Origin of the sequence: Kitasatospora sp. NPDC096077, assembly GCF_040303245.1 — a bacterium.
Taxonomy (GTDB): Bacteria; Actinomycetota; Actinomycetes; order Streptomycetales; family Streptomycetaceae; genus Kitasatospora.
Genome location: NZ_JBEOSV010000005.1, coordinates 55969 through 170513, shown reverse-complemented (window position 1 = coordinate 170513; position 114545 = coordinate 55969). Strand labels below are relative to the sequence as shown.

Below are 114545 nucleotides of genomic sequence, written 5' to 3'. Positions count from 1 at the left end.
CCCCGGGTTATCGACACAACAGAGCCATGACCGCAGCCCGACACAATCGCTCACCCCGTAATAGGCTGGAAGCAGTCAGCCCGTTACCGAAACCCCTGGAAGGACCGCCGTGGAGCTCGCCTCGTACGCCGACCTCGCCGTTCGGCTGGTGAACACCGAGGAACCCGAGCGCGGCACCGACACCCTGACCTCGGCGGACTCGGTGCGCGGCCTGTTCTCCGACTCCGCGCGGGCCGCCGCGCTCTCCGAGGAGTCCGACGTGCCCCGGCTGCGGGCGGTGCGGACCAGGCTGCGCGGGGTGTTCGAGGCCGCTGCCGAGGGGGACGAGGTCCGGGCCGTCGACCTGCTGAACAGCCTGCTGATCGAGTACCCGGTCAGCCCGCAGGTCTCCGGGCACGACTACCTGGACGACGCCGGACGGCCGCGCTGGCACCTGCACCTGGCCGACAACTCCCCCACCGCGACCGCCCACTTCAGCGCCGTCGCCTGCATGGGACTGGCGGTCCACCTCACCGAACTGGGCGCCGACCGGCTCGGCATCTGCCAGGCCGCGCCCTGCCGCAACGCCTACCTGGACACCTCGACCAACCGCTCCCGCCGCTACTGCTCCGACCGCTGCGCGACCCGCGCCAACGTCGCCGCGTACCGGGCCCGCAAGCGGCAGGAGGCCGAGGCGGCGCTGCACGCGGGCGGCTAGGGGGCTAGACCTCCTCGACGAACACCCCGAGCCGGCGGGCCAGCCCCGGTACCCGGGCCAGTCGGGAGCCGAGCAGCAGCCGTTCCAGCCCGCGCCCCGGCGCCAGCCAGGCCGGGCTCGGGCGCAGCCGCAGCAGCACCCGGCCGAGCACCAGGTCGTCCGGGACCGGGCCGTAGCTGCGGCTGTCGCTGTCCACCGGCCGGTTGTCGGACAGCAGCCACCAGCCCTTCGGGCGGCGCTCGGCGGCCCGCTTCACCACCAGTAGGTCCTGCTGGAAGGGGTGCCGGAACAGCACCACCGCGCCGGGCCGGATCGGCGCGCCGTAGCGAACCAGCAGTTGGTCGCCCTCGCGCAGGGTCGGGACCATCGACGGGCCCGCCACGTCGACCAGCCCGAACGGCACCGGGCCGACCCGCGCGCCGCCCTGCGGCTCCGTGCTCCGCGCCACGACTCCTCCTCCGGGACCGGAACCGACCTGACCGGACCGACCGCCCCCAGTCTGCCGTACGGACCGTCATCCGTTCGATGCCCGGATTACCCCGGTTCCGGGTCCGTCTTTCGCCCTAGGCCCACCCTCCGACCGCGAAACCGCGAGGCCGGAAGGGTAGTCTCGGGCGCGGGAAGACGATCTAAGGAAGGACTCCCATGTTCTCTCGTCTGTTTGCACCTCGCGCCACCGCCCACGCCCACTGTGACCTGCCGTGCGGTGTCTACGACCCGGCGCAGGCCAAGCTTGAGGCCGAGTCGGTCAAGGCCACCCAGGAGAAGTACCAGGCCAACGAGGACCCGCACTTCCGCGCCCGCGCCATCATCATCAAGGAGCAGCGCGCCGAGGCCGTCAAGCACCACATCTCGGTGCTGTGGAGCGACTACTTCAAGGCCCCGCACTTCGAGAAGTACCCGCAGCTGCACCAGCTGATCAACGACACCCTGAAGGCCGCCTCGGCCGCCAAGGCGTCCACCGACCCGGCCACCGGCCAGGCCCTGCTGGACCTGATCGCCGAGGTCGACAAGATCTTCTGGGAGACCAAGCAGGCCTGAGCCTGACGCGTCGCCACCCGACCGCCCCCGTCCGCACCGTTCGGACGGGGGCGGTCGTGCGTCCACGTGCGACCCGCCCCCGGTAAGGGTTGCCTGCCCTGAGCGGCTGTTATGCTGCCAGGGCGTCCGAGGGGGAAGTCCGGTGCGAATCCGGCGCTGTCCCGCAACGGTGAGCGCGGTCCGACCGACCGCGCCAGCCCGATCGCCCTCGGCCGCCGACCTCCCGACAACTCGCCGTGGACTGCGAGGGGACGGCGCCCGGGCCCGCCCCCGACCGGCGTCCGCCCCGGCACACCCGCGGCCCGAGGCAAGGCGCGCCCCGCACGTGAGTGACCCCGTTCGCCGAATACCGACCGTCCCGCTCGCCGTCGGACTCGCCGCCGCCCTGCTGGTCTCGCTGGTCTGCGGGGTCGCCTTCGGCGCCTCCGGGATCGAACTCCCGCGCGTGCTGCGACTGTTGGGCGCCGGGCTGACCGGCGGCCGGCTGGAGGCGAGCGACGCCGCGGCGTACGCGATCGTCTGGGAGCTCCGGCTGCCGCGCACCGTGCTGGCCGCCGTGGTCGGCGGCGGACTGGCCGCCACCGGGGTCGCCGTCCAGGCCCTGGTGCGCAACGCCCTCGCCGACCCCTTCGTGCTCGGCATCTCCTCCGGCGCCGCCGTCGGCGCCAACGCCGTCCTGCTGCTCGGCGCCTTCGCCTCGCTCGGGGTGTGGGCGGTCTCCGTCTCCGCGTTCGGCTCCGCGCTGCTCGCCATGGTGCTGGTCTACCTCGCCGCCCGCACCGCGTACGGGCTCACCCCGCTGCGGCTGGTGCTCACCGGCACCGCGCTCTCCTACGGCTTCTCCGCCCTGACCACCCTGATGGTGTTCTCCTCGGACAACGCCGAGGCCGCCCGGGACGCCATGATGTGGCTGCTCGGCAGCCTCGGCGGCGCCACCTGGGGCAAGGTGCCGATCGCCGCCTGCGCCGTGCTCGCCGGCATCGCGTACCTGGCCTGCGCCGCCGGGCGGTTGGACGCGCTGGCGATGGGCGACGAGACCTCCGCCTCGCTCGGCGTGGACCCGGAGCGGCTGCGCCGGGAGCTGTTCGTGGTGACCGCCGCCGTCACCGGCACCGTGGTCGCGGTCAGCGGGGCGATCGGCTTCGTCGGGCTGCTGATGCCGCACCTGGCCCGGATGCTGGTCGGCGCCGGGCACCGCCGGGTGCTGGCGGTCGCACCGCTCGCCGGGGCGCTGCTGCTGGTCTGGGTGGACATCGCCTCGCGCACCCTGCTGGCGCCCGCCGAACTGCCGGTCGGGGTGTTCACCGCGGTGCTCGGGGTGCCCGCCTTCCTGCTGATGATGCGCCGCCGCGGCCAGGCCTTCGGGGGCGCCCGGTGACCGGGGTGACGCAGGCCCAGGAGCTGGCCGTCGACGGCGTCTCGGTGGAGCTGGCCGGCACCCGGCTGGTGCACGAGGTGAGCCTGGCGGCCGCGGCCGGCCAGGTGGTCGGGCTGATCGGCCCGAACGGCAGCGGCAAGTCGACCCTGCTGCGCTGCGTCTACCGGGTGCTGCGGCCGGCCGGCGGCGCGGTCCGGCTGGACGGCGACGACCTGCACGCGCTCACCGCCCGCGAGGCGGCCCGCCGGGTGGCCGCGCTGACCCAGGAGCACTCCGCCGAGTTCGACTTCACGGTGGCCGAGGTGGTCGCCATGGGCCGGCTGCCGCACCGGCGCGGCCTGGGCGGCCCGACCGGGGCGGACCGGGAGCGCTGCGCGGCCGCGCTGCGCCGGGTCCGGGCCGAACACCTCGCCGAGCGCGGCTTCCTGAGCCTCTCCGGGGGCGAGAAGCAGCGGGTGCTGATCGCCCGCGCGCTCGTCCAGGAGCCGCGCCTGCTGGTGCTGGACGAACCCACCAACCACCTGGACATCGCCCACCAGTTGGAGGTGCTGGCGATCGCCCGCGAGGCCGGGCCGACGGTGCTCACCGCGCTGCACGACCTCAACCTGGCCGCGGGCCACTGCGATCGCCTGTACGTGCTGGCGGCCGGGCGGATCGTCGCCTCCGGCACGCCCGCGGAGGTGCTCCGACCCGCCCTGCTGGCCGAGGTGTTCGGGGTCCGGGCCACTCCGGTCCGGCATCCGGACACCGGCGCCGTCCAGCTGCTGTTCGACCGCCTGCCCTGAATCCCGTCCGCTGCCCCCCGAACCCCGTCCGTCGTCCCGGATCCCGTCCGTCCTCCCGAAGCCCCGCTCCGACCCGAAAGAAGTAGCTTGCGTACCAAGGCCGTTGCCACCGCCGCCCTGCTCGCCCTCGGCCTGACCGCCTGCGGTGCCGAGATCGCCCCGAGCCAGGCCGGCAGCACCTCCGCCCACTACCCGGTGACCGTGGAGAACTGCGGCGAGAAGCTCACCTTCGCGCAGAAGCCCGCCCGGGTGGTGACCAACGACGTCAACATCACCGAGCTGATGCTCTCCCTCGGCCTGGCCGACCGGATGGCCGGCTACGTGATGCCCGACGACAAGGGCCAGGTCGACAAGGTGGCCTGGAAGGACGGCTACCAGCAGACCAAGTGGCTCTCCAAGAAGGTGCTCACCAAGGAGATCGCCCTGGACGCCAAGGCCGACCTGGTGTTCGCCGGCTGGCACTACGGCTTCGACGAGGGCAGCGGGGTCACCCCGCAGGCGTTCAAGGCGCTCGGCGTCGACTCCTACGTGCTCAGCGAGTCCTGCCGCAGCGGCAAGGGCAGCGAGCGCGGGGTGATGGACCCGCTGGAGGCGCTCTACACCGACCTGGCCAACCTCGGCGAGATCTTCGACGTCAAGGACCGCGCCGACAAGCTGATCGCCGACTCCAAGGCGAGGATCGCCGCCGTCCCGGCCCCCGGGCACCGCCCGTCCGTCTTCCTGTACGACAGCGGGCAGGACAAGCCGTACACCGCCGGGAAGTTCGCCGCCGCCGACGAGATCATCGCCAAGGCGGGCGGCGACAACATCATGGGCGACCTCGCGGACACCTGGGTCACCGCCGGCTGGGAGAGCGTCGTGCAGCGCGACCCGGAGGTGATCGTGATCAACAACTACGCCACCCCGGGCGCCGAGGAGAAGCGGAAGTTCCTGCTGTCCTTCCCGCCGCTGGCGAACGTCTCCGCGGTGAAGAACGACCGGATCTTCGTGATGGACTACGTCGACCTGGTGGAGAGCCCGCGCAACCCGGCCGCGATCAGCGCGCTGGCCGACTACCTGCGCAGCGTCCCGGCCCGCTGACCGCCCTCCTCCGGTCGGGCCGGGCCCGCACCCGCCGGGCGTACGCTCGAAGTGCGAGCCGACGGAACCCGACCGGAGGAGTGCCGCCATGACCGCGACCGCGGCCGCCGCCGCCTTCGACACCCGCGCGCTGCGCGAGGGCATCGAACGCTGCGAGGCCGAGACACTGCTGGCGCTGTACGCCGAGGACGCCGAACTGCGCGTGGTCGACCGCAGGACCCAGCCCAGCCACCCCCTGGTGATGCACGGGCGGGACGAGATCGGGGCCATGCTGGACGACGTCTACGGCCGCGAGATGACCCACAAGCTGGAGCAGGTGGTGGTCCAGGACGACCGGGTCGCCTTCCTGGAGTCCTGCCGCTACCCCGACGGCGTGCGGGTGCTCGCCGCCTCGGTGGCCGGCCTGCGGGACGGCCGGATCGTCGACCAGACCACGCTCCAGGCCTGGGACGAGGCGGGGCCCGAGCAGTAGGCTCGCGGCATGATCCGCACCGCCGTCGTCACCGACGTCCCCCTGGTCCTGGCCATGATCCGCGAACTGGCGGAGTACGAGAAGGCCCCGCAGGAGGCCGTGGCCACCGAGGAGCAGCTGCGCGAGGCGCTGTTCGGCGCCGACCCGGCGGTGTTCGGCCTGATCGCGGAGGACGACGCCACCGGCGAGCCGGTCGGCTTCGCGCTCTGGTTCCGCAACTTCTCGACCTGGCGCGGGACCCACGGGATCTACCTGGAGGACCTGTACGTCCGCCCGGCGGCCCGCGGCGGCGGCCACGGCAAGGCGCTGCTGCTGGAACTGGCCCGGATCGCCGTCGAGCGCGGCTACGCGCGAGTGGAGTGGTCGGTGCTCGACTGGAACCAGCCCTCGATCGACTTCTACAAGTCGCTCGGCGCGGTGCCGATGAACGGCTGGACGGTCTACCGTCTCACCGACGAGGCACTCGCGGCCGCCGGGAGCCGTTGAACGGACGCAGAACGGACGCACGGAGTAGGGGCAAAGCCCCTGCCACCCTGCGTCGCAATGCCTTACCATGAGTAACTCCCGCACCGGGTGCGGAAGGAAGCCCCCTCGGGGGTACCAAGCAAGCACAGCGCGTCACCCAGGAGGCAAGGGTGTCCCAGATCGACAGCGATCTCGGAGTTCAGGACTTCGTGGAGGTCCGGCTGCCCGCGGCGGGGGCCTACCTCTCCGTGCTGCGAACAGCGACGGCCGGGCTCGCCGCCCGGTTGGACTTCACCCTCGACGAGATCGAGGACCTGCGGATCGCGGTCGACGAGGCCTGCGCCATCCTGCTCCAGCAGGCGGTGCCCGGCTCCGTGTTGTCCTGCGAGTTCCGGCTGGTCGGCGACTCGTTGAAGGTCACCGTCGCTGCTCCGACCACGGACGGCAAGGCTCCCGAACGGGACACCTTCGCCTGGACGGTGCTCTCCGCACTGGCCGGTGAGGTGGACTCCTCGGTCGCCGAGGACAAGACCGTGTCGATCAGCCTGCACAAGAAGCGCGGCGGGTCCGCCGCCCACTGACCGGGCACCGAGCAGCACCCTGCAAGGGCCGTCCGCCGTCCCCCTCCCGGGGCCGACGGGCGGCTCCCGGTACCGCCCCCCGGGCGGTACGACCAACGAGACGATGCCGGGGCCTCGGCCCCGGTGCTCCCGGAACGGAACGGGGGAATGGCCGTGAGTGATCTGGACCGTACCGGCCTCGCGACGGCGGGACCTGCCGTACCGACCCAGGCGAGCGTTTCCGGCCTCGCCGCCAACGACGAAGCGCACCCGAAGGACGCCCACCGGATGAGCCACCCGACCGAGCCGACGTCCGAGCCGACGCCCGCTTCCCCTCCGCCGCAGGAGCCGGCGCAGGAGGCCGCGGAGCTGCACGGCGCCGTGCCCGCCCAGGTCTCGCACCGCACCGGCGCGCCCGACCGGGAGGCCGCCCGCGCGCTGTTCGTCCGGCTGTCCGTGCTGCCCGAGGGCTCCCCGGAGCGGGTCGAGCTGCGCAACCAGCTGGTGCGGATGCACATCCCGCTGGTCGAGCACCTGGCCCGGCGGTTCCGCAACCGCGGCGAGCCGCTGGACGACCTGACCCAGGTCGCCACCATCGGGCTGATCAAGTCGGTGGACCGCTTCGACCACGAGCGCGGGGTCGAGTTCTCCACCTACGCGACGCCGACCATCGTCGGCGAGATCAAGCGGCACTTCCGCGACAAGGGCTGGGCGGTGCGCGTCCCGCGCCGGCTGCAGGAGCTGCGGCTGTCGCTCACCACGGCCACCAGCGAGCTCTCCCAGCGGCACGGCCGCTCCCCCACGGTGCACGAGCTGGCCGAGCACCTGGGGATCTCCGAGGAGGACGTGCTGGAGGGCCTGGAGTCCGCCAACGCCTACTCCACGCTGTCCCTGGACGTCCCGGACAGCGACGACGAGTCGCCGGCCGTGGCGGACACCCTGGGCGCGACCGACGAGGCGCTGGAGGGCGTCGAGTACCGCGAGTCGCTCAAGCCGCTGCTGGCCCAACTGCCGCCCCGGGAACAGAAGATCCTGGTGCTGCGGTTCTTCCGGAACATGACCCAGTCGCAGATCGCCGCCGAGGTGGGGATCTCCCAGATGCACGTCTCCCGGCTGCTCGCCCGGACGCTGGCCCAGCTGCGGGAGAAGCTCCTCGTGGAGGAGTAGGAACGCGGAAACGACCGGACGGCCGCCACAGCTCGTGCTGTGGCGGCCGTCCGGTCGTTCGGGGGTTCGCTCGGTCCTGCCAGTGCTCGGCCCTGCCGGTACTCGGTCCTGCCGGTACTCAGTCCTGCTGGTCGCTGTACAGCGCCGCCGTGCACTTCGGATTCAGCAGCGCGCCGATGCCCACCAGGCCGAGCAGTCCGACCAGCGCGCCGACCGCGATCATCGCGCCGCCGCTCTCGATCATGTAGTAAGCGACCGGCAGGCAGATCGAGTTGGTCAGCACGGCGGGACTGCGGCCCCAGCGGCGCCCCTTGAGCAGCGCGCGGGCGGCCAGTATCGGCAGCACTCCGAGCAGCACGATCACCAGGCCGCCGAACTCGTTCAGGGCCAGCTGCTTGGCCTGGCCGGAGAGCGCGGACACCATGTCCGAGACTCCGACGACGGCCAGCGCGGCGCCCTCCAGCGCGGTGATGGCGGCGCCCAGGGTGAGCGGGACCGGACGGGCGGGTGCGGGGGCGGAGGATTCTGCGGTCACTCCAGCAGGGTAGCCGCCGGTCGGCCCGTACGGCCCCGTAGGCTTTCCCCATGCGCGCTCTCCTGGTCGTGAACCACAAGGCCACCACCACCAGTGGCCGGACCAGGGACGTACTGATCCACGCGCTGCGCAGCGACCTCAAGCTGGAGGTCGCCGAGACCCAGTACCGGGGCCACGCACGCGATCTGGCCCGGGAGGCCGCGCAGGACGGCACGGTCGACCTGGTGGTGGCGCTGGGCGGGGACGGCACCGTCAACGAAGTGGTGAACGGGCTGCTGACGCACGGCCCGGGCGAGAAGGTCCCGCGACTGGCCGTGGTGCCGGGCGGTTCGACCAATGTGTTCGCCCGCGCGCTCGGCCTGCCCAACGACCCGGTGGAGGCCACCGGCGCCCTGCTGGACGCGCTGGAGCACGGGCACGAGCGGCCGATCGGGCTGGGCAAGGCGATGACCGAGGGACTGCCGGACCGCTGGTTCACCTTCACCGCCGGCCTCGGCTTCGACGCGGGGGTGGTCGGCCGGGTCGAGGAGCAGCGCCGGGCCGGGCGCAAGTCCACCCACGCGCTGTACGTGGGACAGGCGCTCCGGCACTACTTCACCCAGCGTGACCAGCGCCGCTCGGGCCCCGTGGCCCTGGAAATCCCGGGCCGCGAGACCGTTCCGGGCCTGGTGCTGGCCATAGTCAGCAACACCTCGCCGTGGACGTTCCTCGGCAACCGTCCGGTCTACCCCTCACCGCTCGCCTCCTTCGACACCGATCTGGACGCCTTCGGCATCACCCGGATGACGGCGTTCGGTACTGCTCGAACGATCCGTCAGATCCTGCGGTCGTACGGGTCTTCGAGCGACGGCACCCCGCCGGCCGGCCCGTCCGGAAAGCACGTCGTCTCCTATCACGACGTCAGACACTTCACCTTGGTTTCCCAGGAACCCGTCCCGTTCCAGGTCGACGGGGACCATCTTGGAGACCGGAGTCGCGTCAGTTTCACAGGCGTACGGCGGGCACTGCGTGTGATTGTGTGACCGGAAGTGGGCTTCGCCCTTCTTCTCGAACGCACAAGCCCCCTTCACTCCATAGAAGTACTGGCTGTGAGCTAGGCGACACCGAAGAATCAAAAATTCCTCCCCGAAGGGGGTTGTATCCGAGCCCGAGGTTTGCGAACCTCTACATGGCGATCGGGACACATCGCAGCGACGGCAACTCCGGAACCACAGGAGCGCCGACCGCGGGGTGTCCCTCGAATCGCCGAATCCCCTCCCAGCACAGACCACCCGGGCCCGATGGGCCTTTGGTCTCTTTTGCTGTTGTGGGATTCGTGAAAGCGTTCACATTCACAAGCCATTCGATTATGCCGATCGGGCCACCCCCCGCGGCAGGAGGAGTTGGACGACCATGGACTGGCGCCACCGCGCTGTCTGCCGCGAAGAGGACCCGGAGCTGTTCTTCCCGATCGGGAACACCGGTCCTGCTCTGCTGCAGATCGAGGAAGCCAAGGCCGTGTGCCGCCGCTGTCCGGTGATGGAGCAGTGCCTCCAGTGGGCTCTCGAGACCGGCCAGGACGCCGGCGTCTGGGGCGGCATGAGCGAGGACGAGCGTCGCGCGATGAAGCGCCGTGCCGCCCGCAACCGCGCCCGCACCGCCTGATCAGCAGCATCCGGTCACACGCCGTAGTACCAGCAGTAACCGCAGTACCGATCAACACATGATCAAAGGCTTCCCTGCACCTCCTGGTGAAGCCTTCCGCACAAAGGGCCTTGCTGGTCGAGGCCCCGCGACACCGGACCGTCCAGCCACTTGATACTGTTCACTCAGAGCAATATTGTGGAGCTGAGGCGCTCACCGTGTGCAACGCACATGCGAGGTGCCGCACCACCCAGAGCCCCCGTTCCGGCCGACTCCCCCCGACGGCCGGAACGGGTTGAGAGGCCCTGTCGACCCACCCCCCCCCCGGTCGACAGGGCCTCGTTTCTGTTTCCGCGCCCGAACGGCGGCGACGCAACGGCGGCGGCACAGCGGCAGCGACGCAGTGGCAGCGCCGGGCGCGCGGAGTGCGCGCCCGGCGCTTGTGTCGAGTACGCGCCCCCACCGCACGCCGAAATGCACCGACTGCACCGCGCGCCTCAGCGGACCGGGATCTCCAGGATCACCTTGGTCCCGCCGTTCGGACCGGCCACCATGTCGAAGGTCCCGCCCAACTCACCGGTGGCCAGCGTCCGGACGATCTGCAGCCCGAGGTTGCCCGCCGTCTTCGGGTCGAAGCCCTCCGGCATGCCGCGGCCGTCGTCCTGCACGGTGATCAGCAGGTACTCCTCCGGCCGGGCGCCGCCGTTCCAGCTGTCCGACCAGCCCATGCCGGTCGCCGGGGCCCGGCCGCGCAGCGCGCTCACCTCCAGGTTCCCGGAGGCCGTCGGACCGAAGGCGTGTTCCAGCGCGTTCTGCAGCAGCTCGGTGAGCACCATCGACAGCGGGGTGGCCACCTCGGCGGAGAGGATGCCGAAGCTCCCGGTGCGGCGGGTGGCCACCCGGCCGTCCTGGGACAGCTCCATCACCATCGCCAGCACCCGGTCCGCGATCTCGTCGAAGGCGACCTTCTCGTCCAGCGCCTGGGAGAGCGTCTCGTGCACGATCGCGATCGAGCCGACCCGGCGCACCGCCTCGTCCAGCGCGGCCCGGCCGGACTCGGAGTCCATCCGGCGGGACTGCAGTCGCAGCAGCGCGGCGACGGTCTGCAGGTTGTTCTTCACCCGGTGGTGGATCTCCCGGATGGTCGCGTCCTTGGTCATCAGCTCGCGGTCGCGGCGGCGCAGCTCGGTGACGTCCCGGCAGAGCACCAGGGAACCGGTCAGGACCCCCTTGGGCTTGAGCGGGATCGCCCGCAGGGTCACCACTCCCCCCTGGGCCTCCACCTCGGTCTGCCGGGGCGCCCAGCCGCTGGCCAGCTTCACCAGCGCCTCGTGGACGGCCGAGCGGGACGGCGGGGCGAGTTCGGCGGTGGCCCGGCCGAGGTGGCTGCCGACCAGGTCGGTGGTGAGGCCGAGCCGGTGGTAGGCGGAGAGGGCGTTGGGGCTGGCGTAGGTGACCACGCCGTCCGCGTCCAGCCGGATCAGGCCGTCGCCGACCCGGGGCGCGGCGTCCATGTCGGCCTGTTCGACGCCGGGGTACGGGAAGCTGCCGGCCGCGATCATCTGGGCCAGGTCGGAGGCGCTCTGCAGGTAGGTGAGCTCCAGCCGGCTGGGGGTGCGCACGGTCAGCAGGTTGGTGTTGCGGGCGATCACCCCGAGCACCTTGCCCTCCCGCCGGACCGGGATCGACTCGACCCGGACCGGGACCTCCTCGCGCCACTCCGGGTCGCCCTCGCGGACGATCCGCCCCTCGTCGAAGGCGGCGTCCAGCAGCGGGCGGCGCCCGCGCGGGACGAGGTGGCCGACCATGTCGTCCTGGTAGGAGGTGGGCCCGGTGTTGGGCCGCATCTGCGCCACCGAGACGTAGCGGATGCCGTCCCAGGTGGGGATCCACAGCACCAGGTCGGCGAAGGAGAGGTCGGAGAGCAGCTGCCACTCCGAGACCAGGTGGTGGAGCCATTCCACGTCGGCCCCGGTCAGGGTGGTGTGGCGGCGGACGAGTTCGTTCAACGAGGGCACATGGCGAGGGTAGCGCCGCCGCCCGGCAGGGGGCTCGGCGGACTGTCCGCTGGCAGTGGATGACTGTCCGGAGTTGTTTAGACCAATGTGCCGAGCGGCCTGGACAACCCAGATTGGTCTAGTCCACAATGAAAGGGCACCAAGGAGAGGCCCACCGCGCAACTGCCCTGACCGCGCGCGGCTTCTCCTCGGTCGGACGCCGCCGAACGAGGACCCCGCACAGTTCTCGATCGACTCCGGCGCCCGACGACAGCTCCGGGCTGCGGTGCCGCATGGGTTGAGGGTCCCGTGTCGGCGCCGTGGCCCGTAGTGCTTTCCGGGGCCGTGACTCCCCTTTCCGGGGCCGTGACTCCTGCCGGCCCGCTCCCCCGCGACCATGTTCCGCCGCTCAACGGTCCGGCCCCCGTCCACAGCCTGTGGACGGGGGCCGGACCGCTCCACTCAGTGGGTCTCGGTGACCTTCGCCAGGGCGCGCGGGGCGTCCGGGTCCTGGCCGCGGGCGATGGTGACCTCGTAGGCCAGCTGCTGGAGCGGCAGGATCTCCAGGATCGGCTGGACCTCCTCCGGCACGCCGGGCGGCAGCGCGAAGCCCGCCGAGGCGGCGTCCACCTGGGCCTGCTGGCCGATCACCACGAGGTCCGCGCCGCGCCCGCGCAGCCGGTCCAGCACCGGCTGGAGGGCCTCGCCGCCCTTGCCGTCCGGGACGATCGCGATCACCGGCGAGACGTTGTCCACCATCGCCAGCGGGCCGTGCAACAGGTCGGCGCCGGAGAACGGGCTGGCCGGGATGTAGGTGGTCTCCATCAGCTTGAGCGCCGCCTCGCGGGCGGTCGGGTAGCCGTAGCCGCGCGAGGTGATCACCAGCCGCTGGGCGAAGCGGTAGCGCTCGGCCAGCGCCCGCACCTCGGCCTGGCGGGCCAGCACCCCGGCGGCCAGGCCCGGCAGCTCCTTGGCGGCCGAACCGTCCCCACCCCTCAGGCCCTCGACCAGCAGGTAGAGCGCCAGCAGCTCGGCGGTGTAGGTCTTGGTGGCCGGCAGCGCCTTCTCCGGCCCGGCCAGCACGTCGATGTGGAACTCGGAGACCTCGGCGAGCGGGGAGTCCGGGTTGTTGGTGACGGCGAGGGTGATCGCCCCGGCCTCGCGGGCGGCCTTGGTGGAGGCGACCAGGTCCGGCGAGCCGCCGGACTGGCTGACCGTGATCACCAGGACGTCGGTGAGGTCCGGCTTGGCCCCGTACGCGGTGGTGGTGGACATCGAGGTCAGCCCGGCCGGCTTGCCGAGCAGGATCTCGATCAGGTACTTGGCGTAGAGCGCCGCGTTGTCGGACGTGCCGCGCGCGGTCAGCAGGACGAAGCGCGGGTTGCGGGCGGCGATCCCGGCCGCGATCTCGCGGATCTTCGGCGCCCCCTCGTCGAGGATGCGCTGGAGGACGGCCGGCTGCTCGGCCATCTCCGCCGCCATGATCCGGCCGGGGACGGGAACGGTCTGCGGGTCGGACATCTGGATGCCTCCGATGAGATGGGTCGACCCCGCCCGGGCGGGATGCCCGACGGGGACCTCTACGGCGGCGAGTCCGCACACTCGCTGCGGTTCTTCCTGGGCATCCTACGAGCGCTCCCCCGGCGGGGCACCCCCGAACCGCCCCCTCCCGGCGGGCGGGAGGGCGCGGTCCGGGCCGTCCGGACCGAGCGATCGGGCGGTCCGGGCGGTCCGGGCGTCAGGACGGGTTGTTGATCAACTGGTCGATCGCGGCGTCGGCGTCCTTGGTGGCCTGGTCCACGGACTTGCCCTTGAGGATCGCGGTCAGCATGTCGGGGATGATCTTCTGCTTCTCCACCGCGCCCCAGCCGGGCGCGAGCGGGGTGAACCAGGCGTCCGGGACGGCGTTGGCCGCGGCGGCGGTGCTGGGCTTGTTCTTCAACGGGTTCAGCTGGGTGAGGTTGTTCGGCAGGATGTCCTTGTCGGCCAGCGCCTGTTCGGACTTGGTGCTGGTGAACATCCGGATCCAGTCGCTGGCCAGCGCCACCTGCTGGGACTTGGCGGTGACGGCGAGGTCGGAGCCGCCGATGAAGGTGGGCAGCGGCTTGCCGTCCGGGCCGGGCATGGTGGCCACCTTGACGGCGTCCTTGAGGGTCGGGTCGCCGGTGACCGGCGCGATGACGCTGGCCGCCTCGAAGCCGTTGCCGTAGAAGGACGCGGCGTGCCCGCGCGCCATCGACTCGAACTGGTTCTGCTCGTTCTGCGTCAGGTCGCCCTTGTTGTACTTGCGGACGAGGTCGACGAAGTGGCCGATGCCCTGCTGGGACTTGGCGTCGTGCAGGGTGCCGTGCCAGTTGCCGGAGCTGTCGAACTTGGCGATGCTGCCGCCGTACGCGGCCACGTAGCTCATCGCGGCGTACCAGTACGGCCCGGGCAGGTAGAGCGGGGAGAAGGTCCTGTCGGACTTGTTCTTGTCGGCGATCCGGTCCAGCGCGGTCACCAGGTCGTTCTCGGTCTTGGGGAACTCCGCGCTGCCGGTGGCCTGTTGGAAGGTGGTGGAGTTGTAGACGGCGACCCGGGCGCCGGCGTAGTACGGCACGCACCACAGCTTGTCCTGGTACGTACAGGTGTTGGCGAGCGCCTTGATCCAGCTGTCGGAGTTGTCGAAGGTGGTGCGGTCCACCGGGGCCAGCGCGCCGGAGAGCACGTACTTCATCGTCTCGGTGTTGCCGAGCTCGACCACGTCGGGGGCGTTGCCGTCGGTGAGCGCCTTGTCGAGCTTGCCGACCTTGTCGGCCCAACCCTGGTAGACCAGCTTGAGGCTGACGCCCGGGTACTTGGCCGCGAACTCGTCGTTGACCCGCTGGACCAGGTCCGGCCAGTTCTTCTGGGCGTCGTCCATCAGCCAGACGGTGACGCTGCCGGTGGCGGCCTTCGAGTCGGCGGCGGCACCCTTGCCGTCGCCCGAGGGCGATCCGGCCGAGGAACAGGCCGTCAGTCCGGCCGCGAGGGCCATGATCCCGAGCGTCGACACGAGCTGACGCTTCTTCACGCCATCCTCCGAGGGTTGTCCAGGAGCGGTGGTGCCGGCCGACAGCGTGATTGGCGCGCCCGCGGCGGGAGTCCGGGAGGGGGCGGCGAAGAGCTTCGAGGAGGGCGCGATACCACATCCGGTGAGGTTCGATTTCGAACCGGATGCATGGACTCTGGCCTAGACCAAGGGTGGTGTCAACGGCCAACAGGCCCTGTGGTCAAGGCCGTTGCAGAGCCGTTGTACCGAGTGGCGATCAGTCGCCGGGCCGTCACCGTAGGTAGGACTTAAGGTGGATTTAAGGCCCGCTTGAGGGAACACGGTCATTCGGCGGGAGTCCGGGTCAACGCCCGGGAAACAACACGGGCCCGTCATGCGACATGCGCATGACGGGCCCGTCGGCCGACGTCCCCGGACAGCGCCGGTGACGTCCGCCCGGACTCAGCCGATCGCCCCCGGCTGCCCGGTGAGCACCTCCACGGCCGCCAGCCCGCAGACCCGGGCGGCACCGTGGGTGGCGATGTACAGCGCGCCGACCGGCTCGGACTGGGGCAGCCCCATCTCCACCACGGCGGCGTCCGGCCGGGCCGCCACCAGGCGGCTCAGCGCGGCGGCCATCCAGGCATGCCGGTGGGCGTCCCGGACCACCAGCACCAGCCGGCGGCCCTCGGCCCCGGCCACCAGCTCGGCGACCAGGGCGTCCAGCAGCTCCGGCGCGGCCTCGGCCGCCGACACCTCACGGGTGCGGGTGCCCGGGAAGCGGTCGGCCAGCATGCCGGCCACGCCCCACGGGGTCACGTCGCCGACCGCGATGTTCGGCTCGTCCGAGAACGAGGCCACGTACGGGCGCTCGCTCACCGGCAGCACCTCGCGGCCCGGCGCCCGGACCACCCGCAGCGCCCGGCGGGCGGCCCGCAGGCCCACCGCGAGGTCCGGCTCGGCCTGCTCGCCCTGGGCCGCGATCCGGCCCCAGCTGCCCAGCGCCCGGACCCGGTCCGCCGCGTCCGCCAGCCGCTCCTCGGTGAGCCGGCCGGAGCGCACGCCCGCCACGATGGCGTCGCGCAGCATCAGCACGGTCTCCTCGTCGGCCAGCCCGCCGCCGACGCAGATCGCGTCCGCGCCGGCCGCCAGCGCCAGCACGGTGCCCTCGCCCATCCCGAAGGTGTCGGCGATGGCGCCCATCTCGATCGCGTCGCTGACGATCAGGCCCTGGTAGCCCAGGCCGCCGTCGGCCGGGGCGGCGCGCAGCAGGTCGCGCAGCACGGTCGGGCTCAGGGTGGCCGGCAGCTTCGGGTCCAGCGCCGGGACCATGATGTGGGCGGTCATCACGGCCTTGGTGCCGGCCGCGATGGCGGCCTGGAACGGGATCAGGTCACGGGTGCGCAGCACGTCCAGGTCGACGTCGATCACCGGCAGGCCGTGGTGCGAGTCCACCGCGGTGTCGCCGTGGCCGGGGAAGTGCTTGGAGCAGGCGGCCACACCGGCCGACTGCAGGCCCTCCACCCAGGCGGCGGTGTGCCGGGCGCACAGCTCCGGGTCGGCGCCGAAGGAGCGGACGCCGATCACCGGGTTGCGCGGGTTGGAGTTGACGTCCGCGGTGGGCGCCCAGTTGTAGTTGACGCCGGCCGCGGCCAGCGCCCGGCCCAGCTCACGGGCGACGTCCCGGGTCAGCGCCGGGTCGTCGATCGCGCCGAGGGCCAGGTTGCCCGGCCAGGAGGAGCCGGAGCCGGCCTCCAGCCGGGTGACGTCGCCGCTCTCCTCGTCGATCGCGATCAGCAGATCGGGGTTCTCCGCGCGCAGCGAGCCGGTCAGCGCGGAGAGCTGGTCGAGGTCGACCACATTGCGGTCGAACAGCGCGACCGAGCCGAGCCCGGCAGCCAGGTGGCGGCGCAGCCAGGCGGGCGGCTCGGTGCCGACGAAGCCGGGCTGCAGGACGGTCAGGGCGTCCCGGTGGAGCTGGTCGCTGTCCGGGGCGGTGGGAATCAGGATGCTCACGGTGGCTCAGCCCTTCACGGCGCCGTCGGTCAGACCGCCGACCGCCTTGCGCTGGAGGAAGACGAACAGGATCAGCACCGGGACGGCGAACATCGTGGAGGCCGCCATGGTGGCGCCCCAGTCGTTGCCGAAGGCGGTCTTGAAGGAGGAGAGCCAGAGCGGGAGGGTCTTGCCCTGCTCCTTGTTGACGATCAGGACGAGCGGGAACTCGTTCCAGGCCGTGATGAACCCGAACAGCGAGGTCGACATCAGCCCCGGGGCCAGCAGCGGGAAGATCACCTTCACGAAGGCCTGGGTGCGGGTGCAGCCGTCCACCATGGCCGACTCCTCCAGCTCCTTCGGCACCGCGGCGATGAAGCCGCGCAGCGTCCAGATGGTGAAGGGCAGGACCATCATCATGTAGAAGAACGTCAGCGGCAGCAGGCTGTTCAGCATGTCGTTGTCGCGGGAGATCATGTAGACCGCGATGGTCATGACCTCCCAGGGCGCCATCTGGGCCAGCATGATGACCAGCACGAAGGCCTTGCGGCCGCGGAACCTCATCCGGGCGACGGCGAAGGCCGCCAGGGTCGCGATCACCAGGGAGATCAGCACCGCGCCGACGGTGACGGTGATGCTGTTGGTGACGTACGTCCAGAAGTTGGGCGCGTTCACCGCGGTGGTGAAGTGCTCGAAGGTCGCGTCGAAGGGGATGAAGACCGGCGTCTTGCTGATGATGTCGTTGTTCTGTTTGAACGCGGTCGCGATCATCCAGTAGACGGGGAAGATGAAGAAGACGATGAGGACGACCGCGATCACGTTCGGCCAGGTACGTCCGAAGAGAGAGCGCCTCACAGCTCGTCCTCCTGCTTGATCATGATGCGGAAGTAGTAGGCCATCAGGACGCCCAGCATCAGGATGGTGAGCACCGCGATCGCGGCGCCGACGCCGTAGTGCTGGCTGCCCGAGCCCTCCAGGAAGGCGTGCACCGGCAGGGTCCGGGTGAGCTTCTCGGGGCCGCCGCCGTTGATCGCGTAGATCTGGGTGAAGGACTTGAACACCCAGATGACCTCAAGGAAGGTCGTGGCCAGGAAGAAGGGCTTCAGGTTCGGGAAGATCACCGAGCTGAAGATCTTCGAGGAGCCGGCGCCGTCCATCCGGGCGGCCTCGTAGAGCTCCTTGGGGATGGTGGTCAGACCGGCGTACATGTTGAACGCCACGAAGGGGATCGACATCCAGACGATCAGCAGGATGACGACGAAGAAGGTCGAGTACTCGTCGCTCATCCAGTTGTAGTTGGCCATCGAGTGCCAACCGAGCTTGTCCAGGAACCAGTTGACGACGCCCCAGTTCTCGTCGAACAGCCAGGTGTAGACCGTGGTCGCGGCGACCACCGGCATCGCCCAGGCCATCAGCAGCGCGATCGACAGCGCCAGCCGCATCTTCTTGCCGAGGTGGTTGAGCAGCAGGCCGACCAGGGTGCCGCCGACCATGATCAGCACCACGTTGACCAGGGTGAAGACGACGGTGCGCCCGGTGACCGACCAGAACTCCGGGTCGCTCAGCTGCTCCTTGTAGTTGTCGAAGCCGGTCCACTCGGTCAGGTGCATCACCAGCTGGCGCCGGTTGAGGTCCTGGAACGACAGCAGGAAGGTCTTCAGCAGCGGCCAGCCGAGCAGGACGATGGTCGCCACGGTGGCCGGCAGCAGCAGCAGGTACGGTGCGGAGCGGGCGCCGAGACCGGGGCCGCCCGCGGATCTGGTGCCCTTCGGCGCGGTGCCCTTGGCCCCGCCGCCGGCGGCACCGGTGTCGATCTCGGCCACAACAGCCCTCCCTGACTCCGGGGACTGCGTCTGCACCCGGTCCGAATGCACAGCCATCGTTCTCACTTCCTCACAACCCGGCCACGACGGACGGGCGCCGCCCACCGACCCCCCGCCGGGGGCCGGTGAGCGACGCCGCGGGGGGCCTGTCCCCAACGCCGCCACGCAGGCGGGAGTTCGAAGACAGGCCCCTGATGCCTTAGTTCTTCTGGTTGAGCCGCTTGGCGATCTCGTCGTCGTACTTCTTCGCGGTGGACGCGTAGTCGGCGCCCTGGAGGACCGCGGTCAGGAAGTCCTTGATCGGGTTCGGGACGTTCTCGACGCTGGCCCAGTTCGGGGTGATCGGGGTGGTCCCGCCGACCGCGGTGGCCACCTGGGCGGCGGTCGCGAAGTCACCGGTGATCTGGCTGTTCAGGGCCGGCTTGTTCGGGATGTCGCCGGCCGCGGCGACCAGGCCCTCGTTCTTGTCGTTGAGGGCGACCTTCAGGAAGTCCTTCGCCATGTCGGTGTTCTTGCTCTGCGAGGCGATCGCGAGGTTCGAGCCACCGATGAAGACGCCGGACGGCTTGTCGGCGGTCTTGCCCGGGATCGGGAAGAAGCCGATCTTGTCCTTGGCCATGGCCTTCTCGTCCGGGAGCTCCCAGCCGAGGGCGATCATGGTGCCGATGTCACCCTTGGCGAAGACGTCCTTCTGCTGCGGGGTGGCCTCGTCCTTGTCCTTCGGACCGGTGACCGAGTAGCTCTGCAGCTTCTTGTAGGTCTCGAAGGCGCGCTGCGCCTCGGGGGACTCCAGGCCGCCGACCCACTTGCCGCCCTCCTGCTTGGCGATCTTGCCGCCCTCGCCGACCAGGAAGCCGAAGTAGGTGTACCACTCCTGGCCCGGCAGGTAGATCGGGTCGGTGACGCCCTGGGTCTTCTTCAGGGTGTCCAGGTCGGCGTAGAACTCGTCCAGGGTCTTCGGGGCGGCGGTCAGGCCGGCCTTGGCCCACAGGTCCTTGTTGTAGGCGACCACGCGGTTGGAGACCCACCACGGGGCGGCGTACTGCTTGCCGTCCAGCATCGCGGCCTCGTTCTGGTTGGCGGCCCAAGCGTCGCCACCCAGCGCGGACTTGTCCTTGGTGATGTCCAGCAGACCGCCGGAGGCGGCGTAGCCGGAGGTCTGGGTGTTGCCCAGCTCCAGGACGTCGACCGAGCCCTCGGAGAGCGCGGCGGTGATCTTCGGGCCGATGTCGGTCCACTCCTGGGTCTGGAAGTCGACCTTCGAACCCGGGTAAGTGGTCTCGAACTCGGACTTGACCGAGTCGGTCCAGCCCTTGGGGGCCGAGCCGCTCATCGTCCACACCTTGAGCGTCTTGCCCTTGTACTTGTCGGCCGCGCTGGAGGACGACGAACCGCTGTCGTCCTTCTTGCCGTCCGAGCTACAAGCCGCGAGACCGACGACCATGGCCGCGACGCCGACCGCCGCGATGAGCTGACGCTTCACGCCATCCTCCTGAGGGATGCCTGGGTTACCCCCGTCGGGTGGCAGCGGCATACCCACGCAAAGCGGGAGAAGAGGTGCCGCGGAGCCCTTCGAACGGGTGGGGGGATTCATCGTTACCGATCTAGTGGTGTAGACCAGCTGCCTGGAGCTTGGCCTAGACCAATGGGCCTGTCAACGGCTGTTCGACCGATCTCGACCACCCGTTATCAAGCCGACACCGCACATCGTTCATCGCGTGATGAGGTATTCGTTCCGTAGCCATACATGCAACGATGTGATCCGTTAACGATGTGGCGGGGCGGTAAAAGGCCCCGCGAGAAGCGGGAGAACAGGTCCGATGAGCAGCGACGGGGGAACCACCGCCCAGGCCGACGACCCCGAGGCGAAGAGCCTCGCGACACCGGCCGGCGCCGACCCGACCGCGCGCGTCCCCAAGTACTACGGCCTCAAGCGCCACCTCCTCCAGCTCACCGAGACCCAGCCCGCGGGCACCCCGGTCCCGCCCGAGCGCGCGCTCGCCGCCCAGTTCGACACCTCGCGCACCACCGTCCGCCAGGCCCTCCAGGAACTGGTCGTCGAGGGCCGGCTGGAGCGCATCCAGGGCAAGGGCACCTTCGTGGCCAAGCCGAAGGTCGCCCAGGCGCTGCAACTCACCTCCTACACCGAGGACATGCGCGCCCAGGGCCTGGAGCCCACCTCCCGGCTGATCGAGATCGGCTACATCACCGCCGACGACCGGCTCGCCCCGCTGCTGGACATCAAGCCCGGCGGCCGGGTGCTGCGGATCGAGCGGCTGCGGCTGGCCAACGGCGACCCGATGGCGATCGAGGTCGCCCACCTGTCGGCCAAGCGCTTCCCCGCCCTGCGGCGCAATCTCGCCAAGCACAACTCGCTGTACGCGGCGCTGCGCGAGGTCTACGGGGTCACCGTGGCCGAGGCCGAGGAGACCATCGAGACCACCCTCGCCAACCCGCGCGAGGCCGGCCTGCTCGGCTCCGACCTCGGGCTGCCGATGCTGCAGCTCTCCCGGCACTCCTTCGACGGGGACGGCGATCCGGTCGAGTGGGTCCGCTCGATCTACCGCGGCGACCGCTACAAGTTCATCACCCGGCTGAAGCGTCCCGAGTAGTCGGGCGCCCCTCGCCCACCACGGGCACCGGCGTGCGCGGTTCGCGCGCGCCGGTGCCCGTTCGCTTTCCCGCGCTTCCCCCAGCGTTCGCACGCATCCGTGCACGTCCCTGCGCGTCCGTGCGCGTCCGTGCGCGTCCGTGCGCATCGGTGTACGGGCGCCCGAGCGCCCGTTCGCGTCCGGATGGCGGGAAGTTGCACCGTATCCGGTGACATGGATCACTCCATGCCCTAGATTGCGCAGCCGTACTGACTGCCGATCACCGATGGTGCTGCTCGGCGGGCTCACGGGGCACGTGCGGTGCCCCGGGGCTGCGGCGCCGACGGGGAGAGCCCTCCGGAGCGGAGCCGAAGATGCCGTCTGAACAGTCCCCCGACAAAGCTGTCATGGCCGAGCCATCGGACAGATCCGTCCCGGCGGTGACGCCCGAGCGGGTGCTCGCCGGGCTGGCCCTGCTCGTGCCGATCGTCGCGATGCTCTGGGTCTCCTCCTACGACAAGACCGACCCGGCGGTGTCCGGGGTGCCCTTCTTCTACTGGTACCAACTGCTCTGGGTGCCGGTGTCGGCCGTCTTCACGGTCGCCGCCTACCTGTTGATCAACCGGGACGAGAAGGCCCGCAAGGCGGCCCGGGACGGCGGTGCGCGATGAAGGACGTCAACGTGCCGGCCCTGGTGGTCTTCGCACTCTTCTTCCTGCTGGTCACCGTGATGGGCTTCCTCGCCTCGCGCTGGCGCCGCGCGGGCGACGCCGACCACCTGCACGAGTGGGGCCTGGGCGGGCGCAGCTTCGGGACCTGGGTGACCTGGTTCCTGCTCGGCGGCGACCTCTACACCGCGTACACCTTCGTGGCCGTCCCGGCGGCGGTGTACGCGACCGGCGCCGCCGGCTTCTTCGCGGTGCCGTACACGATCGTCGCCTACCCGCTGGTCTTCCTCTTCCTGCCCCGGCTCTGGTCGGTCTCCCGGGTGCACGGCTACGTGACCCCGGCGGACTTCGTCCGCGGCCGGTACGGCTCCCGGCCGCTGTCCCTGGTCGTCGCGCTGACCGGGATCCTGGCCACCATGCCGTACATCGCGCTGCAACTGGTCGGCATCCAGGCGGTGCTGGACGTGCTCGGCGTCGGCGGCGGGGAGAACGCCAACTGGTTCGTCAAGGACCTGCCGCTGTTCATCGCCTTCGGCGTGCTGGCCGCCTACACCTACTCCTCCGGCCTGCGGGCCCCGGCGCTGATCGCCTTCGTCAAGGACGCCCTGGTCTACATCGTGATCATCGTCGCGGTGATCTACATCCCGATCCGGCTCGGCGGCTACGGGCACATCTTCGACGCGGCCGCGGCCCACTTCAAGCAGACCAAGTCCGGCGGGCTGACCCTCCCGGACAACAAGCAGTGGACGTACGCCACGCTGGGGCTGGGCTCGGCGATGGCGCTGTTCATGTACCCCCACTCGGTGACCGGCGTGCTGGCCTCCAAGTCCCGCAACACCGTGCGCCGCAACATGGCGATCATGCCCGCCTACTCGCTGATGCTCGGCCTGCTGGCCCTGCTCGGCTTCATGGCGATCGCGGCCGGCGTCGGCAGCGGCGTCAAGGGCTACAACTCCCAGCTGTCGGTGCCGCAGCTGTTCGCGAGCATGTTCCCGGACTGGTTCACCGGCGTGGCCTTCGCCGCGATCGGGATCGGCGCGCTGGTGCCGGCCGCCATCATGTCCATCGCGGCGGCCAACCTGTTCACCCGCAACGTCTACAAGGAGTGGCTCAAGCCCGCCGCCACCCCGGCCGACGAGACCCGGATCGCCAAGCTGGTCTCGCTGCTGGTCAAGGTCGGCGCGCTGGTCTTCGTACTCGGCATGGACAAGCAGGCCGCGATCAACCTCCAGCTGCTGGGCGGCCTGTGGATCCTGCAGACCTTCGTGGCGATCGTCGGCGGCCTGTTCACCCGCTGGTTCCACCACTGGGCGCTGTTCGCCGGCTGGGCGGCCGGCATGGTCTACGGCACCTGGACGGCGTACGGGCTGGCCAGCCCGGCCACCAAGCACTTCGGCGGCAACGCGGCCGAGATCCCCGGCATCGGCGAGATCGGCTACATCGGCCTGACCGCCTTCGCGCTCAACCTGATCGTCGCGGTGGTGCTCACCCTGGTGCTGCGGGCGGTCAAGGCGCCCCAGCTCCCGGACGAGACCAAGCCCTCCGACTACAGCGCCGAGGGCGGCGAGGACGAGCGGGACAACGCGCCGGAGCCCGTAGCGGCGCACTGATTGGCCCTGCGCGCGCCCTGTGATCGCGCCGCCTTCTCCGTGAACACTGGAGGAGGCGGCGCGATCATATGTATGAACAGGCGTGCACGCCGGGCACCACCAGACCGGACCGGCATCCGGCCGGAACCTGATCGACCCACGGGGAGCTCGCGGCCATGGCAGAACTCGGCACCACCCTCAACGGCCAGCACCAGTCCACCCAGAACCCGCACCCGTCCGTCCAGGGGGCGCACCAGGCCGTCAACGGGACGCACCACCTCGGCTCCGGCCACCGCCCGACGGCCGGCCGGCTGCCGTCCGTGCTGATCGCCACCCGGCACGGCGAGTCCACCGCCAACGTCGAGTTCCAGCTGGCCGAGGCCGTCGGCGCGCTCAGCGTCCCGATCAGCTGCCGCGACGCCGACATCCCGCTCTCCCCGCACGGCCAGCAGCAGGCCCGGGAACTCGGCCGCTGGTGGGCCGCCCTGCCCGGCGCCGACCGGCCGCACCGCGTCTGGTGCTCGCCGTACGTGCGCACCGCCGAGACCGCCCGGATCGCGCTCGCCCAGGCCGCCGCGCTCGGCGCGGTGCCCGTCACCCTCGCCGTCCGGTACGACGAACGGCTGCGGGACCGCGAGCTCGGCATCCTGGAGATGCTGCCCAAGGCAGCCATCGAGGCCAAGCACCCGGAGGAGGCCGCCCGGCGGCGCAAGATGGGCGAGCTGTACTACCGCCCGCCCGGCGGCGAGTCCTGGGCCGACGTCGCGCTGCGGGTGCGCAGCCTGCTGCGGGACGTCTGCGAGGAGGAGGCCGGACGGCCCGTCCTGCTGGTCGCCCACGACTGCACCGTGCTGATGCTGCGCTACGCGCTGGACCGGCTCACCGAACAGCAGTTGATCGACCTCGGGCCGGTGCACAACTGCTCCACCAGCCTGTGGCGGGCCCAGGACGGGCGGCTGCGGCCGGAGCACTGGAACGACCTGGGCCACCTGGACGGCGCGCCCGGGGCCGGCTGAGCGGCGGCGGCCGGCCCGCCTCGGAGACGGCCCGGGTGGCGGCCCCGGGTGGCGGCGGGAACCCCCGGGTACGAACCGCCGAACGCCTCCGGCACACTGGCCGGATGGACTACCTCATCCGCCACGCCCTCCCCCAGGACCTCGAAGAGGCCGGCCGGATCACCGTCGACGCCTTCGTCGGCGACGGCTTCACCCAGCCCACGAGCGGCTACGTGGAGCTGCTCCGGGACGCCGAACGGCGCTCCCGCGAGGCCGAGCTCCTGGTCGCCGTCGACGCGGCCGACGAGCGGGTCCTCGGCTGCGTGACCTTCGCCGTCGGCGGCACCGAGTGGGCCGACATCGCCACCCCGCGGGAGGGCGAGATCCGGATGCTCGCCACCGCCGCCGTCTCCCGCGGCCGCGGCGTCGGCGAGGCCCTGGTGCGCGCCTCGGTCACCCGCACCCGCGAACTCGGCCTGGCCGGCATGGCCTTCTCCACCCGCCCCGAGATGACCACCGCCCACCGCGTCTACGAGCGGGTCGGCTTCCGACGCACCCCGGAACGCGACTGGGCGCCGTACCCGGGGATGAACCTGATGGTCTACACCATGGCGTTCTGAGCCCGGCGGACCGTCGCACGGTCCTCCCCCTCCCCGGCGACCGGCAGACGATCAACAGACGTCTTTTGATATAAACCACAGATCAAGACACGTCTTGACACGTCGTGACAGTCGATCGACCGGGGGGACGCAACACATGGACGACGGGTCCGGCCTCGGCACGCCCGCGAGCGGGCCCACGCTCCAGGACATGCGCGAGGCCCGGGGCACCCTGGCCCCGACCGCCAGCCGCTACGCGATACCCGCACCCGTGCCCCGGCCGCGCGGCCCGCTGCCGCCCTCCGTCCGCTTCAAGGCGGTCGACGGGCTGCGCGGCCTCGCGATCGCCTCGGTGCTGCTGTACCACACCGACTGGTTCCAGAACGGGCTGTTCGGCGTGGACGTCTTCTTCGTCCTCTCCGGCTTCCTCGTCAGCCTGGTGCTGATCCGTGAACTGGACCGCACCGACGGCATCCGGCTCGGCGTCTTCTACCGCCGCCGGGCGAAGCGGCTGCTCCCCGGGCTGTTCACCACCATCATCCTGGTCGTCGGGTTGTCCGCCCTGGTCAGCCCGCTGCGGGACGTCAGGGACCTGCGCCCGCAGGCGCTCGCCGCGCTCGGCCAGGTCGCCAACTGGGCCCAACTGGCCCGCGGCGACGCCTACTGGCAGCACTTCGCCTCGATCGACCCGCTCGCGGCCATGTGGTCGCTCAGCATCACCGAGCAGTTCTACGCGGTCTGGCCGCTGCTGCTGCTCGTCCTGTTCGGCCTGTGCCGCCGCTCGCTGCGCGCGACCGGCATCGCCACCGCGGTGCTGTTCGCGGTCTCCGCCGCGGTCGCCCCGCTGATGTGGAACGGCCACAACAGCGACCGGCTCTACCTCGGCACCGAGACCCGTGCGGTCGGCTTCGCGGCCGGCGCCACCGCCGCCTTCGGGGTCTACCTCTGGCTGCGCCGCAAGGCCCGCGCCACCGACGCCGCCCGCTCGCACCGGCTCGGGGGCACCGCTCTGCCCACGCTGGTCGGCACCGCGGCCCTCGGTGGCCTGGTCTGGGCCAGCCTCTCCGTCGGCAGCTACCACGACCCGCTGCTCTACCGGGGCGGGCTGGCCGTGGTGGCCGCGCTCGCCGCGGTCCTCACCGCCTCGCTCTGCCACGACCGCGGGCCGCTGGTGTGGTTGCTGTCGCTGCCCCCGCTGCGGCTCACCGGCACCATCTCGTACAGCCTCTACCTGCTCCACCTGCCGGTGTACTGGCTGCTCCAGCACTACGTCGACGACATCTCGCCGCAGCGGCTGCTGCTGATCGGCGCGCCGGTGTCGTGGGTGCTGGCCTGGCTGCTGCACACCGGTACGGAGAAGCTGCGGGTGCTGCGATGGCGGGTCTTCCCGGCCGTCCCGCTGCTGGCCGTCGCGACCGCGGTGGCCACCGCGGGGGCCTGGTACCTGCCCGCCTGGGTCACCCACGACATGCGTTCCGGGCCGAGCGGCAAGCCGGTGGTCCTGGTGCTCGGCGACTCCTTCGCCCAGGACCTCGCCACCGGCCTGTACCGCCACGGTGACCGCTACCGGGTGGTCGACGGCGGCATCAGCGGCTGCGGCGTGTTCGACCCGGACAAGGTGCGCACCACCTCCCAGGAGGAGTTCGACACCGAGGCGGACTGCCGGGACCGGGCCGCCGAGTGGGACCGGCAGCTCACCTCCGCCGCGCCGCAGGCCGTCCTCGTCCACCTCGGCTGGGACGCCGCCGAGCAGTACCTGGACGGCACCTGGCTCAACCCCTGCGACGACGACTACCGCAACCGGTACCGCACCCAGCTCACCCAGGCCATGGAGCAGGTCCACCGCCGGGCACCCGGCGCCCGGGTGCTGCTGATGAACGAGCGGGTCGAGAACGGCGCCGTCAACAAGACCTGGGGCAACTGCTACGACCAGCAGGTCTCCGAGTTCGTGAAGGCCTCAGGCGGCACCGTCCGGCTGGTCGACCTGAACGCCTTCTACTGCCCGTACGACACCTGTGTGTGGAAGGACAAGGACGGCCACTGGGTCACCCCCGCCAACGACGGGGTGCACCTCACCCCGGCCGGCATGCGGTTCGTGACGCCGTGGCTGGAGCAGCAGATCGCGGACGGGCTGGCCGGGGCCCAGCCGGACCACCCGGCCGCCCCGGCGCCGACGGCGACCCCCACGCCCACGCCCACACCCACACCGACGGCCGGTGCCACCCCGACCCCGACCCCGACCCCGACCACCGGCAAGCCCGCCACGCGACCGGGTTCCCCTCGTCCGGCCCACACCCCGACCGGCAGGGCGACCGCCGGTGAACCCCCGGCGCAGCAGTAACCGCCGCTACGCGGGCGGCACTTCGTAGGTCTGCGCGAAGCAGTCACGGATCGCCTTCTCGGACCCCGAGCGCCCCGCGTAGTCCATCCGCGGGGTGTCCGGGGTGGGCGGCAGGGTCGGGTCGATGCCGAAGTACAGCGACCAGAAGTACAACCCGCTCAGCTTGCGCTGCTCGGCCACCCGGCACACCGCGGTGAACCAGGTGGCCTGGACGGCCTCGTTCACCTCGGTCTTCTTGTAGTACTCACCGGGTGTCTTGTACGCGCCCTTCTGCGCCGGGATGCCCACCTCGGTGAGCTTGGTGGTCGGCTGGGCGCCCGTGCCGCGCTTGTCGAGCCATGCGTTCCAACTGGCCTCCAGGTCACCGATGGGGGCGTCGTCGTCGGAGTTCCTGGCCGGCGGGTAGGCGTCCACGCCGGTCACGTCGGTCGGCACCGCGATCGGGGCCTTGGACCAGTTGTCGAAGTTCGCGTCGTACGCCACCTCACCGTGGAAGGTCTTCCGCGCCTGGTCGATCAGCCCCGGCCAGTGCGGGTCGCCCTCCAGCGAGTTGAACTCCGTGCCGATGGTGAACTCGGCCGCGTCGTGCTCCTGGGAGACCTTCAGGTACGGCTCCAGAAAGGCGGCATAGCTGGCGAACCAGGCGTCCCGGTCGGTCGGCGCGATGTTGCCACGCCACTTGAGGGTGTGGACGTAGTCGAACACGTCCTCGTCCATGATCGGACGCACGGTGGTGCGCAGACCCGCCCGGTGGGCGGCGTCCAGCAACAGGGCGAGGCGCTCCGGGGTGGGCGAGGTCGGGCGGGCGGCGACGGCGTTCGACTTGGTACCGGTGGTGTAGTACGGGAACGTCACCGACAGGGAGTTGGCGTTCAGCCCGACCACGTACTTGACGATGCGGTCGACCTTGCCCTGGACGAAGTTGTCCGGGTCCGCCGGGTCGTCCAGCCAGTACACCTGCACGCCCCACTCGGGGCTCCCCTTCGTCCACGGACGGGCCACCTTGGGGCCGGTGTCCTCGACCGGCGGCGCGTCCTTGCCGAAGCCCCAGACCCGGCCCTGCTCGGTGGGGGCGGCGAGGTGGACGGTGGAGGGGCTCTGGTGGTCGAACCGGATCGGGTGGTCCCCCCACACCACGGGGACCGCCACGGCGACGGCGACGACGACGGTCGGCAGGACGAAGATTGCAGCGCGCTTCACAGTCGTGCTTTCCGATCAGGCCGGCTTGGCGATGACGACGAACTTGTTCTCCTCGCCCTTGAGGAACTTGATCAGTCCCCGCAGGCCGCCCCAACCCTCCAGGAAGGAGAACACCGGGATGCAGGCCACCACGACGATCGGCTCCCACCACTTGCGCCGGTGGTTGGCCGAGGCGACCACGTTCAGCCGCAGCCCCTCCCAGTACGTCCAGATGACGTAGGCGAAGTTGATCGCCCAGAGCAGCACCACGGACTGGGTGACCGGCGAGGTGTTCCAGGTGCCGGTGAACCAGGCGACCAGCAGCACCAGGCCGACGTGCTGCAGCGGGCCGAGCACCCAGCTGACCATGCCCATCCCGATGAACAGCCGGTACCGCAGCGGGATCGTCTTGTTGAAGCAGAGCGCGACCAGACCCCAGGCCCAGCGCTCGCGCTGCTTGAGGAAGTCCTTGACCCCGGCGGGCGAGGCGCCGTAGCAGCGCCCGTTGAACCAGTCGCTGCGGCCCGGGTAGCGCTGGCAGAAGTTCAGCGCCATCTGGGCGTCCTCGACGATGGTCTTCGGCCCGAAGTCCCAACCGATGGTGGCCTCCACCGAGGAGCGCACGATCAGCAGCTCGCCGTGGACGCCGGCGATCGGGGTTCCGGTGCCGGTCATCGCACGGAAGCGGGCGATGTCGTCGGCCGGGCGGATCGCGTCGGCGAGCCAGGTGAAGGTCGAGACCGCGTTCTCGCGGGGGTACGTCAGGATGCCCTGCGCCATGTGCTTGGCCTCGTCGCCGGCCCGGCGCTGTCGGTTGACGAACTGGGCGACGGCCGCGGCGGTGTCCGGGCCGACTCCGGTGTCGTCGTCCATGTGCAGCACCCAGACGTCGTCCTCGGCCTCGCCCTCCTCGATCCGCAGCTCGTGCGAGTAGTGGTTGGCGCGGGCCTTGAACTTGGTGCCGTTGGGCGTCTCGTACGCCTTCGGCACGGTGACCACCCGGATCAGCGGGTGCCGGGCGGCCAGGTCGTCGATCTTCTCGGCGGCGGCGCAGCCCTCCTCGGTGAGGATGTCCACCCGTAGCCACGGGAAGTAGGGCGGCAGATGCTCGACGTACGAGAGCACCGAGCGCTCCAGCGCCGGGTAGGTGTCGTGCCGGCCGATGGTCGGCACCAGCACGATCAGGAAGTCGTCCTCGACCGGCGCGGGCGGGGTCATCCGCCCCACCTGCCGCAGCCGGCGGCGGACCATCAGCACGCCCTGGAAGCCGATCAGCACGCCGAACACCGGCATGCCCCACAGGATGGTGATCGCCCATCCCAGCGGGGTCGGGTTGGGCACGTACGCCCAGATCGAGAAGGCGAAGATGATCAGGAAGGCCACGTAGAACGGCAACACCCGGGGCTTCCACGACATCTGTCGCTCGGCGAGCCGGGCGGCCTCGCGCGAGGTGGTCAGCACCGTCCGCACGGGGGCTGTCGATGGCATGGCGAAAATCGTTCCTCGTCTGGTGTCGGTCCGGCCCCGGGCGGGGCCGGTCGTTCACGGGCGGTCAGGTCTGCGGCGGCCGGTCCGCCGACGGCCGGTCGGTGGGCGGCGGCGCGACCGGTCCGGGCGCCACCGGGCCCGGGGCGACGGGCGGGGCGGCGGGCCACTGCTGCTGGGCGTAGGGCGGCTGGTACGGGGCGGGCGGCTGGGCGTACGGGACCGGCGACGCGGGCTGGGGCTGGACCGGCTGGGGCTGAGCCGGCGGCCAGGCGACCGGCTGCGGCGGGACCTGCTGCTGCCACACCGGCTGGGCGGGCGGCTGCTGCGGCCACGCGGCCTGCGGCTGCGGCTGCGGCTGCGGCTGCGGCTGCGGCTGCGGCTGCGGCTGCGGCTGCGGCTGCGGGTACAGAACCGGATTCGGAGCGGACGGGACCGTCTGCAGGATCGACCAGTGCGGCTCCCCACCCGACTCCCCGGCCCGCTCCCGCCACTTCGACCGGGCCAGCAGCACGATCAGAGTCGCGGTGACGACCACCCCGAGCCCGAAGGTGGCGAGCTTCAGCCAACCCTCGGTGGTGCCGGTGAACCACTCGCGCTGGGGTTTGTCGAGCAGCGCGCCGGTCAGGCTGCGCACCCGGTTGTAGCCCTCGACCAGCGCGACACCCGCCGCCACCCCGAGCGCCCAGCCACGCCCGCGCAGCAGGAGGATGCCCGAAACCAGGTAGAGCAGGCCGTAGTTGAGGCTCCCGGTCTCGGCGTCCACCGACGACCCGCCGTAGTAGAAGATGCCCTTGAGGTAGGTGGCGAAGCCCACCTGACCGAAGCAGTTGTACGCCGCCCAGGCGAGCAGCACCACGCCCCAACCGACCGCCAGGGCGCCGACCCCGCGCATCGGACGCGTCTGTGTCATCCCCTACCCCCGCCCCTCCGGGCCCTCTCCCGACCGTGTACCGAACAACCCCACGGTTTCGCCGCCACAGAATGCCACACACCGCAACGGGCCCGGAATCCAACCCGTTCAACGCGGTGGTCACCGGTTCCCGGCAGAGGTGCGGACCCGACGGCTCAACGGACGTGAAGACCGCCCCAGTCGATGCCCGGACCGAACGCGCCGGAGCCGCCCGTGAGCACCAGCGGGCTGTGGTAGGTGGCGTTGACGTCGGCCGCCGTGTTGCGCGGCTGGTCCGGGGTCAGGTTCTTCTCCGTGAGCGACTGCCCCCAGACCGTCCAGATCGTCCACGGCGTGCGCCGCAAGGTGTCCGGCTGGCGGGAGTTGACCGGGACGGCGAAGGACTCGGCCAGCATCCGCGGCTTGTCGTAGGCCGCGAGCCCGTCGTAGTAGCGCTTGGTCCACACCTCGCCGGTGCCGATCGGGTGCGCCGGGCTGCCGCTGTAGTCGTCCACGCCGACCACGTCCACGTACTGGGCGCCCGGGTAGTAGTCCCACGGGTCGACGCCCGGGGCGCCGTCCCAGGACACCGGCGTCCAGACGAACAGCAGGTTGTGCAGCCCCCTGGTGTCCACCAGGTAGTGGTAGGTGATCCGCCACAGCGCCTGGTACTCGGCCGGCTTCTGGCCCGCCCACCAGAACCTGCTGGCACAGTCCTGCACGTTCATCTCGTGATACGGGCGCAGCAGCACCGGCACGTCGTGCGCCGCCAGGTACTCCAGGTGATCCGCCAGGTACGAGAGGTCGGACACCAGCGCCCGGTACTCGGGGGTGTCGTGCTGGCTGTCCACGACCCGGCCGAACCAGCCGGGGTCCTTGGCCGTGGGGGAGTTCGAACAGAGCACCCGGTCGAAGGACTTGACGTCCGATCCGGGGTAGGGCTGGTGAAAGGACATCCCGACGATCCCGGCCGGGGCACCGCCGTTGTCCGGCAGTTCGGTGCTGCTGCCGTCGCAGTTGTGCTGGACGCCGGAGGTGCCGTAGGTGCCGTCGTCGGCGCGTGGGTGGCCGGACCAGACGGCGGCCAGCAGGTCGACGGCGTCGTCGGTGTACTGCCAGCCGGGTCGGCAGGTGGGCCAGCGGCCGGCCGAGTAGGAGCGCGGGTTGCCGACGCCCCAGGCGCTCTGGCCGTAGCCGGGGCCGAGGTCGGTCTCGACGAAGCCCGGCAGCTTGCCGGTGATGTCGGCGGCCTTCCGGTAGTAGTAGCCGACCTGCTTGGTACCGCGATAGTCGCCGTACTCGGGGTTGTTGCGCTCGTTGTGCGCCTCGACGTGCTGGCCGATCACCGTCCCACCGCTCTTCCCGGTACGGGCCTGGCTCTCCAGGTCGGTCAGGAACTGGTCGACGGCGCGGGCGTTCGGCGAGGCCTGCGGATCCCGGGCCAACAGGTCCCGGCCCACGTCCGGCGGCAGGGTGCGTCCGGGCGCGCCCACCGACACCGGTGCCCGGGAGGGCTGTTCGACGTCGCTCCGGTCGGTCCGCCCGTCGCGGCCCAGCAGCACGAACGCGCCGGTCGCGACGACCGCCCCGGCCACGGCCAGGACGGCGGGCTTGCCGCGCAGGGCACTGGGCAGCGCCACGGACCACTCCTCCGGTTGCTCGCCGGTACCGACCCCCACGGACCCAACCGGAACACGCGTACGAATGACTGCCCGAGAGCCTGTCACACTCCCCCGGCCCCCGCGAACGAATCCGCCGGGACCGGGGTGTCGGGGGAGGTCAGCCCGCCGGAGCCGGGGGCGGCGTGCCCTGCGCTCCCGGCGCGGCGGAGCCCGCGGCCTTGGCACGCTGCAGCAGTTGGCCCTTCACGTACTCGGAGAATCCGGAGGCCGCCGCGGTCGCCGTGGCGTCGGGGTTGTTGCCGCCCTTCGCCGAGCCCTCGACCGTGAAGTAGGCGTACCGGCCGAGGCTGTTGTGGGTGTTGGTGCAGCCGGGGTTGGCACAGAAGGCCGGGGCGCCGGCGGCCGGCAGACCCTTGAGCTGGCCGGCGTAGTTCTTCATCGCGGTCTCGGCCTGGATCTTGTGGTCGAAGACGGCCACGCCGACGGTCACCGCGCTGTCGCCGGAGACGTACGTCGCCCGGAGCACCTTCTGGCACCCCTGGTCGCCGAGCACCTTGCCGAGCCCGCCGGTCGTCGAATTGCCGTCCCAGCACGGCTGGTCCAGTGCGACCATGGTCCGGTTCCAGGTCGCGCCGTTGATCGTCAGCTGCTGCGCGGAGAACAGCGCGCCCGCGTCCTGCGGCGCCGGGTCGGTCGCGGCCTCCCAGATCGGCTTCGACGGGTCGTCCGTCTGGCCGGACTGTCCCCCCGGGCTGCCGGACGGGCTCGACGGCGTGGCCGTGGGCCGGCCGGAGGCGGTCGAGGTCTGGCCCGCGACCGCCTTCCCACCGTCGTCCTTCTTGCCCTGGAGCAGCACCGCGCCGCCCGCGGCCAGGCCGCCCACCACGACGACCGCGGCGACGATGCCGATCACCTTGAGCCTGCGCTTGCGCTTGCCCTCGGCCTCGTTGCGGTCCGCCAGCGCCGCCCAGTCGGGTTCGGCGCGCTGCGTCGGAACGGGCTGCGGAGGCTGGGGCTGCTGCTGCCACTGCGGCTGCGGCTGCGGCGGCTGGGCCTGCGGCTGCGGCACCGGAGGAACGGGCTGGGGAAGCGGCTGCGCGGACGGCGCCACCGGCCCGTACGAGGGCGGCGGCGGGCCGAAGCCCCCGCTCGGCGGCGGCACCGGTCCCGGTACCACCGGCTGCTGATTCCGTGCGCCCCCCGGCCCGGCGGGAGACGTTCCCTGCGGCCCGTGCCCAGGTACGCCAGTTCCGTCGCTCATGCGCCCAGATCGTAGGGCATGCGCCCGACCGCCGATCCGCCCGGTGACCATTCCGTGCCGGAACCGGGACGCCGTCGGCGCGGACCGGGGCGTCCCGTACACACGACCGGGCTTCCCGACGGCCTCACCCGGGCCTCCGGCCGCCTCTGCGAGGCCTCCCGCCAAGCGCCGCAAGGCCCCTCGCCCGACACCACCGGTCATCGCTCCAACACGCCACGCCGCACTACATGTGGTGTCGCATCGGAGAGATGCCACTACATGTATGCTCGCTTCTGCTGTCGATGCAGGGGAACCCGGTGCGAATCCGGGACTGCCCCGCAGCGGTGTGCGGGCGGCTCCAGGAGCCGCGCCGCGAGTCCGAGTACCTGCCGACCAGCGTGCGCACGGCCCTCCCGCAGAGGCCGCACAAGCACCAGTACGACCCCTCCGGGCCTCGCGGGCGGGCCGGGGAGACACCTCTCGCGACGTCGTTTGCGTTCGCGCCGTGCTCCCCTGCCCAGATCGGCCCGGGTGACCCCGATCACGCCGCCGATCGCCGCCAGGAGAGAGCGCCTTGACCACCGCTGCCTCAGTCACCCTGCCCGCCCAGGGCACCGGTACCGCCTTTGTCGACCCGACGGTCGCCGACCCCGGCGGCGCGCTCCTGCGGCTGCTCACCGACCGCAGCGTCGACCTCGCCGAGGTCGACCCCGGCCATGTCGCCGCCGCCGCGCTGCGCGGCCGCCACGCCGGCTCGGACTTCGCCGAGCTCCGCGGGCTGGCCGTGGACGCCGCCGCGTCGATGATCGCCGAGGACCCCCAGTACTCGAAGCTCGCGGCCCGCCTGCTCGCCCTGGAGATCGTCGACGAGGCGAACAGCCAGGGTTCCACCACCTTCGCCGCCTCGATCGCCGTCGGCCACGCCGAGGGCCTGATCGGCGACACCACCGCCGCGTTCGTCGCCAAGCACGCCGCCGCCCTGGACGCCCTGATCGACGCCAAGGGCGACGACCGGTTCGAGTACTTCGGCCTGCGCACCGTGCAGTCCCGCTACCTGCTGCGCCACCCGATCACCCGCAAGGTGATCGAGACCCCGCAGCACTTCCTGCTCCGCGTCGCCTGCGGCCTGGCGGTCGGTGACACCGAGCAGTCCGTGCGCGAGGTGTCCGAGCTGTACGGCCTGATGAGCCGCCTGGAGTACCTGACCTCCTCGCCGACGCTCTTCAACTCCGGCACCCGGCACCCGCAGATGTCCAGCTGCTACCTGCTGGACTCGCCGCTGGACAACCTGGACTCGATCTACAACCGCTACGCGCAGATCGCCCGGCTGTCCAAGCACGCCGGCGGCATCGGCCTGTCCTACTCGCGCATCCGCTCGCGCGGCAGCCTGATCCGCGGCACCAACGGCAAGTCCAACGGCATCGTGCCGTTCCTGCGCACCCTCGACTCCTCGGTCGCCGCCGTCAACCAGGGCGGCCGCCGCAAGGGCGCGGCCTGCGTCTACCTGGAGACCTGGCACGCCGACATCGAGGAGTTCCTGGAGCTCCGCGACAACACCGGCGAAGAGGCCCGCCGTACCCACAACCTCAACCTGGCGCACTGGATCCCGGACGAGTTCATGCGCCGCGTGAACGCCAACGCCGACTGGTCGCTGTTCTCCCCGGCCGACGTGCCCGAGCTGGTCGACCTCTGGGGCGCCGAGTTCGACGAGGCCTACGTCAAGGCCGAGCTGGCCGGCAAGGCTGTCCGCACCATCCCGGCGCAGACCCTCTACGCCCGCATGATGCGCACCCTCGCGCAGACCGGCAACGGCTGGATGACCTTCAAGGACGCTTCCAACCGCGCCGCCAACCAGACCGCCCTGCCGGGCCGCACGGTGCACTCCTCCAACCTGTGCACCGAGATCCTGGAGGTCACGGACGACTCCGAGACCGCCGTCTGCAACCTCGGCTCGGTCAACCTCGGCGCCCACGTGGCCGCCGGCGCCACCGCCGCCGACCTGATCAACGCCATGGACTGGGAGCGGCTGGACGCCACCGTGCGCACCGCCGTCACCTTCCTCGACCGCGTGGTGGACATCAACTTCTACCCGACGGTCGAGGCCGGCACCTCCAACTCCCGCTGGCGGCCGGTCGGCCTCGGCGTGATGGGCCTCCAGGACGTCTTCTTCAAGCTGCGGCTCGACTTCGACTCGGCCGAGGCCAAGCAGCTGTCCACCCTCATCGCCGAGCGCATCATGCTCACCGCCTACGAGCGCTCCGCCGACCTGGCCGAGCAGCTGGGCCGCCACGAGGCCTACGGCGAGACCCGCGCCGCCCGCGGCGAGCTGCACATCGACCACTTCCCGACGGCCGCCCCGCAGTGGGCCGACCGCTGGACCGCGCTGCGCGCCCGCATCGCCGAGACCGGCCTGCGCAACTCGCTGCTGCTCGCGATCGCCCCGACCGCGACCATCGCGTCCATCGCCGGCGTGTACGAGTGCATCGAGCCCCAGGTCTCCAACCTGTTCAAGCGCGAGACGCTCTCCGGCGAGTTCCTCCAGGTCAACCCGTACCTGGTGCGCGAGCTCAAGGAGCTCGGCGTCTGGGACCAGCAGACCCGTGACTCGCTGCGCGACGCCAACGGCTCGGTGCAGGAGCTCGGCTGGCTGCCCGAGGAGGTGCGCTCGCTGTACCGCACCGCGTGGGAGCTGCCGCAGCGCGCCCTGATCGACCTGGCCGCGGCCCGCATGCCGTACCTCGACCAGAGCCAGTCGCTGAACCTGTTCATGGCGGCGCCGACCATCGGCAAGCTCAGCTCGATGTACGCCTACGCGTGGAAGGTGGGTCTGAAGACCACCTACTACCTGCGCTCGCGCCCCGCGACCCGGATCGCCCAGGCCGCCTCCGGCACCGCCCGCGCCGCCGCGCCGGTGCCCGTGAACACCCCGACCCTCACCCCGGAGGAAGAGGCCGCACTGGCCTGCTCCCTGGAGAACCCCGAGTCCTGCGAGGCCTGCCAGTAATGACTGCCGACGACCGCAAGATGCTGCTCGACCCCGGCTTCGAGCTGACCCTGCGCCCGATGCGCTACCCGTCGTTCTACGACCGGTACCGCGACGCGATCAAGAACACCTGGACCGTCGAGGAGGTGGACCTGCACTCCGACGTCGCCGACCTGGCGAAGCTCAGCGAGGGCGAGCGCCACCTGATCGGCCGCCTGGTCGCCTTCTTCGCGACGGGTGACTCGATCGTCGCCAACAACGTCGTGCTGAGCCTCTACAAGCACATCAACTCCCCGGAGGCGCGGCTGTACCTGAGCCGTCAGCTGTTCGAGGAGGCCGTGCACGTCCAGTTCTACCTGACGCTGCTGGACACGTACCTTCCGGATCCGGAGGACCGCAACGCGGCCTTCGCCGCGGTGGAGAACATCCCCTCCATCCACCAGAAGGCCCAGTTCTGCTTCAAGTACATGAACGCCGTCGACCACATCGACTCGCTGCAGACCAAGGAGGACCGCCGCGCGTTCCTCCTGAACCTGATCTGCTTCGCGGCGTGCGTCGAGGGGCTGTTCTTCTACGGCGCGTTCGCGTACGTGTACTGGTTCCGGAGCCGTGGCCTGCTGCACGGTCTCGCCACCGGCACCAACTGGGTGTTCCGCGACGAGTCCATGCACATGGACTTCGCGATGTCCGTGGTGGACACCGTCCGCGAGGAGGAGCCCGACCTCTTCGACGACGAGATGGCCAAGCAGGTCACCGAGATGCTGGAGGAGGCCGTCGAGGCCGAGCTCCAGTTCGCCCAGGACCTGTGCGGTGACGGTCTGGCCGGCATGAACACCGACTCCATGCGCCAGTACCTGGAGGCCGTCGCCGACCAGCGCCTGGCCCGCCTCGGGATGCCGATCCGCTACGGGTCGACCAACCCGTTCGGCTTCATGGAGCTCCAGAACGTCCAGGAGCTGACCAACTTCTTCGAGCGCCGGGTGTCGGCGTACCAGGTCGCGGTCGAGGGCTCGGTCGCCTTCGACGACGACTTCTAAAGAAGACGACTTCCGAAGAAGACGCACGAACAGTGGTGCCCCGCACCGGCCGTGGCCGGTGCGGGGCACCGCTGTTGTCGGCTTCGCCAGGCGTTCGCGCCGGGCGGGGGCGCCGCCCGGGGGAGGCTCCTGACGGACCGTCGGGGGCGGCTCAGGGACGGATCGGGGTCGGTCCCCGATGCCGGGCGGGGCCGCCGGCGAGCAGGATCGTTTCTGTCGCTGAGGTCCACTCAGCCGTAGTGATCCACGGGGTGCCCCACATGAAGCCGTTCGCCCGCCGCACCGCCGCCCTCGGTCTGGCCTGTTCCGCCCTGGTCGGCGTCACCACCGCCACCGGGGCGCAGGCCTTCGCCGCGAGCGGCGCCGACTCCCCCACCGCGACGGCCTTCCCACCGCTGGACCCCGCCGCACTCCAGGCCGCCATCGAGACCCGCCCCTCCGACGGCGCCTCCGGCGCGATCGCCCTGGTCGCCGAGCCCGGCCAGGTGTGGAAGGGCTCCACCATCGACAGCCAGACCGGCCGGAAGATCCCGGAGAACGCGCACTTCCACGCCGGCAGCATCTCCAAGGTGTTCGAGACCACCGTCGTCCTGCAGCTGGCCGCCGAGGGGCGGATCGACCTCGACCGGACCGTCCAGGACTACCTGCCGGGCCTGCTGCCCGACACCTTCGACCCGATCACCGTCCGCCAACTGGTCAACTACACCAGCGGACTGCCGAACGTGGACGAGGGCAAGCCCCCCGCGAGCGCCGACGAGACGATCGCCGACCGGTACGACTACCGCACCTTCGACCAGATCATCCAGCAGACCCTGCGCCCCGACGACGGCCGCCCGGCGCCCGGCCCGCACTTCACGCCCGGCACCGAACAGGAGTACAACTCCCTCGGCTTCCGGATCGCGGGCAAGCTGATCGAGCAGATCACCGGCCACTCCTTCAAGGACGAGGTCACCGCCCGCATCCTCAACCCCCTGCACCTGGACCAGACTTCGGTGCCGGAGGACGACCCCACCATGCCCCGCCCCTACCTGCACGGCTACATGAGCGACGACAGCGGCCGGGCCGTCGACACCAGCGAGCAGGGCGGCGACCCGTCCAACCTGATCTCCACCACCGCCGACCTCGACCGTTTCCTGACCACGCTGCTGCAGGGCCGCCTGCTGCCCGCCGCCCAGCAGGCGGAGCTGTTCGCCCTCCCCAAGGACAGCGAGGGCAAGCCCGTGCCGTTCGTCGGCGGCACCTCCTGCAACAAGGTGGCCTGCTTCGGCGCGGGCCTGATGTCCACCCCGCTGCCGAACGGCACCGTGCTCTGGGGCAAGACCGGTCACGACGACGGCTACGCCAACGGCATGTTCGCCACCCGCGACCTGTCCGTCCACGCCGCGTACTCGGTCTCCAACCTGGGCCTGGACTTCGGCGCTCCGAGCCCCCTCGCCAACCGCCTGCTGACGGCGGTCCTCGCGGGCAAGTAGCGCGCCCGGGTGGGAAGTCGGCCCGGCCGACTTCTCACGCACCCGGTCCGGCCCGGCAACTCGGCCCGACAACTCGAACCGCCACTCAGACGGCGAAGCGGACGCCGGTCAGCCGCTCCGAAAGCTCCCACAGCCGCCGGGCCGCCTCCGGGTCGAGCGCCCGCGCGGCCGGCCGCACCACGGTCGGGGCGCCGCGCAGCTCGCCGAGTCCGGCCGGGCCGATGAACTGCCCGCCGAGCGCCTCCGGGTCGGTGGCGGCGAAGAGTTGGGGCAGCGCGCCCCGGGCGGCCGGCTGGGCGAGCGGGAGCAGCAGACGGCCGAGGAGCAGCTTCACCACCCCGACCGAGCCGGCCGGGATGTTGGTGGCGGCGAAGCCGGGGTGGGCCAGCACGCTGCGGACCGGGCTGCCGGCGGCGACGAGGCGCCGGTGGAGTTCCCGGCCGAAGAGGGCGTTGGCGAGCTTCGACTGGTTGTAGCGGGCCATCGGCGAGTACCCGCGTTCACCGTCCAGGTCGTCGAAGAAGATCCTCCCCTGCCGGTGGTTGGCCGAACTGACCGTGACCACCCGGGGATCCGCGCCGTCCGCCAGCAGGTCGAGCAGCAGTCCGGTGAGCGCGAAGTGGCCCAAGTGGTTCGCGGCGAACTGCAGTTCGTGGCCCTGGGCGCTCAGCGTGCGCGGCGGCGCCAGCACCCCGGCGTTGTTGACCAGGACGTCCGGGCGGACGCCGTCCGAGCGCAGCCCGTCGGCGAAGGCGCGGACGGAGTCGAGGTCGGCCAGGTCGAGCCGGCGCACCTCCAACCGTGCCCGCGTCTGCGGCAGTTCGGCGGTGATCTCCGCGACCGCGCGCCGACCCCTGCCCTCGTCCCGGACGGCGAGGACCACATCGCCGCCGCGCCGGGCGATCGCCCGGGTGGTCGCCAGCCCGAGGCCGCTGTTCGCCCCGGTGACGACGAACACCCGCCCGCTCTGGTCCGGGATCCGTTCCACGCCCCATCCCTATCCTCGGCACCCCCGCCCTGTACGCCCGCTTCCTGGAGCGCCAGGCCCGGTGGCGCGAGGAGCTCGCCGCCGAACTCGCCGCCCGGCTGGGCCTCGATCCGGCGGCCACCCTCTACCCCCGGCTCGCCGCCGGCATGGCGCTGACCGCCTTCGACGTCGTCCTCCAGCAGTGGAGCGACGGCGACGGCGGTCACGACCCGGCCGCCCTCACCGACCAGGCCTTCGCCGCCGTCGCCCCGCCCTGGACGCCCCGCCGCGGTGACCCACCGCGGTGACCCACCGGCCCCCGGACAGCACGGAGGCCGGTGCGGATCGCTCCGCACCGGCCTCCGACGGATCCGTCGCGCCTTACGCGTTCGGCACCGTCGCGTACTTCGGGGTGCCCTCGGCCATCTGCTTCAGGGCGTCCTTGCGGTCCCGCTTCGACAGCTTGTCGATGTACAGGAACCCGTACAGGTGGTCGGTCTCGTGCTGGAGGCAGCGGGCGAAGAAGCCGGTGCCCTCGACCCGGATCGGCTCGCCGTCCCGGTTCACGCCGGTCACCGCGGCGTACTCCGGGCGGGGCAGCTCGGCGTAGGCGCCCGGCACGGAGAGGCAGCCCTCGTTGCCGTCGTCGAGCACCCGGCGGCGGTCGGCCGGGTACTCCTCCAGGACGGGGTTGATCACGTGGCCGACGTGGCGCACGCCCTCGTCGTCGGGGCAGTCGTAGACGAAGACCTTGAGGTCCACGCCGATCTGGTTGGCGGCCAGGCCGACACCCTCGGCGGCGTACATCGACTGGAACATGTCGTCGATCAGCGCGGCCAGCTCGCCGTCGAAGGCGGTGACGTCCTTGACCTCGCGGTGCAGGACGGGGTTGCCGACCACGGTGATCGGACGCGCGGTGCCCTTGCTGAGGTCGGGCTCCTCGCCGATCACCTTCACGGGGGCCTCGGGCGCCGCCCCCTCCACGTCGTGCTCGTGCTGGTGGTCGTGCTGCTCGGCCTGCTCCGCCATGTCTTCCGCTTCCATAGGTCTACACGTACCTGTCCAGGGTACTCAGCAGACTTCTTCGAGATCCCGGTACGCCCGGGTTCCGGGGGCGGCCGCGACCCAGCGGTCCAGCAGCGTGCGGACCAGGGTGGCCGGAGCGGCGATCCCGCACTCGCGTTCGACCAGCCAGGACATCCCGGCCGCGCCGCCCTGGCTGAGGTGGCTGAGGTGGCCGGGGTGGGCGGCGTCGCCGTCGTCGTGCGGGTCGTGGTGGGCGACGATGCCGTCGTCCGAGGCCATCCGGCTCTCCGAGCAGGCGCGGCACAGCAGCCGCACCGAGGAGGTCCAGTCCTCGGCCGCGTACCCGGCGTCGGCGACCAGGCGTTCCAGCGCGTCCCGGTCACCGGCGGTCGAGGCCTGCAGCAGCACCACGTAGGTCGGCACCGGGGAGGGCGCCCACAGCTCGATCTCGTCGAAGACGGGGTAGGCGACGCCGTCGGTGACCCGCTCGCCGTGCGGGGCGCCGTCGTGCAGCACCACCTCGCCCCAGCGGCGACCGGAGGACGGCAGCGGGATGGACAGCACCTCGATCCGGGCCGGGTCGAGCCGGCGGCCCCAGACCACCTCGGACTCGCCCTCCGGGGACAGCCGCACCGGGGTGGTGCCGAGCTCCAGGCTGACCGGGCCGTCCACGCCGGGGCCGCCGGGCAGCTTCAGCCCGTAGGCCTGCCAGGCGCGGCGGGCCAGCGGCCAGTCCTGGAGGGCGGTGGCGGTGATGCCGAGGTTCCACCAGTCGGGGGCGCCGTGCTCGCGGTCCAGCAGGGCGACGGCGCGCAGCCCGGCCGAGCGGGCCTGCTCCCAGTCGCGGCGGAACTTGTGCAGCAGGGCGAGGTTGAACCAGGAGTCGGACAGCCACGGCTCCAGGTCGGCGGCCATCACCAGCAGGGCGCCGGCGTCCTCGTAGCGGCCGTCGCCGATCAGCGTGAAGGCCCGGTCGGTCGTCTGCCGCCAGGTGGCGGACGGCCGGTGCCGTGCCCGGTGGAAGATCCTCACGTTCGTCCCTGCCGTCGTCGTCCGCTCAAGTCCCGTACCGCCGGGGCCGTCCCGTCCTCGACGGGGCCCGGTCCCGGTGTCCCGGGTCGGTGTTCCACGCTACGACCGCATCCAACCACGCCCGCCCCCACCCGCGCTCCCCACCGCCGAGGTTGGGGCCCGCCCCTCCCCAGCCTGCCCGCCGGAGCGCACCTCCTCAACCCCTGGCGGGTGCCGCTCGACCGCGCCCCGACCGCGGGCCCCGCGCCCCGGGCCGGAACGCCCGGGCCGGGCGGGGGGTACCGCGGCTCAGCCCCGGCCCTGCCCGCCGAACCGGGCCAGCGCGTCCACCACCCGGGCGTCGTAGACCCGCCCGCGCCCCAGCCGCAGCACCTCCAGCGCCTCCAGCCGCCCCACCGCCTCGCCGAGACCCCGGCCGCGGGCGGCGGTCAGCAGGTCGTCGTGGGCGTTGGCGACCCGGATGATCCGGGCCGCCAGCGGCACCGGTCCCTCGCCGCCGACCGGCCCGGGACAGGGGTCGGCCAGTCGGGCGACCTGCTCGGCGACCTGCCGGGGCACCCCGGTGCGGCTGATCACCTCGCTGCCGAGCCGGGCGATGCGCTGCTGCTCGTCGCAGGGCAGCAGCGCGGTGGCGCCGTCCGGCACCGGCTCGACCAGGGACAGCTGGCCGACGTCGTGCATCAGCGCCGCGTACTCCAGCAGGGCGAGCTCCCTGGTGCCCAGCCCCAGCTCGCGTCCGAGCGCGCACGCCGTGTCCGCGACCCGGCGCGCGTGGCCGTGCGGGGTGTACCCGGCGACCTCGGTGGCCCGGGCGAGGCTGGCGATGGTCTGCCCGGTGGTGGCCCGCACGGCCGCGGCCCGCCGGAAGGAGACCTGGGCGAGCAGCAGCGGGGTGCAGAACAGCGGCAGCGCCCACAGCCCGACCTCGCCGGCCGCGAGGCTGACCAGCATGCCGGTGGCGACGATCGCCGAGCCGATCCCGAACAGCGAGCGCAGCTCGTCCTCCAGCGCGGCCGGGAACCGCAGCCCGGTGACGGAGGCGCGCAGCACCGCCGCCAGGGTGGCGTCGCAGAGCGCGGCCAGCGCGGCGACGGCGGTCAGGAACGCCCCGTAGGCCGGGCCCTCCGGCGAGAAGCGGTCGACCATGCCGCCGTTGTAGAGCGGCTGGAAGACGGCGGCGGCGAAGCCGACGGCGAGCAGCCGGCGGGCGGCGCTGTCACGGCGGGCCGGGTCGGCCCAGGGCCGGCGCCGGTGCGGGCGGCCGGCACGGTGCGGCAGGACGAGGCCGGGCAGCCAGGCCAGCAGCAGGCCGGCCCCGGTCACCGCGACGACCTGGAGCGTGCCGTGCGCGGTCGGCACTCCGCGCAACGGTCCGAGCAGGGCGTACGCCAGGGCGCCGGCCGCGCCGATGGGCGCCTGTTCACGGTCGCCCGGAAGGGTGATCCGGACGCATTCGCCGAGCGCGATCAGCGCGGTGAACGCCAGCGCGACCCTCGGCTCGGCGACCCCGCGCACCGCGACCGCGCCGAGCGCGAGCAACAGCAGCGCGCCGGCCGCCGCGTACATCACCCGGGCGGTGCGCCCCCGTGCCGAACGGGCCCGCCCGGCCCCGGCGGCAGCGGTCCGGTCGCCGCCCCCGCCCGCACCCCCGGTCACGGCTGCCCGGCCGCGGGAACGGTCCCGCCCTGGGCGGGCACCCGGCCCGGCGCGGCCCGCACCGGCTCCGGCACCCCGAGCGGGATGTCCGGGACGGCCCGCACGCAGTCCTCGGAGTGCACCACCGGCTGCCAGCCGTGCACGGCCAGCGCGTCGATCAGGGCCCGCACCATCACCGGGTCGAACTGGCTGCCGGAGCAGCGCTCCAGCTCGGCGACCGCCTCGGCGACCGGGCGCCCGCGCCGGTAGGAGCGGGTGGAGGTCATCGAGTCGAAGGCGTCGGCGACCGAGATGATCCGGGCGAACTCGGGGATCTGCCGTCCGGCCAGTCCGCTCGGGTAGCCGCGCCCGTCCATCCGCTCGTGGTGGTGCAGGATCCCGGAGTGGGCCTCGCCGAGGAAGTCGATCCCGCGCACCAGCTCGTACCCGTACACCGGGTGGATCTCCACCGCGCGGCGCTCGTCCTCGCTGAGGGGACCGTTTCTGCGCAGCAGCTCGGTGGCCACGCCGAGCTTGCCGACGTCGTGCAGGATCCCGGCGAAGCGCAGGGTGCGCAGCCGCTCGGGCTCCATGCCGAGCTGACCGGCGATCAGCACCGAGGCCCGGCCGACCCGTTCGCTGTGCCCACGGGTGTACGCGTCCTTGATCTCCACCGCCTGCACCAGCGACTGCACGGTGGCCTGGTGGGCGTCCCGCTCGCGCTGCCCCTGGGCGAACACCCAGGCCGAGATGGACAGCGGCAGCAGCGCCAGCAGCGCGGCGAACGCCCCGTACGGGCCCTGCCAGAGCACCGCGACCATCAGCCCCCCGGCCGCGTGCACCAGCACCGGCAGCCCGCACACCGCGCAGGCCCCGCGCAGCACCTCGACTGCCCGCCGGCCCTCGCTGAGCCGTACCATCACGCCCACCACCAGCCCGTTGACCAGGCAGAACGCGGCGACGGCGGCGAAGCCGGGCAGCAGCGCGGCCGGGAACCGGGAGCCGAGCAGCAGTTGGGGGCCGTGCAGCAGGTGGAAGGCGACCGAGGAGGCGAAGGCGCACAGCGCGAGCTGGGAGCCGTTGAACAGCTGACGCCGGCGGCAGCCCGGGCCGGTCGGGCCGCCGAGCAGCGCGGCCGGGACGGCGACCAGGGCGGCGGCGGCCGGCGGGAGCATCAGCACCCCGGCGAACAGCACCGGGAAGAAGGCGTTCACCCCGGGGCGGGCGGGGGCCCGGCCGGCCGGTGCGGGCAGGCGCAGCAGTCGGCGCAGCAGCAGCGAGCAGGGGGTCGGCAGGCCCTGGGCGAGCGACTCCCAACAACCGTGCAGGAAGCCCAGCAGCCCGACCTTGGGCCAGTCCACCGGGTGGCCGAGCCAGTGCGGCAGCCCGGGTGCGACGGCCTGCGGCAGCAACGGCAGCAGGCCGCACAGGGCGGCCACCGGGACGGCCACCAGGTAGCGCGCCGCACCCTGCGGCAGGGTCGCGCCCCCACTGTCGGTAGCGATATCGACCTCCCCGCGTCCGGGCCCCGTGTTGCCTCAGCGCGCCGGTGACCGGCGGTGAGCGTCCGTCAGGAGAATAGGCCGCCGTCCGGGCGTGGGGACGCATGATGGCGCAATGGCGCAGTTGGCGCACCGCCAACTCACTCGATCGAGTGACGGCGCATGCGAGCAGAACGGGAGCGGCCCCGGGAGCACATGCTCCCGGGGCCGCGGAAATCCCGGTCCGAACCGTTTCGTCCCGCTCTCGCCGGCGGGGGCGCGGACTACTCCGCCGGGGCTCCGGCCTCGACCGGCGCACCGGGGCGCACGGACGGCTCGTCGGCCGGGTCGGCGTGCGCCCTCGCCCGCTCCTCCGCCGAGGACTCCGACGGCGCCGATGACACCGACGACTCCTGTGGCTCCGTCACCGTCGGCGCCGGACGGGCGGATTCGACGTGCAGCTCGACCGAGGTCTCCACGGCGACCACCACCTGCTCGCCCGTGCGCTGCCCGGCCCGGATCGAGTCGATCCTGGCCAGCACCTTGCTGCGCAGGTCCGTCGGGGTGTCGTCACAGCCGCAGGACCGCTTGATCAGCGCCTTGATCGCCTGTTCCAGCCCGTACTGCTTCAAGCAGGGCGAGCACTCGTCGAAGTGCACGCGCAGCTTGGCGCAATCACCCTCGGCCATCTCGTTGTCGAGGAATTCATAGAGGTGGTCGAGGACCTCGCCACACTCGGTTTCGTGCGGATCGCCGCAGCTCATGAGCCCGAGCCCTTCGCTTCCTGCCCTGCCCCGCTGCCGGCCGGGACGAGCCCGCGCTCACGGGCGTAGTCCTCCAGCATGCCGCGCAGCTGACGGCGGCCGCGGTGCAGCCGGGACATCACCGTACCGATGGGAGTACCCATGATGTCCGCGATCTCCTTGTACGCAAAGCCTTCTACGTCCGCGAGATAGACGGCGATCCGGAATTCCTCCGGGATCGCCTGGAGCGCGTCCTTCACATCACTGTCGGGGAGATGGTCGAGCGCCTGGGTCTCCGCCGAGCGCAGACCGGTCGACATGTGCGACTCGGCCCGGGCCAGCTGCCAGTCCTCGATCTCCTCCGCCGCGGTGCGCTGGGGCTCCCGCTGCTTCTTGCGGTACGAGTTGATGAACGTGTTGGTGAGGATGCGGTACAGCCAGGCCTTGAGGTTCGTACCCTCACGGAACTGGTGGAAGGACGCGTACGCCTTGGCGAACGCCTCCTGGAGCAGGTCCTCCGCATCCGCGGGGTTGCGCGTCATGCGCAGCGCCGCCGAGTACATCGGATCCAGGAACCCCAGGGCGTCGCGCTCGAAGCGCTCCCGCCGGGCCTCCTCGGACTCCTCCGCCGACACTCGGAAGGTGTCCTCACCGATCGCCTCGGCCAGCTCCTCACCGGTGAGCGCCTCGCCCGCAGGCAGGGCCTCGTCCGGGCCACGGCCCGGATCGGCCTCGTGCTCGGTCCCGACGACCGGACCCACCTCCTCGGCATGACGGGCACGGCCCACCGCGGGCCGCCCAGAAATGGAGGATATCGGGCTGACGGGCTTCTCGCCCGCGTCAATCCACTCCGACCAGGAGGGGGCGAAGGCCGTGGCGGCCTCGCGCTCCTCAGGCCGTTCGGGGCACGCGATCGAACCCATCTGCCCTGCCTCTCACCGGTGACTCCTGCTGACGGACACGACAACCACCCCGGCCCCGCCCGCATTCCCGCCACCGCGGCCCGTTCACTCGCACGAGTGATCGAGCGGAAACGCCCTGCTCACACCGCCCGCACCAGCCCCAGCACCCAGTCCCCCACCGCCGAGCAGATCAGCGCCAGCACCTCCTCCTGCCCCACCGCCGCCCGCTTGGGCACCTCGAAGCCGTGGTTCCCGGACGGCACCGCCACCAGCCCGTACCCCCCGGGCAGCTCCGGGAACTCCCCCGGCCCGCCGAACGGGTCCGACGTGCCCTGCACCACCAGCGTCGGCAGCCCCGACCCCAGCAGCTCCTCCGCCCGGCTCTTCTCCGGCCGGCCCGGCGGGTGCAGCGGGAACGCCAGCGCCACCACCCCCACCGCCCCGCTCGCCGCCCCCGTCCGACAGGCCACCCGCGCCCCGGCGCTGCGCCCGCCGACCACCAGCGGCAGCCCCTGCCCGGCCAGCCGCTCCGCCACCGGCCGCCAGCCGACGTCCAGGGTCTTCGGCGCCGGGCCCAGCTTCTTCCCCGCCACCCGCCAGGGCTGCTCGACCAGTGCCACGGTGATCCCGCGCTCCGGCAGCCGCTCGGCCAGCGCCACCAGGTCCCGGGCCCCGATCCCGCCGCCCGCGCCGTGCCCCAGCGCCAGCACCGCCTCCGGGGCGGCCGCCCGGTGGTAGGTGATCCGGGCGTCCCCGGCCCCGGTCTCAACCAGTTCGGAGGAGGTGGTCATCTCTCAGGCTCCCGACGACGTGCGAAGAACTCAGAACAGGGTGGTCTCGTACTCGACCTCGGTCCACGGCTCCTTGAGCTCCGGACCGTTGTTGCGGATGCTGCCGACCGCCGGCGACACCGGTGTGGCCAGCAGCGCCCCGGGCGGCGGCGGTATCAGCAGCCTCCGCAGCTCGTCCGGGTCGCTCAGCCCCGGATCCAGCCACTCCCCCCACGACCCCGGGTCCAGGAACAGCGGCATCCGCTCGTGGATCGGCGCCAGCAGCTCCTCGGCGTCCGTGGTGACGATCGTGAAGGTCACCAGCCACGCCTCCGGGTGCCCCGGCGGCACCGTCCGGTCGCGCCAGAACTCGTACAGCCCGGCGAGCGCCAGCGGGCCGCCGTCCGCCCGGGAGACGAAGAACGGCTTCTTGCGCGCCTTCCCCCGCTCCCCCGGCACCGTCTGCCACTCGTAGTAGCCGTCCACCGGCAGGATGCACCGGCGCGCCGCGAAGGCCTGCCGGTACGAGGGCTTCTCGTGCACCGTGTCCGACCGCGCGTTGATCATCTTCACCGCCGTCCCGGCGGAGTCCGACCACGGCGGCACCAGCCCCCAGCGCAGCGCCCGCAGCTGCCGCACCGGCCGCGCCGCCCCCTTCGCCAACCGCTCCAGCACCACGAAGGCACTGTTGGTCGGCGCCACGTTCCAGTTCGGGTCCAGGGACTCCTGCGGGTCCCAGAACTCCACGTCGAACAGCTCGACGAGGTCCTCGGGCTTGCTGCTGGCTGCGAAGCGACCGCACATGCGGGCCAGCTTGCCATGCCGCCCGTCCTCAGCACTTCCTCATCCCGGCACGAGAACCGCCCGCTGCCGTCCGGCCGTCCCCGCATGGGAGGCTGCCCCGAACGGCCCAACGCGGCACACGCAAGCGCACGGAAGCGAACGGAGGCGCAGACCCCCCGATGAACCCGAACAACCAGAACCTCGGCGAACTGTGGGACCGGGTCACCGGCACCCAGGCCGCCCCACCCGGCTGGCTGGTCCTCGCGACCGGCTGCGCCGCCCTGCTCGCCGTCCTCGCCCGCCCGCTGTGGCACGTCGCCCGCAACGCCGTCACCATCGCCCACGAGGGCGGCCACGGCCTCGCCGCCCTCGCCACCGGCCGCAAGCTGGCCGGCATCAGGCTGCACTCCGACACCTCCGGCCTCACCCTCTCCTACGGCCGCCCCACCGGCCCCGGCATGGTGCTCACCGCCGCCGCCGGCTACACCGCCCCCGCCCTGCTCGGCCTCGGCTGCGCCGCCCTGCTCGCCGCCGACCGGATCACCCTGCTGCTCTGGCTGGCCATCCTCCTGCTGCTGGCCCTGCTGATCCGGATCCGCAACGCCTTCGGCCTGTTCACCGTGCTCATCGCCGGCGGCGCCTTCTTCCTGGTCTCCTGGTTCGGCAGCGCCCAGGTCCAGGCCGGCTTCGCCTACCTCGGCTGCTGGTTCCTGCTGTTCGGGGCGGTGCGCCCGGTCCTGGAGCTCCAGCACCAGCGCCGGATCGGCTGGGCCCGCGACTCCGACGCCGACCAGCTCGCCCGGCTCACCCACGTGCCCGCGCTGGCCTGGGTCACCGTCTTCCTGCTGATCGCCCTCGCCTGCCTCGGCCTGGGCGCCAGCTGGCTGCTGCAACCGCTCTAGCCGGCGGGCCGGCCACCGCCGGACGCGCGGCCCGAGCCGGCCGGGCGAGCGGCGGGCGCCCACCATCCGGCCGTCGCCGAGGCCGTTCCGGTACGGCCCCTAGACTGGCCCCCATGACCGAGACCCTGTGGCCCGCCCCCGTCGCCACCGCCCCCGTCGACGCCACCGTCACCATCCCCGGCTCCAAGTCGGTCACCAACCGGGCCCTGGTGCTGGCGGCACTCGCCGACGGACCGGGCTGGGTGCGCCGCCCGCTGCGCAGCCGCGACTCCCAGCTGATGGCCGACGGCCTGCGCGCCCTCGGGGTCACCATCGAGGAGAAGGTCAACAACGACTCCGGCGGCACCGGCGGCGGCGAGGCCTGGCGGGTCATCCCGGCCCCCGTGCTGCGCGGCCCGGCCAACGTCGACGTCGGCAACGCCGGCACCGTGATGCGCTTCCTGCCCCCGCTCGCCGTCCTCGCCGACGGCCCGGTCCACTTCGACGGCGACCCGCGCAGCTACGAGCGCCCCCAGCACGGCGTGATCAACGCCCTGCGCGCGCTCGGCGCCCGGATCGAGGACGGCGGCCGCGGCAGCTTCCCGCTCACCGTCCACGGCACCGGCGGCCTGGACGGCGGCCCGGTCGAGCTGGACGCCTCCTCCTCGTCCCAGTTCGTCTCCGCCCTGCTGCTCTCCGGCGCCCGCTACAACCACGGCGTCGAGGTCCGGCACGTCGGCGGGCCCGTCCCGTCGCTGCCGCACATCCGGATGACCGTCGAGATGCTGCGCCTGGCCGGCGCCCAGGTCGACGCCCCCGAGGACGGCGGCGAGAAGGACGTCTGGCGGGTCACCCCCGGCGCCCTGCTCGGCCGCGACCTGGTGGTCGAGCCCGACCTGTCCAACGCCGCCCCGTTCTTCGCCGCCGCCCTGGTCACCGGCGGCCGGGTGACCGTGCGCGACTGGCCCAAGCACACCACCCAGCCCGGCGACCAGCTGCGCGACCTCTACACCCGAATGGGCGGCGCCTGCGAGTTCACCGACGAGGGCCTGCAGTTCACCGGCACCGGCCGGATCCACGGCATCGAGGCCGACCTGCACGACGTCGGCGAGCTCACCCCGGTGATCGCCGCCGCCGCCGCCCTCGCCGACTCCGAGTCCCACCTGTACGGCATCGCCCACCTGCGCCTGCACGAGACCGACCGGCTGGCCGCCCTCGCCAAGGAGATCAACGACCTCGGCGGCGACGTCAGCGAGACCGAGGACGGCCTGCGGATCCGCCCGCGCCCGCTGCGCGGCGGCATCTTCCACACCTACGAGGACCACCGGCTGGCCACCGCCGCCGCCGTGCTCGGCCTCGCCGTGCCCGGCGTCGAGGTGGAGAACGTCGCCACCACCGCCAAGACCCTGCCGGACTTCCCGAAGATGTGGGCGGAGCTGCTCGGCGCCGGCGACGGCACGGACGACGGCGCGGCGGCGGGCGCCTGAGCGGAGACTGGAACCATGCGCCGCTACGGCAAGGACGCCGACGAGGACGACATCCGCAACCGCCCCGCCCGCCGGGGCTCCCGGCCCCGGACCCGGATCAGGCCCAAGCACGAGGACGCGGCCGAGGCGATGGTGCTCACCGTCGACCGCGGCCGGATCACCTGCCTGATCGACCCGGGGACCAAGCAGGAGCGTGAGGTCGTCGCCATGAAGGCCCGCGAGCTGGGCCGCAAGGGCGTCGTCGTCGGCGACGTGGTGAACCTGGTCGGCGACCTCTCCGGGGACACCGACACCCTGGCCCGGATCGTCCGGGTCGAGGAGCGCAGCTCCGTGCTGCGCCGCACCGCGGACGACGACGACCCGTACGAGCGGATCGTCGTCGCCAACGCCGACCAGCTGGCCATCGTCACCGCGCTGGCCGACCCCGAGCCCCGCCCCCGGCTGATCGACCGCTGCCTGGTCGCCGCCTACGACGCGGGCATGGAGCCGCTGCTGGTGCTCACCAAGTCCGACCTCACCCCGGCCGACGCGCTGCTGGAGTCCTACGCCACGCTCGGCATCGACTACGTGGTCACCCGACGGGACGAACTGGAGACCACCGGCGCCGAGGCCGTCCGCGAGCACCTGCGCGGGCTCTCCACGGTGTTCATCGGCCACTCCGGCGTCGGCAAGACCACCCTGGTCAACGCCCTCGTCCCGGACCGCCAGCGGCAGACCGGCCACGTCAACGCGGTCACCGGCCGCGGCCGGCACACCACCGTCTCGGCCCTCGCGCTGCGGCTGCCCCCGCCGCCCGGCGTCAAGCCCGGCTCCCGCAAGGCCCTCGACCCGGGCTGGGTGATCGACACGCCCGGGTTCCGCTCCTTCGGCCTGTCCCACATCGACCCGTCCCGGGTCATCCACGCCTTCCCCGACCTGGAACCCGGCACCGTCGACTGCCCGCGCGCCTGCAGCCACGACGAGCCGGACTGCGCCCTGGACGCCTGGGTCGCCGACGGCCACGCCGATGCCGCCCGGCTCTACTCGCTGCGCCGTCTGCTGGCCAGCAAGGAGGCCCGCGAGGGCGACTGAGGACCCGGCCGCCCCCGGGCCGGTGCCCCGTTCGAGGTGTCGGACCGCCCCGTCCTGGCGATCATAGGAAAGTCGGGCCGGGTGCGGCCCGTCCGTCGATCGACTGGGAGGGCACCCGATGGCATGGGCCCTGGTGGTCCTGGCCGGCCTGCTGGAGACCGGCTTCGCGATCAACCTCAAGCTCAGCGAGGGCTTCACCAAGCTCTGGCCCACCATCAGCTTCTGCGTGTTCGCACTCGGCAGCTTCGGGCTGCTCACCATCTCCCTGAAGAGCCTGCCGGTCGGCCCCGCCTACGCGGTGTGGACCGGCATCGGCGCGGCCGGCACGGCCATCTACGGCATGGTCTTCCTGGAGGAGACCACCTCGGTGCTCAAACTGGTGTCCATCTCCCTGGTGATCGCCGGCGTGATCGGCCTCCAGCTCAGCGGCTCGGCCCACTGAGCCGCGACGCGTCCACCCGCCTCCGGGGCGGCCTGGGCTAGGGTTTCCGGCATGGCCGACTACCACGACGATCTCCGACTCGCCCACGTCCTCGCCGACTCGGCCGACTCGGTCACCCTGGAGCGTTTCCGCGCCCTCGACCTCAAGATCGAGACCAAGCCGGACCTCACCCCGGTCAGCGACGCCGACAAGGCCGCCGAGGAACTGGTGCGCAGCGTCCTCCAGCGCGCCCGCCCGCGCGACGCCGTCCTCGGCGAGGAGTTCGGCCTGCAGGGCTCGGGCCCGCGCCGCTGGGTGATCGACCCGATCGACGGCACCAAGAACTACATCCGCGGCGTCCCGGTCTGGGCCACCCTGATCGCCCTGCTGGAGGACGGCCCGGACGGCGTCGAGCGCCCGGTGGTCGGCATCGTCTCCGCCCCGGCGCTGCAGCGCCGCTGGTGGGCCGCCAAGGACCTGGGCGCCTACGCCGGCCGCAGCCTGGCCAAGGCCTCCCGGATCCACGTCTCCGGCGTCTCCCGGATGGCGGACGCCTCCCTCTCCTACTCCTCGCTCACCGGCTGGGAGGACCGCGGCCGCCTCGACCCGTTCCTGGACCTCACCCGGGCCTGCTGGCGCACCCGCGCCTACGGCGACTTCTGGTCCTACATGATGGTCGCCGAGGGCGCCGTGGACATCGCCGCCGAGCCCGAGCTGTCGCTGTGGGACATGGCCGCGCCGTGCATCGTCGTCCAGGAGGCCGGCGGCCGCTTCACCGGCCTGGACGGCGTCCCCGGCCCCGGCGGCGCCGACGCGGTGGCCAGCAACGGCCTGCTGCACGACGAGGCGCTGCGCCGGCTGTCCGTCTGAGCGCGAGTGGTGCGGGCCCGTACGACCAGTGGGAGCTGGTCGTACGGGCCCGCCGTCATGATCGGTCCGGCTACTGCTTGCGCAGCTCCCGGACCGCCGCCTCCAGCCGCTGCCCGTAGTCGGCGTCGGCCTTGCGGAAGTTGTCGACCGCCCGCTCCACGATGTCCTCGCGGTCGGCGGAGACCTTGGCGATGAAGCCCGCCAGGTTGGCGATCAGCCGCTGCTTCTCGTCCTCGGAGAACAGCCGGTACAGGGTGCCGGCCTGCACGAAGTCGTCGTCCTCGGCGTGCGAGGGCGCCGGGTGGGTGCCGGTGGCGCCGTCGACGGCGGTCGCGGCCCAGAGCGGCCGGCCGGTCTGCACCGGGCCGCCGAAGCTGTTCGGCTCGTAGTTCTTCTGCCGGCCGTGGCGGCCGTCGTAGAGGTGGCCGTCGCGGCCGTTGGTGCGGGCCTCGGTGGCGTGCGGGCGGTTGACCGGCAGGTGGTCGGCGTTGATGCCGACCCGGTAGCGGTGGGCGTCCGCGTAGGCGAACAGGCGGCCCTGGAGCATCTTGTCCGGGGACGGGCCGATGCCGGGCACGAAGTGCGACGGGGAGAACACCGACTGCTCGACCTCGGCGAAGACGTTGTCGGGGTTGCGGTTGAGCTCCAGCCGGCCGATCTCGATCGGCGGGTAGTCGGCGTGCGGCCAGACCTTGGTCAGGTCGAAGGGGTTGAAGCGGTAGCCGGCCGCGTCGGCCGCCGGCATGATCTGGACCTGCACCGTCCAGCTGGGGAACTCGCCGCGCTCGATCGACTCGCGCAGGTCGCGCTGGTGGCTGTCCGGGTCCTCGCCGGCGAGCCGGTTGGCCTCGGCCTGGGTGAGGTTGCGGATGCCCTGGTCGGTCTTGAAGTGGTACTTGACCCAGAAGTGCTCGCCGGCCTCGTTCTGCCACTGGAAGGTGTGCGAGCCGTAGCCGTTCAGGTGCCGGTAGCTGGCCGGGATGCCGCGGTCGCCGAACAGCCAGGTCACCTGGTGGGTGGCCTCGGGCGACAGGCCCCAGAAGTCCCAGACGTTGTCGGCCTCCTGCGAGCCGGTGTACGGGTCCCGCTTCTGGGTGTGGATGAAGTCGGGGAACTTGATGGCGTCCTTGATGAAGAACACCGGGGTGTTGTTGCCGACGAGGTCGTAGTTGCCCTCCTCGGTGTAGAACTTCAGCGCGAAGCCGCGCGGGTCGCGCACCGCGTCGGCCGCGCCCAGGTTGCCGGCCACGGTGGAGAAGCGCAGGAAGACCTCGGTCTGCTTGCCGACCTCGGACAGGAACGCCGCCCGGGTGAAGGGCGTCAGGTCGGCGGTCACCGTGAAGGTGCCGTACGCGCCGGCGCCGCGGGCGTGCACCACGCGCTCCGGGATCCGCTCCCGGTTGAAGTGCGCGAGCTTCTCGAACAGCAGCTGGTCCTGGATCAGGGCCGGGCCGCCGACGCCCGCCGTCTCGGTGTTCTGGTTGTCGGCGACGGGGGCACCCGCCTCCGTGGTGAGCGTCGGGCGCAGCTCGTCCTGCGTGGTCATAACGGGTCGCCTCCGAGGTGTCCGGTCGTGATGACACGATCCTAACTTGGACTTCGTCTAAGTCAACACTGGCACCAATCTCAGAGCGTGACTTACTCTGGTCCCATGAGTGACCTGCTGGGGAGACTGCGCGGACGCGGCTGGCGGCTGACCTCGCAGCGCCGCGTGGTGGCCGAGGTCCTCGACGGCGAGCACGTCCACCTCACCGCGGACGAGGTGCACGCCCGCGCCACCGCCCGGCTGCCCGAGATCAGCCGCGCCACCGTCTACAACACGCTCGGCGAACTCGTCGCCCTCGGCGAGGTGCTGGAGGTCGCCACCGACGGCCGCGCCAAGCGCTACGACCCCAACGCCCACCGCGCCCACCAGCACCTGATCTGCTCCGGCTGCGGCGCGATCCGCGACGTCCACCCGCACGGCGACCCGCTCGCGGCCCTGCCCGCCGCCGAACGCTTCGGCTTCGCGGTCACCGCCGCCGAGGTCACCTACCGCGGGCTGTGCCCGAACTGCCGCCCCTCATAAGGCCTTTGAACCGGGCTGGCACCGCCGCGCCCCGAACCGCCGGGCCAGGTGGCTACGCGCTGAGCTCGGCGTGCAGCGCCCCCAGCAACCGCCCGGCCCGCTCGGCCACCTCGGCCGGCCCCTGGTCGATCGCCCGCCGGCACCAGTTCTCGGCCTGCACCGGCTCGCCCCGGCGCAGCGCCAGCAGCGCCAGCCGCAGCGCCGCCCGCCCGTGCCCGGCGTCGGCGGCCCGGGTGTACCAGAGCATCGCCTCCGCCTCGCTGTCCTGCCGGGCCAGCAGCAGCCCCAGGTTGAACGCGGCACTGCGGCTGCCCGCCTCGGCGGCCCGCCGGTACCAGCTCTCGGCGATCTCCAGCGCCCCCCGCTCGGCCGCCCGCACGCCCATCCGCACCTGCGCCCGGCGGTGCCCCGCGTCGGCCGCCAGCGCGTACCAGTGCTCGGCCTCGGCGTCCGCGTCCCCGCGCCGGTCCAGCACCGACGCCAGCCGGAACGCGCCCTCCGCCGATCCGCCCGCCGCCGCCTGCCGGTAGCGCTCCAGCGCCCCGGACAGGTTGCCGCGCTGCTCCTGGGCCACCGCCAGCTGCAACGCCGCCTCGCCGTGCCCCTCGGCCGCGGCCCGCGCGTACCACTCCTGGGCCTGCCGCCCCTCGCCGCGCCCGGCGTGCAGCACGCCCAGGTTGAAGGCGCCGTCCACACTGCCGGCCTCGGCCGCCTTGGAGAACCACGGCTCGGCGCCGGACTCGTCGCCGCGCTGCAGCAGCACCACGGCCAGCGCGTTGCAGGCCTCCCGGTGCCCGGCGTACGCGGCCCGCCGGTACCACTGCTCGGCCTGCTGCTCACGGCCGGTGCCGGCGCAGAGCAGGCCGAGGTTGAAGGCGCCGTTCTGGTCGCCCGCGTCCAGCGCGGTGCGGTACCAGTGCTCGGCGGCCCTGGCCTCGCCACGGCCGGCGTGCAGGGCGCCGAGCGCGTTGGCGGCGTTGCCGTCACCGCCCTCGGCGGCCTCCTGCCACCACTCGGCGGCGGCGACGACGTCCCCGGAGTCGCGCAGCAGGAAGCCGAGCGCGCAGGCCGCGCGCGGCTCGCCGTTCTGCGCGGACTGCCGGTACCAGCGGGCCGCCTCCTCCAGCAGCGGGCGGTCGGTGCCGGCCCGCTCCTCCAGCAGCACGCCCAGGCGCAGCGCGGCACGGGCGTGGCTGCGGGCGGCGGCGGTGCGGTACCAGGCCTCGGCGGTCTCCTTGTCCCCGGCGGCCTCGCGCATCCGGGCCAGCCGGTAGGCGGCCTCGCGGTGCCCGGCGTCGGCGGAGACCTTGAACCAGCGCTCGGCCCGCACGTCGCGCCGGTGCTCCATCAGGTCGCCGAGCGCGTAGGCGCCCAGCGGGTGGCCGTGGTCGGCGGCGAAGTGCAGCCAGTACTCGGCGGCCTCCTCCTCGCCCTGGTCGCGCAGTTGGAGCCCGAGCGCGTGCGCGGCGGGGGCGCTGCCCGCCACCGCCGCCTGGCGCCACCACTGGGCGGCCTCGGCGCGGTGGCCCTGCTGGTGCAGCAGCACGCCCAGGTTGTTGGCTGCGGCCCGCACCCCGGCGGCCGCGGCGGCGCGCAGGTAGGGCTCGGCGTCCTCCAGGTCGCCGCGGCGCAGCAGCAGGGTGCCGAGCCGGCCCGCGGCGTCCGCGTCGCCGCCCTCGGCGGCCTGCCGGTGCCGGGCCTCCAGCGCGGCGGACTCCCGGGCGGCCAGCGCGGTCTCGAAGCTGGTCGGGTCCAGCCCGGCCGGGTCCAGCGCGGCGGCCGCGGCGGCGGGCACGCCGTCGCCGTCCGCCGCCCCGTACGGGCCGACGGCGGCCGAGAACTGGCGGGTGGACACGTGGACCAGGCTGTCGGGACCGAAGCCGTCGGCCCCGGGCCGCTCGGACAGTCCGCTGGTGCGCTGGGCGGGCAGGGCTCCGGGGCGGTTCTGGGGACTCTCGGCGCTCTCCGCCCAGGCGTCGGTGTCCGCCTCGACGGCCGCACCGGACTTGGCGCCTGACTTGCCGATCAGCCTCATGCCGACTCCCGCTCCCCCAGAGTGTCGCGGCATCGTGCCCCGGCCGTCGGCCGGGGGGACTCCCAGGAGAGGTGCCGGACCGGACGGCCCGTCAGCGGCCGTGCACCGTCCCCCGTGTGTCCCATCGTCGCATCACCCGCTACCCGCGTACACCTGCCCCGGCCGAATTCGGGCGGGGCGCACCCGAAGCCGACGAAATTGCTTCGGCGCTTTGTCGATTTCCCGACACTTCCACCCCACAAACCCCGGTGCCGTCCCCGTTGGCGACGGTCGATAGTACCGGAGCGGTTCCCGCCGCTTCCGGACGAAAACGTCCGGACACGACAGAGGCCCGGAGGAATGATCCTCCGGGCCTCTGACACTGAGTAGCGGGGACAGGATTTGAACCTGCGACCTCTGGGTTATGAGCCCAGCGAGCTACCGAGCTGCTCCACCCCGCGTCGGTGATCAAACAATAGCACGGAACAGCAGGGGCTCCGAACCACGGAAAACGAACCACGGAAAACACCGATGGCCCGGAGGAAGGATCCTCCGGGCCATCGGCACTGAGTAGCGGGGACAGGATTTGAACCTGCGACCTCTGGGTTATGAGCCCAGCGAGCTACCGAGCTGCTCCACCCCGCGTCGGTGAGACAACCGTAGCACGGACGCGGGGTGGGACCAAAAACGGTCTCCGCAGCTCAGCGGGACTACGGGCGGGGGCTCGCCGTCCCCGACCCGGTCGGCGTCGCCGCCGGCGGCACCGGCGCCTGGCCTCCGCCCCGGGCCGCGTCGGCCGCCTTCAGGGCGTCCCCGAGCGCCTTCTGGGCGTTGCCGTACGCCACCCAGTCACCGTTCTTGAACGCGGTCTGGCTGTCGTTGTACGCCTTCTCCGCGTCCGAGAGCGCCTTCTGCAGCTCCGGCGAGATCGTCCCGCCCGGCGCCGGGGTGCCCGGCCCGGTCGGCGTGGGCGTCGGCGTCCCCGGCGAGGTCGGGGTCGTCCCGCTCCCCGGCGTCGTACCGCCCGGGACGGCCCCCCCGCCCGGGTTGGACGGCGCGACCGGCGTGGCCGGCGGGGCCTGCCCGTTGAACAGCTTCTTCAGCGCGTCCTCCAGGGTGTTCTCGAAGGCCACGTTGTCGTCCCCGTACACCGCCAGCACCTTCTGCAGCGTCGGGTACTTGGCGCCGCGCCCGCGCACGTACACCGGCTCGACGTTCAGCAGTCCGCCGCCGACCGGCAGGGTCAGCAGGTTGCCGTACTCCAGCTCGGTGTCACCGCCGCTCTTCAGCGCGAAGATCTGGTTGGCCACCTCCTGGCGGGAGTTGAACTTCGACTGCACCAGGCCGGGGCCCGGGGCGCCGCTCTCGCCGGTCATCTTCAGGATCCGGATCTTCCCGTAGTCCTCGCCCGGATCCGCGTTCACCGCCATGAACGCCGCCAGGTTCGGCCGCTGGTTGGGCACGAAGCTGCTGGTCAGCGAGAAGCTCGCGGCGGGGGCGTCCGGCATCCGCACCGTCACGTAGTACGGCGGCTGGACCTGCTTGGTGTCACTGGTCGGGTCCACCGGGACCTGCCAGATGTCACTGCCGTTGAAGAAGGAGTTGGCGTCCGTCACGTGGTACTGGCCGAGCAGGTCGCGCTGCACCTTGAACATGTCCTGCGGGTAGCGCAGGTGCGGCAGCAGCGTCGCCGGGATGTCCGCCTTCGGCTCCACGGTGCCCGGGAAGGCCTTCATCCAGGTCTTCAGCACCGGGTCCTTGTCGTCCCACTGGTAGAGCTTCACCTCACCGGTGTACGCGTCCACCGTCGCCTTGACCGAGTTGCGGATGTAGTTGACCTGGTTGGCGACGGTCAGCAGCTCACCGCGCTGGTTGGTCAGCGAGTCCTTGGTCGCGGTGCCCAGCGTCGTCTTCGACGAGAACGGGAAACCGTCCGAGGTGGTGTAGCCGTCCACGACCCACACCACCCGGCCGCCCTGCACCACCGGGTACGGGTCGGCGTCGATCGACAGCCACGGCGCGACCTTCTCCACCCGCTCCTTCGGCGTCCGGTTGTAGATCACCTTGGCGCCGTCGGTGATCGCCCCCGCGTACAGGATCTGCGGCTCGGCGAAGCGCACCGCGTACGCGGCCCGGGTGATCGGGTTGTCCAGCGACACACCGCTCGCACCGGCGTACGTGTACTCCACGTTCTGACCGGTCTTGACGTCGGTGTAGTCGATCTCCTTGTTCGAGCCGCCGACGATCGAGTACGTCGTCGTCTTCTCGCCGTAGTAGATCCGCTGCTCGTAGTCGCCCAGCGAACCGGTGGCCGGCAGGCCGGACTCGGTGAACACCGGACCGCCCTTGTCGTCGACCTGGTTGCCCTTGGCGACCGCCGCGCCGTAGCCGTGGGTGTACTTGAAGTGGTCGTTGATCCAGTTCCGCTGCACCCCGTTGAGGTCCAGCTCGCGCAGGCCGATCACGGTGTCCTGCTTGTCCGCGCCGGTGCCGTAGCGGTCCACCGACAGCGTGCTCGGGAACGCGTAGTAGTTGCGCTGCTGCTCCAACGACTGGAACGTCTGCGACACGATGTTCGGGTCCAGCAGCCGCACGTCCGCGATGGTCTGCGCGTCCGGCTTCAGCGCGTCACCCGTGGTCGAGCCCTGCGGGCTGTACGGGGTCGTCTCCGAGTCCGCGATCCCGTACGCCTGCCGGGTCGCGTCGATGTTCTTCTGGATGTACGGCGTCTCCTTGGCCTGCTCGTTCGGCTTGACCTGGAACTGCTGCACGATCGCCGGGTACAGCCCGCCGATCAGCACCGCCGACAGCACCATCAGCCCCAGCCCGATCAGGGCCGGCGCCCAGGTGCGGCGGATCGGGGTCAGGAAGAACAGCACCGCGCAGATGATCGCGACGAAGAACAGGATCGTCTTGGCCGGCAGGAACGCGTTGGCGTCCACGTAGCGCAGGCCCGTCCAGCCCGACACCCCCTTGTAGGAGCCGGTCTTCACCGCCAGCGCGTACCGGTCCAGCCAGTACGCCACCGCCTTCAGCAGCACGAACACGCCCAGCAGCACCGCCAGGTGCCCCTGCGCGCCCGCGCTCGCCCGACGGCCCGGACCCTGCAGCCGCAGCCCCCCGTACAGGTAGTGCACCAGCGCCGAGGTCAGCAGCGAGACGATCACCGCGCTGAACGCGAAGCCCAGCACGAACTCGTAGAACGGCAGGTCGAAGGCGTAGAACGAGACGTCCATGCCGAACTGGGCGTCCTTCTCACCGAAGGACGTCGCGTTCGTCCACATCAGCCAGGTCCGCCACTGACCCGACGCCGCGGCACCCGCCACCAGCCCGATCACCAGCGAGACGCCGATCAGCGCCCAGCGCTTGAACGGCGCCAGCCCCGACCGGTAGCGGTCCAGGCTCTGCTGCTCCACCGACATCGCCGACAGCGGCGGCCGCAGCCGGTGCGCCAGCCAGATGTTGAAGCCGACGATCACCGCCATCAGCAGGCCGAACACCGCGAACAGCCCGATCTTCGTCCACAGCTGGGTGGTGAACACCGAGGAGTAGTGCACCGACCTGAACCACAGCCAGTCCGTCCAGAACCCGGCGAACATGACGAACAGCAGGAACAGCACCGCGAGCACGCCCAGAGTCAGCAGGGCCACTCTCGCCCGCCGGGAGGGGGGGCCCACCCTCCGCCGGAAACCCGGCCCTGAGCGTTCCGGCATCTGGAATACCACGGTGGCACCTCAGCTGTGTCGTCTGGAATCGGTCGGTCGTCAGAGCAACTTAACCAGGCTTCGGCCGAGTTCCCACCGTTAGCAGACGGTTACGACGGCGTTCCCCCGTCACCCCCGCCGCCCCCGCCCCGGCGAGCGTCCCGCGCCCGGCGTGTGAGGATTGAGTCATGTCCGACGCGTCTGATCTGAACAATTCCCCCGACGACGTCTCCAAGCTCCCCGCCGCCACCCCCCTCACCCGGGCCGCGCTGGAGATCGACGAGTACGCCGCCACCCTCGGCTGGGACCTCCCGGCCCGGCTGTTCGCCCTGGTGGACAGCGCCGCCCTGCGCAAGGCCGACCCTCGCATCGCCAAGCAGCTCGGCCTCGCCGACACCGACGAGCCCGGCCTCACCCCGGTCGAGCAGGACGAACTGCCCGCCGGCATGGAGCTCGACAAGTTCCTCGGCACCATCGCCTGGCCCGCCGCGGTGGCCGGCTGCGCCCTGGTCGTCGAACGGATGATGCTGCCGCCCGGCGCCGAGCAGTCCCGCCCCCGGGGCGCCAGCGACGCCCAGCTCGCCGAGTGGGTGGCCAACCACCCCAAGCGCGAGGAGGTGCGGATCACCGCCGCGGTGCTGCGCGACGGCAAAAAGGAGATCGCCCTGCGGCTGCGCTCCAAGGACGTCGCCCGCGAGGTGCTGACCGGCCCGGACCTGGTCCCCGGCCTGACCGACGCCCTGCTGGCGACCTTCTCCTAACCCCCTACTTGCTACTTGGGGCAGGACGGCAGCGCGGAGGTCTGCCCGGAGCGGATCTGCTCCAGCGACTTCAGCGCGCCGTCCAGGGTGTCCGTCTTGATCAGGGTCAGCCCGGACGGCACGTTCTTGGTGGCCTCGGCGCAGTTCGAGGACGGGGTGAAGAAGTACTGGGCCCCGGCGTCCCGGGCGGCGATCAGCTTCATCGATATGCCGCCGATCGGGCCGACCTTGCCGTCGTCGTCGATGGTGCCGGTGCCGGCCACGAACTTGCCGCCGGTGAGGTCGCCGCCCGGGGTGAGCTTGTCGATGATGCCGAGCGAGAACATCAGCCCGGCGCTCGGGCCGCCGACGTCCTGCAGCCCGATGTCGATCTGGAACGGGTAGGTGTGCCGGATCCCGGTGCCGATGCCGACCACCGCGAGCTCGGCCCGCTCCGCCGGGGCCTTCGGGTCGAGGTCCTTGGCCCGCACGGTCGGGACGGTGACGTCGGTCTTCGCCCCCGGGGTGGCCGAGGCGTTGCCGGAGGTGTCCTTGACCCGCGGCACCACGGTGAAGACCACCGACTCGCCCGGCTTGTGCTTGGTCACGGCGGCGACCACCTGGTCGACCGAGGAGACGGCGGTGCCGTCCACGGCGACGATCTGGTCCCCCGCGTGCAGCCGGCCCTCGGCCGGGGCCCCCGCGGTGACCGACTTGACGATCAGTTCGTCGCCGACCGGGACGCCCAGCTGCTTGAGCGCGGCGGTGCGGGCGCTGTCCTCGGAGGAGGCGAACTCCTCGGCGTTCTGCTTCTTGGCGTCGGCGTCCGACTGCCCCTTGGGGTAGACGTTGTCGTGCGGCACCACCAGCACGTCGTCGCGCAGCCAGCCGATCACCGCGTTGACCAGGCTGGGCTCGTACTTGGCCCCGGTGACCTGGACGGTGGTCATGTTGAGGTGCCCGCTCGTCGGGTACGAGTCCCGCCCGGTGATGGTGATCACCGGCTTGCCCCCCTGCTCGCCGAGCGTGTTGTACGTCGGGCCCGGGCTCATCTCCGTGTACGGCACCTTCATCAGCACCGAGACGCAGAGCAGCGCTATGAGCAGCAGGGTGGCAGCGAGCATCGTCGCGGAGCGGCGTGGCATGCCTCGACAGTACGGGACGCGGGTGACGCACCGCCCGGCGGGCCACCGGCTCGTCAGCGGCCGGGGTGCTCCTCCGGGGCGGCGGTGCCGGCCGTGGTGCGTTCCATCGCGGCCATGAAGCGCCGGTGCTCGGCCAGCGAGGCCGGATCGCCGGTGGCCCTGGGGGCCCGCTGGGCCCAGCCCGCCCAGGCGGCCGCGACCAGGACGGCGACAACCGGAATGATCAACCAGGCGAGCGCACCCATGTCAGTACTCCCCAGCTCGTCGTGTCTATGAGCAGATTAACCACTCCGGCGGACAACGCGGCCGGCGCCATCCGGGTTACGGGACGGCCGATCGGCTCACTTCCAGGGAGTATCCGGCGCACCTGTCCGGACCCGTTCGGGTGAGGCCGCGGCGCGCCTGACCCGGGAGACGCACTCCGTGTGCGAGCGGTTCCGCCCGGGGGCGGCGGAACGGTCAGCAGCCCCCGGCCCCGACCCACTCCTCCCCGCCGTCGGAGAAGACCTGGTGCTTCCAGATCGGCACCTCGTGCTTGAGGTCGTCGATCAGCCGGCGGGCGGCCGCGAAGGCCTCGCCGCGGTGGGCGCAGGAGACGGCGACGATCACCGCCTTGTCGGTGATCTCCAGCCGGCCCACCCGGTGCACCGCGGCGAGCGCCCGGACCGGGAAGTCCGCGACGACCTTCTCGGCGATCCGGCGCATCTCCTCCTCGGCGGTGGGGTGGCAGCTGTAGTCCAGCGCGGCGACCGACTTGCCGCCGTCGTGGTCCCGGACCGTCCCGACGAAGACGGTGGTGCCGCCGGCCGCGTCGTCGCCGACCGCCTCGTACACCTCGTCCAGCGAGAGCGGGGTCTCCCGGATGGCCAGCAGCCGGATGGGGTCGTGGTTCTCGGACATGACCCCATGATGGCTCATCCGGGGCCGCCCGCGACAAGGGGCTTCCGCATCACGATTCAGAGATTTCGCATCGTGAGAAACCACGGGCGCCGGGACGGCCTGCCCACCGCCCCTCAGAAGCGACGCCGCTTGCGGGCCCGGCGCACCAGCGCCGCCGTACCGACCAGCGCCACCGTCGCCCCGGCCGCCCCCAGACTGGTCGCGGCCTCCTTGCCGCCCAGTCGGCGCCCCGCCACCGCGTGCTTGCCGGACACCTGCGCCAACAGCTCCGCCAGCACCTGCTCATTGGTGAACTCCGGCCGCCAGCCCGCCTCGTGCAACCGACTGCCGGACACCACCCACGGGTACATCGTGTACGCCAGGTCCCCCGCCGGGGCCGGCGTCAGCCCCAACCGGTGCAGCCGCGCCGCCGTCCCCAGTGCCAACGCGGCCGGCAGCTCCATCCGCCGGATCCCCGACAGCCGCTCCACGTCCTCCTGCTCCAGCCAGCCGTCGCAGCCGACCGTCACCTCGCCCTCCACCAGACCCAGCGCCGCGTACTCCAGCGCCGCCGCCAGGTCGTCCACGTGGCAGAACTGCCAGCACGGGCGCGAACCGGCCACCACCAGCAGCCTCGGCGCCTCGAAGTGCCGGGTCAGCACCGTGTCCACCCCGGGGCCCACCACCACCGCCGGCCGCAGCACCGTCACCTGCAGCCCCGGATGGGCCCGCGGCGCCCGCCGGGCCAGCCGCTCGATCTCCAGCAGGTCCCCGACCAGCGAGGCCTCCTCGGTCGCCCGCAGCTCGGAGTCCTCCGCCAACGGCACCTCGTTGTCGGCCAGCGCGCCGTAGACCATCGCCGACGTGCACAGCACCACCCGGTGCACCCCCGCCGCGGCCGCCGCCGTCAGCACCGTCTGGGCGCCGCGCACGTTGTAGGCGCTGCGGGCCCGCGGATCGGACTCCATCCCGAAGTCCATCGCCAGGTGCACCACCACGTCGACCCCGGCCAGCCGCTCGGCCACCGCCGGATCCCGCACGTCCAGCACCCGCCACTGCACGCCCGGCACCTCACCGCGCCGGTCGTCCACCGCCAGCACCCTGCGCACGTGCGGCGAGGCCACCAGCCGGGCGGCGACCCGCTCGCCCAGCACCCCCGCGGCACCGGTGACGGCCACGGTCAGCGGCCGCCCGCCGTAGGCTGGAGGCGGCGACGCCGTGGCGTCCGGGTCGTCCTCTCCAGCGGTCAGCCCAGAGCGAACGTCCGAGGGCGGGGAACTCACCGGCCATCCTCCACGGTTAGCTTATGTGCGTACGTACGTGTGTCACGTACGTCCATCCTGCCCGAGGCGAAGGCCCGGCGGTGCACCCGGCGCGGGCCTAGCGCACCGGAGCCGCCCACGAGTCCCCCGCTCCACCGGAGCCCCGGGCGGACCGCACTTCCCGCCACACCCGTATGACGGCCGACCGGATCGAGGACCCCGTGAGCGACCTTCCCTTCGGATTCGGCGTTCCCCCCGAGGAGCCCGAGGACGGCAAGGCCAAGCCCGACGACGCGCAGCAGAAGAAGGACCAGGGCCAGGAGGGCACCGGCGGCCCCCAGCCGTTCGGCTTCGGAACCGGCAACCCCTTCGGCGCCATGTTCGGCATGCCCGGCGCCCCGGGCGGCCCCGGCGGCGCCGACAACCCCTTCGCCGCGATGTTCGGCGGCATGAACCCCGGCGACCTCGGCGCCGCCTTCCAGCAGCTCGGCCAGATGCTCTCCTTCGAGGGCGGCCCGGTGAACTGGGAACTCGCCCAGAACATCGCCCGGCAGACCGTCGTCGCCGAACCCGCCGAGGGCAAGAGCAAGGACCGCTCGGTCGGCGCCTCCGAGCGCGCCGCCGTCGAGGAGGCCGTACGCCTGGCCGACCTGTGGCTCGACGGTGCCACCGAGTTCCCCTCCGGCGCCGGCACCGCCGTCGCCTGGAGCCGCGCCGAATGGATCGAGGCCACCCTCCCGGTCTGGAAGGACCTCGTCGACCCGGTCGCCGAACGCGTCGGCACCGCCATGGGCGGCGTCCTGCCCGAGGAGATGCAGGCCATGGCCGGCCCGCTGATGGGCATGATGCGCTCCATGGGCGGCGCCATGTTCGGCACCCAGATCGGCCAGGCACTCGGCGCCCTGGCCGGCGAGGTGGTCGGCTCCACCGACGTCGGCCTGCCGCTCGCCCCGGCCGGCAAGGCCGCCCTGCTGCCGCAGAACGTCGCCGAGTTCGGCGAGGGCCTGAACGTGCCCGCCGAGGAGGTCCGGCTCTACCTCGCCCTGCGCGAGGCCGCCCACCAGCGCCTCTTCGCCCACGTGCCGTGGCTGCGCGCCCACCTGCTGGGCGCCGTCGAGGCCTACGCCCGCGGCATCAAGGTCGACACCTCCCGCATGGAGGAACTCGCCGGCCAGCTCGACCCGAGCAACCCCGAAGCACTCCAGGAAGCACTGGCCGGCGGCCTGCTCCAGCCCGAGGACACCCCCGAGCAGAAGGCCGCCCTCGCCCGCCTGGAGACCGCGCTCGCCCTCGTCGAGGGCTGGGTCGACGCCGTCGTCCACGCCGCCGCCGAACCCCACCTGCCGCAGGCCGGCGCCCTGCGCGAGACCGTCCGCCGCCGTCGCGCCGCCGGCGGACCCGCCGAACAGACCTTCGCCACCCTGGTCGGCCTGGAACTGCGCCCGCGCCGCCTGCGCGACGCCGCCCGGCTGTGGGCGCTGCTCGCCGACGCACGCGGCATCGAGGGCCGCGACGCGCTCTGGGAGCACCCCGACATGCTGCCCACCGCCGCCGACCTGGACGACCCGGACGCCTTCGTGCACCGCGGCAGCGGCGACCTGGAGGGCGGCTTCGACTTCGACGCCCTCGACAAGCTGCTCGGCGAGGCCGCGGCCGGCCAGTCCGACCCCGCCAAGCCCGACCTGACCAAGCCCGAGAGCACCCCCGAGGGCGAGCCGGAGACCAAGCCGGAGCCGCCGAAGGGCGACCAGGACGGCACCGACGGAAAGGGCGAGCCCACCGCATGACGGCGACCGGGACGACCGCGTCCACCCTGCACGCGGACGCCGTCCGCACCCTGACCGACTGGCAGCCCGCCGAGCACGACCAGGACCGGCTGCGGCTCGACTACCTCGCGCACCTCGCCGAGCAGCCCGAGGGCCTCTACCGCTCCTGCCTGCCCGCCCACATCACCGCCAGCGCCGCGGTCGTCGACCCGGCCGCCGGACGGGTGCTGCTCACCCTGCACCCCAAGGTCGGCATCTGGCTGCAGATGGGCGGGCACTGCGAACCCGGCGACGCCGACCTCGCCTCGGCCGCGCTGCGCGAGGCCGTCGAGGAATCCGGCATCCCCGACCTCGTCCTGCTGCGGGAGAACGGCGCCCCCGTCCCCGCCAAGCTGGACCGGCACCTGGTCCGCTGCACCGGCAAGGACCGGCCGGAGAACACCCACCTCGACGTCCAGTACATCGCGCTCGCCCCGGCCGGGGCCCAGGCACTGATCAGCGAGGAATCGCTGGACCTGCGCTGGTTCGACTACGACCGGCTGCCGGAGCTCACCGACCACTCGGTGCGCGACCTGGTCGCCCGGGCGCGACGGCTGACCGCCTGACGGACTGAGGTGCGAGGCACCGAAGGGGGCGCGGACCGTTCGGTCCGCGCCCCCTTCCGTTTGCCCGCGTCGCCCGGCCCGCCGCCGGCCCGCCGCCGGCCCGCCCGCGCCACCTTGCCCGCGTCACCCGCAGGAAGCCGCCGGATCCGGCGGCGACGACGCACCGTGCCGGGCCCCCGGGATGTGCGGCAACCGGGCCGCCGACACCACACCCTCCAGATAACCGCGCGCCCGCTCCGTCCGCGGATAGGCCGCCAACAGCGCCCAGAACGCCGGACCGTGGTCCGGCACCAGCAGATGCGCCAGCTCGTGCAACAACACGTAGTCCAGCACGTACTCCGGCATGCCCTGCAGCCGGTGCGACAGCCGGATCGTCCCCTCACTGGGAGTGCAGGAGCCCCACCGCGAATTCTGGTTGGTCACCCAACGGACCTGCACCGGCTGGGCCCGACCGTCCAGATAGGCCGCCGACAGGTCCCGGGCCCGCGCCATCAGGGCGTCGTCCCCGAGGACCCGGCGGCGCTCCTGGGCGGCGAGCTTCTCCAGCATCTGCGCCACCCAGCGCTGCTCCTCGGCGTGCGACAACCGGGCCGGGATCAGCACCACGGTGCGGTCACCCTCGCGGTACGCGGAGACGGTACGGCTACGGCGGGCGCTGCGCCGCACCTCGACCCGACTGCGGTCGTGCGCCTCGGAGGAGGCGGCGGTGGCGGGCGGGTGCTGCGGTCGCGCCTGCTGCGCCTCGCGCGGCGTCTCGTGCGACTTCTCGCGCTGCTTCTCGTCCGGGCGCCCTCGTGTGCTCGGCGTCGCCATCTGTGACCCGGACGCTGCACGGGCACGCCGACGCGACACCGGTGGATGGGAGTCCCGCTCGGCTGCCATGGCACACGACGTTACCCGGAACCACTGACAGAAGTCCGGTGCCGTGGCCGAAATCTTTCATGGAGCGATCGGGAACGAAAGGCCGACGGGGAGTGTCCGGAAACCGACGCACGGAAGGATGGGCAGTTATCCACAGGGCACGCGAACAGATCTTGTGATCATGCTCCCGGACCTGTGGATAACTTTCCGCACGCCGTCGGCGCGATAGGGCATGCTGCGGTCAGCCGTCCGGAAACGATCGGAAGGGAGATCGTCGTGCGCCTCGTACTCAAGCCCGCCCTGTCCCGCAGCTGGCGGGACTCCGAGACCCTGCAGTTCGGCACCGTCACCCGGTACGCCGGGGTGCTCGGCAACGCCGACAAAACGCTGTGCGAATTCCTCGACCTGGTCGACGGAACGCGCGACCGGCCCGAGCTGCTGTCCGCCGGAGAACGGATCGGGCTCGGCCGGGAACCCACCGACACCCTGCTGAGCGAACTGGAGGAGACCGGACTGCTGGACGACGCGGAGGCGACCGACCGGGCGCTGTCCCGCTACCCGCTGCCCCACCGGGACCTGCTCGGGCCCGACCTCGCCTCACTGTCCCTGGTCCACTCCGGACCGGGCGCCGCACCGGCCGTCCTGGCCCGCCGGGCCGAGACCCGGATCGAAGTGCGCGGCGCGGGCCGGGTCGGCGCGGCCGTGGCGACGGTACTCGCCGCCGGCGGCACCGGGACGGTCACCGTGGCCGACAGCGGCCGGGTCCAGCCCGGCGACTGCTCGCCCGCGGGACTGCCACCCGCGGACGTCGGGCGGCTGCGCGCGACGGTCGCCCGGGAGGCGGTCCAACGGGCCGCGGGCCGCCCGCTGGTCCCGGTGCCGCGGAAGAAGACCGACGGCCCGCCGCCCGACTTCGTGGTCCTCGCGCCCCGGGACGGCAGCGCCGCCTTCGCGGGCGGGACGTACGAGGCCCGGCTGCTGCTCCGAGCCGGGGTACCGCACCTGTACGTCGGCGTGGTCGAGGAGTTCGGCATCGTCGGGCCGCTGGTGATCCCGGGCAGGTCCGCCTGCGGCCACTGCCTGGTGCTGCGGCGGGAGGACGAGGACGCGGCCTGGCCGCGGGTCCTGGCCCAGCTCGCGGACAAGGGCCCCGGCCGGGCCCGAACACCGGCCTGCGACACGGCCCTGGCGACGGCCGTCGCCGGACTGGCCGCGCTGCACGTCCAGGTGTACCTGGACGGCGGCCGGCCCCCGAGCGTCGACGGCTGGTGCGAGATCTCGGCAGGCGACGGCATGCCCCGCCGCCTGCGGCTGCGCGGACACCCGGACTGCGGCTGCCTGTGGCAGCCGCTGCCGCCGAACTGAGGAGGAGGGAGGAACGAGGAAGGTACCGGGCACGGGCCCGGCGGCCGCGGGGCTCAGCGGCCGCCTGACCCGGCGCCCGGACCGAGACGGGCGGAGCGCCCCCTGGGCGCGACACCTTGCCAGGTGAGCCCATGGCCAGGTGAGCCCATGGCCAGGTGAGCCCATGGCCAGGTGAGCCCATGGCCAGGTGAGCCCATGGCCAGGTGAGCCCATGGCCCGCGCCCTGCCTGGGGCAGGGCGCGGGCCGGGAGGAGCGGGAGTCGCGGTTCCGGAAGGTGCGGGCACGTGAGGTGGGTGGGCGGGCGGCGGGTGAGGTGGGAGGAGGAGGGCGGGTGGGGGGGTGGGGGGGAGGGGGCGGGCCCCCGGAACGTCAACAGCGCGGCCCGACCCCCCGTGAAATACCGGCGGCCGCAGCCCGCGAAGCGGGCACAATGGCCTAGTGATGGTGAGCCGTCCGGTGTCGGGGGGCCAGGGGAATGGAGGCCCGGGTGAGCGATCTTCCGCGCAAGGCAGTGACCCGCACGGCACGGCTCGCCGCCCTGCCGCTGGGGATAGCCGGTCGTGCCACGCTCGGGCTGGGCAAGCGCATCGGCGGCCGGTCGGCCGAGGTGGTGACGGCCGAACTGCAGCAGGCCACCGCCGATCAGCTGTTCAAGGTCCTCGGTGAGCTCAAGGGCGGGGCAATGAAGTTCGGGCAGGTGCTGTCCGTCTTCGAGGCCGCACTGCCCGAGGAGGTCGCCGGCCCGTACCGGGCCGCACTCACCAAGTTGCAGGACGCCGCTCCCCCGATGCCCGCCGCCAAGGTGCACACCGCGCTCGCCCAGCGGCTCGGCGACAGTTGGCGCGAGCTGTTCCTGGAGTTCGACGACCGTCCGGCGGCGGCCGCATCGATCGGCCAGGTGCACCGGGCGGTCTGGCACGACGGCAGACAGGTCGCGGTCAAGGTGCAGTACCCGGGAGCGGGCGACGCGCTGCTCGCCGACCTCTCCCAGCTGAGCCGGGTCGCCTGGCTGCTCGGCCCGCTGATCCCCGGGCTGGACATCAAGCCGCTGATCACCGAGCTGCGCGAGCGCGTCTCGGAGGAGCTGGACTACGAACTGGAGGCCCAGGCCCAGCGTCGGCACGCCGAGGAGTTCGCGGGCGACCCGGACATCGTGGTGCCGGGCGTGGTGGCGCAGGCCGACCAGGTACTGGTCACCGAGTGGATGGACGGCACCCCGCTGGCCGAGGTGATCGCGAACGGCACCCAGGAGGAGCGCGACCGCGCCGGCCGGCTGCTGGCCCGTTTCCTGTTCGCCGGCCCGTCCCGGACCGGTCTGCTGCACGCGGACCCGCACCCGGGCAACTTCCGGCTGCTGAAGGACGAGGGCCCGGCCGAGGGCTGGCGGCTGGGCGTGCTGGACTTCGGCACCGTGGACCGGCTGCCGGGCGGGCTGCCCGCCCCGATCGGGGCCTCGCTGCGGATGGCCCTGGACGGGGACGCGGCGGGCGTGCTGAAGATGCTGCGCGAGGAGGGCTTCGTGAAGCCCTCGATCCAGTTGGACCCGGACGCGGTGCTGGACTACCTGCGGCCGATCATCGAGCCGGCCGCGGTGGACAACTTCCACTTCACCCGGACGTGGATGCGCGCCCAGGCGGCCCGGATCGCCGATCCGCGTTCGCCCGCCTACAACCTGGGCAAGCAGCTGAACCTGCCGCCCGCGTACCTGCTGATCCACCGGGTGACGCTGAGCACCATCGGGGTGCTGTGCCAGTTGGGCGCCAAGGCACCGTTCCGCGCCGAGATGCTGGACTGGCTGCCCGAGTTCTCCGGCGAACGGCCGACGAAGCCGGCGAAGGCGCCCCGGCAGGGCACGGCGGCCAAGCAGGCCAAGTCGGCGACACAGGCCAAGCCCGCCCGCCCCTGACCCACCGGCCGTCGCTCCCCGCCGGGCCCACCAGGCGCCCACCGACGACAACGGCCGCAGGCCGCTCCCCGCGAACGGGGGGCGGCCTGCGGCACGACGGGGGTCAGTCGGATCGGCGCGCTGACGCGCCTGCTGCGGGAGCGGCTACATCAACGCGACGGCGATCGCCTTGCGGGCCCGCAGCGAGGCCCGCTCGGCCCGCTGCCGGAGCTTGCGCGCCCGGGCGACCCGGCTGACGAGGCGTTGTTCCTCGGCCTCGTGGAGCCTGTCTTGCATATGGGCACGGGCCAGGGATTCATGCAGAAGTTGCATTTCGAGGGTCCTGTTCTGGATCTGAAGTTCGGTGGTCTGCTCAGCGCGGACGGTGGGATCGATGGCGGCGGGGGTCATGTGGTGGTCCTGCTCGTGGTGCGTGCTCGGAAATGGGATGGTGCGGGCTGCTGCGTCGGCCTTGGCGGCGGCGAGCCGTACGGATCGGCGGAGGGCGCTGTCCAGCGGGGGCTGCTCTCCCCGGCGGACGGCCCTGGCTTCGTGGGCCGGGTTCACGCCATGACCTCGGTCTTGCGCGGACGCCCACGCGGCCGCTTGCGGGCCACGACGACACCCTGGACGAACAGCTCGCCACCCCAGACGCCCCACGGCTCGCGACGCTCCAGGGCGCCGGCCAGGCAGACCTCCTTCACCGGGCAGGTGCCGCAGAGGGACTTCGCGTACTCGACGTCGGCGGGCGTCTCGGCGAAGAAGACCTCGGGGTCGAAGGCGCGGCAGGGGATGGGGAGACCAAGCGCCTCGGCCTGCTCGATCGAGTTGAGCTGCATGAACGGAACCTCCGGGGGGTCGGCCTGGTCGGCCTTGGTGATCTGGCTTGTCGGCGGTACGGACGGGATGGGCGGCGTGATGACCGTGGACACTGTGGGCGTCTTCTCTCGTCTTCTCAGTGGTTCCGGCCCAGTGGACTGGTGGTGCTGGGCCGGAGGCCCCGGAGGGCCTGGGTGGTCTTGCGTACCGGACAAAACAGAAGGGCCGCGGATCCCGGTGTGACGGGTTCCGCGGCCCTGGAGGTGCCGACCTGAGGCTGACTCAGGTTCGTTCTCTCCAGGGTTCAGGCCCGCGGAAGGCCCGCATCCGGACGGCCTTGGCGCCGTTGAAGGCGGCCATGGCCTGGTTAATCTGCTGCTCGTTCTGCTTCTGGGCGTTTCCGGCACCGAGGGCCTGCGCATAGTCGCCATGCATGGCGGCGATTACGACTGACTTCGGTGCCTGGAGCGGTCGCTCATCGCACTCGGGACGCGACGCGGCGACCGACACCCAGCCACGGGACAGACCGGTCTCGACAACGGAGCCTTCGACACTCCTGCCGTCCGTGAGGCACAGATCAGTGTGTCCAAGACCACTGACAACGGAGGCGACGGAGACACCGGTGGCGTCGAGACCCAGACCGGTTCCACCGAGCTCGGCGAGCGCCCGCAGACGGGCGGCACGCAGGGAGGCAGCGACAACGGTCTGGCCAGTCATTTTGGTGATCATGATGTTTCCCACTGTCTTCGCCTCCTCTCGGCGTCTCGCGGAGCCTGGTTCCCCTGGCTCCGAATGTTCGGATGTCTGTCTCGGTGTAGCTGTGTGGCGAGGGGGATCGGCACAGGTTTCACCCCGTGCGACCGCGTCCCCTTGACCGCTCCGGCAGGCTATTGCGCTCCCGGTACGCCGCGCAAACTATTTTTCACGCGAGTTCACGCGACGCCATCGACGGTGCGGTCCGCGCGGTGTCGCACGGCCGTCGCCGCGACGTTCCGCAGCGGCTGTTGAAGTCCCCCGAGCAGTCCCCTGGACCGCGCCCGTGCCGGCTCACGCCGGATCGACCGGACCGTCGTCCTCGACGCCGTCCGGACCCTCCTCGGGCTCCTCCCCCGCACACAACGAGAGCACGGCTGCCCCGTACTTGTCCAGCTTCATGGCACCGACCCCCGAGATCAGGGCCAGTTCCTGGCGGCTGGCGGGCACGTCCTCGGCGATCGCCATCAGCGTCGCATCGGTGAACACCACGTACGCCGGGGCGCCCTGTTCCTTGGCCTGCCGGGCCCGCCATTCGCGCAGCCGTTCGTACAGCCCCTCGTCCATGGTGGACGGGCAGCCCTCGCAGCGGCGCAGTTTGCGTTCGACGGCGTCGGTGAGCGCCCGGTCGCAGACCCGGCACTTGACCGGGCCGCGGACCCGTCGGGCGGCCGAGCGCTCGCCGGGCTCGACGCTCCCCCGGCCGCCGCGCGCGCCGCTGCGTGCGCCGGGGGCGGCGGAACCGGGGCGCAGTCCGTCCATGAAGCGGCTGGGCTTGCGGGAGGCGCGGCCGCCCGGGGAGCGGGAGAGGGCCCAGGAGAGGCTGAGGTGTTTGCGGGCGCGGGTGACGCCGACGTAGAGGAGGCGGCGCTCCTCCTCGATCTGTTCGTCGGTCTTGGCGTAGATGATCGGCATGGTGCCCTCGGTGAGGCCGACCAGGAAGACGGCGTCCCATTCGAGGCCCTTGGCGGCGTGTAGGGAGGCGAGGGTGACGCCTTCGACGGCGGGGGCGTGCTGGGCCGCGGCGCGGGCGTCGAGCTCGGCGACGTAGGCGGCGAGGTCGGTGGTCAGGCCCTCGGCGGTGCGGGTGCGCTCGAACTCCTCGGCGAGCCGGACCAGGGCGGCGAGGGATTCCCAGCGGTCCCGGACGGCGCCGGAGCCGGCCGGCGGTTCGGGGGTGAAGCCGCGGCTGGCGAGGACGGCGCGGACCTGGCCGGCGAGGTCGGGGGCGCCGGCGGTGAGCGGGTCGTCGGCGGCGCGGGCGGCGCCGCGCAGCAGGACGCCGGCGTCGCGGACCTCGGGCCGTTCGAAGAACCGTTCGGCGCCCTTGAGCTGGTAGGGCACGCCGAGGTCGGCGAGGGCCTGTTCGTAGACCTCGGACTGGCCGTTGGTGCGGAACAGGACGGCGATCTCGCTGGCGCGCACGCCGGCGGCGAGGAGGTCCTTGATCCGGCGGGCGGTGGTCTCGGCCTCGGTGGGTTCGTCCTCGTACTCGGTGTAGACCGGTTCGGGGCCGGCCTCGCGCTGGGAGACGAGTTCGAGGCGGTGCCGGGCGGCCTCGCCGCGGGCCTGGGCGAGGAGTCCGTTGGCGAGGTGGACGACCTGGGGGGTGGAGCGGTAGTCGCGGACGAGCTTGACCACGGTGGCCTGGGCGTGGCGGCTGCGGAAGTTGAGCAGGTAGTCGGGGGTGGCGCCGGTGAAGGAGTAGATGGTCTGGCTGGCGTCGCCGACGACGCAGAGGCTGGCGCCGCCGTCGGGGCCGGTCCACTGGTCGAGCAGGCGCTGCTGGAGCGGGGAGACGTCCTGGTACTCGTCGACGGTGAAGTGCCGGTACTGGCTGCGGACCTGCTCGGCGATGTCCGGGCGGTCCTCCAGGATGGCGGCGGTGAGGAGTAGGACGTCCTCGAAGTCGATGCTGCCGCGGCGGGTCTTGGTCTCCTCGTAGACGCGGTAGACCTGGGCCGTCTCGGCGGGGTCGCGGGGGGCTTCGCGGCCGGACTTGGCGACGGCGGCGGGGTAGTCCTCGGGAGCGGTCTGGGTGACCTTGGCCCATTCGATCTCGGCGGTGAGGTCGCGCAGTTCGGTGCGCTGGACGCGCAGCCCGCAGCGGCCGGCGGCTTCGGCGACGAGCTGGACCTTGCGTTCGAGGAGCTGGGGCACCGGGCCGCCGACGGCGCGGGGCCAGAAGTACTGGAGCTGGCGCAGGGCGGCGGAGTGGAAGGTGCGGGCCTGGACGCCCTCGGCGCCGAGCTGGCGCAGTCGGCCGCGCATCTCGCCGGCGGCGCGGGCGGTGAAGGTGACGGCGAGGACCTGGGCCGGGTGGTAGACGCCGCTGCGCACGCCGTAGGCGATGCGGTGGGTGATGGCGCGGGTCTTGCCGGTTCCGGCGCCGGCGAGGACGCAGACCGGGCCGTGCAGGGCGGTGGCCACGGCGCGCTGTTCGGGGTCGAGCCCGGCGAGCACGGCGTCGGGGCCGGTGGCGGCGACGGGGTCGGCCCAGGGGGAGCCGTGGGGACCGTCGTACGGGCTGCCGCTCAAGAGGTCTTCCTGCATGCGTTCCATCCTCTCAGCCCGGGCGGACAACCGGGGCGGGGTTGTCCACAGGCCCGGTGTGATCGCAGGATGATCGCTCCGCATGCTGTCCGACCACGCCCCGCAGGGGCTGCCCGACCGTGTCCGGAAGGACCGTCCGACCGTGGTCCGAAGTGCTGCCCGGTCGCGGCTCGAACCTTCCGACGGCATGCCGGAATGCCTGCCGCGCGGTGGACGTTGCGGCTGTGAGAACGTACGAACCCCTCTTCCGAAGGAGCCCCCTCGATGTCCGGCACCGTGACGATGTACAGCACGACCTGGTGTGGTTACTGCAACCGGCTCAAGAGCCAGCTGGACCGTGAAGGCATCGGCTACACCGAGATCAACATCGAGGAGGACCCGGCGTCGGCGGCGTTCGTCGAGTCGGTGAACGGCGGCAACCAGACGGTGCCGACGGTGCTGGTCCAGCCGGTGGGCGGCGGCGAGCAGGTCGTGATGACCAACCCGAGCCTGATCCAGGTCAAGAAGGCCCTGGCGGCCTGACGCGACGGTACGGGGTCGGCGTGCCTCACGGCGCGTCGGCCCGGGCGGGGTCCACGGGGGTGGCGGGGGCGGGCAGGGTGGTGCGCGCGCCGAGGTCGCCGATGCCGTAGACGAGCCGGCTGCGGTCGGCGGAGTAGCGGGTCTCGATGACCCGGACGGGGCCGCGCCGGTCGTAGGTGACCCGGGTCTGGACCACCAGCGGGACGCCGGGGCCGCCCTGGAACCACTGGGCCTCCTCGGGGCCGGGCATCCGGGCGACGAGGTGGTCGACGGCCCCGATCTCGGTGCGGCCGAGGGTGGCGAGGACGGCTTCGTCGCCGCCGTCGACGGGGTCGGGTTCCATCAGCGGGGTGCCGGCGGCGAGTCCGGCCCGGTAGTGGCTCTCCTCGATGGAGTACGGCTCCCGGTCGAGCAGGCGCAGCTGGCGGCGGACGACGATGGCCTCGCCGGGGCGCAGTCCGAGGCGTTCGGCGATGTCCACCCGGGCCCGGACGATCATCATCTCGAAGTCGGTGCTGAGTTCGCGTCCGGCGTCGGCGGCTTCGCCGAGGTAGACGGCGGCGGGTGCGGCGAGGCAGTCGCGCGGTGCGGGGGGCAGGGTCGGCCCGTAGGCGCGGTGGTCGAGCACGGGGTGTTCGCGCAGGTAGGTGCCCTTGCCCTGGAGGCGGACCAGGCGGCCTTCGTTGACCAGGACGTCGACGGCGAGCCGGACGGTGTTGCGGGCGACGCCGTACTGGCGTTCCAGTTCGCTCTCGACCGGCAGGGCGGCGTCGGCGGTGAACTCGCCCTCGGCGATCCGGCGGCGCAGGTCGGCGGCGAGGCGCTGGTATTTGGGGGATTGGGCGGTGCCCCGGGGGATTGTCACCCGAGTGAATGTAGCGAGCGCGGTGACACGGTTTCAGCCGTTTCCGGCAATGTCGTCCGGGCGGGTCGGCGGTGGGGGTTCCGGGGTGCGCTGCGCTAGCAGAACTGGCCCGTCCGGCCACGAACAGCCGGTCGTGAGGGGTTCGGGAAGGGCTTGGAAAGGAATTCGGGGGCGCGCGGCATAAACCACGCGCCCCCGATGTCGCGGAGCCGCCCGAACCGGCCGGGAAACGTCCGGATCGGCCGGGAAATTCGTACAGGATTACCAGCGCGCCGCCGCGGGCAGCGGCTCGCCGTACCAGAGTTCGACCAGGTGGCGGGCGATCGAGATGCCGGAGGGCGGCAGGATCTCGCCGGCCTCCATCCCGGCCCGCAGTTCCTCGCGGGAGAACCAGCGCGCCTCGGCCAGTTCCTCGCCGTCCACGGTGATCTCGGTGCCGCCGGGCACCGCCTTGCCGGTGAAACCGAGCATCAGGCTGGACGGGAACGGCCAGGGCTGGCTGGCGACGTAGCGGACCTCGCCGACCCGCACCCCCGCCTCCTCCTGCACCTCGCGGGCGACCGCCTGCTCGATCGACTCCCCCGGCTCGACGAAGCCGGCCAGGGTGGACCAGCGGCCCTCCGGCCAGAGCGCCTGGCGGCCGAGCAGGCAGCGGTCCTGCTCGTCGGTGATCACCATGATCACCGCCGGGTCGGTGCGCGGGTAGTGCTCGGCCGCGCAGGAGGTGCAGCGCCGCACGTGCCCGGCGCCGGCCTTCTCGGTCGGGTGGCCGCAGCGCGAGCAGAAGCTGTGCAGCCGGTGCCAGTGCTCCAGGGCGACGGCGTGCACCAGCAGCCCGGCGTCGCGGTCGGACAGCAGCGCGCCGACCTCGCGCAGTCCGGCCGGGCGGGCGTCGCCGTCCAGCCGGCCGGGCAGGCTCTCGCCGGCCAGCGCGAAGTAGGAGACGCCGTCCTGGTCGGTGCCGAGGAAGTAGCGGTCCCCGGTCTGCGGCGCCTCGAAGGAGGGCAGCAGGACGAGTTCGGTGCCCTCGGCGGTGTCGACCACGAAGGCCTCGCCGCCGGCGATCGGCAGCACCCGGGTGGTGGGGTGGCTCCAGGCGGCCGCCAGCCAGGGCTCGTCGAACCGGTGCTCGGCCGCCCGGTCCACCCCGGCCCTGGCGAGGGCCAGGGCCCGCGGACGCTCGGTCTCAGGCACGGTGCTCACGTCGTTCCATCCCCACGTGGTGAATCATCCGGATGAGTGATCTGACTGCCATGGTGCGAAAGCGGGCGCGAGAACGGGCTCGGAAGCCCGCTCACGCGCCGGGCCGGAAGTTCTCGGCCAGGTCGCCCCACAGGTAGGCGGCGGTCTCGACGCCCTTGGCCAGCAGGTCCAGTTCGACCTTCTCGTTGACCGAGTGCCAGCCGTCCGAGGGCACCGAGACGCCGAGGAACAGCACCGGCGCGCCGAGCACGTCCTGCAGGTCGGCCGCGGGGCCGGAGCCGCCCTCGCGGGTGAAGAGGATCTTCTGCTCGAAGGCCCGGCCCATCGCGCGGACGACGGACTCCAGCGCCGGGTGGTCCAGCGGGGTCAGGCAGGGCCGGGTGACCCCCGGGAAGACCAGCTCGTACCGGACGCCCTCGGGGACCCGCTCGGCGATCCAGGCCCGGACCGCCTCGCGGACCTGCTCCACCTCCTGCCCGGCGACCAGCCGGAAGGACAGCTTGAGGTGGGCCGAGGACGGCACGATGGTCTTTCCGCCGGGGCCGGTGTAGCCGCCCCAGATGCCGTTGACCTCGGCGGTCGGCCGGGCCCAGACCCGCTCCAGGGTGGAGTACCCGGCCTCGCCGCGGGTGCCGTACGACTTGGCGACGCGCAGCCACTGCGCCTCATCGAAGGGCAGTTCGGCGAAGAGTTCGCGCTCGCGCTCGGTGAGCTCCACGACCCCGTCGTAGAAGCCCGGGATGGCGACCCGGCGGTCGGCGTCGTGCAGGCCGGCGGCCAGCTCGGCCGCGACCTGGGCCGGGTTGGGGACGGCGCCGCCGAAGGAGCCGGAGTGGATGTCGGTGTCCGGCCCGTACAGGTCGAGCTGGGCGTCGGCGAGGCCGCGCATGCCGGTGCACACGGTCGGCGTGGTCTCGGACCACATGCCGGTGTCGGAGATGACGACCACGTCGGCGGCCAGTCGGGCGGCCTCGCGCCGGACCAGGTCGGCGAAGTTCGGCGAGCCGGACTCCTCCTCGCCCTCGACCAGCAGCTTGAGGTTGACGGCCGGCGCGGTGCGGCCGGTGGCGTCCAGGTGGGCGCGCACGCCGAGGGTGTGGAAGAACACCTGGCCCTTGTCGTCGGCCGCGCCGCGCGCGTACAGCCGGCCGTCGACCACGGTGGGGGTGAACGGCTCGGTGTCCCAGCCGTCCTCCTTGGCGGCGGGCTGCACGTCGTGGTGCCCGTAGACGAGGACGGTCGGCGCGGACGGGTCCCCGGACGGCCACTCGGCGAACACCGCCGGCAGCCCGTCGGTCTCCCACACCTCGGCCACCGGGAAGCCGGTGTCGCGCAGCTTGGCGGCCAGCCAGTCGGCGGAGCGGCGCACGTCGCCGGCCCGCTCCGGGTCGGCGGAGACCGACGGGATGGCCAGCCATTCGCCCAGGTCGGCGAGGAAGGCGGCCTGGTGGCGGCCGATGAAGGAGCGGACGGCGCTGTCCGGGGTTCTCGTCATACCGACGACTGTAGTTCGCCCGTGCGGGTGCCCGCCCCGGCCGTCCGCTTGCCGGGCGCGGTCGGGGCTGTAACCTCCATCACCCCCGCGGACCTCCGCCACCCCCGCCGACCTCCGGCAACGTCCCGCGTCCCGCCACCGCCACCGCCAGCCGACGGCCGGCACCCCCGCCACCGCGGAACGGCGGGCGGGGGTGCCGGGGGTGCCGGTGCGGCTCAGCCGGTACGGCGCAGCAGCGAGATCCGCGAGCGGGTGAGCAGCGCGGCCAGGCCCGCCGCGATCAGCGGCAGCACCACGACGGTGGCGGCGACGGTGGGCCAGGGGAAGACCACGGACGACTTCACGGCGATCTCCTCCGGGGACATCCCGGGGAAGCTGGCCGCCTGGCCCTGGACCTTGCGCAGGGCCACCGCCGGCAGGACGCCGCAGACGGCGCCGAGCACGGTCCCCATGGCGGCGATCACCCCGCACTGGAAGCCGGAGAGCGAGCGCCGGATGCGCGGTTCGGCGCCGACCGCGGCGAGGGTGGTCAGGTCGCGCTGGGAGTCGGCGGCGGCCAGTCCGGTGGCGATGCCGGCGGCGCCGAGGGCGACCAGGGCGGCGAAGCCGGACAGGCCGAGGCCGATCAGGCCGGCCCGGGACTGGTAGCCGCGCTCGACCGTGAACCGGACCTGCTCGCTGACCTTGGACAGCGCGCCGTTGGTCTTCTGCTCGGCGCCGTCGGTGGGCGCGCTCTCGGGCAGCCAGACCGAGCCGGCCGGGCGGGTGCCCAGGCCGAGCCGGGTGGCGGTGTCCGGGCTGAGCACGGCCTGGCCGGAGGCCGGGACGGTGGCGGACGCGAGGACGGCGTCGACGGCGTGCTCGGTGCGCACCTGCTTGGGCCTGGTGGCGCTGGGCGCGTTGTAGTCGACCGGGTCGTCGGTCTCGACGATGACCTTGCCGTCCTTGATGTAGCGGGGGTCGAAGACGACGGCCTTGCCCGCGGCGAGGGCCTGGCCGATGGCCGGGTCGGTGACGCCGAACAGGTTGTGCAGCAGGGTGGCGTCGCCGACCGTGAGGGAGCTGAAGTGGTTGCCCCCGCGCGAGTGGGTCTGGCAGCGCTGGTCGGCCTTCATCATCCGGGTGATCTCCTCCTCGGAGCGCGCCGGGTCGCCGTCGAAGGCGGGGCAGCGCAGTTCCTTGGGGAGTTCGATCTGGACGAAGCCGCAGGGCGCCCCGCCGGAGCAGTCGCCCTTGTAGGTGACCCGGGAGACGTCGGCGCGCGGGCCGATGTTCGGCATGGTGCGTTCGACGGTGTCGCGCAGCTGGGGCAGCAGCTTGCTGTCGGTGTCGGACATCCAGCCGCCGAGCATGACGGCTCCGGCGGGGCCGGAGGCGACGTACTCGCGGCGCTGCTGGTCGTCGTAGCTGGCCAGGTAGATGCTGACCGCGACGGAGCCGGCGACGGCGGCCATCACGGCGGCGACGGCGGGTGCGGTGCGGCCGCGGTGGCGGACGGAGTCGCGCAGGGCGAGCCGGGGGCCGAGCGAGAGCCAGCGGCCGAGCTTGCCGAACAGGCCGACCAGGTACGGGGTGAGGGCGACCATGCCGAGTTCGGCGACGGCGGAGCCGCCGAGGACGGCGAGGCTGCGGCTGGCGAAGCCGCTGGTGGCGCCGAGCAGGGCGAGGGCGGTGCCTCCGGCGAGCATCAGCAGGCCGAGCAGGGCGAGCTTGCGGCTCGGGGGCTTGAGCGAGTCGCGGCCGGTGAGCGCGGAGACGACGTCCTGGCGGGAGGCCTGGACGGCGGGGACGACGGCGGCGAGCAGTCCGGTGACCAGGCCGACCAGGAGCACGCCGAGCAGGTCGAGGGGCTGCAGGTTGAAGTGGCCGAAGCGCTGGCCGGCGTAGTCCTCGGCCTGGGTGCGCAGCAGGGCGACCAGGGCGACGCCGAGGGCCAGTCCGATGGCGGCGCCGGTGACGCCGAGGACGATGCCGCCGCCGAGGACGACCGCGCGGACGTTGCCGCGGTCACCGCCGGCCGCGGCGAGCAGGCCGAGCTGCCGCCGGGAGCGCCGGGCCCCGACGGCGAAGGCGGGGCCCGCGAGGAGCACGATCTCCAGCAGGGCCATGCCGGCGACGGTGGCGAGGATGACGACGGAGGTGCGGTCGAAGAAGGAGGTCCCGGAGCCGCCGAAGCGCTTGTCCACTTCGACGTAGTAGGGGACGTCGGCGCGGGCGGGCGGGTCGAGCAGGACGGTGCGGGAGGCGACGGTGAAGCCGTAGCCGTTGAACTCGGTGACCTTGGCCCAGTCGAGGGTGGTGCCGGCGGGGAGCTTGACCAGCCAGCGGGTGGCGGTGTCGGGGGTCGCGGCGGGGTTGCGGCCCTGGTTGGCGGCGGTGGTGCGGCCCTCGCCCTGGCCGGGGTCGGCGGCCGGGTTGCGGCCCTGGCCGGCGGCGAGTGGTGCGACCAGGGCGCCGGGGCGGGCGATGAGTTCGGTGCTCTTGAGGTCGCCGGGGTGCTCGACGGCGCCGGTGATGGTGAAGGGGGTGGATTCCAGTCCGCGCACGGTGGTGCGGTCGCCGACCTTGAGGCCGGAGCGGTTGAGGAACTCGCGGGTGACGGCGACCTCGTGGTCGTCGGCGGGGGCGCGGCCCTGGACCAGGTCGACCCGGCCGTTCCAGATCGGGTCGGTCAGGTCGGCTTCGCTGGTCTGGGTGGTGAGCAGTCCCTCGGTGCTGCTGGCGGCGGTGCTGGGACCGGTGTGTTCGGGTATCAGCGTGGCGCCGGGCGGGAGCAGCTCTTGGACCAGCTTGAGCGGTTCGGTGTCGAGGGAGCGCTGCTGGGCGGGGTTGTAGACGGGGGCGGCGCCGTCCTTGGCCGTGTACTTGGGGTTGTCGGTGAGGGTGCCGTCGTCGGGGTTGGGGGCCTGCTTGACGGTGGAGCCGCGTTCGTTCAGGTCGATCTCGGCGTCGGCCCGGCCCATGATCCGCACGACGCGTTCGGCGGGTTCGAGGGTGGAGCTGCGGTAGAACACGTCGGCGCCGGTGACGCCGAGGACGGGCAGGGCGACCATGGCGATCACCAGGGCGCTGCGGCCCTTGGCACGCAGGGCGTCACGGCGGGCGATGCGCAGGGCGACCCGCCAGGCGCTGAGCTTCACTCGTCCACCTTCGCGCTGTTGGTGGCGGCGGTGACGAGCAGGCTGGCGGCGTCCTGGCTGACGGACTCGTCGACCATCCGGCCGTCGCGCAGGAACACCACGCGGTCGGCCCAGGCGGCGTGCCGGGCCTCGTGGGTGACCATCATCGCGGCGGCGCCGGCGTCGCAGCGGGCGCGCAGCACGGCGAGGACGGCCTCGCCGGTGGTGGAGTCGAGGGCGCCGGTGGGTTCGTCCGCGAGGACGAGGCGGCGGTCGCCGATCAGGGCGCGGGCGATGGCGACGCGCTGCTGCTGGCCGCCGGACATGTCGTCGGGGAAGCGGTCGGCGAGCTCGGGGATGCCGAGTTCCTCCAGGGCGGCGAGGGCTTCGCGGCGGGCGGCGCGGGCGGACAGGCCGTCGAGTTCGCGCGGCAGCGAGATGTTCTCGGCGGCGGTGAGGGCCGGGATCAGGTTGTAGTCCTGGAAGACGTAGCCGACGGAGCGGCGGCGGACCTGGGCGAGCTTCTTGCGGGCGAGTCCGCCGATGGCGACGCCCTCGACCAGGACCTGTCCGGTGGTCGGGGTGTCGAGGCCGCCGGCGAGGGTGAGCAGGGTCGACTTGCCGGAGCCGGACGGGCCCATGACGGCGACGAACTCGCCGGGGTGGACCTTGAGGTCGACGCCGCGCAGGGCCTGGACCTCGGCGGCCCCCTGGCCGTGGACGCGGGTGACGTTCTCCAGGTGCAACACGGGTGTCTGCCGGGGCTGTTGGGTGTGGGACACGGTTCCCCCCTCAGTGCTGGGTACGGGTGCGGCGCCGCGGGGCCGACCGGGTGCGGTGGCGCGGTCGCGGCGGCGGGCGGTTCGGGTGGCCGATGGCGGCCGGTGTGGGTCCGAGCGCGGCCGGTGGCGGCCGGGTGCGGGTCCCGCGGTGCCCTGCCGGGCCTGCGGGGTGCGGGTCAGGCGTTGCTGCGGCGGCCGAGCCGCTTGGGTTTCGCGGCGCCGTCGCGGGCGGCCTCGGCGGCGCGGGCCTGCTGGAGTTCGGCCTGTTGGGCGAGCCGGGTCTCGCAGTGGTCGAGCCAGCGGATCTCGGCCTCGGTCTGGAAGATCAGCTGGTCGAGGACGAGCAGCCAGGCGAGTTCGTTGCTCTCGGAGGGCACCGTGCCGGGTCTGGTCTCGCCGGCCAGGGCGCGGCCCTTGAGCCGGGTGTAGTCCTGGAGGGCCTTGATGCTGTGCCGGCGCTGGCCCTGGACGACGGCGGAGACGTCGACCCCGGGGACGGTCACCGCCATGGCGAGTTTGATCGCCAGTTCGTCGCGCGGGGGGTTGGTCCGGGGCACCGGGGTGTCGAACCAGGACCGCAGTTCGCTGCGGCCGGCGTCGGTGGCGGCGTAGAACTGGTGGCCCTCCTCGTCCTCACCGGCGGGCTCGACCAGGCCGTCGCGCTCCAGTCGGGACAGGGTGGTGTAGACCTGCCCGACGTTGAGCGGCCAGGTGGCGCCGGTGCGCGCCTCGAACTCGGTGCGCAGCTGGTAGCCGTAGCGGGGGCCCTGGTCGAGCAGGGCGAGCAGACCGTGGCGGATGGACATACTCAGTATGTATACCCGGTATGCCCGACGGCCTCAAGCCGCGCGTCCTCCGGTACCGTCGTGCGGTGTGAGCCAGCTGCGCATCGCCACCTTCAATCTGTTGCACGGTCAGCCGCTCGGCCCGGACGGGGCACCGCGGCCCTACCCGGCGGACCCGGGCGCGCCGTTGGCGCAGGCGGTGGCCGCGCTGGACGCCGACGTGCTGGCCCTCCAGGAGGTGGACCGGCACCAGCCGCGCTCGGGCGGCACCGACCAGGCGGCGGTGGCGGCCGCGGCGATGGGCGCGACCGACTGGCGCTTCGCCGCCGCGCTGCACGGGCGCCCCGCGCCGGTGGCCGGCTGGGTGCCGGAGCCGTCCGGGCCGAGCGGGCTGCGGGTGTACGGGCCGGGCGAGGTGGGCGACGACGCCCCGCCCTCGTACGGGACGGCGCTGCTGACCCGGCTGCCGGTGCGGCACTGGCGGGCCCGGCGGTTCGCCCCGGCGCCGTTCGGGCTGCCGCTGCGGGTGGCCGGGCGGCGCGGGCTGACCCCGGTGCCGGACGAGCCGCGGGCGGCGCTGGCGGCGGTGCTGGAGGGCGAGCGCGGGCCGTTCACCGTGGTGGCCGCGCACCTGTCCTTCGTGCCGGGCTGGAACATGGCGCAGCTGGCCGGGATCCGGCGCTGGATCGCCGACCTGCCGCAGCCCTACCTGGTGCTGGGGGACTTCAACCTGATCGGCGCGGTGCCGCGCACGGTGCTGGGCGGGGCGACGGCGCTGGAGCGCACCGCGCCGCGGGCGCGGGTGCGGGAGCTGCGGGCGGCCCGGCGGGCCCGGCCGGTGCTGGCGGAGCCGCGCCGGCGGCGGGTGCGCGAGCCGCGGGCCCGGCTGCAGGGCTGGTACGACCTGGCGCGGACGCCGACCTACCCCGCGCACCGGCCGGCGGTGCAGTTCGACCACGTGCTGGCGGTGGGGGTGCCGCGCGCGGCGGTGGGCCCGGCGGCGGCGCCGCACGCCGGGGTGTCGGACCACCGGCCGCTGCTGGTCCGGGTGTCGCTGTGACGCCGACCGGTCTCAGCGGCTAGCGGTTCGTCAGGACACCGGCCTGCTGGGGCAGATGGGCGATGGCGGGCGGGGTCGGGTCGTACTGCAGGAGCAGCATCGCCGCGTCGTCGCCGAGTTGGCGGCCGACATGGCGCACCACGTCCTCGTGCAGGCGCTGGAGGACGTCCGCGGGGCGGCCGTCGGCGCAGCACGGGAAGCGTTCGGCGAGCGGGTAGAAGGCGCCGGAGCGGTTGCGGGCCTCGATCACCCCGTCGGTGAACAGCAGGATCCGGTCGCCGCCGTGCAGCGGCACCCGGTGCACCGGGGGGCGTACGTCGGCCGGGTCGAGGACGCCCAACGGCGGTACGGTCTCGGCGAGTTCGAGCGGGTGGACGGCGCCGCCGCGGAGCAGCAGCGGCGCCGGGTGGCCGCAGTTGACGAGTTCGGCGGTGCCGTCCGGCCCGACGCCGATCAGCACGAGGGTGACGAACTCCTCCTCCACGCCCGGGTGCTCGTTCTCGTGCAGGGCGCGGTCGAGGCTGACGGCCAGCCAGCCGGCCACCCGGTCGAGGGCGGGTTCCTGGTGGGCGGCCTCGCGGAAGGCGCCGAGCACGGCGGCGGCGGTCTCGACCGCGCCGAGGCCCTTGCCGCGCACGTCGCCGACCACGGCCCGGACGCCGTGCCGGGTGTTGACGACCTCGTACAGGTCGCCGCCGATCCGGGCATGGGCGGCGGCGGCCTCGTAGTGGACGGCGGCGCGCACGCTGCCGACCCGTTCGGGGACGGGCCGCAGCAGCACCCGGCGGGCGATCGAGGCGACCAGTTGGGCGTCGGCCAGGGCGCGTTCCTGACGCAGCCGCAGGGTGGCGCTGACCCAGCCGATCGTGGCGACCAGCAGGATCGCGATCACGCTGGCGGCGTGCACGGACTCGCCGAGGGAATCGCTGCGGAAGGCCATCAGGAAGGCCGCCGCCTCGGTGCACAGGCCGATGGCGAGCGGGTACCAGGTGCGGTGGCTGACCACGGCGGCCAGCGCGGGTACGGCGGTGAGGGCGGGTTCGACCGTCACCTCGGTGCCGCTGAGGAAGTCGAGGGCGACGATCAGCGCCATGCCGATGAAGGGCAGCGCGAGCGCCGTCCTCGGCCAGGTGCCGGTCGTGCCCGGAGCGGGTCGTCCCGGGGTCGGCCCGGTGAACCGCTCTCTGATCCATCCGGTCGCGCTCAACGTCGGTCTCTCCAGCAGAAGACGCCGGTGCCGTGGGCACCTGCGGCGATGACTGAGGGTTAGGGAATGCGGGCCTCGCTGGCGGCCGGAGCACGGGGGTTGACCGGTTACCGACCCCACAATAGGCGCGAAACGTGCACGACGCACAGGTTTCGGGCGTCGGCGCGATGACTTGGGTGCTCTGGGTGACTCATTAGTCACTGTTCCCGATCAGGAGCCGTTCCAACTCTTTTCGGCCGGGAAGTCCTGCCGGACGCACGATCCGTCCGCTGCGGACGTACAGGAACGACGCCGTGACCTGCTCGGGATCAACGCCCGCCTGCTCGGCCCAGGCCAGCCGGTAGACCGCGAGCTGCAACGGGTCGGCGGTCTCCTCCCGATGGGTCTTCCAGTCCACCACTTCGTAGCGTGACGCACCACCGGATTCCGTCAGCCCGTCACCCTCGCGGTAGACCGCGTCGATCCGGCCGCGCACCACCCGCCCCGCGAGCACCAGTTGGAACGGCGCCTCGACCCGGTGCGGCCGGCGGTGGGCGTACGGGGTGCGCAGGAACGCCTCCTTGAGCCGTTCCAGGTCCTGCTCGTCCTCGATGCCGTCGTCGTCGGCGCCGGGCAGCGCGCCGGGTTCGATCAGCAGCAGCGGCTCGATCCGGGACTGCACCCAGGCGTGGAAGCGGGTGCCGCGCCGGGCGGCGGGCTGCGGGGGGCGCGGCATCGGGCGGGCCAGGTCGTGCGCGAAGCCGTCCGGATCGGCGGCCAGCCGCAGCAGTTGGGTGGCGGACAGCGCGGGCGGCAGCGGCACCTCGCGGGCGGTGCGCCGGGAGCGCTCCAACTCGCCGAGCAGCGCGGTCAGGTCGCGGTCCCAGGAGGCGACCTGGCGCTGGTCCTCGGCGGCCATCGGCTCCGGTTCGGGGGCGGGCGATCCGGCCAGGCGGGCGCGCACCACCTCGGCGACCCGTCGGCGGGCGTGCTGGGCGGCCGGGTCCAGCGGCAGCGGCCAGGGGCGTTCGACGGCGGCGGCCAGCGCCGGGTTCTCGGCGCCCTGCTCCGGCCGCCCGGCCCAGTGCTCGACCTCGCCGGCGCCGGGCTGCTCGCAGTGGGCGCGCAGCTGCTCCAGGAAGACGGACGGGCCGCGGACGCTCTTCTGGCTCGGTCCCCACCAGTGCCCGGAGGCCAGCAGCAGCGACCGGGGGCGGGTGAACGCGACGTAGCCGAGCCGCAGTTCCTCGGTGCCGGAGTGCTCGGCCAGCTCCTTGCGGAACGCGGCCATGGACTTGGCGTTCCAGCCGCCGCGCACGTCGGGCAGGGTGGCGGCGTCACCGCGCAGCGCGTGCGGGAGCACCCGCTTGGTGCTGGTCCAGCGTTCGCGCGCGGTGCCGGACGGGAAGGCGCCCTTGACCAGACCGGGGACGGCCACCACGTCCCACTCCAGGCCCTTGGACTTGTGGGCGGTGAGCACCTTCACGGTGTCCTCGCCGCCGGGCAGGCTGCTGTCCAGGCCGCGCTCGTACTCCTGGGCGGCGCGCAGGAAGCCGAGGAAGGCGGCCAGGCCCGGGTCGCCGTCCAGATCGGCGAAGGAGGCGGCGACGTCCAGGAAGGCGTGCAGGGTCTCCCGCCGGCGGGCGGCCAGCGCCTGCGGGGAGGCGGCGAGTTCGACCTCCAGGCCGGTGACGGTGAGCACCCGGTGCAGCACGTCCATCAGCGGGTCGGCGAGCGAGCGGCGCAGGTCGCGCAGTTCGGCGGCGAGCCGGGCGAAGCGCACCCGGGCCTCGGCGGAGAACGGCAGGTCGTCGTCGCTCTTCTCGGAGTCGAGGAAGGTCTCCAGCGCGTCGGCCAGCGAGACCACCTCGGTGGGGTCGGCCTCGGCGACGGCCGCGGCCAGCGCCTCCACGCCCTCGGGCCGTTCGGTGCGCACCAGTTCGGCGGCGCGGCGGCCGAGCAGGGCGAGGTCGCGCGGGCCGATCCGCCAGCGCGGGCCGATCAGCAGCCGCACCAGGGCGGCGTTGGCGGTCGGGTCCTGGAGCACCTCGCAGACCGCCACCAGGTCGGCCACCTCGGGCAGTTGCAGCAGCCCGCCGAGGCCGACCACCTCGACCGGCACCTCGCGGGCGACCAGCGCGGCGTGGATGTCCGGGAAGGCCGCGCCGCCCCGGCACAGGACGGCGATCCGGCCGGGCGCGGTGCCGGTGCGCACCAGGTGGGCGATCGAGTCGGCGAGCCAGTCGACCTCCTCGGCGTGGGTGGGCAGCAGCGCGGCCCGCACGAAGCCGTCGAGTTCGGCGCCGGGGGCCGGGCGCAGCGCCTCGACGCCCTCGTGCACGGCGCGCAGCGGGGCGGCGAGCTCGTTGGCGAAGGCGAGCAGCCGGCCGCCGCTGCGGCGGTTCTCGCTGAGCGCGTAGCGGTCGGCGGGGCGGCCGTCGGCCTTCGGGAAGTGCCGGGGGAAGTCGTCGAGGTTGGCGACGGAGGCGCCGCGCCAGCCGTAGATGGCCTGGCAGGGGTCGCCGACGGCGGTGACCGGGTGGCCCGGGCCGGGCTGGTCCGGGCCCGCGCCGAACAGGCCGGCCAGCATCAGGCGCTGGGCGACCGAGGTGTCCTGGTACTCGTCCAGCAGGACGACCCGGAACTGGCCGCGGAGCAGTTCGCCGACCTCGGGGCGCTGCTGGGCGAGGCGGGCGGCGGCGGCTATCTGGTCGCCGAAGTCCATCAGTCCGGCGGCCCGCTTGCGGCGGCGGTAGTCCTCGACCAGGCGCAGCAGTTCCAGCCGGGCGCGGGCGGTGGCGGGGACGGCCCGCAGGTCGTCGTTGGTGAGCTTGACGCCGGCGAGGGTGTCGAGCAGTTCCTCGTCGTGGGCGCGCAGGGTGGCGGGTTCGACCAGGTGCTCGGCGAGTTCGCCGTCCAGGGCGGTCAGGTCGGCGACCAGGTTGGCGAAGGTGCCGGTGAGGGCGGGGAAGGGGCCGCGGGCGGTGCGCAGCACCTTGGCGGCGAGCTGGAAGCGGGTGGCGTCGGCGAGCAGCCGGACGTCGGGTTCGATGCCGATCCGCAGGCCGTGTTCCTTGAGCAGGCGGCCGGCGAAGGCGTGGTAGGTGGAGATCTCGGGTTCACCGAGCGGTTCGGCCTCGTCCCGGTCGGCGACGCCGGCCCTCAGCAGGGCGGTGCGGACGCGTTCGGCGAGTTCGCCGGCGGCCTTGTTGGTGAAGGTGAGGCCGAGCACCTCCTCGGGGCGTACGGCGCCGGAGCCGACCAGCCAGACCACCCGGGCGGCCATCACGGTGGTCTTGCCGGAGCCGGCGCCGGCCACGATCACGGCCGGGGCGAGGGGGGCGCCGATGGCCGCCATCTGCTCCCGGTTGAACGGGATGCCCAGCAGCTCCTTGAGCTGGTCGGGATGGCTGAGCACGGCGGTCACCCTGCAACCGTAACCGGAGCGACGGACAGGCTTCACTCCACGAGCTGCCCCCCGTCACGCTGGGCGGAGCAGCTGCGGCGGAAGGAGCAGCGGTCGCAGCCGCCGCCGGTCTGCGGGACGAAGCGTTCGGCGAGGACCTTGCCGGCCGCGTCGGCGAGCAGGTTCTCGATCCACGGTTCGCCCTCGGGCGGTTCCTGGCGCTGCACCTTGGGGGCGTCCGGGTCGGCCTTGGCGGCGGCCTCGCGCAGGTGGACGAGTTCGGCGCCGCCGGTGGCCGGGGGGTGCTCGGTGAAGCCGGGCAGCTCGTTGAGGGCGCCGGCCCGGACGGCGAGCTGGTAGACGGCGAGCTGCTTGTGCTCGGGCAGCGACTTGTCGGTGGGGATCTGCTTGCCGGTCTTGAAGTCGACCACGTAGGCGCGTCCGGCCCGGTCCTTCTCGACCCGGTCCATCGAGCCGCGGATGCGCACCGAGACGCCGCCGACGTCGAGGGTGACGTCGAAGCCGTGCTCGGTGGCGACCAGGTCGCGGCCGCGTTCCAGGACGTGCCAGTTGAGGAAGCGCTCCAGGGCGGTGCGGGCCTCGGTCTTCTCCTGGTGGGACTTCCAGGGGGCGTCGAAGGCGAGGGCGTCCCAGACGGTGTCCAGGCGGGCCATCAGGACGGCGAGGTCGGCGGGGGTGCGGCCGGAGCCGACCTCGTCGGCGAGGGCGTGCACCACGTTGCCGAAGCCCTGGGCGGCGGTGCCGGGGGCCCGGGCCTTGACCTCCTTGTCCAGGAACCACTGCAGCGAGCAGTTCTCCAGCTGTTCCAGGCCGCTGCCGGACAGCCGGACGGGCGCGTCGGCGCTGCGCAGCGGCTCGGGGGCGGCGGTCGGGTCGTCCAGGCCCCACCAGCGTTCGGGGTGGGCGGCGGGCACCAGCGGCAGCCCGTCCTGGTCGGCGGCGGTGGCCAGGACGGCGAGGCGTTCGGCGGCGGCGCGGCGCAGTTCGGGCGAGCGGGCGGGGTCGACGGTGACGGCGCGCAGTTCGGCGACCAGGGCGGCGACCGACAGCGGGCGGCGCGGGCGGTGGGTGACGTCCTCGACGGTGACCGGCGGGGTGCGGCGCACGACGCGGCCGGTCCTGGGGTCGACGTCCTCGCGGTAGAGCTCGCGCAGGAAGCGGGAGGGTTCGTCGCCGTCGTCGGCGGGCGCCTTGACGGCGGTGACGATCAGCCGTTCCTTGGCGCGGGTGGCGGCGACGTAGAAGAGCCGGCGCTCCTCGCCGAGCAGGGCGGCCGGGGAGAGCGGTTCGGCGAGGCCGTCGCGGCCGATCCGGTCGGCCTCCAGCAGCGAGCCGCGGCGGCGCAGGTCGGGCCAGAGGCCGTCCTGGACGCCGCCGACGACGACCAGGCGCCACTCCAGGCCCTTGGAGCGGTGGGCGGTCATCAGCCGGACGGCCTCAGGGCGGACGGTGCGCACGGTGAGGGTGTCGGCGGCGATGTCCTGGGCTTCGAGTTCGGCGAGCAGGTCGAGGGCGCTGCGGTGGCCGGTGACCTGTTCCTCGGCGCGGGCGGCGGTCTCGAACAGGGCGCACAGCGCGTCCAGGTCGCGGTCGGCGTTGCGGCCGGCGGCGCCGCCGCGCAGGGCGGCCCGCTCCAGGCGTTCGCGCCAGCGGCGGCTGCCGTCCCAGAGCTCCCACAGGGCGTCCTCGGCGGTGCAGCCGCCGGCCAGCAGTTCGCGGACCTTGCGCAGCAGGGTGCCGAGGTCGCGGGCGCGGCGGGCGGTGGCCGGGTCGAGGGCGATCAGGCGTTCGGGTTCGGCGAGGGCTTCGCGGATGAGTTCGCCGGCCGGGCGCGGGGCGGCGGCGGGGCCCGCGGCGGTGCGCAGCGCGGCGCGTTCCTCCTCGCGCAGGGCGCGGCCCAGGCGGCGCAGGTCGGAGCCGTCGAGGCCGCCGAGCGGGCCGGTGAGCAGGGCGTGGGCCAGTTCGACGGTCAGGGGTTCGGCGGGGGGCGGGCCGGCGGCGTCCTGGCCGTCCTGCCCGTCTTGGTCGTCCTGGTCGTCGCGCTTGTCGCGGGCGGCCTGCTCGGCGCAGGCCCGCAGGGCGAGCAGCAGCTGGGCGACGGCGGGTTCCTCGCGCAGCGGCAGGTCGTCGCCGTCGATCTCCAGCGGGACGCCGGCCGCGCCGAGGGCCCGTCGCACGCCGGGGATGGAGCGGGCGCCGGCCCGCACCAGCACGGCCATCTCGCCCCAGGGCACGCCGTCCTCCAGGTGGGCGCGGCGCAGCAGGTCGGCGATCGAGTCGAGTTCGGCGCCGGGGGTGGGGTAGGTGTAGACCTCGGCCCGGCCGCCCTCGCGGGAGGGCAGCAGGGCGCGGTGCTGGGCGAGTTTGTCGGCGGGCAGCCGGCCCATCGGCATCCGGCGGGCGAGTTCCCGGGAGGCGGCGAGCAGGACGGCGCCGGAGCGGCGGGAGACCCGCAGCACCTTGACCTCGGCGGGGGTGCCGTCGGGGTGGCGGAAGGTCTGCGGGAAGTCGAGGATGCCGTTGATGTCGGCGCCGCGGAAGGCGTAGATCGACTGGTCGGGGTCGCCGACGGCGACCAGGTCGCCTCCGCCGCCGGCGAGTTGGCGCAGCAGCCGGACCTGGGAGGGGTCGGTGTCCTGGTACTCGTCGACGTAGACGACGTCGTAGCGCCGGCGCAGTTCGTCGCCGGTGCCGGGGCGTTCGGCGAGCAGGACGGCGCGGTGGACGAGTTCGGCGTAGTCGAGGACGCCGCGCAGGTCGAGCACGTCGAGGTAGTCGGCGAGGAAGTGCGCGGCGGCGGCCCAGTCGGGGCGCTGGACGCCCTGGGCGAAGCGTTCGAGTTCGGCCTCGCCGAGGCCGAGTTCGCGGCTGCGGGCGAGGACGGCGCGGACTTCGTCGGCGAAGCCGCGGGTGGTCAGGCAGGCCCGCAGGTCGAGCGGCCAGGCGATCCGGCCGCGGCCGTCGCGGGCGTCCTCGGCGCCGCCGGCCAGCAGTTCGCGGACCATCACGTCCTGTTCGGGGCCGGAGAGCAGCCGCAGCGGTTCGGCGTAGTCCTCCGGGTCCTGGTGGGCGCGCAGCAGGGCGTAGCAGAAGGAGTGGAAGGTGGTGGCCTGGGGGGCGGCGGCGGAGCTGCCGAGCCGGCCGGACATCCGGTCGCGCAGTTCCATGGCGGCCTTGCGGCTGAAGGTGAGGACGAGGATCCGCTCGGGGTCGGTGCCGTCCTGGATCCGCCGGGCGACGGCCTCGACGAGGGTGGTGGTCTTGCCCGTGCCCGGGCCGGCCAGGACGAGCAGCGGGCCGCCGGTGTGCTCGACCACGGCGCGCTGGTAGGCGTCCAGCGCGGGCGGGTCGGGCTGGACGAGCGGGCTGCGCACGAGCCGGTAGGGGGAACTCACGAACGTCGGTCCTGGGTGGTGCGGGGGCATGGCGGGGGCGGGCCGGTGGGGCCCGCCCGTATCGAGCCTACGATCCTGCCCCGTCATTCCCGTCCGCGTGGCGGTTTCGCCGAAGTCTCCGTCCCGTCCCAGCGGGCCCGCCCGAGGTCGACCCGGGGCGGGTCGGCGAGTTCGCGCAGCGGGGTGCCCTCGTCCCCGTAGTGGGCGAGGGCGCGGTGCTCGTGCCCGGGCAGGAGGCGCCCGTCCGCGCGGATCACCCGCCACCAGGGCACCGAGCCGCCGTACAGGGCCATCACCCGGCCGACCTGCCGGGGGCCGCCCTGGCCGAGGTACTCGGCGACATCACCGTAGGTCATCACCCGGCCGGGTGGAATCCGCTCGGTCAGATCGAGCACCAGTTCGGCGAACGGTGGTAGGGCGTCCGGGACGCCGTCGTCTGTTACGTCCGTCACCTGCGGCATTCTTCCTCACGGGGACGCGTGTGCGGCCCCGTACGAACGACCCGCCGCGCCCGATCCGGCCCCTGTCCAGCACGGGGGGCCGGGGCATGCCACCATCTTCGGGGCGGTGAGTGGTGATACGAGGACAAGACCAGATGACCGGGACGGCTGACGTGGGCGTGGACAGGGACTCCGACGAGTCCGGCTCCGCCGTGCCCCCGGCCGGTTCCGGTGACGGGCCCGAAGGGCGGCCCGTGCCCGGGCCGACGCCGGAAGTCTCCCTGATCAAGGACCCGACGATCAAGACCCCCACGCCGGCACAGGCCGCCGGACCCGCTCCCGTGTCCGGCCCGGAACCGGACGACCTGGAGCCGTCCAACCCGGAGCCGTCCCACCCCGAACCGCCCGCCCCGGTGCCGCCGGCCCCGCGGGCCGAGTACCACGACCCGCTGGAGGACGCCCCCCACCTGGACGTCGACGAGCCGCTGCTCGCCGCCCGCGCGCACCGCCCGTCCGACCTGATCCGCTTCCTGGCCGGGGTCTTCGGGATAGTCGCGGTCTTCGTCCTGGCCGGCATCGCCACCTCGACCACCACCGGCATCGAGCAGGACATCGCCACCAACGCGCCGCACTTCTCCGCGGTGCTGTCCACCATCACCGGCCTGGTCTCCAGCGTCGCGGTGCTCGCCGTGCCGCTGGCCTTCGCCGTCGAGCGGCTGATAAAACGCGACGGCCTGCGGGTCGCCGACGGCGTGCTCGCCTCGGTGCTCGCGTACGGCGTCTCGCTGGGCATCGACTGGTGGGTGGCCGAGGGCGCCTCCGAGCACATCCGGACGGCGCTGACCAGGCTGCCGCTGGACAGCAACGGCAGCCTCACCGACCCGGTGCACGGCTACCTCGCCCCGGTGATCGCCTACATGACGGCCGTCGGCATGTCGAGCAGACCGCGCTGGCGGGTGGCCCTGTGGGTGGTGGTGGTCTTCAGCGGGATCACCGAGCTGCTCGGCGGCTACACCACCCCGCTGTCGCTGCTGCTCACCGTGCTGATCGGCTGGTCCGTCGCCTACGGCACGCTGTACGCGATCGGCTCCCCCAACATCCGGCCCACCGGCCAGCACCTGATGATCGGCCTGCGCAAGGTCGGGTTCACCCCGGACGGCGCCCACCGCGCCCCGGACGCCCCCGGCGGCACCCGCCGCTACTACGTCACCCAGCAGGACGGCCCGCCGCTGGACGTCCACATCATCGACCGCGAGCAGCAGGCCTCCGGCTTCTTCTACCGGGCCTGGCGCCGGCTGCGGCTGCGCTCGGTGGCCGTCCGCCGCAGCCCCCAGTCGCTGCGCCAGGCGCTGGAGCAGGAGGCGCTGATCGCGTACGCGGCGGCCGCCTCGGGCGCCCGCGCGCCGCAGCTGGTGGCCACCTCCGAGCTGGGCCCGGACGCCGCGATCCTGGTGTACGAGAACGTCGAGGGCCGCACCCTGGACGAGCTCGCCGACGAGGAGGTCACCGACCGGGTGATGGCCTCGCTGTGGCAGTCGGTGGCCGCCCTGCACGAGCGCCGGATCGCCCACCGCCGGCTGACCGGCGAGTCGCTGCTGGTGGTGGACGACGGGACCGCCTGCCTGGTCAACCTGTCCGGCGGCGACATCGCCGCCACCGACCTGACCCTGCGCATCGACGTCGCCCAGCTGCTCACCACCTTCGCGCTGCGGATCGGCCCCGAGCGGGCCGTCGCCACCGCCAACGCGGTGCTCGGCGCCGACCGGGTCGCCCAGGCGCTGCCGCTGCTGCAGCCGGTCGGGATGAGCCGCTCCACCCGGGTCGACCTGGCCAAGCTCACCAAGGAGCGCAAGACCGCCGCCCGGGCCAGGGCGCTGGAGCAGGTCGCGGCCGGCGAGCGCACCCAGCAGCAGGCCGAGGAGGACATCGCGGCGGCCGGCGAGGACCTGCTCAGCCGGATCCGCGGCCAGATCCTGCAGATCGCCCCCGAGGCGCCGATGCAGCCCGCCAAGCTGGAACGGCTGAAGCCGAAGAGCCTGATCATGGTGATCGCGCTCACCTTCGCCGCCTACCTGGCGCTGACCACCATCAAGCCGGCCCAGCTCAAGCTCTCCCAGATGAACTGGGCCTGGGCCGCGGCGGCCCTGCTGGCGGCCGCGTTCAGCTACGTCGCCGCCTCGATGAGCCTGACCGGCTTCGTCCCCGAGAAGCTGCCGTTCCGGCGCACGGTGGCCGCCCAGCTGGCCGGCTCCTTCGTCAAGCTGGTCGCCCCCGCCGCGATCGGCGGCATCGCGCTCAACACCCGCTACCTGCAGAAGGCCGGCATCCGCCCCGGCCAGGCGGTCGCCTCGGTCGGCGCCTCCCAGCTCGCGGGCCTGGCCGGGCACCTGCTGCTGCTGTTCAGCTTCGGCCTGATCACCGGCAGCCAGACCAACGGCGACCTCTCCGCCTCCCGGGCGGTGATCATCGGGGTGCTGACCGCCGCGGTGCTCGCCCTGGTGGTGGCCGCGGTCGCGCCGCTGCGCCGCTTCGTGCTGGGCCGGCTGCGCTCGCTGTTCTTCGGCGTGGTGCCGCGCATGCTCGACCTGATGCAGACGCCCAGCAAGCTGGTCACCGGCTTCGGCGGCATCCTGCTGCTGACCCTGTCCTTCACCGCCTGCCTGGACTTCTCGGTGCAGGCCTTCGGCGGCGACATCTCCTTCTCGGCCGTCGCGGTGGTCTTCCTGACCGCCAACGCGGCCGGCTCGGCGATCCCCACCCCGGGCGGCATCGGCCCGGTCGAGGTCGCCCTGATCGGCGCCCTGACCGTCGCGGACGTCTCCCCCGCGGTCGCCACCCCGGCGGTGTTCCTCTACCGGGCGCTCACCTTCTGGCTGCCCGTGGTGCCGGGCTGGATCGCCTACAACGTGCTGCAGCGCAAACAGGCGCTCTGACCCTGCGGAACCCGACCGTACGGAAGGCGACGGCAGGAAACGCCGAGGAGGGGCCCGCCGGATCGGCGGGCCCCTCCTCGGGTGTGCGTGTCCTAGTAGACCGGCTTGTGCGGCTCGATCTGGCTCACCCAGCCGAGCACCCCGCCGCCCAGGTGGACGGCGTTGGCGAAGCCCGCGGCCTTGACCACGGCCAGCACCTCGGCCGAGCGCACGCCCGACTTGCAGTGCAGCACGATCTTCCGGTCCTGCGGCAGCTTCTCCAGGGCGTCGCCCATCAGGAACTCGTTCTTCGGGATCAGCACCGCGCCGGGGATGTTGACGATCTCGTACTCGCCGGGCTCGCGGACGTCGATGAGGTAGATGTCCTCCTCGTCGTCCTGCCACTGCTTGAGCTGCTTCGAGGTGATCGTCGAACCGGCGGCCGCGGCCTGGGCCTCCTCCGACACGACGCCGCAGAAGGCCTCGTAGTCGATCAGCTCGGTGACCGTCGGGTTCTCGCCGCAGACCGCGCAGTCCGGGTCCTTGCGGACCTTCACCTGGCGGTAGTTCATCTCCAGGGCGTCGTAGATCATCAGCCGGCCGACCAGCGGGTCCCCGATGCCGGCCAGCAGCTTGATCGCCTCGTTCACCTGGATCGAGCCGATGGACGCGCAGAGCACGCCCAGCACGCCGCCCTCGGCGCAGGACGGGACCATGCCCGGCGGCGGGGCCTCCGGGTAGAGGCAGCGGTAGCAGGGGCCGTGCTCGGCCCAGAACACGCTGGCCTGGCCGTCGAAGCGGTAGATCGAGCCCCACACGTACGGCTTGCCGAGCAGCACCGCGGCGTCGTTCACCAGGTAGCGGGTGGCGAAGTTGTCGGTGCCGTCCACGATCAGGTCGTAGCCGGCGAAGATCTCCATCACGTTGGAGTTGTCGAGGCGCTCCTCGTGCAGCACCACGTCGACGTACGGGTTGATCTCCTTGACCGAGTCCCGCGCCGACTCCGCCTTGGAACGGCCGATGTCGGCCTGGCCGTGGATGATCTGGCGCTGCAGGTTGGACTCGTCGACCACGTCGAACTCGACGATGCCCAGCGTGCCGACACCGGCCGCCGCCAGGTACATCAGCGCGGGCGAACCCAGGCCGCCGGCACCGACGCACAGCACCTTGGCGTTCTTCAGCCGCTTCTGCCCGGCCATCCCCACGTCCGGGATGATCAGGTGGCGGGAGTACCTGCGGACCTCGTCGACGGTGAGCTCGTCGGCCGGCTCGACCAGGGGTGGCAACGACACGGGGACTCCGATGGGTCTCTGGTTCAGGTGGCCCGGGCCACCCTCGGACGGGGTTGTTGCACCGCCACCGGGGTGGCTCTCTAGGCCAACAGTGTCACGCCCCTCCGGTATTCCGAGACAGCCCGTCCGATGGGCGAGACGGGCCGCGCCGGATGGTGGAACCGCCCGCCGGCCCCCCGCGGGCGCCCCCGGGCCCGGAATCACGGGCCCGGACGCACCCCGCGGCGGAACTCACACCCGGCAGGCCGTCTCCAGCCAGACGTCCCCGAGCGACTCCTCCAGCGGCACCTGTGTCCGCCAGCCGAGACGGTCCCGGGCGGTGCGCACGTCCGCCTGCCGCCACGGCACCGGCTCGCCCGGGGCGGGCCGGCCCTCCGGCCGCCGCTCCTCCACCCGGTGGCCCGGCAGGTACGGCCCGGAGTGGTGGCCGTGGCTCGGCAGGTGGTCGCCGGCCGGGCCGCCGACCTGCGCGGGCAGCAGCACCGGCCGGTTCTCCTCCACGATCGAGCCCTCGAAGCCGGAGGCCCGGACCAGCAGCTGGGCCGCGTCCCGGGCCCGCACCGCGTGCCCGCTGCCGACGTTGATCACCCCGGTGGCGGCCGACACCGCCGCCGCCTGGATCGCCCGGGCGACGTCCCGCACGTCCACGAAATCCCGGTATCCGGACAGGTCCGGCATCCGCACCTGGCTCTCGTCCCGCTCCAGCGCCCGCCGCAGGCCCTCGGCCAGCCGCCCGAACAGCGAGGCGGTCGGCGCCCCCGGCCCCACCACGTCGAACACCCGCAGCACCGCCGCGTCCAGCCCGGAGGCCAGCACCAGCTCCGTCCCGGCCAGCTTGGACACCCCGTACGGGCCGACCGGCCGCGGCTCGGCCTGCTCCGACACCGGCACCCCGCCGGGCACCGGCCCGTACTCGGCGGCCGAGCCGACGTGCACCAGCCGGGCCGGCTCCCGGCTGCGCCGGATCGCCTCGCAGACGGTCGCGACGGCCAGCGTGTTCGACCGGATCAGGGTGCGCGAGCTGCCGTAGGTGGCGCCCGCGCAGTTGATCACCACCTGCGGCGCGACCGCGTCCAGGAAGCGGGCCAGCGCGCCCGGGCTCCCGGTGGTCAGGTCGAAGCGGATGTCGGCCGAGTCGCGCCGGCCGAGCACCGTCACCTGCAACTCCTGGTCCATCAGCAGACGATCGGTCACCCGGCGGCCGATGAAGCCGTCGGCGCCCAGCAGCAGCACCCTCATCGGGGGCGTCCTTCCACGAAGCGAGGTCGGGGACGACCTGGCGGACTGAAATACAGCGGAAACAGCGAACGAGATCCGAGGTCCGGGAGCGGCTCAGCGGTGCGAGCCGGCCCGGCCGAGCACGGCCCAGCCGTGCGCCAGCAGCACCGCCGCGACCGCGCCGCCGCCCAGCAGGACGGCCGACGGCCAGGGACGGCCCAGCGCCAGCGGCACCGCCGCCGCGACCGGTCCGGCCACCGCGCCCAGCGCGGCCGCCCTCTCCCGGCCGCAGCGCGCCAGCAGCGCGGGCAGCACCAGCAGCAGGCCCAGCACGCCCTGCGCCGCCCACGCGGCGGTGCCGGCCCGCTCGGCGGCCAGGTGCAGCAGGCCGCCGCCGTGGCCCGGCCCGGGGCGCGGCGCGACCACCGCGAGGACGGCCAGCGCGGCGTAGGTCAGCACCGCGAGCACCGCCAGGTGCAGCGCCACCGCCACCGGCAGCACCGGCCGCATCCGGGCCCGGAACTCGGCCAGCGTGCGGGCCGCCCCGAGGTGCCCCCGGCCGACCTGCCGGTACCAGCGGGCCGCCCGCTCCGCCGAGCCCGCCGACACCGCGGCGGCCAGCACCAGCGCGGCGGCCAGCGGCCGGTCCCGGCCCGGCGCCGCCAGCGGGAGCAGCAGCAGCGCGGCCAGGCCCAGCCCGTGCCCGAGCGCCGCGGGGCGCAGCCGGGAGCCGGACGGACGGGGCGGGGTGCGGGCCGGGCCGAGCTCCGTCGGGCAGGCCGGGCCGCACGGCGGCGGTCCGGGCTCGGCCGGGGCCCCGCCGGTCAGCGCGGGCAGCAGCACCAGCGGTACGGCCGCGATCGGCAGCACGGCCGGGCGGGTGCCGAACGCCACCACGGCGGCGCAGGGCAGCACGGCGAGCGCGGCGGCGGTCAGCGCCGCCCGGGCGGCGGCCGCGCAGCGCCGGGGTCCGGGCGGTTCGGGCACGGGCGGGCGGCGGGGCACCCGGGCGTACAGCTCCTCGGCCAGCGAGAACAGGTCGGCGTGCCGGCAGCGCGCGGCGGTGTCCGGGCCGAGCCCGGCCTCCTCCAGCCCGGCGGCGATCTCCAGCGGATCGACGGCGCGCTCGCACAGCTCCCGGTGCTCGGCCATCAGCTCGCGCACCGGGTCGGCGCTGACCCCCACCGGGCCGGACATCAGACGGCCTCCGCGAGGGCCGGGCCGGCGGCGGCCGCGGCGGCGTCGGGGTGCCCGGGGCGGTCCGGGCGGTCCCGGTCCTCCCGGGCGCCGCGCGGCCGCTCGCCGAGCCAGTACTCGGCGGGGCGGGCGAAGGGCCGCGGCGCCGGCCCGCCCGGGTCGGCGGCGCCGCCCCCGGGGTAGGCGGGGTACTGCGAGACCAGTTCCAGGTAGATCTCCCGGAAGGCGGCGATCACCGGCTCGACGGCGAAGCGTTCCTGCGCCCGCAGCCGCCCCGCCAGGCCGAGCCGGGAGCGCCGCTCCTCGTCGCGCAGCAGCGCCAGGCAGGCCCCGGCCAGGGCGCGCGGGTCGCGGGCGGGCACCAGCAGCCCGGTCGGGCCGAGCACCTCGCGGGCCACCCCGACGTCGGTGGAGACCACCGCCCGGCCGCTGAGCATGGCGTCGGCGAGCAGCCGGGGGCTGCGCTGGGAGAGCGCCGAGAACACCACCACCGTGCCGCCCTGCCAGAGTTCGGCGAGCGTGCCGGGGGCGGGCCGGCCGGCGAAGTCCACCGCGGCGGCGATCCCCAGCCGTTCGGCGACCGCGGCGCAGTGCGCCCGGTGGCCGGGGGCGGCCTCCGCACCGTGCACCACCAGCCGGGCCCGGGGCAGTTCGGCCCGGACCCGGGCGAAGGCGTGCAGCATCAGTTCGGGGTCGCGGCCCGGCTCCAGCGCGCCCGCCCAGACCAGGGTCGGCCGCCCCGGCTCCGGCCCGGCCGCCGGGCTGTCCACCGCCGGGGTGCCCTCGTACACCACCCGGGTGCGCGCCGGGTCGGCCCCGCAGCGGCGCTGCCACTGCTGGTCGTGGGCGCTGCCCGGGGTCAGTACCGCGGCCTGCCGGTAGGTCTCCTCGGTGAGTGCCCGGAAGAAGGACAGCAGCAGCGCCCGCGCCGGCGTGGGGGTCCCCCCGAGGTCCGGCGCCCCGTGGGCCGCCCGCCCGCCTCCGGGCGCCAGGGGCGGGCGGCCGACGGACTGCTCGCGCAGGTGCGGGCCGTGCTCGGTGACCACGAACGGCACCCCGTGCAGCTGCCGGGCGACCAGGGCGGGCAGCGCGGCGGGGCCGCCGCCGACCACGTGGCACAGGTCGGCGCCGCCCAGGCCGCCGGGGCCGGTGCCGTACCAGGGTGCGGACAGCGGGCGCAGGCACTGCTCCAGCAGGTCGGCGGCGACCAGGACGTCGCGGACCAGCGGCCGGCCGGCCGGGGTGTCCGCGCCGGGCAGCCGCCAGGTCCGTTCCAGCACCCGGCGGGCGTGGGCGGAGGCGAGGAAGGCCGACAGCGTGCCGGCGTCCTCCCTGGCCGACGCCGCCAGCCGGTACAGTCCGGCGCCGAAACCGGCCCGCTCGCCCGGCAGCACCAGCGCCCGCAGCAGGTCCTCGTACGCCTGGGCGTACTGGCGTCTGCGCAGCGCCCCGGGGGCCCGGCCGCGCGGCCGGCCTCCCCACAGGACCAGGTCGTGGGCGCCGTGCCAGGCGGGCGAGAGCCGGGCGACGGCGCCGAGCCCGTCCGGGCCGGTGAGCAGGTACAGCTCGAACCCGTGCTCCGGCAGGCCCTCGGCCAGCCGGTCGCACCAGGCTCCGGCGCCACGTTCGGGATGCGGTCGGGCACCCTCGGTGAGCAGGGCGACGCGCACGGGAGACCTCCTTCTGCCTCGGAACGGGCACGGTGACGGCGGCCTCGGCCGGGGCCGGCCGTCCCCCCGCACCCCTTGGACGCCCCCGGGCAGGGGCCGTCGGGAGCCGCGGGGCCGTACGCCGGGACGCTTGCTCGGGCCGTGCGCCGTGTGCTCCGGCGCCGGCGGCCCTCCCCCACACCTGTTCGGTCCGGCAGCAGAAAGGTAGGACCGGCCCGGGGCGATCCATCGGTCACATGCCTGGCTGCCACCTGAACGAGTGAACCGCCGTGACCTCGCCCCGAACCGGGCCGTTAGCGGGCGCTATACGCGCTCCGCCCGCACGCTCCGCCCGCGCGTGACGGTCAGCCGGCGGTGTCCGCGATCAGCTCGCGCACGGCCCGGGCGACCTCGTCGGGGTGCTCCATCATCGCGACGTGCCCGGACTCCGGCAGCACCAGCAGCCGGGCGTCCGCGAAGGCCGCGAAGGCCCGGCGGGCGGAGCGGTAGGAGACCAGCCGGTCGCGCCGTCCGTACACCAGCAGCACCGGCGCCGCCACCTGCTCGGCCTGCCGCCACAGCGCCTGGTCGCCGCGCTCGGTGTACGCGGAGACGATGCCGCGGGCCGAGCCGACCAGTGCCGGCAGCGCGTGCGGCAGGTCCAGCCGGCTCCGGTACTCGGCCACCGCCTCGGCCCGGGCGGCCGGGCTCAGGGCGGCCGGGTCGCCGTAGACCAGCCGCAGCAGGTCGTCGGTGGCGGCCTCGGCGTCCCGCCGGCCGGCCGACAGCCGGCTCAGCAGCGCGGGCAGGCCGGGCAGGGCGAGCAGGCCGGTGGGCCAGGCGGAACGCTGCGGGGGCAGTTCGGGCAGGGCGGGCGAGACCAGGGTGAGGCTGCGGACCAGGTCGGGGCGCAGCGCCGCGAGCCGGACGGCGACGGCGCCGCCGAGCGAGTTGCCGAAGAGGTGGACGGGGCCGCGGTCGGAGGCCTCCAGGTAGCCGATGACGGCGCGGACGTGGCCGGAGAGGCTGAGGTTGCCGTCGGTGGGCGGGCCGGAGCGGCCGAAGCCGGGCAGGTCCAGGGCCTCGCCGTCGACCAGGCCGGAGAGCCGGTCCATCAGGGCCGTCCAGTTGGCGGCCGAGCCGCCCAGGCCGTGCACGAAGAGCCCGGGCTCGCGCCCGTCGGGGGCCGCTCCGGCGGTGGGCCGGTGCACCGCGAGCACCGCGCCGGGAACCTCGACCGTACGTACCTGCTGCTCAGCGCTGCTCATGGTGGACGATGGTAGTGAGCCCCGGTGGGGGCCGGCGGGGGTGGTCCGGCCGTCCCGTCTCCTCGGTCTCGGCACTGCCGAGGCCGAGGTCAGCGCCGTATTGTGGGCTCCTGACAACGGTCCGAGCAGCTTTTCTCGCCTTCGCCTGGGGCGCACGCGGTTACCGAAAAGTAGAATCGGCCCTCTTGCCAGCCCCGAACAACCCCGAAGTGAGGAGCGCCGTGACGGCCATCCAGGAGGCGCAGGAGCGCCCGCGCGGTGCCCGCCTGCCGCGAAGCGCCCGCCGTGAACAACTGCTCGGTGCCGCCCAGGAGGTGTTCGTCGCGCAGGGTTACCACGCGGCCGCCATGGACGACATCGCCGATCGTGCCGGGGTGAGCAAGCCGGTGCTCTACCAGCACTTCCCCGGGAAGCTGGACCTCTACCTGGCGCTGCTGGACAAGCACTGCGACGCCCTGGTCGAGTCGACCCGCGAGGCACTGGGCACCACCACCGACAACAAGCTGCGGGTGGCCGCGACGATGGAGGCGTACTTCAACTACGTCTCCAGCGAGTCCGGTGCCTTCCGGCTGGTCTTCGAGTCGGACCTGACCAACGAGCCCGCCGTGCGCGAGCGGGTGGAACGGGCCTCCGAGGCGAGCGCGACGCTGGTCAGCAAGGTCATCCAGGAGGACACCGACCTGCCGGAGGCGGAGTCCAAGCTGCTGGCCGCCGGGGTCTGCGGGCTGGCCCAGATCACCGCCCGGTACTGGCTGTCGCAGGGCTTGGAGATCCCGCGCGACGAGGCGGTGCGGCTGGTCGCCAGCCTGGCCTGGCGGGGCCTGAAGGGCTTCCCGATGCACCCGTCCGACCTCGCGCCGGAGGGTTCCGCTCAGCGCTGACGATCCGCTGACCATCGCCTGGGCGGTGATCGGGTGCTCTATGGTGAAGTCGTACGGCGCGGTCGCCGCGGTCGCTTGTCCCAGGCGGTCCGGTTCCCGCGCGTGGAGGCTGCAAACCCGGAGGGACGGAAGCCGTGGAGGTCAAGATCGGCGTGCAGAACGCGCCGCGCGAGATCGTGATCGAGAGCTCGCAGACTGCCGATGAGGTCGAGAGCGCGATCGCGAAGGCGCTGGAGGGCCCCACCAAGCTCTTCACGCTCACCGACGAGCACGGCCGTCGCATCATCGTCCCGGCCGAGCGCCTGGCGTACGTGGAGATCGGCGAGCAGGCCGCCCGCAAGGTCGGTTTCGGCACTCTCTGAGGCGCCGCCCGAACCGGGTGTCCGGTGCCCCGTTCCCTCCGGGAGCGGGGCACCGTCGTATGTGGAGGTCGTGTGTGGGGCCGGGCCGGCCGGGGTAGGGCGACAGGGACGGCGCCGGTGCCGTACGCCCGCCCCCGGGAGGCCGCCTTGCTGGTCGAATCCATCGTCTTCGCCCTGGTCGGCCTGACCGCGGCCGCGGCCGCGCTGTTCGGTCTGCCCTCGTACTTCCGGGCGTCCCGCCCGACGGTGGCGGGGACGGCGCTGGCCGCCGCGCTGCTCGGCGGGGCGGTCGCGCACTTCTGCCTGGCCGGGCGCTACCCGGTGATCGCGGTGGCCTGCTCGGCGCTGGCCGCGGGGGTGATCACCTCGCTGCTGGCCCGGCCGGACCTCGCCGCCGGGCGGGCCCCGGCGCACCGGCACCACCCGCACCGGGCCGGCGCCCACCGCGCGCCGCGGCGGCACCGGCCGGCCTGAGGGGTCCTGGCCGGGCAGGCCCCGGCCGGGCAGGAACTAGCTGGCCAGGCCGAGGGCGGCCATCCGCCTGGTGTGCGCCTCGGTGATCCGGTTGAACATCTTGCCGACCTCGACCAGGTCGAAGCCCTGCACCTGGACGCCGCCGACCAGCAGGTTGGACAGCGCGTCCCGCTCGGCGACGACCCGCTGGGCCTGGCTGAGCGCCTCGCCCATCAGCCGCCGGCCCCACAGGGCGAGGCGGCCGCCGGCCCGCGGGTCGGCCTCGATGGCCTGGCGGACCTTGTCGACGGCGAACTGGCCGTGGCCGGTGTCGGACATGACGCCGAGGACCAGCTCGCGGGTGTCGTCGTCCAGCCGGACGGCCACCTCGCGGTAGAAGTCGGTCGCGATGGCGTCGCCGACGTAGGCCTTGACCAGGCCCTCCAGCCAGTCCGAGGGCGCCGTCATCCGGTGGAACAGCTCCAGCGGCTCGACGAAGGGGCGCATCGCCTCCTGCGGGTCGGCACCGATCTCGGCGAGCCGGTCGTGCAGCCGCTGGTAGTGCTGGAACTCGGCGGAGGCCATCCGGGCCAGGGCCGCCTTGTCGGCCAGGTCGGGCGCCAGCTTGGCGTCCTCGGCGAGCCGCTCGAAGGCGCTCAGCTCGCCGTACGCGAGTGCGCCGAGCAGGTCCAGCACCGCGGCGCGGTAGCCCGGCTCGGCCGAGCACGTGGCCCAGTCGCCGATCGAGCCGCCCGTGCCGTCCTGCGTCTCACCATGGGTCTCCATGACCCGTCACCTTAGTCCCGACCGGCCCGCTCCCCCACCACCCGGCGCCCCCGGTGACCTGCCGGATCGGCCCGGGACGGGCCGGTGCCCGGGGGCAATGTCAGACGCGTCACGTGTTCGAGTCGTCGCCTGACTGTATGGTGGTACGGAGCCCCGTCGTGCTCGCACGGTGCCACCGCCGTCTCGGTGGCCCGCACGAGTCCGCTCCTTAGCGGCACCGTCCCCTCGGACGTGTCCGCACCGGAGCCAGGGGTACTCACGTACGCGGATGCCCGGTCGGAGAGCCGATCGGCTCCGACCATGGCTTGGACCCCAAGCCTTGGCACCGCATCAGTGGCCGAGCGAGGGCCGCCGAGACCACGCCCACCTGGCGGAGGTCCCGCGCAGGTCCCTCACGGGAACTCTCCCCGACGCCGCCGGCGACGCGCCCCGCATCGGGCCGCGCGCACCGGCCGGCCGCAGGGACCGGCGCGGTTGTGCGTCCGCGCAGCTGTCATCAGGGCCGTCCAGGCCCGCACACAGCCGCGCGGCTGCCCGCCCGCCGCTCGCTCTCGGCCCCTCCGAAAACGGAAGAGGCAGCACCCTGTCCACCACCGCTGAACCCATCAAGACGACGTTCCGGGACCTCGGGATCCTCCCGGAGACCGCCGAGGCCCTGGAGGCCGTCGGCATCGTCCACCCCTTCCCCATCCAGGAGATGACCCTCCCGGTCGCGCTGACCGGCCACGACGTCATCGGCCAGGCCAAGACCGGCACCGGCAAGACCCTCGGCTTCGGCCTGCCGCTGATCGAGCGGGCCGTCGTGCGCGCCGACGTGGACGCCGGCCGGGCCACCGAGGAGCAGCTCTCCGACTTCCCGCAGGCGCTGATCGTCGTCCCGACCCGCGAGCTCTGCACCCAGGTCACCAACGACCTGCAGACCGCCGGCAAGGTCCGCAACGTCCGCGTGCTCGCGGTCTACGGCGGCCGGGCGTACGAGCCGCAGGTCGAGGCGCTCAACAAGGGCGTCGACATCGTCGTCGGCACCCCGGGCCGACTGCTGGACCTGGCCGGCCAGAAGAAGCTGAACCTCTCCAAGGTCCGCGCGCTGGTCCTGGACGAGGCCGACGAGATGCTCGACCTGGGCTTCCTGCCCGACGTCGAGAAGATCATCACCATGCTGCCGGCCAAGCGGCAGACCCTGCTGTTCTCGGCCACCATGCCGGGCCAGGTCATCAGCCTCGCCCGCCGGTACATGAGCCAGCCGACCCACATCCGGGCCACCGCCCCGGACGACACCGGCACGACCGTGGCCAACACCGAGCAGCACATCTTCCGTGCCCACTCGCTGGACAAGGTCGAGATGGTCTCCCGCATCCTGCAGGCCGACGGCCGCGGGCTGGCGATGATCTTCTGCCGCACCAAGCGCACCGCCGCCGACGTCTCCGACCAGCTGACCCAGCGCGGCTTCGCGGCCGGCGCCGTCCACGGCGACCTCGGCCAGGGCGCCCGCGAGCAGGCGCTGCGCGCCTTCCGCAACGGCAAGGTCGACGTGCTGGTCTGCACCGACGTGGCCGCCCGCGGCATCGACGTCGAGGGCGTCACCCACGTCATCAACTACCAGTGCCCCGAGGACGAGAAGACCTACCTCCACCGGATCGGCCGTACCGGCCGGGCCGGCGCCTCCGGCACCGCCGTCACCCTGGTCGACTGGGACGACATCCCGCGCTGGCAGCTGATCAACAAGGCGCTGGAGCTGTCGTTCAACGACCCGGAGGAGACCTACTCCACCTCGGCGCACCTGTACGAGCTGCTGAAGATCGCCCCGGGCACCAAGGGCGTGCTGCCGCGCTCCGAGCGCACCCGGGCCGGGCTCGGCGCCGAGGAGATCGAGGACCTCGGCGAGACCGGCGGGCGGGGCTCGCGCTCCGGTCGCGGCCGCGGCGGGAACGCCGGCGCCGGCAGCAGCGGCAACGGCAGCGCCGGTGGGCGGAACGGCTCGGGCCGGGCCGCCGCCGTCGAGACCCCGGCCGAGGAGAAGCCGCGCCGCACCCGTGAGCGCCGTCGCACCCGCCGTGGTGCCTCGCTCGGCGAGGGCGAGGCCGCTGCGGTCGCCGCCGCTCCGGTGACCGAGGCGGCTCCGGCCGTCGAGGGCACCGAGGGCGAGGCCGCGCCGCGCCGTCGTCGCCGCCGCTCGCGCGGGGGTGCCGGGGCCGGCGAGACCGCCGCGGTGGAGACCACCGTGGCGGCGGCCGAGGTCGTCGCCGAGGCCGCCGCGGTGGTCGAGGCCGCCGTGGTCGCGGTCGTCGCCGAGCCGGTGGCCGAGGAGAAGCCGCGTCGGACCCGGACCCGCAAGCCCAAGGCTGAGGCGGCGGAGGCCGTCGAGGCCGCCGCGGTGATCGAGGCCCCGGCCGAGGTTCCGGTCGAGGCTCCGGTGGAGAAGAAGCCGGCCCGCACCCGGACCCGCAAGCCCAAGGCTGAGGCGGTCGAGGCCGCTGCGGTGATCGAGACCCCGGTCGAGGCTCCGGCCGAGAAGAAGCCGACCCGCACCCGGACCCGCAAGCCCAAGGCGGAGGCGGAGGCGGCGGAGGCCGTCGAGGCCGCCGCGGTGACCGAGGCCCCGGCCGAGAAGAAGCCGGCCCGGACCCGCAAGCCCAAGGCCGTCGCCGAGACCGCCCCGGAGGCCCCGGCCGCCGAGGCGTCTGCCGAGGAGGCGCCGGCCCCGCGCAAGCGGACCCGCACCCGCAAGGCCGCGGCCACCCCGGAGACCACTCCGGAGGGCTGACCCGGCCCGCCCCGAGGGGGCGGACGGACCGCACCGGTCCGTCCGCCCCCTCGGGCGTTCCCGACCCGGCGCCGATCGGGCGTCCGGGCTGGTGGGGCGGGGTGCCGGGGACGGCATAGGCTGGGGCGTTCGCCAGTCGCGGGAGGGAATCCGTCCATGAGCACTCCGCCGTTCCTGACCCTGCCCGGCTGTGCCCGCGCCGAGCGGGTGGTGACCGCGCGCGGGGAGTTCGCGGCGCTGCGGGCGGAACCGGCCGGGCCGGTGCGCGGGTCGGCGCTGCTGGTGCCGGGGTTCACGGGCAGCAAGGAGGACTTCATCGCGCTGCTCGGACCGCTCGCGGCCGCCGGGTACCGGGTGACGGCCGTGGACCAGCGGGGCCAGTACGAGACCGGCGGGCCGGACGACGAGGCGGCGTACGCCGTCGACGCGCTGGGCGCGGACGTCCGGGCCCTGACCGGGGTGCTGGCCGCGGAGGGCGGGCCGGTGCACCTGCTGGGGCACTCCTTCGGCGGCCAGGTGGTCCGGGAGGCGGTCCTCGCGGCCGCCGCCGAGGGCCCGCTGCCGTGGCGTTCGCTGACCCTGATGGCCACCGGGCCGGGGGCGATCGATCCGGCCGAGGCGGCCCGGACCGGGCTGCTGCTGGACGCCCTGTCGGTGCTGGACCTGGAGGAGATCTGGCAGGTGATGCGGCAGCTGGACGCGGACAGCGGGAAGCCGCAGCCCGTCCTGGCGCCGGGCGTCGCCGAGTTCCTGCACCGCCGCTGGGTGGCGAACGTGCCGCGGTCGCTGGCCGTGACCGGCGGGCACCTGATGGCCGCGCCGGACCGGGTGGCCGAGCTGGCCGCCGTGACCGCCGGGGTGCTGCCGGTGCTGGTGCTGTCCGGGGAGCAGGACTACGCCTGGCCGGTGCCGGAGCAGACCGGGATGGCGGAGCGGCTGGCCGCCCGCCGGGTGGTCGTCGAGGGCGCGGGCCACTCCCCCAACGCCGAGCGGCCGGCCGCCACGGCCGCGGCGCTGGCCGCCTTCTGGGCCTGATCCTCCCGGAGTGGTCTGAACCACTTCCGTACGTTCGACCGCGTTCGCACAGGACAAAAGTCGTTAGTTACGGTAATCTTTGATTCTGTCCGGGAATCATCGCCGGCCCTCACGAAGGCGCCAATCAGTCGAAACCCGGACGTTACGGGCGGGCAACGGCCCAGTAGCACCGCCACGGCACCGTGGTTGCACGAGGCATTGGACGCACCAGGCAAGCAGGGGGAGCCCTTGCCGCAGCAGACCGCCGCACGTACGACGCGCCCGATCCGGCCGCAGCGCCGGATCCGCAGGACCCCGGAAGGGCTGATACCGACTCAGCCGCAATCGCCCCGCCCGGCGGGGCCAGGAAAGGAGACGCCCATGACCAAGCCCATGCGCTTCGAGATCCTCCGACTGGACGACACCAACGGCACCGCGACCGACCGCGTGATCGCCGACGCCGAGACCGTCCGCGAGCTCGTCCAGGACGCCGCCCGCACCGGCGAGCGCCTGCTCATCCGCCCGTGCCCGACCGTCTGATCCGGCGCGGCGCCTCCGACCGGGAGGCCCCACCCGCCGCCGACGAGCCGGGAGCGTCCGATCCGGACGTACCGATACCCGACTGACGCCCCGTCACCGCGATCGCCGATGACGGGGCGTCAGTGTGTCCGGCCCCGATCCGCGCCCCGGCCCCGGCGGACGTTTGCCGCCGCCCGCCACGGGACATCCCCCAACGGGAACCGCCCGCGCCGCACCCCACCCGCGCCGGCCGAACGTCCAGCACCGACAGGTGCCGCCGAGCCGTCCGTACGGGTGATCGTCCTTGACGCGGCGGTCCGGAGGGAGGAGCGTTGTCGGCTATGAGGGGCGAGCCAAGCTGCCCGAGGTGCGCCGGTCGGGTCCGCGCCCCCGGTCTTTTTTCGGACACCTGGCAGTGCGACCGGCACGGAGCAGTGCACCCGATGCAGCCCGTGCTGCCCCCGAGCGTGGAAGCCCTGGGCGTCGCCGTCGCCCGCTCGCAGGTCCCCGTCTGGCTGCCCTGGCCGCTCCCGGTCGGCTGGCTCTACACCGGCATCGCCCACGTCGGCGACGACGTCTCGGGCGCCCGGGCCACCGCCGTCGCCTGCTCCGGCCCCGCCCCGCTCGGCGGCTTCGGCGAACTGGTGCTGGTCGCCGAGGAGCTGGGCGTCGGCCTCGGCGCCCGCTACGCCGGGCTGCCCGGCCCCGACCCGGGCGACTCCGTCGGCCTGTACAAGCCCGCCGACGCCAAGCTGATGGCCGCCGGGCGGCCCACCCCGATGTTCCACGTCCCGGACGCCCCGCCCGACCGCGCGGTGTTCGTCGGCGAGGCCCGCGGGCTCTGGCTGTGGGCGATCGCCTGGCCCGAGCAGTCCGCCCTGGTGATGTACGACGAACTGGTGCTCACCGACCTGCGCGAGGCCGGCGCCGAACTGGACCTGCTGCCCTGCGGCGCCCTCTCCCCCCGACTGCTGGGCTGACCGACCCCCGAACGGCCTATCCTGGGCGGCACCCACGAGCACTCAGGAGTCCGCCCCGTGCGCATCGACCTGCACGCCCACAGCAACGCCTCCGACGGCACCGACAGCCCGGCCGAGCTGGTCGCGGCGGCGGTCGCGGCCGGCCTGGACGTGGTCGCGCTCACCGACCACGACACCGTGGCCGGCCACGACGAGGCGGCGCGGGCGGTACGGGCGCTGCCGGACGGCGCCCGGCTGGCCCTCGTCCCGGGGGCCGAACTGTCCTGCGCGGTGGAGGGCGTCAGCCTGCACCTGCTGGCGTACCTGTTCGACCCGGCCGAGCCGGAGTTCGCGGCCGAACGGGAGCTGGTGCGCACCGACCGGTTCCGGCGCGGGCGCGCGGTCGTGGAGCACTGCCGGGAGCTCGGGGCGGACATCAGCTGGGAGCAGGTGCAGCGGATCGCCGGGGACGGCTCGGTCGGCCGGCCGCACATCGCCAGCGCGCTGGTCGAGGCGGGCGTGGTGGCCACCGTGTCGGACGCCTTCACCGCGGACTGGCTGGCCAACGGCGGCCGGGCGGACGTCCGCAAGCACGAGACCGACCCGGTGCGGGCGGTCCGGCTGGTCCGGGCGGCCGGCGGGGTGCCGGTGTTCGCCCACCCCGGCGCGGTCAAGCGCGGCCGGACGGTCTCGGACCAGGTGATCGCCGACCTCGCGGCGGCCGGGCTGGCCGCGCTGGAGGTCGACCACACCGACCACGACGAGGAGGCCAGGCGGCGGCTGCGCGGACTGGCCGGCGACCTCGGCCTGCTGGTCACCGGCTCCAGCGACTACCACGGCAGCCGCAAGACCGTCCGGCTCGGCGAGCACACCACCGACCCCGAGGTGTACGAGGCGCTGCTGGCCCAGGCCACCGGGGCGAAGCCGATCGAGCGCTGACGGCGGGTCGCGCCGCGCACCGGAGTGCGACGGGGGCGCGGGCGCGGGCCGTACGCCCCGGCCGCGCTCCGGTCAGTCGAGCGTGACGCCGCGCCGCTGCGGGTCGCGCAGGTCGGTGCCGTGGTTCAGCCAGCGCTCCTGGAGCGCGACCGCGCCGTGCACCCGCTTCCAGCCCGCCTCGTTGGGCGTCATCGGCAGCAGCGGCAGGAAGCGCACCGGCTCGGCGGGCTCGGCCAGTTCGAGGTCCTCGACCAGGCCGCCCGGCTCGGCGGCCAGCACCGAGGTGAAGGGGGCGCCGTCCCAGAGCGGGGCGCCGAGGTCCAGCGAGCCGCCCGGGGCCACCACCAGGCCCTCGACCTGCGGGGTCGCGGCGAAGGTGGCGAGGCTGCGCAGCACGCCGTCGCGCCCGCCGCGCACCGTCAGCACCAGTTCGGCGCGCGGTCCGCGCAGCTGGTCGGCGACCGGCGAGGTCGGGTCGGCCATCGGGGCGGCGGACATCCCGAGCGTCGCGTAGCGGACCAGGTCCTCGGTGTCCGGGCCGAAGCGCAGCACCTCGATCCGGTCGGTGCCGAGGAAGGTGACGGCGGCGCGGCCGCTCGGCTCGCCGAAGGTGGAGATCAGCCGGGCCTCGACGGCGGCCAGCACCGCCGCCCGGGTGAGTTCCGGGGAGCTGCCGCCGTGGGGGTCGCCGAAGGACGGGAAGTCGTGCGCCATGCCGGTGAGCGTAACCCCGGGCGGGCGGCGGGTCCGCGCGGGGGCGTGCCGAGCGCCGGACGGGGGCGCGACGAGCGCGGGCGGCGGGTCCGCGCGGGGGCGCGACGAGGGCGTGCCGGAGGCCGGACGGGCGCGTGACGAGGGCTTACCGGCAACGGGCCGGGAAAGCCCGGGACACCGATGCCCGGTCAGATGTTAGGGTGAGCGACTGGCCACCGGGATCGTTCGTCCCGGGGCGGCGGCGCGAAGGAGGTGGTTGCGGTGGATACCGGCCGACCATGCAGTACCGGCAGCTCTGCCCGGCCCCGAACGCCCCGCACCCCTCGCCTCGCAGGCCTGAGCGGCTGATCCAGCCGTAGTGGCCCGAGCGCGGGCCCGCGGCGGACGGACCGGCCGGGAGAGCACCCTCGTCCCCTTCACCGGTGTTCCTCGCCGTCGCACCACGGCCCTGCCCGCGGCCCTTTCCGTGCCGCCGTGCGACGGCTCCTGCCCCAGGGAGCCTGCCATGTCGATGATCAACAGCCTGCGCGCCGCCGTCCGCACCAACCGCCGTCGGGGCGCCACCGGGACGTACGACGCCGTGCCCGCGGGCGCGGGCTCGGCGGTCGTGGACTGCGCGGTCTACCAGCACGGCCGGCGCAACGGCGAGGCCTGCAGCCCCCGCGAGGCCGCCCGCCGGGTCAAGGCGGCGCACCAACTCCCGGACACCTCGGGCTCGTTCAGCTGGATCGGGCTGCACGAGCCGACCGGGCCGGAGTTCGAGGGGATCGCCCAGCGGTTCGGCCTGCACCCGCTCGCGGTGGAGGACGCGGTGCACGCCCACCAGCGGCCGAAGGTGGAGCGCTACGACGACGTCCTGTTCGCCGTCTTCAAGACCATCCGCTATGTCGAGCACGACCAACTCACGCCCACCAGCGAGGTGGTGGAGACCGGCGAGCTGATGGTGTTCGCCGGGCGGGACTTCGTGATCACCGTGCGGCACGGCGGTCACGGCTCGCTGCAGGAGCTGCGGCACCGGCTGGAGGCCGACGCGGACGAGTCCGGGCTGCTCGCCAAGGGCCCGTCCGCGGTGCTGCACGCGATCGCCGACCACGTGGTGGACAACTACCTGCTGGTCGCCGAGCGGCTGCAGAACGACGTGGACGAGATCGAGTACGGGGTCTTCTCGGCCAAGGGCGCGCGCACCGCGGACGTCGGCCGGGTGTACCAACTCAAGCGCGAGGTACTGGAGTTCAAGCGCGCGGTGGCACCGCTGCTGCGTCCGATGCAGCAGCTGTCGGAGCCGTCGCAGGGCCTGGTGGACCCGGACATCCAGAAGTACTTCCGGGACGTCGCGGACCACCTGGCCCGGGTCACCGAGCAGGTGCACGGCTTCGACGAACTGCTGAACTCGCTGCTCCAGGCCAACCTGGCGCAGGTCTCGGTGGCGCAGAACGAGGACATGCGCAAGATCACCGCCTGGGCGGCGATCTTCGCGGTGCCCACCATGATCACCGGCGTGTACGGGATGAACTTCGACTACATGCCCG

General features: G+C 73.2%; 94 protein-coding genes, 2 tRNA genes, 2 pseudogenes and 1 riboswitch (1 of these 99 running past the window's edge). Of the genes and pseudogenes, 44 read left to right on the top strand and 54 right to left on the bottom strand.

The window, feature by feature from the left end; genetic code table 11:
* Positions 1 to 109 precede the first annotated feature (109 nt).
* Entirely contained in the window at positions 110 to 697 is a 588-nt protein-coding gene (locus ABTZ03_RS07670; RefSeq protein ID WP_350511943.1) for a CGNR zinc finger domain-containing protein, read from the top strand.
* Positions 698 to 701: 4 nt separating this feature from the next.
* Here ABTZ03_RS07670 and sodX read toward each other — a convergent pair whose 3' ends face one another.
* Positions 702 to 1145, bottom strand: coding sequence for a nickel-type superoxide dismutase maturation protease (sodX, locus tag ABTZ03_RS07665; RefSeq protein ID WP_502894406.1), 444 nt, complete (start codon positions 1143 to 1145; stop codon positions 702 to 704).
* Positions 1146 to 1342: 197 nt separating this feature from the next.
* On the opposite strand from sodX, the gene sodN reads away from it, so the two are divergent.
* From sodN to ABTZ03_RS07625, 8 genes are all read left to right on the top strand, one after another.
* On the top strand, positions 1343 to 1738 hold the full coding sequence (sodN, locus tag ABTZ03_RS07660; protein WP_045699892.1) for a superoxide dismutase, Ni: 396 nt from the start codon (positions 1343 to 1345) through the stop codon (positions 1736 to 1738).
* Positions 1739 to 2063: 325 nt separating this feature from the next.
* Complete coding sequence (locus tag ABTZ03_RS07655) at positions 2064 to 3116, top strand: FecCD family ABC transporter permease (protein WP_350511942.1); 1053 nt, start codon at positions 2064 to 2066, stop codon at positions 3114 to 3116.
* Positions 3113 to 3901 (top strand): ABC transporter ATP-binding protein, encoded by a 789-nt coding sequence (locus tag ABTZ03_RS07650; protein WP_350511941.1) that lies wholly within the window; start codon positions 3113 to 3115, stop codon positions 3899 to 3901. Before ABTZ03_RS07655 ends, ABTZ03_RS07650 begins: the two co-directional genes overlap by 4 nt.
* Positions 3902 to 3988: 87 nt before the next feature.
* On the top strand, positions 3989 to 4981 hold the full coding sequence (locus tag ABTZ03_RS07645; protein WP_350511940.1) for an ABC transporter substrate-binding protein: 993 nt from the start codon (positions 3989 to 3991) through the stop codon (positions 4979 to 4981).
* Positions 4982 to 5069: 88 nt separating this feature from the next.
* Entirely contained in the window at positions 5070 to 5453 is a 384-nt protein-coding gene (locus tag ABTZ03_RS07640) for a nuclear transport factor 2 family protein (protein ID WP_350511939.1), read from the top strand.
* 9 nt (positions 5454 to 5462) lie between these two features.
* Positions 5463 to 5939, top strand: coding sequence for a GNAT family N-acetyltransferase (locus tag ABTZ03_RS07635; protein ID WP_350511938.1), 477 nt, complete (start codon positions 5463 to 5465; stop codon positions 5937 to 5939).
* Positions 5940 to 6088: 149 nt separating this feature from the next.
* Positions 6089 to 6499, top strand: coding sequence for an ATP-binding protein (locus ABTZ03_RS07630; RefSeq protein ID WP_350511937.1), 411 nt, complete (start codon positions 6089 to 6091; stop codon positions 6497 to 6499).
* Between the two features lie 153 nt (positions 6500 to 6652).
* Positions 6653 to 7645: an RNA polymerase sigma factor SigF gene (locus ABTZ03_RS07625; RefSeq protein ID WP_400920387.1), complete on the top strand. Its 993-nt coding sequence runs from the start codon at positions 6653 to 6655 to the stop codon at positions 7643 to 7645.
* Between the two features lie 118 nt (positions 7646 to 7763).
* Here ABTZ03_RS07625 and ABTZ03_RS07620 read toward each other — a convergent pair whose 3' ends face one another.
* Complete coding sequence (locus ABTZ03_RS07620; RefSeq protein ID WP_350511935.1) at positions 7764 to 8180, bottom strand: hypothetical protein; 417 nt, start codon at positions 8178 to 8180, stop codon at positions 7764 to 7766.
* Between the two features lie 50 nt (positions 8181 to 8230).
* Between ABTZ03_RS07620 and ABTZ03_RS07615 the strand changes: the two genes are divergently transcribed.
* Together ABTZ03_RS07615 and ABTZ03_RS07610 are read left to right on the top strand one after the other, a co-directional pair.
* Complete coding sequence (locus tag ABTZ03_RS07615; RefSeq protein ID WP_350511934.1) at positions 8231 to 9202, top strand: diacylglycerol/lipid kinase family protein; 972 nt, start codon at positions 8231 to 8233, stop codon at positions 9200 to 9202.
* Between the two features lie 370 nt (positions 9203 to 9572).
* Entirely contained in the window at positions 9573 to 9824 is a 252-nt protein-coding gene (locus ABTZ03_RS07610) for a WhiB family transcriptional regulator (protein ID WP_014138019.1), read from the top strand.
* A gap of 476 nt (positions 9825 to 10300) precedes the next feature.
* On the opposite strand, the gene ABTZ03_RS07605 is transcribed toward ABTZ03_RS07610, so the two are convergent.
* The 7 genes from ABTZ03_RS07605 to ABTZ03_RS07575 form a co-directional block, all read right to left on the bottom strand.
* A complete protein-coding gene (locus ABTZ03_RS07605) occupies positions 10301 to 11812 on the bottom strand; it encodes a sensor histidine kinase (protein WP_350512063.1) in 1512 nt (503 codons plus the stop codon).
* A gap of 450 nt (positions 11813 to 12262) precedes the next feature.
* On the bottom strand, positions 12263 to 13321 hold the full coding sequence (locus ABTZ03_RS07600; protein ID WP_350511933.1) for an SIS domain-containing protein: 1059 nt from the start codon (positions 13319 to 13321) through the stop codon (positions 12263 to 12265).
* Positions 13322 to 13538: 217 nt separating this feature from the next.
* Positions 13539 to 14816 carry an extracellular solute-binding protein gene (locus tag ABTZ03_RS07595; RefSeq protein ID WP_350512062.1) on the bottom strand — a complete coding sequence of 426 codons (1278 nt, stop codon included), beginning with the start codon at positions 14814 to 14816 and terminating at the stop codon, positions 13539 to 13541.
* 456 nt (positions 14817 to 15272) lie between these two features.
* Positions 15273 to 16826 (bottom strand): glycoside hydrolase family 3 protein, encoded by a 1554-nt coding sequence (locus ABTZ03_RS07590; protein WP_400920382.1) that lies wholly within the window; start codon positions 16824 to 16826, stop codon positions 15273 to 15275.
* A 6-nt stretch (positions 16827 to 16832) separates the two neighbouring features.
* Entirely contained in the window at positions 16833 to 17660 is an 828-nt protein-coding gene (locus ABTZ03_RS07585) for a carbohydrate ABC transporter permease (protein ID WP_350511932.1), read from the bottom strand.
* A complete protein-coding gene (locus ABTZ03_RS07580) occupies positions 17657 to 18685 on the bottom strand; it encodes a carbohydrate ABC transporter permease (RefSeq protein WP_400920380.1) in 1029 nt (342 codons plus the stop codon). The genes ABTZ03_RS07585 and ABTZ03_RS07580 overlap by 4 nt, the downstream gene beginning before the upstream one ends.
* 142 nt (positions 18686 to 18827) lie before the next feature.
* Complete coding sequence (locus ABTZ03_RS07575) at positions 18828 to 20111, bottom strand: extracellular solute-binding protein (RefSeq protein ID WP_350511930.1); 1284 nt, start codon at positions 20109 to 20111, stop codon at positions 18828 to 18830.
* A 337-nt stretch (positions 20112 to 20448) separates the two neighbouring features.
* Between ABTZ03_RS07575 and ABTZ03_RS07570 the strand changes: the two genes are divergently transcribed.
* The 6 genes from ABTZ03_RS07570 (at position 20449) to ABTZ03_RS07545 (ending at position 27411) form a co-directional block, all read left to right on the top strand.
* Complete coding sequence (locus tag ABTZ03_RS07570) at positions 20449 to 21240, top strand: GntR family transcriptional regulator (protein ID WP_350511929.1); 792 nt, start codon at positions 20449 to 20451, stop codon at positions 21238 to 21240.
* A gap of 386 nt (positions 21241 to 21626) precedes the next feature.
* Positions 21627 to 21890 carry a DUF3311 domain-containing protein gene (locus ABTZ03_RS07565; protein ID WP_350511928.1) on the top strand — a complete coding sequence of 88 codons (264 nt, stop codon included), beginning with the start codon at positions 21627 to 21629 and terminating at the stop codon, positions 21888 to 21890.
* Positions 21887 to 23497 (top strand): monocarboxylate uptake permease MctP, encoded by a 1611-nt coding sequence (gene mctP / locus ABTZ03_RS07560; protein WP_350511927.1) that lies wholly within the window; start codon positions 21887 to 21889, stop codon positions 23495 to 23497. Before ABTZ03_RS07565 ends, mctP begins: the two co-directional genes overlap by 4 nt.
* Before the next feature lie 155 nt (positions 23498 to 23652).
* Positions 23653 to 24492, top strand: a complete 840-nt coding sequence (locus ABTZ03_RS07555) for a histidine phosphatase family protein (RefSeq protein WP_350511926.1) — start codon at positions 23653 to 23655, stop codon at positions 24490 to 24492.
* 104 nt (positions 24493 to 24596) lie between these two features.
* Positions 24597 to 25091 (top strand): GNAT family N-acetyltransferase, encoded by a 495-nt coding sequence (locus ABTZ03_RS07550; RefSeq protein WP_350511925.1) that lies wholly within the window; start codon positions 24597 to 24599, stop codon positions 25089 to 25091.
* A gap of 136 nt (positions 25092 to 25227) precedes the next feature.
* A complete protein-coding gene (locus ABTZ03_RS07545; RefSeq protein ID WP_350511924.1) occupies positions 25228 to 27411 on the top strand; it encodes an SGNH/GDSL hydrolase family protein in 2184 nt (727 codons plus the stop codon).
* 6 nt (positions 27412 to 27417) lie between these two features.
* Here the strand turns inward: ABTZ03_RS07545 and ABTZ03_RS07540 are convergent, their stop codons facing one another.
* From ABTZ03_RS07540 to ABTZ03_RS07520, 5 genes are all read right to left on the bottom strand, one after another.
* Positions 27418 to 28611: a glycoside hydrolase family 113 gene (locus ABTZ03_RS07540; RefSeq protein ID WP_350511923.1), complete on the bottom strand. Its 1194-nt coding sequence runs from the start codon at positions 28609 to 28611 to the stop codon at positions 27418 to 27420.
* Between the two features lie 15 nt (positions 28612 to 28626).
* Positions 28627 to 30078 carry a glycosyltransferase family 2 protein gene (locus tag ABTZ03_RS07535; RefSeq protein WP_350511922.1) on the bottom strand — a complete coding sequence of 484 codons (1452 nt, stop codon included), beginning with the start codon at positions 30076 to 30078 and terminating at the stop codon, positions 28627 to 28629.
* Positions 30079 to 30142: 64 nt separating this feature from the next.
* A complete protein-coding gene (locus ABTZ03_RS07530) occupies positions 30143 to 30988 on the bottom strand; it encodes a hypothetical protein (RefSeq protein WP_350511921.1) in 846 nt (281 codons plus the stop codon).
* Positions 30989 to 31143: 155 nt separating this feature from the next.
* Positions 31144 to 32607, bottom strand: a complete 1464-nt coding sequence (locus ABTZ03_RS07525; protein ID WP_350511920.1) for a glycoside hydrolase family 26 protein — start codon at positions 32605 to 32607, stop codon at positions 31144 to 31146.
* Between the two features lie 139 nt (positions 32608 to 32746).
* Positions 32747 to 33658: a hypothetical protein gene (locus ABTZ03_RS07520; RefSeq protein WP_350511919.1), complete on the bottom strand. Its 912-nt coding sequence runs from the start codon at positions 33656 to 33658 to the stop codon at positions 32747 to 32749.
* A gap of 438 nt (positions 33659 to 34096) precedes the next feature.
* A riboswitch (cobalamin riboswitch) is annotated at positions 34097 to 34237 on the top strand.
* Positions 34238 to 34427: 190 nt separating this feature from the next.
* On the opposite strand from ABTZ03_RS07520, the gene ABTZ03_RS07515 reads away from it, so the two are divergent.
* From ABTZ03_RS07515 to ABTZ03_RS07505, 3 genes are all read left to right on the top strand, one after another.
* Positions 34428 to 36833, top strand: coding sequence for a ribonucleoside-diphosphate reductase subunit alpha (locus ABTZ03_RS07515; RefSeq protein ID WP_350512060.1), 2406 nt, complete (start codon positions 34428 to 34430; stop codon positions 36831 to 36833).
* Positions 36833 to 37849, top strand: a complete 1017-nt coding sequence (locus tag ABTZ03_RS07510; RefSeq protein WP_350511918.1) for a ribonucleotide-diphosphate reductase subunit beta — start codon at positions 36833 to 36835, stop codon at positions 37847 to 37849. Before ABTZ03_RS07515 ends, ABTZ03_RS07510 begins: the two co-directional genes overlap by 1 nt.
* A gap of 260 nt (positions 37850 to 38109) precedes the next feature.
* The gene (locus ABTZ03_RS07505; protein ID WP_350511917.1) at positions 38110 to 39321 is read left to right on the top strand and encodes a serine hydrolase domain-containing protein; all 1212 of its coding nucleotides are present in this window, start codon (positions 38110 to 38112) and stop codon (positions 39319 to 39321) included.
* Between the two features lie 85 nt (positions 39322 to 39406).
* Here the strand turns inward: ABTZ03_RS07505 and ABTZ03_RS07500 are convergent, their stop codons facing one another.
* A complete protein-coding gene (locus tag ABTZ03_RS07500; RefSeq protein WP_350511916.1) occupies positions 39407 to 40309 on the bottom strand; it encodes an oxidoreductase in 903 nt (300 codons plus the stop codon).
* Positions 40310 to 40320: 11 nt separating this feature from the next.
* On the opposite strand from ABTZ03_RS07500, the pseudogene ABTZ03_RS07495 reads away from it, so the two are divergent.
* Positions 40321 to 40596: pseudogene (locus tag ABTZ03_RS07495) on the top strand (acyl-CoA-like ligand-binding transcription factor); the annotation flags it as partial.
* 73 nt (positions 40597 to 40669) lie between these two features.
* On the opposite strand, the gene def reads toward ABTZ03_RS07495, so the two are convergent.
* From def to ABTZ03_RS07455, 8 genes and pseudogenes are all read right to left on the bottom strand, one after another.
* Entirely contained in the window at positions 40670 to 41317 is a 648-nt protein-coding gene (def, locus tag ABTZ03_RS07490; protein ID WP_350511915.1) for a peptide deformylase, read from the bottom strand.
* A gap of 42 nt (positions 41318 to 41359) precedes the next feature.
* Positions 41360 to 42346, bottom strand: coding sequence for a tetratricopeptide repeat protein (locus ABTZ03_RS07485; protein ID WP_350511914.1), 987 nt, complete (start codon positions 42344 to 42346; stop codon positions 41360 to 41362).
* A 288-nt stretch (positions 42347 to 42634) separates the two neighbouring features.
* Positions 42635 to 43912 carry an HD domain-containing protein gene (locus tag ABTZ03_RS07480; RefSeq protein WP_350511913.1) on the bottom strand — a complete coding sequence of 426 codons (1278 nt, stop codon included), beginning with the start codon at positions 43910 to 43912 and terminating at the stop codon, positions 42635 to 42637.
* An 86-nt stretch (positions 43913 to 43998) separates the two neighbouring features.
* Positions 43999 to 45432 (bottom strand): HD-GYP domain-containing protein, encoded by a 1434-nt coding sequence (locus tag ABTZ03_RS07475; RefSeq protein WP_350511912.1) that lies wholly within the window; start codon positions 45430 to 45432, stop codon positions 43999 to 44001.
* Positions 45433 to 45932: 500 nt separating this feature from the next.
* Positions 45933 to 46226, bottom strand: a pseudogene (rsrA, locus tag ABTZ03_RS07470) (mycothiol system anti-sigma-R factor); the annotation flags it as partial.
* Positions 46223 to 46873 carry a sigma-70 family RNA polymerase sigma factor gene (locus ABTZ03_RS07465; RefSeq protein ID WP_502894413.1) on the bottom strand — a complete coding sequence of 217 codons (651 nt, stop codon included), beginning with the start codon at positions 46871 to 46873 and terminating at the stop codon, positions 46223 to 46225. The pseudogene rsrA and the gene ABTZ03_RS07465, both read right to left, overlap by 4 nt.
* 374 nt (positions 46874 to 47247) lie before the next feature.
* Positions 47248 to 47898 (bottom strand): alpha/beta hydrolase family protein, encoded by a 651-nt coding sequence (locus ABTZ03_RS07460; protein ID WP_350511911.1) that lies wholly within the window; start codon positions 47896 to 47898, stop codon positions 47248 to 47250.
* Between the two features lie 30 nt (positions 47899 to 47928).
* On the bottom strand, positions 47929 to 48681 hold the full coding sequence (locus ABTZ03_RS07455; protein WP_350511910.1) for an SOS response-associated peptidase: 753 nt from the start codon (positions 48679 to 48681) through the stop codon (positions 47929 to 47931).
* A gap of 158 nt (positions 48682 to 48839) precedes the next feature.
* On the opposite strand from ABTZ03_RS07455, the gene ABTZ03_RS07450 reads away from it, so the two are divergent.
* From ABTZ03_RS07450 to hisN, 5 genes are all read left to right on the top strand, one after another.
* Positions 48840 to 49562: a M50 family metallopeptidase gene (locus ABTZ03_RS07450; RefSeq protein ID WP_350511909.1), complete on the top strand. Its 723-nt coding sequence runs from the start codon at positions 48840 to 48842 to the stop codon at positions 49560 to 49562.
* Positions 49563 to 49675: 113 nt separating this feature from the next.
* Complete coding sequence (gene aroA, locus ABTZ03_RS07445; protein WP_350511908.1) at positions 49676 to 51028, top strand: 3-phosphoshikimate 1-carboxyvinyltransferase; 1353 nt, start codon at positions 49676 to 49678, stop codon at positions 51026 to 51028.
* A gap of 15 nt (positions 51029 to 51043) precedes the next feature.
* The gene (gene rsgA / locus ABTZ03_RS07440) at positions 51044 to 52099 is read left to right on the top strand and encodes a ribosome small subunit-dependent GTPase A (protein WP_350511907.1); all 1056 of its coding nucleotides are present in this window, start codon (positions 51044 to 51046) and stop codon (positions 52097 to 52099) included.
* A gap of 118 nt (positions 52100 to 52217) precedes the next feature.
* Positions 52218 to 52541: a DMT family transporter gene (locus ABTZ03_RS07435; protein ID WP_350511906.1), complete on the top strand. Its 324-nt coding sequence runs from the start codon at positions 52218 to 52220 to the stop codon at positions 52539 to 52541.
* A 51-nt stretch (positions 52542 to 52592) separates the two neighbouring features.
* The gene (hisN, locus tag ABTZ03_RS07430; RefSeq protein WP_350511905.1) at positions 52593 to 53390 is read left to right on the top strand and encodes a histidinol-phosphatase; all 798 of its coding nucleotides are present in this window, start codon (positions 52593 to 52595) and stop codon (positions 53388 to 53390) included.
* A gap of 70 nt (positions 53391 to 53460) precedes the next feature.
* Here hisN and ABTZ03_RS07425 read toward each other — a convergent pair whose 3' ends face one another.
* Complete coding sequence (locus ABTZ03_RS07425) at positions 53461 to 54936, bottom strand: catalase (protein WP_350511904.1); 1476 nt, start codon at positions 54934 to 54936, stop codon at positions 53461 to 53463.
* A 105-nt stretch (positions 54937 to 55041) separates the two neighbouring features.
* Here ABTZ03_RS07425 and ABTZ03_RS07420 point away from each other — a divergent pair, with 105 nt between their 5' ends.
* Positions 55042 to 55458: a Fur family transcriptional regulator gene (locus ABTZ03_RS07420; RefSeq protein WP_350511903.1), complete on the top strand. Its 417-nt coding sequence runs from the start codon at positions 55042 to 55044 to the stop codon at positions 55456 to 55458.
* A gap of 52 nt (positions 55459 to 55510) precedes the next feature.
* Here ABTZ03_RS07420 and ABTZ03_RS07415 read toward each other — a convergent pair whose 3' ends face one another.
* From ABTZ03_RS07415 to ABTZ03_RS07400, 4 genes are all read right to left on the bottom strand, one after another.
* Positions 55511 to 57493 (bottom strand): tetratricopeptide repeat protein, encoded by a 1983-nt coding sequence (locus ABTZ03_RS07415; protein WP_350511902.1) that lies wholly within the window; start codon positions 57491 to 57493, stop codon positions 55511 to 55513.
* 366 nt (positions 57494 to 57859) lie between these two features.
* A tRNA-Met gene (locus tag ABTZ03_RS07410) sits at positions 57860 to 57933 on the bottom strand.
* A gap of 110 nt (positions 57934 to 58043) precedes the next feature.
* Positions 58044 to 58117: transfer RNA gene (locus tag ABTZ03_RS07405), tRNA-Met, on the bottom strand.
* A gap of 65 nt (positions 58118 to 58182) precedes the next feature.
* On the bottom strand, positions 58183 to 61185 hold the full coding sequence (locus ABTZ03_RS07400; RefSeq protein ID WP_350511901.1) for a UPF0182 family membrane protein: 3003 nt from the start codon (positions 61183 to 61185) through the stop codon (positions 58183 to 58185).
* A gap of 179 nt (positions 61186 to 61364) precedes the next feature.
* Between ABTZ03_RS07400 and ABTZ03_RS07395 the strand changes: the two genes are divergently transcribed.
* Positions 61365 to 61937, top strand: coding sequence for a PPA1309 family protein (locus ABTZ03_RS07395; protein ID WP_350511900.1), 573 nt, complete (start codon positions 61365 to 61367; stop codon positions 61935 to 61937).
* A gap of 11 nt (positions 61938 to 61948) precedes the next feature.
* On the opposite strand, the gene ABTZ03_RS07390 is transcribed toward ABTZ03_RS07395, so the two are convergent.
* From ABTZ03_RS07390 to ABTZ03_RS07375, 4 genes are all read right to left on the bottom strand, one after another.
* Positions 61949 to 63061, bottom strand: a complete 1113-nt coding sequence (locus ABTZ03_RS07390; protein WP_350511899.1) for a YlbL family protein — start codon at positions 63059 to 63061, stop codon at positions 61949 to 61951.
* Between the two features lie 53 nt (positions 63062 to 63114).
* Complete coding sequence (locus ABTZ03_RS07385) at positions 63115 to 63306, bottom strand: hypothetical protein (RefSeq protein ID WP_350511898.1); 192 nt, start codon at positions 63304 to 63306, stop codon at positions 63115 to 63117.
* Positions 63307 to 63520: 214 nt separating this feature from the next.
* On the bottom strand, positions 63521 to 63961 hold the full coding sequence (locus ABTZ03_RS07380; RefSeq protein WP_350511897.1) for a molybdenum cofactor biosynthesis protein MoaE: 441 nt from the start codon (positions 63959 to 63961) through the stop codon (positions 63521 to 63523).
* A gap of 113 nt (positions 63962 to 64074) precedes the next feature.
* Positions 64075 to 65223 (bottom strand): NAD-dependent epimerase/dehydratase family protein, encoded by a 1149-nt coding sequence (locus ABTZ03_RS07375; RefSeq protein ID WP_188303064.1) that lies wholly within the window; start codon positions 65221 to 65223, stop codon positions 64075 to 64077.
* Positions 65224 to 65423: 200 nt separating this feature from the next.
* Here ABTZ03_RS07375 and ABTZ03_RS07370 point away from each other — a divergent pair, with 200 nt between their 5' ends.
* Together ABTZ03_RS07370 and ABTZ03_RS07365 are read left to right on the top strand one after the other, a co-directional pair.
* Positions 65424 to 66989: a zinc-dependent metalloprotease gene (locus ABTZ03_RS07370; RefSeq protein WP_350511896.1), complete on the top strand. Its 1566-nt coding sequence runs from the start codon at positions 65424 to 65426 to the stop codon at positions 66987 to 66989.
* Positions 66986 to 67573 (top strand): NUDIX hydrolase, encoded by a 588-nt coding sequence (locus ABTZ03_RS07365; RefSeq protein WP_350511895.1) that lies wholly within the window; start codon positions 66986 to 66988, stop codon positions 67571 to 67573. Before ABTZ03_RS07370 ends, ABTZ03_RS07365 begins: the two co-directional genes overlap by 4 nt.
* Positions 67574 to 67696: 123 nt before the next feature.
* Here the strand turns inward: ABTZ03_RS07365 and ABTZ03_RS07360 are convergent, their stop codons facing one another.
* Positions 67697 to 68386, bottom strand: coding sequence for a M48 metallopeptidase family protein (locus ABTZ03_RS07360; protein ID WP_350511894.1), 690 nt, complete (start codon positions 68384 to 68386; stop codon positions 67697 to 67699).
* A gap of 324 nt (positions 68387 to 68710) precedes the next feature.
* On the opposite strand from ABTZ03_RS07360, the gene ABTZ03_RS07355 reads away from it, so the two are divergent.
* Both ABTZ03_RS07355 and ABTZ03_RS07350 read left to right on the top strand, forming a co-directional pair.
* Positions 68711 to 69799, top strand: coding sequence for a ThiF family adenylyltransferase (locus ABTZ03_RS07355; RefSeq protein ID WP_350511893.1), 1089 nt, complete (start codon positions 68711 to 68713; stop codon positions 69797 to 69799).
* Between the two features lie 488 nt (positions 69800 to 70287).
* Positions 70288 to 71706, top strand: coding sequence for an ABC1 kinase family protein (locus ABTZ03_RS07350; RefSeq protein WP_350511892.1), 1419 nt, complete (start codon positions 70288 to 70290; stop codon positions 71704 to 71706).
* A gap of 144 nt (positions 71707 to 71850) precedes the next feature.
* Here ABTZ03_RS07350 and ABTZ03_RS07345 read toward each other — a convergent pair whose 3' ends face one another.
* The 4 genes from ABTZ03_RS07345 to ABTZ03_RS07330 form a co-directional block, all read right to left on the bottom strand.
* Positions 71851 to 72252, bottom strand: coding sequence for a putative WhiB-interacting protein (locus tag ABTZ03_RS07345; RefSeq protein ID WP_350511891.1), 402 nt, complete (start codon positions 72250 to 72252; stop codon positions 71851 to 71853).
* Positions 72249 to 72617, bottom strand: coding sequence for a WhiB family transcriptional regulator (locus ABTZ03_RS07340; protein ID WP_396243565.1), 369 nt, complete (start codon positions 72615 to 72617; stop codon positions 72249 to 72251). The genes ABTZ03_RS07345 and ABTZ03_RS07340 overlap by 4 nt, the downstream gene beginning before the upstream one ends.
* A 169-nt stretch (positions 72618 to 72786) precedes the next feature.
* Positions 72787 to 73245 (bottom strand): hypothetical protein, encoded by a 459-nt coding sequence (locus tag ABTZ03_RS07335; protein ID WP_350511890.1) that lies wholly within the window; start codon positions 73243 to 73245, stop codon positions 72787 to 72789.
* 306 nt (positions 73246 to 73551) lie between these two features.
* Positions 73552 to 75819, bottom strand: a complete 2268-nt coding sequence (locus ABTZ03_RS07330; RefSeq protein ID WP_502894403.1) for an ATP-dependent DNA helicase UvrD2 — start codon at positions 75817 to 75819, stop codon at positions 73552 to 73554.
* A 255-nt stretch (positions 75820 to 76074) separates the two neighbouring features.
* Between ABTZ03_RS07330 and ABTZ03_RS07325 the strand changes: the two genes are divergently transcribed.
* Positions 76075 to 76332, top strand: coding sequence for a mycoredoxin (locus ABTZ03_RS07325; RefSeq protein WP_350506166.1), 258 nt, complete (start codon positions 76075 to 76077; stop codon positions 76330 to 76332).
* Positions 76333 to 76357: 25 nt separating this feature from the next.
* Here ABTZ03_RS07325 and ABTZ03_RS07320 read toward each other — a convergent pair whose 3' ends face one another.
* The 6 genes from ABTZ03_RS07320 to ABTZ03_RS07295 form a co-directional block, all read right to left on the bottom strand.
* Positions 76358 to 77197 carry a GntR family transcriptional regulator gene (locus ABTZ03_RS07320; RefSeq protein WP_350511889.1) on the bottom strand — a complete coding sequence of 280 codons (840 nt, stop codon included), beginning with the start codon at positions 77195 to 77197 and terminating at the stop codon, positions 76358 to 76360.
* A gap of 261 nt (positions 77198 to 77458) precedes the next feature.
* Positions 77459 to 78400: an NAD(+) diphosphatase gene (gene nudC / locus ABTZ03_RS07315; protein ID WP_350511888.1), complete on the bottom strand. Its 942-nt coding sequence runs from the start codon at positions 78398 to 78400 to the stop codon at positions 77459 to 77461.
* A gap of 91 nt (positions 78401 to 78491) precedes the next feature.
* On the bottom strand, positions 78492 to 79895 hold the full coding sequence (locus ABTZ03_RS07310) for a dipeptidase (protein ID WP_350511887.1): 1404 nt from the start codon (positions 79893 to 79895) through the stop codon (positions 78492 to 78494).
* Positions 79896 to 80110: 215 nt separating this feature from the next.
* The gene (locus tag ABTZ03_RS07305) at positions 80111 to 83035 is read right to left on the bottom strand and encodes an FtsX-like permease family protein (RefSeq protein WP_350511886.1); all 2925 of its coding nucleotides are present in this window, start codon (positions 83033 to 83035) and stop codon (positions 80111 to 80113) included.
* Positions 83032 to 83796: an ABC transporter ATP-binding protein gene (locus tag ABTZ03_RS07300; RefSeq protein ID WP_350511885.1), complete on the bottom strand. Its 765-nt coding sequence runs from the start codon at positions 83794 to 83796 to the stop codon at positions 83032 to 83034. Before ABTZ03_RS07300 ends, ABTZ03_RS07305 begins: the two co-directional genes overlap by 4 nt.
* Positions 83797 to 83972: 176 nt before the next feature.
* Complete coding sequence (locus tag ABTZ03_RS07295; RefSeq protein ID WP_350511884.1) at positions 83973 to 84602, bottom strand: PadR family transcriptional regulator; 630 nt, start codon at positions 84600 to 84602, stop codon at positions 83973 to 83975.
* Positions 84603 to 84669: 67 nt separating this feature from the next.
* On the opposite strand from ABTZ03_RS07295, the gene ABTZ03_RS07290 reads away from it, so the two are divergent.
* Entirely contained in the window at positions 84670 to 85641 is a 972-nt protein-coding gene (locus ABTZ03_RS07290; RefSeq protein WP_350511883.1) for an endonuclease/exonuclease/phosphatase family protein, read from the top strand.
* Between the two features lie 19 nt (positions 85642 to 85660).
* On the opposite strand, the gene ABTZ03_RS07285 is transcribed toward ABTZ03_RS07290, so the two are convergent.
* The 4 genes from ABTZ03_RS07285 to ABTZ03_RS07270 all read right to left on the bottom strand — a co-directional run bounded on the left by ABTZ03_RS07285 (position 85661) and on the right by ABTZ03_RS07270 (position 94110).
* Entirely contained in the window at positions 85661 to 86848 is a 1188-nt protein-coding gene (locus ABTZ03_RS07285) for a PP2C family protein-serine/threonine phosphatase (RefSeq protein ID WP_350511882.1), read from the bottom strand.
* A 193-nt stretch (positions 86849 to 87041) separates the two neighbouring features.
* Positions 87042 to 90254, bottom strand: coding sequence for an ATP-dependent helicase (locus tag ABTZ03_RS07280; protein ID WP_350511881.1), 3213 nt, complete (start codon positions 90252 to 90254; stop codon positions 87042 to 87044).
* Between the two features lie 32 nt (positions 90255 to 90286).
* Positions 90287 to 93679 carry an ATP-dependent helicase gene (locus ABTZ03_RS07275; protein ID WP_350511880.1) on the bottom strand — a complete coding sequence of 1131 codons (3393 nt, stop codon included), beginning with the start codon at positions 93677 to 93679 and terminating at the stop codon, positions 90287 to 90289.
* A gap of 53 nt (positions 93680 to 93732) precedes the next feature.
* Positions 93733 to 94110 (bottom strand): MGMT family protein, encoded by a 378-nt coding sequence (locus tag ABTZ03_RS07270; protein WP_400924727.1) that lies wholly within the window; start codon positions 94108 to 94110, stop codon positions 93733 to 93735.
* 134 nt (positions 94111 to 94244) lie between these two features.
* Here ABTZ03_RS07270 and ABTZ03_RS07265 point away from each other — a divergent pair, with 134 nt between their 5' ends.
* Positions 94245 to 97022: a flippase-like domain-containing protein gene (locus tag ABTZ03_RS07265; protein WP_350511878.1), complete on the top strand. Its 2778-nt coding sequence runs from the start codon at positions 94245 to 94247 to the stop codon at positions 97020 to 97022.
* Between the two features lie 92 nt (positions 97023 to 97114).
* Here ABTZ03_RS07265 and moeZ read toward each other — a convergent pair whose 3' ends face one another.
* From moeZ to ABTZ03_RS07240, 5 genes are all read right to left on the bottom strand, one after another.
* The gene (gene moeZ / locus ABTZ03_RS07260) at positions 97115 to 98293 is read right to left on the bottom strand and encodes an adenylyltransferase/sulfurtransferase MoeZ (RefSeq protein WP_350511877.1); all 1179 of its coding nucleotides are present in this window, start codon (positions 98291 to 98293) and stop codon (positions 97115 to 97117) included.
* 231 nt (positions 98294 to 98524) lie between these two features.
* On the bottom strand, positions 98525 to 99532 hold the full coding sequence (locus ABTZ03_RS07255; protein ID WP_350511876.1) for an NAD-dependent epimerase/dehydratase family protein: 1008 nt from the start codon (positions 99530 to 99532) through the stop codon (positions 98525 to 98527).
* Positions 99533 to 99625: 93 nt separating this feature from the next.
* Positions 99626 to 100708: a hypothetical protein gene (locus ABTZ03_RS07250; RefSeq protein ID WP_350511875.1), complete on the bottom strand. Its 1083-nt coding sequence runs from the start codon at positions 100706 to 100708 to the stop codon at positions 99626 to 99628.
* Positions 100708 to 102378 carry a DUF3492 domain-containing protein gene (locus tag ABTZ03_RS07245; RefSeq protein WP_350511874.1) on the bottom strand — a complete coding sequence of 557 codons (1671 nt, stop codon included), beginning with the start codon at positions 102376 to 102378 and terminating at the stop codon, positions 100708 to 100710. The genes ABTZ03_RS07250 and ABTZ03_RS07245 overlap by 1 nt, the downstream gene beginning before the upstream one ends.
* Before the next feature lie 344 nt (positions 102379 to 102722).
* Positions 102723 to 103625: an alpha/beta fold hydrolase gene (locus ABTZ03_RS07240; RefSeq protein ID WP_350511873.1), complete on the bottom strand. Its 903-nt coding sequence runs from the start codon at positions 103623 to 103625 to the stop codon at positions 102723 to 102725.
* 221 nt (positions 103626 to 103846) lie between these two features.
* On the opposite strand from ABTZ03_RS07240, the gene ABTZ03_RS07235 reads away from it, so the two are divergent.
* The 3 genes from ABTZ03_RS07235 (at position 103847) to ABTZ03_RS07225 (ending at position 105342) form a co-directional block, all read left to right on the top strand.
* A complete protein-coding gene (locus ABTZ03_RS07235) occupies positions 103847 to 104506 on the top strand; it encodes a TetR/AcrR family transcriptional regulator (protein WP_350511872.1) in 660 nt (219 codons plus the stop codon).
* Positions 104507 to 104640: 134 nt separating this feature from the next.
* Positions 104641 to 104868, top strand: coding sequence for a DUF3107 domain-containing protein (locus tag ABTZ03_RS07230; protein WP_350511870.1), 228 nt, complete (start codon positions 104641 to 104643; stop codon positions 104866 to 104868).
* Between the two features lie 147 nt (positions 104869 to 105015).
* Positions 105016 to 105342: a hypothetical protein gene (locus tag ABTZ03_RS07225; protein ID WP_350511869.1), complete on the top strand. Its 327-nt coding sequence runs from the start codon at positions 105016 to 105018 to the stop codon at positions 105340 to 105342.
* A gap of 36 nt (positions 105343 to 105378) precedes the next feature.
* Here ABTZ03_RS07225 and ABTZ03_RS07220 read toward each other — a convergent pair whose 3' ends face one another.
* Positions 105379 to 106107: a ferritin-like fold-containing protein gene (locus tag ABTZ03_RS07220; RefSeq protein ID WP_350511868.1), complete on the bottom strand. Its 729-nt coding sequence runs from the start codon at positions 106105 to 106107 to the stop codon at positions 105379 to 105381.
* A gap of 697 nt (positions 106108 to 106804) precedes the next feature.
* Here ABTZ03_RS07220 and ABTZ03_RS07215 point away from each other — a divergent pair.
* The 5 genes from ABTZ03_RS07215 to ABTZ03_RS07195 all read left to right on the top strand — a co-directional run bounded on the left by ABTZ03_RS07215 (position 106805) and on the right by ABTZ03_RS07195 (position 112302).
* Positions 106805 to 108871, top strand: a complete 2067-nt coding sequence (locus ABTZ03_RS07215) for a DEAD/DEAH box helicase (protein ID WP_502894402.1) — start codon at positions 106805 to 106807, stop codon at positions 108869 to 108871.
* A 156-nt stretch (positions 108872 to 109027) separates the two neighbouring features.
* On the top strand, positions 109028 to 109906 hold the full coding sequence (locus tag ABTZ03_RS07210; RefSeq protein WP_350511867.1) for an alpha/beta fold hydrolase: 879 nt from the start codon (positions 109028 to 109030) through the stop codon (positions 109904 to 109906).
* Positions 109907 to 110278: 372 nt separating this feature from the next.
* Positions 110279 to 110425, top strand: a complete 147-nt coding sequence (locus ABTZ03_RS07205; protein ID WP_502894412.1) for a DUF8834 family protein — start codon at positions 110279 to 110281, stop codon at positions 110423 to 110425.
* Positions 110426 to 110745: 320 nt separating this feature from the next.
* Positions 110746 to 111384, top strand: a complete 639-nt coding sequence (locus ABTZ03_RS07200; protein WP_350511866.1) for a DUF6758 family protein — start codon at positions 110746 to 110748, stop codon at positions 111382 to 111384.
* A gap of 57 nt (positions 111385 to 111441) precedes the next feature.
* Entirely contained in the window at positions 111442 to 112302 is an 861-nt protein-coding gene (locus ABTZ03_RS07195; RefSeq protein WP_350511865.1) for a PHP domain-containing protein, read from the top strand.
* A 72-nt stretch (positions 112303 to 112374) separates the two neighbouring features.
* Here the strand turns inward: ABTZ03_RS07195 and ABTZ03_RS07190 are convergent, their stop codons facing one another.
* Positions 112375 to 113016 carry a suppressor of fused domain protein gene (locus ABTZ03_RS07190; protein WP_350511864.1) on the bottom strand — a complete coding sequence of 214 codons (642 nt, stop codon included), beginning with the start codon at positions 113014 to 113016 and terminating at the stop codon, positions 112375 to 112377.
* A 505-nt stretch (positions 113017 to 113521) separates the two neighbouring features.
* Between ABTZ03_RS07190 and corA the strand changes: the two genes are divergently transcribed.
* Positions 113522 to 114545 carry the 5' portion of a magnesium/cobalt transporter CorA gene (gene corA / locus ABTZ03_RS07185; RefSeq protein WP_350511863.1) on the top strand. 98 nt of this gene lie beyond the right edge of the window, so 1024 of the gene's 1122 nt are visible here — the first part of the coding sequence; its start codon is at positions 113522 to 113524; the stop codon falls past the right edge of the window.

What these genes read in the sequence shown, in the direction of transcription:
- sodN (WP_045699892.1), top strand. Translation starts at nt 1,343, where the DNA reads ATGTTCTCTCGTCTGTTTGCACCTCGCGCCACCGCCCACGCCCACTGT.
- ABTZ03_RS07640 (WP_350511939.1), top strand. Translation starts at nt 5,070, where the DNA reads ATGACCGCGACCGCGGCCGCCGCCGCCTTCGACACCCGCGCGCTGCGC.
- ABTZ03_RS07635 (WP_350511938.1), top strand. Translation starts at nt 5,463, where the DNA reads ATGATCCGCACCGCCGTCGTCACCGACGTCCCCCTGGTCCTGGCCATG.
- ABTZ03_RS07615 (WP_350511934.1), top strand. Translation starts at nt 8,231, where the DNA reads ATGCGCGCTCTCCTGGTCGTGAACCACAAGGCCACCACCACCAGTGGC.
- ABTZ03_RS07610 (WP_014138019.1), top strand. Translation starts at nt 9,573, where the DNA reads ATGGACTGGCGCCACCGCGCTGTCTGCCGCGAAGAGGACCCGGAGCTG.
- ABTZ03_RS07600 (WP_350511933.1), bottom strand. Translation starts at nt 13,321, where the DNA reads ATGTCCGACCCGCAGACCGTTCCCGTCCCCGGCCGGATCATGGCGGCG.
- ABTZ03_RS07595 (WP_350512062.1), bottom strand. Translation starts at nt 14,816, where the DNA reads ATGGCCCTCGCGGCCGGACTGACGGCCTGTTCCTCGGCCGGATCGCCC.
- ABTZ03_RS07580 (WP_400920380.1), bottom strand. Translation starts at nt 18,685, where the DNA reads ATGGCTGTGCATTCGGACCGGGTGCAGACGCAGTCCCCGGAGTCAGGG.
- ABTZ03_RS07570 (WP_350511929.1), top strand. Translation starts at nt 20,449, where the DNA reads ATGAGCAGCGACGGGGGAACCACCGCCCAGGCCGACGACCCCGAGGCG.
- ABTZ03_RS07565 (WP_350511928.1), top strand. Translation starts at nt 21,627, where the DNA reads ATGGCCGAGCCATCGGACAGATCCGTCCCGGCGGTGACGCCCGAGCGG.
- mctP (WP_350511927.1), top strand. Translation starts at nt 21,887, where the DNA reads ATGAAGGACGTCAACGTGCCGGCCCTGGTGGTCTTCGCACTCTTCTTC.
- ABTZ03_RS07555 (WP_350511926.1), top strand. Translation starts at nt 23,653, where the DNA reads ATGGCAGAACTCGGCACCACCCTCAACGGCCAGCACCAGTCCACCCAG.
- ABTZ03_RS07550 (WP_350511925.1), top strand. Translation starts at nt 24,597, where the DNA reads ATGGACTACCTCATCCGCCACGCCCTCCCCCAGGACCTCGAAGAGGCC.
- ABTZ03_RS07545 (WP_350511924.1), top strand. Translation starts at nt 25,228, where the DNA reads ATGGACGACGGGTCCGGCCTCGGCACGCCCGCGAGCGGGCCCACGCTC.
- ABTZ03_RS07535 (WP_350511922.1), bottom strand. Translation starts at nt 30,078, where the DNA reads ATGCCATCGACAGCCCCCGTGCGGACGGTGCTGACCACCTCGCGCGAG.
- ABTZ03_RS07530 (WP_350511921.1), bottom strand. Translation starts at nt 30,988, where the DNA reads ATGACACAGACGCGTCCGATGCGCGGGGTCGGCGCCCTGGCGGTCGGT.
- ABTZ03_RS07510 (WP_350511918.1), top strand. Translation starts at nt 36,833, where the DNA reads ATGACTGCCGACGACCGCAAGATGCTGCTCGACCCCGGCTTCGAGCTG.
- ABTZ03_RS07505 (WP_350511917.1), top strand. Translation starts at nt 38,110, where the DNA reads ATGAAGCCGTTCGCCCGCCGCACCGCCGCCCTCGGTCTGGCCTGTTCC.
- def (WP_350511915.1), bottom strand. Translation starts at nt 41,317, where the DNA reads ATGGCGGAGCAGGCCGAGCAGCACGACCACCAGCACGAGCACGACGTG.
- ABTZ03_RS07480 (WP_350511913.1), bottom strand. Translation starts at nt 43,912, where the DNA reads ATGTACGCGGCGGCCGGCGCGCTGCTGTTGCTCGCGCTCGGCGCGGTC.
- ABTZ03_RS07460 (WP_350511911.1), bottom strand. Translation starts at nt 47,898, where the DNA reads ATGACCACCTCCTCCGAACTGGTTGAGACCGGGGCCGGGGACGCCCGG.
- ABTZ03_RS07455 (WP_350511910.1), bottom strand. Translation starts at nt 48,681, where the DNA reads ATGTGCGGTCGCTTCGCAGCCAGCAGCAAGCCCGAGGACCTCGTCGAG.
- ABTZ03_RS07450 (WP_350511909.1), top strand. Translation starts at nt 48,840, where the DNA reads ATGAACCCGAACAACCAGAACCTCGGCGAACTGTGGGACCGGGTCACC.
- aroA (WP_350511908.1), top strand. Translation starts at nt 49,676, where the DNA reads ATGACCGAGACCCTGTGGCCCGCCCCCGTCGCCACCGCCCCCGTCGAC.
- rsgA (WP_350511907.1), top strand. Translation starts at nt 51,044, where the DNA reads ATGCGCCGCTACGGCAAGGACGCCGACGAGGACGACATCCGCAACCGC.
- ABTZ03_RS07435 (WP_350511906.1), top strand. Translation starts at nt 52,218, where the DNA reads ATGGCATGGGCCCTGGTGGTCCTGGCCGGCCTGCTGGAGACCGGCTTC.
- hisN (WP_350511905.1), top strand. Translation starts at nt 52,593, where the DNA reads ATGGCCGACTACCACGACGATCTCCGACTCGCCCACGTCCTCGCCGAC.
- ABTZ03_RS07425 (WP_350511904.1), bottom strand. Translation starts at nt 54,936, where the DNA reads ATGACCACGCAGGACGAGCTGCGCCCGACGCTCACCACGGAGGCGGGT.
- ABTZ03_RS07420 (WP_350511903.1), top strand. Translation starts at nt 55,042, where the DNA reads ATGAGTGACCTGCTGGGGAGACTGCGCGGACGCGGCTGGCGGCTGACC.
- ABTZ03_RS07415 (WP_350511902.1), bottom strand. Translation starts at nt 57,493, where the DNA reads ATGAGGCTGATCGGCAAGTCAGGCGCCAAGTCCGGTGCGGCCGTCGAG.
- ABTZ03_RS07400 (WP_350511901.1), bottom strand. Translation starts at nt 61,185, where the DNA reads ATGCCGGAACGCTCAGGGCCGGGTTTCCGGCGGAGGGTGGGCCCCCCC.
- ABTZ03_RS07395 (WP_350511900.1), top strand. Translation starts at nt 61,365, where the DNA reads ATGTCCGACGCGTCTGATCTGAACAATTCCCCCGACGACGTCTCCAAG.
- ABTZ03_RS07390 (WP_350511899.1), bottom strand. Translation starts at nt 63,061, where the DNA reads ATGCCACGCCGCTCCGCGACGATGCTCGCTGCCACCCTGCTGCTCATA.
- ABTZ03_RS07385 (WP_350511898.1), bottom strand. Translation starts at nt 63,306, where the DNA reads ATGGGTGCGCTCGCCTGGTTGATCATTCCGGTTGTCGCCGTCCTGGTC.
- ABTZ03_RS07380 (WP_350511897.1), bottom strand. Translation starts at nt 63,961, where the DNA reads ATGTCCGAGAACCACGACCCCATCCGGCTGCTGGCCATCCGGGAGACC.
- ABTZ03_RS07365 (WP_350511895.1), top strand. Translation starts at nt 66,986, where the DNA reads ATGACGGCGACCGGGACGACCGCGTCCACCCTGCACGCGGACGCCGTC.
- ABTZ03_RS07360 (WP_350511894.1), bottom strand. Translation starts at nt 68,386, where the DNA reads ATGGCGACGCCGAGCACACGAGGGCGCCCGGACGAGAAGCAGCGCGAG.
- ABTZ03_RS07330 (WP_502894403.1), bottom strand. Translation starts at nt 75,819, where the DNA reads ATGGAACGCATGCAGGAAGACCTCTTGAGCGGCAGCCCGTACGACGGT.
- ABTZ03_RS07325 (WP_350506166.1), top strand. Translation starts at nt 76,075, where the DNA reads ATGTCCGGCACCGTGACGATGTACAGCACGACCTGGTGTGGTTACTGC.
- ABTZ03_RS07310 (WP_350511887.1), bottom strand. Translation starts at nt 79,895, where the DNA reads ATGACGAGAACCCCGGACAGCGCCGTCCGCTCCTTCATCGGCCGCCAC.
- ABTZ03_RS07295 (WP_350511884.1), bottom strand. Translation starts at nt 84,602, where the DNA reads ATGTCCATCCGCCACGGTCTGCTCGCCCTGCTCGACCAGGGCCCCCGC.
- ABTZ03_RS07275 (WP_350511880.1), bottom strand. Translation starts at nt 93,679, where the DNA reads ATGCCCCCGCACCACCCAGGACCGACGTTCGTGAGTTCCCCCTACCGG.
- ABTZ03_RS07270 (WP_400924727.1), bottom strand. Translation starts at nt 94,110, where the DNA reads ATGCCGCAGGTGACGGACGTAACAGACGACGGCGTCCCGGACGCCCTA.
- ABTZ03_RS07265 (WP_350511878.1), top strand. Translation starts at nt 94,245, where the DNA reads ATGACCGGGACGGCTGACGTGGGCGTGGACAGGGACTCCGACGAGTCC.
- ABTZ03_RS07255 (WP_350511876.1), bottom strand. Translation starts at nt 99,532, where the DNA reads ATGAGGGTGCTGCTGCTGGGCGCCGACGGCTTCATCGGCCGCCGGGTG.
- ABTZ03_RS07250 (WP_350511875.1), bottom strand. Translation starts at nt 100,708, where the DNA reads ATGTCCGGCCCGGTGGGGGTCAGCGCCGACCCGGTGCGCGAGCTGATG.
- ABTZ03_RS07240 (WP_350511873.1), bottom strand. Translation starts at nt 103,625, where the DNA reads ATGAGCAGCGCTGAGCAGCAGGTACGTACGGTCGAGGTTCCCGGCGCG.
- ABTZ03_RS07220 (WP_350511868.1), bottom strand. Translation starts at nt 106,107, where the DNA reads ATGGAGACCCATGGTGAGACGCAGGACGGCACGGGCGGCTCGATCGGC.
- ABTZ03_RS07215 (WP_502894402.1), top strand. Translation starts at nt 106,805, where the DNA reads ATGACCCTCCCGGTCGCGCTGACCGGCCACGACGTCATCGGCCAGGCC.
- ABTZ03_RS07210 (WP_350511867.1), top strand. Translation starts at nt 109,028, where the DNA reads ATGAGCACTCCGCCGTTCCTGACCCTGCCCGGCTGTGCCCGCGCCGAG.
- ABTZ03_RS07205 (WP_502894412.1), top strand. Translation starts at nt 110,279, where the DNA reads ATGCGCTTCGAGATCCTCCGACTGGACGACACCAACGGCACCGCGACC.
- ABTZ03_RS07200 (WP_350511866.1), top strand. Translation starts at nt 110,746, where the DNA reads ATGAGGGGCGAGCCAAGCTGCCCGAGGTGCGCCGGTCGGGTCCGCGCC.
- ABTZ03_RS07190 (WP_350511864.1), bottom strand. Translation starts at nt 113,016, where the DNA reads ATGGCGCACGACTTCCCGTCCTTCGGCGACCCCCACGGCGGCAGCTCC.